The following is a 115,343-nucleotide window of genomic DNA, read 5'->3' on the forward strand; positions in this document are numbered from 1 at the left end:
GTAACGCCCGCATCCTGCTCAAGCGTGAGGACCTCAACCACACCGGCGCCCACAAGATCAACAACGTGCTCGGCCAGGCTCTGCTGACCAGGCGGATGGGCAAGACCCGCGTCATCGCCGAGACGGGGCGGGCCAGCATGGCGTCGCCACCGCCACCGCCGCCGCGCTGCTCGGGCTCGAGTGCCGCGTCTACATGGGTGAGGTCGACACGCGGCGCCAGGCGCTCAACGTCGCCCGCATGCAGCTGCTGGGGGCCGAGGTGTACGCCGTGGCCGCCGGGTCGCGCACCCTCAAGGACGCGATGAACGAGGCGATGCGCGACTGGGTCACCACCGTCGACTCGACGCACTACCTGATCGGCACCGTCGGGGGCCGCACCCCTTCCCCTACCTCGTGCGCGAGCTGCAGCGGATCATCTCCACCGAGGCCAGACAGCAGATGCTGGACGCCTACGGGGCCCTTCCCGACTACGTCGCGGCCTGCGTCGGCGGCGGCTCCAACGCCATCGGCATGTTCGCCGACTTCATCCCCGACGCCGACGTGCGGCTCTACGGCTTCGAGGCGGCGGGTGACGGCGTCGAGACGGGGCGCCACGCGGCCACCATCACCGCAGGCACCCGGGCGTGCTGCACGGCGCCCGCACCTACGTGCTCCAGGACGAGGACGGCCAGACCATCGAGTCGCATTCGATCTCGGCAGGCCTCGACTACCCGGGTGTCGGCCCCGAGCACGCCTGGCTCGCAGACACGGGCCGCGCCGTCTACGAACCGGTCACCGACGCCGAGGCGATGGACGCGTTCAAGGCGCTGACCCGGACCGAGGGCATCATCCCGGCCATCGAGTCGGCCCACGCGGTCGCGGGCGCCCGACGCCTCGGGCTGCGGATCGCCGAGACCGACCCGGACGCGCGTCCCACCATCCTCGTGTGCCTGTCCGGTCGCGGAGACAAGGACGTGGCCACCGCCTTCGAGTACTTCGGGCTCGCGGGCGAACCGGACAAGACAGTCGGAGGACTGGAATGAGCACCTTCACCGATCCGGCCCGGCTCGGCATCTCCGGACGCGTCGTGGCCGACCGCCTCGGCTCGGGCCGACCGGCGCTCGTCGGGTACCTCCCCGTCGGCTACCCGTCGGTAGCGGGGTCGATCGAGGCGGTCCGCGCGATCACCGAGGGCAGCGAGGGCCGGGGCGTCGATCTCGTAGAGATCGGCATCCCGTACTCCGATCCGCTGATGGACGGGCTCGTCATCCAGCACGCCACGACCCGTGCCCGCGAGCGGGGCGTCCGCACCCGCGACGCCTTCACCGCCGTCGAGGCGGTGGCCGCCACGTCGGCCACCCCGATGGTGATGACCTACTGGAACCTCATCGAGGCCTACGGCCCCGACGCGTTCGCCCGCGACCTCGCGGCGGCGGGCGGTGCCGGCGTCATCACACCCGACCTCCCCCGGACGACTGCCCCGAGTGGTTCGCGGCCACCGACGCCCATGGCCTCGACCGCGTCTTCCTGATCGCGCCGTCGTCGACCGATGCCCGCATCGCCATGACCATGGAGTCGTGCCGGGGCTGGGTCTACGCCTCCAGCGTGATGGGCGTGACCGGCACGCGGGCCGCCACCTCCGACGCGGCCCCCGTGATCGTGGACCGCGCCAGGAGCATCGATTCCACCCTGCCGATCGGCATCGGGCTCGGGGTCAGCAACGCCGACCAGGCCGCCGAGATCGGGGCCTTCGCCGACCTTGTCATCGTCGGCTCGGCGCTGCTGAAGTGCCTCGACTCCGACGGGGTGGATCTGCAGGGCGATCTCGCGCGGCTCCGCACCCTCGCCGGCGACCTGGCCGCCGGCGTCGAGCGCTCCCACCGCTAGCCACCCACCCCGGAGTGGGGCGCGCCGGTCACGTCCCACGTGACCGGCGCGTTCTCGTAGTGTGCCGACACGCGGGGCGCGGATGGACGAGTCCCCGCGCCCGCTGGGGCGCCATGTTTCGGCGGCGTAACAATTATGCGAAGAGAAATCGCTGCGCCCTGAACATGGTCGGTCGTACCGATCCGCGGCCTTACTGTTTTCCCGCTGGCGACGCCATGCCCGCCGATCAGAGGAGGTCATTTTCATGACTCACAGCGTCTTTCCGCACCGCGAGAAGGTGGGGTTGTACGACCCCGCATACGAGCACGACGCCTGCGGTGTCGCGTTCGTCGCGCACCTCGACGGCAGGGCCCGCCACGAGATCGTGGCCCGGGCCTCGAGGCGCTGCGCAACCTCGACCACCGCGGCGCCACCGGAGCCGACGAGGCCGCGGGTGACGGGGCGGGCATCCTGATCCAGATCCCCGACGCCTTCCTCCGTGCCGTCGCGGGCGTGCGGCTCCCCGATGCGGGCGAGTACGCCGCCGGCATGGCGTTCCTGCCCACCGACGAGGCGGAGCGGGCGCGCGTCAAGGCACACATCGAGGCGCTCGCAGACGAACTCGAGCTCGACGTGCTCGCCTGGCGCGACGTCCCGGTGGAGACCGCGACGCTCTCACCCATCTCGCTCGGCGCCATGCCGCACTTCGAACACCTGATCGTCGCGGGCCGGGCCGGGCAGCAGGGGATCGAGCTCGACCGTTCCACCTTCGTGCTGCGGCGCCGCGCCCAGCACGAGGTCGGCGTCTACTTCGCGTCGCTCTCGTCGCGCACGATCGTCTACAAGGGCATGCTGACCACCTCCCAGCTCGAGGAGGTCTTCCCCGAGCTGCACGACGAGCGGGTCGCCTCGGCCCTTGCGCTGGTCCACTCGCGCTTCTCCACCAACACGTTCCCGGCCTGGGAGCTCGCCCACCCCTACCGGATGATCGCCCACAACGGCGAGATCAACACGGTGCGCGGCAACCGCAACTGGATGCGGGCGAGGGAGGCGCTGCTCACCTCGGAGAGCTTCCCCGGCTCGCTCGAGCGGCTGTTTCCGATCTGCAGCCCTGACGGCTCCGACTCCGCCTCGTTCGACGAGGTCCTCGAGCTGCTCCACCTCGGCGGCCGCTCGCTCCCGCACGCCGTGCTGATGATGATCCCGGAGGCGTGGGAGGGACACGCCGAGATGGAACCCGAGCGCCGCGCGTTCTACGAGTTCCACTCCATGATCATGGAGCCGTGGGACGGCCCCGCCTGCATGACCTTCACCGACGGATCCATCATCGGTGCCTGCCTCGACCGCAACGGGCTCCGCCCGGCCGCTACTGGGAGACGCGCGACGGCCTCGTCGTGTTCGCCTCCGAGGCGGGGGTGCTGCCGATCCCCACCGCGGACATCGTCTCGAAGGGCAGGCTCCAGCCCGGCCGCATGCTGCTGCTCGACCTCGAGCAGCACCGCATCCTGTCAGACGACGACGTGAAGGGGCGTTGGCCGCCGAGCAGCCGTACGGGAAGTGGGTCGCCGAGCACAAGATCGAGCTGGACGCGCTGCCGGGCCGCGCGCACATCGTCCACTCGCACAGCTCCGTCACCCGCAGGCAGCAGACCTTCGGCTACACGCACGAGGAGCTGCGCCTGATCATCGCCCCGATGGCAAACGACGGCGTCGAGGCGATCGGCTCGATGGGCACCGACACACCGGTTGCGATCCTGTCGGAGCGACCCCGGCTCATCTTCGACTACTTCAAGCAACTCTTCGCCCAGGTGACCAACCCGCCGCTCGACGCCATCCGCGAGCAGCTCGTAACCAGCCTCACCGCCAAGATCGGCCCGGAGCGGAACCTGCTGGCGCCCAGCCCGAGGCCGCCCGCATGATCACCATGTCCGGCCCGATCCTCGACTCCGAGCAGCTGGCCAAGATCGTGCGGTTGAAGGACGGCAACCTGCCCGGCTTCTCCACCCACGTCGTGAAGGGCCTCTACAAGGTCGCCGGGGCGGCCGGGCGCTCGGCTCCAGGATCGCCGAGCTGTGCGAGGAGGTGTCGGCGGCCATCCGTGGCGGCGCCCGCGCCATCGTGCTGTCCGACCGGCACTCGACAGCCGAGCTGGCCCCCATCCCGTCGCTGTTGCTGACCGCGGCCATCCACCACCACCTGGTGCGGGAGAAGACCCGCACGCAGGTCGGTCTGGTGGTCGAGGCCGGAGACGTGCGCGAGGTGCACCACGTCGCGCTGCTGCTCGGTTACGGGGCCGCCGCCGTCAACCCCTACCTGGTGTTCGAGTCGGCCGAGGACCTGGCGCGCCGCGAGATGTACGTCGACGTGGCCCCGGAGAAGGCCATCGCCAACGTCGCGAAGGCCTTCAACAAGGGTGTCCTGAAGGTGATGAGCAAGATGGGTGTCTCCACCGTCGCCTCCTACACCGGTGCCCAGATCTTCGAGTGCATCGGGCTCTGCGCCGATGTCGTCGACACCTACTTCACCGGCACCTCCAGCAGGCTGGGAGGCCTCACCCTCGACCAGTTGGCCGAGGAGATCCGGGCCCGGCATCTGAACGCGTACCCGTCCAACGGCATCCCCCTGGCGCACCGCGACCTTCTGGGAGGCGGCGAGTACCAGTGGCGCCGCGAGGGCGAGCAGCACCTGTTCGACCCCGAGACCGTCTTCCGTCTGCAGCACTCGACCCAGACCGGCGACTACGCCGCGTTCAAGAAGTACAGCGCGCTGGTCAACGACAACTCGCGCCGCATCATGACGCTGCGCTCGCTCATGCGGTTCGCGGGCGACCGGCAGCCGATCGACCTCGACGAGGTCGAGCCGGCCACCGAGATCGTGAAGCGGTTCTCCACCGGGCGATGAGCTACGGCTCGATCTCCATGGAGGCCCACCAGACGCTCGCCGTCGCGATGAACCGGATCGGCGGCAAGTCCAACACCGGCGAGGGGGTGAGGACGCGGAGCGCCTGCACGACCCGGCGCGCCGCTCCGCCATCAAGCAGGTCGCCTCGGGCCGCTTCGGCGTCACCTCGGAGTACCTCACCTACGCCGATGACATCCAGATCAAGATGGCCCAGGGGCCAAGCCGGGTGAGGGCGGCCAACTGCCCGGCCCCAAGGTCTACCCGTGGGTTGCGCGGACCCGCCACTCGACCCCCGGCGTCGGCCTCATCTCACCACCGCCGCACCACGACATCTACTCGATCGAGGACCTCAAGCAGCTGATCCATGACCTGAAGTGTGCCAACCCGTCGGCCAGGGTCCACGTCAAGCTCGTCTCCGAGATCGGCGTCGGCACCGTCGCGGCCGGCGTCAGCAAGGCGAAGGCCGACGTCGTGCTGATCTCCGGCCACGACGGGGCACCGGGGCCGCCCCGCTCACGTCGCTCAAGCACGCCGGGGCCCCGTGGGAGCTCGGCCTCGCCGAGACGCAGCAGACGCTGCTGCTCAACGGGCTGCGCGACCGCATCGTCGTCCAGTGCGACGGCCAGCTCAAGACCGGCCGCGACGTCGTCATCGCGGCGCTGCTCGGCGCGGAGGAGTTCGGCTTCGCCACCGCCCCGCTCGTGGTGTCGGGCTGCATCATGATGCGCGTCTGCCACAAGGACACCTGCCCGGTCGGCGTCGCCACCCAGAACCCGGAGCTGCGCGGGAAGTTCCACGGCGACCCCGACCACGTCGTCAACTTCTTCATGTTCATCGCCGAGGAGGTCCGCGAGCTCCTCGCCGGGCTCGGGTTCCGCACCCTGGAGGAGGCCGTCGGCCACGTCGAGGCGCTCGACGTGAGCGACGCCGTCGGACACTGGAAGACCCAGGGCCTCGACCTCGCCCCGGTCCTCACCCGGATCGACGTGCCCGAGGGCACCCGGCGGCACCGCACCACCACCCAGGACCACGGGCTCGGCGACAAGCTCGACGTCGACCTGATCCGGCTCGCCGAGCCGGCCATCGCCCGCGGCGAGCGGGTGCGCGCGACGGTGGACGTCCGCAACGTCGACCGCACCGTCGGGACCATGCTCGGTCACCAGGTCACCAGGGCGACCGAGGGCCGCGGGCTCGAACCGGGCACCATCGAGTTCACCCTCAACGGCACGGCAGGCCAGAGCTTCGGCGCCTTCCTGCCGAGGGGCATCACACTGAGACTGATCGGCGACTCGAACGACTACACCGGCAAGGGCCTCTCCGGCGGCCGCATCGTCGTGACGCCCCGGCGGAGGCCGGGTTCGATCCCGCCACCCAGATCGTGGCGGGCAACGTCATCGGCTACGGCGCCACCTCCGGGCAGCTCTTCCTCCGCGGCGTCGTCGGCGAACGCTTCTGCGTGCGCAACTCGGGCGCGACGGCGGTCGTGGAGGGCGTGGGCGACCATGGCGCCGAGTACATGACCGGTGGCGAGGTCCTCGTCCTCGGCCCGACCGGGCGCAACTTCGCGGCGGGCATGTCCGGGGGAGTCGCCTGGCTGCTCGATCTGAACCCCCTGCGGCTCAACACCGACCTGGCCGATCCCGTCGCCATGGCGCCGGGGACATCTCCCGTGTCCGGGAATTGCTCACCGAGCACCGCGACGAGACGGGCTCACTGATCGCCGACACCCTCCTGGCGTTCGGCGACGGCGAACTCGCTGAGCGGTTCACGAAGGTGCTGCCCCGCGATTTCGCCCGCGTGATGGCAGTCAAGGAGATGTCCGTCGCCGACGGGCTCGATGACACCGAAACCACCAAGCTGATGATGGAGGCCGCTCATGGCTGATCCGTTGGGATTCATGACCACCCCGCGCGAGGTGGCGGAGCGCCGTCCCATCGAGGAGCGGGTCCGTGACTGGAAGGAGGTGTACCCCGGCACCCCCGGGCGTGCCCTGCTCCCGATCATCTCCAAGCAGGCGGGCCGCTGCATGGACTGCGGCATCCCCTTCTGCAACAACGGCTGCCCGTTGGGCAACCTGATCCCGGAGTGGAACGACCTGGTCTGGCGGGGGAGTGGCAGCCCGCGCTGGAGCGCCTGCACGCCACCAACAACTTCCCGGAGTTCACGGGCCGACTCTGCCCGGCCCCCTGCGAGACGGCCTGTGTGGTCGGCATCAACCGCGACGCCGTCACCATCAAGAACGTCGAGGTCGCCATCATCGACAAGGCCTGGGACGACTCCCGCGTCACCCCGCAGCAGCCCGCCTGGCACACGGCCAAGACCGTCGCGGTCGTCGGATCGGGCCCCGCGGGGCTCGCCGTCGCCCAGCAGCTGACCCGGGCCGGCCACACCGTGGTCGTCTATGAGCGCGCCGACGCCATCGGCGGGCTCCTGCGCTACGGCATCCCCGAGTTCAAGATGGAGAAGTCGGTCGTCAACCGGCGCCTGAAGCAGATGGTGCTCGAGGGCACCCAGTTCAAGACCGGCGTGAACATCGGTGTGGACATCATGGGCACGGATCTGCTGGAGCAGTACGAGGCCGTCGTGCTCGCCATCGGCGCGACGCTGTCGCGCGATCTGCCCGTGCCCGGCCGCGACCTCGGCGGCATCCACCAGGCGATGGAGTTCCTGCCGCAGGCCAACCGGGCCGCCCTCGGACAGCCGGTCGACAACCAGATCACGGCCGAGGGCAGGGACGTGGTCATCATCGGTGGCGGCGACACCGGCGCGGACTGCCTCGGCACGTCGATCCGGCAGGGGCCCGCTCGATCACGCAGCTCGAGATCATGCCGATGCCGCCCGAGGCGCGGCCCGGCAACCAGCCGTGGCCGACGTATCCGATGACCTTCAAGGTCACCTCGGCGCACGAGGAGGGCGGCGACCGCGTCTACGCGGTGTCGACCACCCGGTTCGTGGGCGATGAGGCGGGCGACGTGGCGGGGCTCGACATCGTGGAGGTGCGCTTCGAGGCCGGTCGCTTCGTGGCGGTCGAGGGCACCGAGCGGCATCTTCCCGCCCAGCTCGTGCTGCTGGCGATGGGCTTTTCCGGCCCGCAACAGTCGGGGCTGGTGGAGGAACTCGGCCTGGAGCTCGACCCACGCGGCAACATCGTGCGCGACGACGACTACGCGACCAACGTGCCGGGGTCTTCGCCTGCGGCGACGCGGGACGCGGCCAGTCGCTCATCGTGTGGGCGATCGCGGAGGGTCGCAGCTGCGCCAACGGTGTCGACGCCTTCCTGAGCGGCTCGTCGAAGCTGCCGCGCCCCATCGGTCCCGAGGTGCGCCAGCTCCTCGTGTGACCCCGGACGCGGCGGCATCGCCCGGGGTGATGCCGCCGCGTCCGTCCATCAACTACGCTGGGCACGTCGAAGGAGGACACGTGCGGGTAGTCATCGCGAGCGATCACGCGGCCATCGGGTTCCGGAAGGAGCTGGCCGAGGCGGTCCGCGGCCTCGGCCACGATGTGACCGACCTCGGGACCGACGATCCGGACCGCGCCGACTACCCCTACTGGGGCAGCTGGCCGCGGAGGGGTCGCCGCCGGCGACTACGACCGCGGGATCATCATCTGCGGCTCGGGGATCGGAATCTCGATCGCGGCCAACAAGACCCACGGCATCCGCTGCGTGGTGTGCTCCGAACCGTACTCGGCGGTGCTGTCCCGCAACCACAACGACACCAACATGCTGGCGCTCGGCGCCCGGGTGATCGGCGTCGAGCTCGGCAAGATGATCGCCTCCATGTGGCTCGAGGCCGAGTTCGAGGGCGGCCGTCATCAGCGCCGCGTCAACCAGCTCGGTGCGATCGACGACGGCCTCCGGGTCGAGGATCAGGTCGATCCGGGTCGGTGACCCCTGACGACGGCCAGGTGCCGCCGGTGGAGCCCGCGGACCCGGTCGGTCAGCGCCGGATCGGGGCCCGCCACCTCGGCCGCCGGAACGACCACCCGCACCGGTAGCGTCGCCACGGGGGAGCGGGAACGCCCCAGGCCCGAGCCAGCCCGAGAGCTGCTCCGACGACGCGGCGTAGACGATGCGTCCCAGGCCCACCCAGCCGTGCGCGGCCGCGCACATCGGGCAGTGCTCACCAGAGGTGTAGACCACCGACGCGGCGCGCTGCTGCGGCGTCAGGTGCCCCGCGGCCCAGCGGGCGATCTCGAACTCGGGGTGGCGGGTGTGGTCTCCGCCCTTGACGCGGTTCCGGTCGCGGAACACCACCTCGCCGTCCGCCGACACGAGCACCGACCCGAACGGCTCGTCCCCGTCGTCGAGCGCCTCCTCGGCCAGGTCGACCGCCAACGTCAGGAACCGGTGGTCCACGGATGTGATCTCCATCGCCCCAGGCTAGCCGGGACGCCCGGAAACGGGTTCGGTAACGGTTCGGTAACTTCTGGCGGATCGGGTTGGTCCGAGTAAGTACATATGCTTTACTAACAAACATGAACCCGGTGAACACGACCACGAGGAACGGCCTCCAGGCCGCTCAGCCGGGCGTGCTCGGGCTGGCCAAGGTGCTCCCGAGGACGCCCGCAGGTACAACCGCTCGCTCGTGCTCACCGTGCTCTTCCGGGAGGCTCCCATGAGCCGCGCCGACCTGGCCCGCGCCACCGGGCTGACCCGTGTCACCATCTCGGCGCTGGTGGCCGACCTGCTGGAGGACCGCTACGTGGTGGAGACGGGGCTGAGGGACGATGTGCGCCCCGGCAAGCCCGCCACCCTGATCGACCTCGACTGCGACAGTTGGTGCATCGTCACGATGGACCTGTCCGGCAACGACGTCCTGACGGGGCCCACCTCACCATCCGGGTGACGTGATCCACGCCGAGTCGCGCCCCGCCCCACCGGGGCTCCGAGATCCTGGACGCGGTGCTCGCGATGGTCGACGACCTGGTCCGCACCGCCCCCAGCCCGATCATCGGGATCGGGGTGGGCAGTCCGGGCATCGTCGACGCCGACGGCACCGTGCTGAGCGCCCCGAACTTCGGGTGGGAGCGCGTCGAACTGGCACGGCTGCTCGGCGAACGCGTCGACGTGCCCGTCATCGTCACCAACGACGCCAACGCGGCAGTGCTCGGCGAGTACATCTTCGCGGGCGCGGCGCAGGACGTCCTCCTGATCCGCGTCGGTCGGGGCGTCGGCTCCGGGCTGCTCACCGGCGGGCGCCTGCTGACGGGCGCACACCTGGCCGGAGGTGAGCTCGGCCACGTCACCATCGGCACCGACGGCGGCCCGCGCTGCGCCTGCGGCAAGGTCGGCTGCCTCGAGGCGTGGCTCGCCGCCGGCGCCCTCTCGGCCCGCCTGGCCGCGGGGGACTCCGGGCGCTCCGCGAGGCGGGGGAGCGGCTCGGCATCGCGCTCGCACCCGTCCTCGGTGTCCTCGACATCTCCGAGATCCTCCTCTCCGGCCCCCGGAACTGCTCGACGGCGAGCTCCGTGATGCCACCCTCGAAACCCTGCGCTCCAGGACCCTGACCGACTTCCACGATGCGGTCGAGATCCGGATGGCGGGGCAAGGCGACGACATCGTGCTGCGCGGTGCCGCCGTCCCCGTCCTCACCTCCCAGCTAGGGTCTTCTGACCCACCCCGCCCGCATCCGCGGCACCCAACCAACAGGAAACAAGGACGCGCGAAGCGTCCAGACCGAACGGAGAACGACAATGAAGTTCAAGCTCTCGGCAGTGGCCCTCGTCGGCGCCGCTGCGATGGCGCTGACCGCCTGCGGAGGCACCACGACCCCGAGGCGACAGGCTCACCCGCAGGCAGCCCCGACGCGACGTCCTCGGCCTCCGCCCCGGCGCCCGCGGCCGCTGAGATCCGCGTCTGGCTGGTCGGCACCGACACCCCCGCCCTGCGCGCGAGTACCTGACGAAGACCTTCGCCGAGCAGAACCCGGCAGCAAGATCGTGATCGAGGAGCAGCAGTGGACCGGGCTGGTCGACAAGCTGACCACCTCGCTCTCCTCCAACGACAGCCCCGACATCGTCGAGATGGGTAACACGCAGGCCGCCGCCTTCACGTCGGTCGGTGCCCTCGCCGACCTCACCGGCATCAGGGACGCCATCGGCGGCGACGACCTGCTCCCGGCTTCGTCGAGGCAGGCTCCTACGACGGCAAGCTCTACGCCGCCCCGTACTACTCGGGCGCCCGCCTCGTGTTCTACAACACCTCGCAGTACGAGGCCGCAGGCGTGAGCGTCCCCACCACGCTCGACCAGTACGTGTCCAACTCGGTCACCCTCACCGAGAAGCTCCCCGGAGTCTCCGGCGTCTGGTTCCCGGGCAAGGACTGGTACAACGCCCTCCCGTTCATCTGGGAGAACGGCGGCGAGATCGCCGTCGAGAAGGACGGCAAGTGGGACGCCCAGTTCTCCAGTGCCGAGTCGCAGGCCGGCATCAAGCAGGTCCAGGAGATCATGACCAAGGGCTCCACCGCCCCCAAGGACGGCGACGAGCGTGACGCCTGGGTGCCGCTGCGCACCGAGAAGGCCGCCAGCCTGTCGGCCCCGAGCTGGGCGTACTGGTCGATCATCGCCGACGAGGACCAGAAGGAGACCGCGCTCACGAACACGCTCGGCTACTTCAACCTCCCCGGCAAGGACGGCGGCGTCGCCTCCGTGTTCGCCGGCGGCTCCAACATCGGGATCTCGGCCAAGTCGGCCAACCCCGAGCTCGCCGAGAAGGCGCTCGAGATCATCATGAGCGAGGAGTACCAGACGATCCTGGCCGAGGGTGGCCTCGTCCCGGCCCGCACCTCGCTCAGCGGCAAGGTCGCGGCGGCCACGCCCGAGCTGGCCAAGCTGATCGCCGACGCCGCCGTCAACGCGCGACTCACCCCGCCCAGCGCCAACTGGGCCGAGGTCGAGGCGCAGGGCCTCCTGCAGGACTTCTTCGTCCAGGTCGCCAACGGTGGTGACACCGCGGCGCTGGCCGCTGATCTCGACACCAAGATCGAGGCGATCCTGAACGCCTGATCCGTTCGCAGCCACACCAGGATGGGGTCCGGGGACACAATTCCCGGGCCCGTCCCATCCCGACAAGAAAGCCCGAGAGAAAGGGAGAGACCAATGCTGGCTCCCCGCGGCACCTCCGCACCGAGCCCCGTGGCAGAGCGGGAGCGCAGACGCCCGTTCACACCCCTGGCCCTGCTCACCCCCGCCTTCGTGATGTTGGCCGTCTTCATCGGCTGGCCGGTCGTGCAGATGGTGATCATGAGCTTCCAGGAGTACGGCCGCGCGCAGATATTCGGCAAGCCCGCCGAGTTCATCGGCGCCGCCAACTACGTCTCGGTCCTCACCGACCCCAGCTTCTGGGCGGTGCTCGGGCGCAGCGTCGTGTTCGCGGCGGTGTGCGTGGCCCTCACCATGCTCCTCGGTGTGGTCATCGCCGTGCTGATGACCAGGCTGGGGGCCGTCATGCGCACGGTCGTGTCCGTCGGACTGCTGCTCGCCTGGTCCATGCCCGCCCTGACGGCCACCATCGTGTGGGGCTGGATCTTCGACACGTCCTACGGCCTGGTCAACCACCTGCTCACCCGGCTCACCGGCGACGACTGGATGGGCTACAGCTGGCTCATCAACCCCCTCCAGTTCTTCACCGTGGCGGGCATCATCATCGTCTGGGGCGCGGTGCCGTTCGTCGCGCTCAGCCTCTACGCGGCGCTCACGCAGGTGCCCGGCGAGGTCCTCGAGGCGGCCTCCCTCGACGGCGCGGGCGGGCTGAAGCGTTTCTGGTTCATCACCGTGCCCTACATCCGCTCGATCCTGGTGGTCCTCCTGATCCTGCAGATCATCTGGGACCTGCGCGTCTTCGCGCAGATCTACGCGCTGCAGACCATCGGCGGCGTGCGTGAGACCACCAACACCATCGGCGTCTACATCTACAACGAGTCCATGGCCTCCGGGAAGCTCGGCACGGGCGGCGCCATCTCGGTGATCCTCGTCGCCATCATGCTCGCCATCTCCGCCTACTACATCCGGATCACCCTGAAGCAGGAGGATGACCAGTGAACACCAGGAAGCTCCTTACCCGCGGCGCGCTGAATGTCGCCGCGCTCATCGTCTTCGCCTGCTCGGCGTTCCCCGTCTACTGGATGGTCAACACCTCGCTGCTGCCCGGCTCCGCGATCAAGGGCGACACGGTGCACCTGTGGCCCGACCAGTTCACGCTGCGCAACTACGCGAGCGCCTGGGATGGTGGCTTCCTGCCCGCGCTGAAGGTTTCGCTCTCGGCCACCCTGATCACGCTCGTGGTGGCCCTGCTGTTCGCCTTCATGGCGGCGCTCGCCCTCTCCCGCTTCAAGTTCCGCTCCCGCAAGTCGATCATCGTCCTGGTCCTCGTGATCCAGATGATCCCGGCCGAGGCACTGATCATCTCGACGTTCCGCGTGCTCGACGGTTGGCACGCCCTCAACACGGTCCTCGGCCTCGCGGGCGTCTACATCGCCATGGTGCTGCCGTTCACCATCTGGACGCTGCGCGGCTTCGTCAACGGCGTTCCCGCCGACCTGGAGGAGGCCGCCATGATCGACGGCTGCAGCCGTTCGGGCGCCTTCTGGCGGATCACCTTCCCGCTGCTGGCCCCCGGCCTCGTCGCCACCGGGGTGTTCGCCTTCATCCAGGCATGGAACGAGTTCGTGTTCGCGCTGGTCATCATGACCCGACCCGAGAGCCAGACCCTCCCGATCTGGCTGCGCACCTTCGTGCAGGCCACGAAGGCCACCGACTGGGCGGTCGTGATGGCGGGCTCCACCCTGATGGCGATCCCCGTCGTCATCTTCTTCCTCATCGTCCAGGGCCGCATGACCTCATCCATGGTCTCCGGCGCAGTGAAGGGCTGACCGGCATGTCAGGGCTGCATCTCATCCCCGCTCCCGCCCACCTCGAGCGCACCGCCGGGCCTACCCGTTGGACGGTGCCCGGGTGACCGGGCCGCTCGCGCAGCTGCTCGTCGATGAGCTCGGCGCCGACTGCGGGGTCGCCGTCGGCGCAGCCACGGAGGCAGGCATCCAGCTCGCCATCGACGGTGGGGCGATCCGGAGTCGTACCGGCTCACGGTGACCTCCGCCGCGGTCCGCCTGACGGCCGCCGACCGTGCGGGCCTGCGCTACGGCATCTTCACGATCGGTCAACTGGCAGAGCGCACCGCGGGCGGTACCGTGCTGCCTGCGGTCGTGATCGAGGACCGGCCCCGGTTCAGGTACCGCGGGCTGATGGTCGACACCGTGCGGCACTTCTTCGACGTCGACACCATCAAGGCGGTCATCGACCGCGCTGTGCGGCTCAAGCTCAACGCGCTCCACCTCCACCTGACCGATGACCAGGGCTGGCGCATCGAGACGCCGTCTCGTCCCGAGCTCACCGAGCGCGCGTCCGGGACGGCCGCGTTCGGAGGCGGGGCGGCTTCTACTCCGTGGCCGACTACGCCGGGATCGTCTCCTACGCGGCCGCCAACGACATGGTGGTGGTTCCGGAGATCGACCTGCCCGGGCACACCCACGCCGTCTCCCTGGCCTACCCCGACCTGGTCGAGGCCCCGGTCCTCCTCGACAGCGTCACCGAGACCATCGCGACCTTCGGCGGCGGGTACCCGTCACGGGTGAGCCCTACCAGGGCATCGCCGTAGGCTTCTCATCGGTGCGGATCGACCACGAACCCACCTACGAGTTCCTCGGCGACGTGCTCGGTGACCTCGCCGCCGCCACGCCCGGCCCTGGCTGCACGTCGGGGTGACGAGTGCCTCGGCACCGATCCGGCCGACTTCTCCCGGTTCATGTCGCGCGTCACCGGCATGGTCGCCGCGCTCGGGAAGACCCCGGTCGTGTGGCACGAGGCCGGCGCGGCCGAGGCCCTTGCACCGGGCACCGTCGGCCAGTTCTGGGGCTGCGATCCAACGACGCCGCCGTGGCCGCAAAGGCCCGTGCCTTCCCGGCTGGCGGGGCTCGCTGATCCTCTCACCCGCGGACTGCGTCTACCTCGACATGAAGTACGACCCGGACACCCCCTACGGCCTGGTGTGGGCCGACGGCCCCACGAGCGTCGAACGCTCCTACGACTGGGAGCCCTCGGAACTGATCGACGGGGTCGACGAGGCCGACATCCTCGGGGTCGAGGCGGCCGTCTGGACCGAGACCCTGACCAACCTCGCCGAGCTCGACCACATGTTCTACCCGCGGCTCGCCTCGGCCGCCGAGATCGCCTGGTCACCCGGGCGTGGGACCCGTCCGGAACGCACCTGGGAGTCGTTCGCCTCCCGCGTCGCGGGCCTCGGCCCGCTGTGGGAGAGCCAGGGGATCGCGCTCCGCCGCGATCCGGGGGCCGACCTGGCAGGCGCCTGAGCCGAGGCCATCCGTCCCTGCCCGCCGCCCGGGCAGGGACGCCACGACCAGCCAGTCGATCGGTCCGGTTCCGGCGCGCCGGGTAAGGTGGGACGGCGTCACCGGCTTGGAGGAACAGTTGTCAGCTTCGTTCGTGCACCTGCACACCCACACCGAGTTCTCCATGTTGGACGGGCGGCGCGGATCAAGGACCTGTTCCAGGGCGCCGAGAAGATGGAGATGCCCGCGCTGGCCATCACCGACCACGGCAACCTGTACGGCGCCTACGAGTTCTACAAGGCCAGCAAGAGCTTCAACGTCAAGCCCATCATCGGGCTCGAGGCCTATCTCACCCCCGCACCCACCGGTCCGAGCGCAAGCGCGTGCAGTTCGGCGACGGCACCGGCGACGACGTCGCGTCGAAGGGCGCCTACACGCACATGACGATGTGGGCCGCCAACCCCGAGGGCATGCACAACCTGTTCCGGCTCAGCACCCGCTCCTCGCTGGAGGGCTTCTTCTACAAGCCGCGGGCCGACCGTGAGCTGCTGAACCTGTACGGCAAGGGCCTGATCGCCACCACGGGCTGCCCCTCCGGCGAGGTGCAGACCTTCCTCCGGCTCGGCCAGTACGACAACGCCATCGCCGCGGCCGCCGAATTCCGCGACATCTTCGGCGACGGCAACTTCTACGTCGAACTGATGGACCACGGCCTCGACATCGAGACCCGCATCCGCCAGGATCTCCTCAAGCTGGCCAGGGACCTGAACCTGCCGCTGGTGGCCTCCAACGACCTGCACTACGTCCACGCCGAGGACGCTGACTCCCACGACACGCTGCTCTGCGTCTCCTCCGGGTCGCGCAAGGCGCAGACCGACCGGTTCAAATTCGACGGCAACGGTTACTACCTGAAGTCACCCGAGGAGATGCGCCACCTGTTCCGGGCCCTGCCCGAGGCGTGCGACAACACCCTCGCGATCGCCGAGCGCGTCGAGACCGTCTTCGACGAGGGAACCGGCACCTACATGCCGCGCTTCGACGTGCCGGCCGGGAGACCGAGGACAGCTGGTTCCGCAGGGAGGTCGAGCGCGGCCTCGACTACCGCTACCCCGACGGCTATGGCCAGGACGTGCGCGACCGCGCCGAGTTCGAGATGGGCATCATCGTCCAGATGGGGTTCTCCGGCTACTTCCTCGTCGTCGCGGACTTCATCAACTGGGCCAAGCACAACGGGGTCCGGGTCGGCCCCGGCCGCGGCTCGGGCGCCGGCTCGATGTGCGCCTACGCGATGCGCATCACCGACCTCGACCCCTCGAGCACGGCCTGATCTTCGAGCGCTTCCTCAACCCGGAGCGCGTCTCCATGCCCGACTTCGACATCGACTTCGACGACCGTCGCCGCGGCGAGGTGATCAACTACGTCACCGAGAAGTACGGCTCCGAGTACGTCGCCCAGATCATCACCTACGGCTCCATCAAGGCGAAGGCCGCCGTGAAGGACTCGGCCCGCGTGCTCGACATGCCGTTCGCCATCGGTGAGCAGATCTCCAAGGCGATGCCCGCGGACGTGATGGGCAAGGGCGTCCCCTGAGCGACCTGTTCAACGAGGAGCACAAGCGCTACGCCGAAGGCGCCGAGTTCCGCGAGCTGTACCAGTCGTCACCCGACGTGCGCACCGTGGTCGACACCGCGAAGGGCATCGAGGGCCTGAAGCGGCAGTGGGGCGTGCACGCAGCGGGCGTCATCATGAGCCGGGCGCCGCTGATCGACATCGTGCCACTGATGAAGCGCGAGGCCGACGGCGCCATCATCACCCAGTTCGACTACCCGGGTGCGAGAGCCTCGGGCTCATCAAGATGGACTTCCTGGGCCTCAGGAACCTCACCGTGATCGCCGACGCGCTCGCCAACATCAAGCTGAACCGCGGCGTCGAGGTCGAGCTCGAGACCCTCACCCTCGACGATCCGTTGACCTTCGAACTGCTGCAGCGCGGCGACACCCTCGGCGTCTTCCAGCTCGACGGCGGGCCCATGCGGGCGCTGCTGCGTTCCATGCAGCCCGACTGCTTCGACGACATCTCCGCCGTCGGTGCCCTCTACCGGCCCGGCCCGATGGGCGCCGACTCGCACAACAAATACGCGCGCCGCAAGACGGGCCGCGAGCCCGTCGAGCCGATCCACCCCGACCTGGCGGAGGCCCTCGAACCGATCCTCGGCGAGACCTACGGCCTGATCGTCTACCAGGAGCAGGTGATGGCGATCGCCCAGCAGCTGGCCGGCTACACCCTCGGCGGCGCAGACATGCTCCGCCGCGCAATGGGCAAGAAGAAGAAGTCCGAGCTGGACGCCCAGTACGCCGTCTTCTCCGGAGGCATGCTCGAGCGCGGGTACTCCAAGGCATCCATCCAGACGCTGTGGGACATCCTGCTCCCGTTCTCCGACTACGCCTTCAACAAGGCGCACTCCGCCGCGTACGGCGTCGTGTCCTACTGGACGGCGTGGCTGAAGGCCAACTATCCCGTCGAGTACATGGCGGCCCTCCTGCAGTCGGTGCGGGACGACAAGGACAAGTCGGCCCTCTATCTCGCCGAGTGCAGGCACATGGGCATCGAGGTCCTCCCGCCCGACGTCAACTCCTCCGAGGTGATGTTCACCCCTGTCGGCCAGCACATCCGCTTCGGGATGGGCGCCGTGCGTAACGTCGGAGACAAGGTCGTCACGGCCTGGATAGAGGAGCGCAGCAGGGTCGGGCGCGCCACCGACTTCTACGACTTCCTCGACAAGGCCCCGCTTCTGATGTGCAACAAGCGCGTCATCGAGTCGCTGATCAAGTCGGGTGCCTTCGACGAGCTCGGCCACACCAGGCGGGCCCTGATGGGGATCTTCGAGACGGCCGTCGACTCGATCATCGACCTCAAGCGCAACGCCGAGAACGGCCAGGACGGCTTCGACTTCGGTTTCGAGACGGAGACCGACGCCGACGAGGACGCCTCCCCGCACGCCCAGGTGCCCGACGTCGAGGAGTGGGACCGCCGCACCAAGCTCGCCTTCGAACGCGAGATGCTCGGCCTGTACGTCTCCGACCATCCGCTCAACGGCCTGGAGCACGTGCTGCAGGCGGGCGGCGACCGGTCGATCGCCTCGGCGGTCGCCGAGGACGGCTACCGCGGCCCCGCGAAGCTCTGTGGCCTCATCACCTCCGTCAACCGCCGCGTCAACAAGGCGGGCAACATCTGGGCCCAGGTGGTGCTGGAGGACCTCACCAACTCCATCGAGGTGACGGTGTTCCCGCGCGTCTACGACCAGGTGGCCCAGCACCTCGCGCCCGACACGATCGTCTCGGTCGACGGGATCGTCGAGTCGGGTGAGGACCGCGGCCGCGTGCGCGCGCAGGGCGTGACGGTGCCGCACATGAGCGCCGAGGGCAACACCGGGCCGCTGGCCATCAACCTGCCCGCAGTGCGCTGCACCCCGGGCGTGGTCGGCGAGCTGAAGCGCATCCTCGCGCAGTACCCCGGCTCGGCCGAGGTGCACCTGAACCTCCGCACCGGCGAGCAGGTCAAGACGTTCCGCCTCGGCGACGGGTTCCGCGTCGGGCTGACCTCCGCCCTGTTCGCCGACCTCAAGGCCGTCCTCGGCCCGCGTCCGTCGGCCTCGAGCGGGAGTCGCTGTGAGTGAGCCGGCGCTCGCGCCCGCGCCGTCCGGGCAACTGGCCACGCTGTGGGGAGGACCCCGTGGAAGGTGGTCGTGTTCACCGCGGGCTCGGTGCTGCTCGGCGCCGTCGGCGGCCTCATCTGGGCGTTGACGACCACCCCGCCGTCCTACCTGATCCGCGAGGACCTCTCCGCCACCATGTCGGAGCTCAACCTGGCCGACATCGTGGCCGCCGACGTCAACTTCACCATCATCACCGGCGTGATCGGCCTCCTGATCGGTGTCGCCGGATGGCTCGTCCTGCACCGCGCGGGCTGGGTGGTGACGCTGATTCCCGCGCTGGCGGCCCTGCTCGCATCCCTGATGGCCTGGCGGATGGGCGTCGTGATCGGGTATCCGGGTTCGAGGAGCGGCTCGCCGCCGCCGCGGCGGGAGACCTGGTGCAGGTCGACCTCCAGTTGCGCGCGCTCTCCGCGCTCATCGTCGGCCCCTTCGCCGCTGTCACCCCCATCATGCTGCTGTCGGCCTTCTGGCCGGAGCCACGCAGTGAGCAGGTGGAAGGGGACCCCGTCCCCACCTACTAGAATCGGTTCTCGTGCTCCGAACTCTAGATTTCACGGGCGTCGACGGCTCCTACCGGACGCGGCTGCCCCGCGGCCGGTTCGACGTGGACGCCGCCCTCGACGTCGTCCGCCCCATCGTGGCCGATGTGGCCCATCGCGGCGAGGCCGCCATCCTGGAGTACTCGGAGCGGTTCGACGGGTCGCCCCGGCCTCGATCCGGGTGCCGGCCGAGGAACTGCGCAGGGCCGCGGACGCGCTCGACCCCGAACTTGCGGAGGCCTTCGCCGAGTCGATCCGCAGGCGCCGCGCGGTGGCCTCGGAACTGGAGGTCGACACCGACCCGGCGCCGACCAGGCTCGCGGACGGTGCCCACGTGGCGCTGCGCAACGTGCCCGTCGACCGGGTGGGGCTGTACGTGCCCGGCGGGCTCGCCCCGCTCGCCTCGAGCGTCATCATGAACGTCATCCCGGCGCAGGTGGCCGGCGTCGCCTCGATCGCTGTCGCCTCCCCGCCGCAGCGCGGCTTCGGCGGGCTGCCGCACCCCAACATCCTGGCGCTCTGCCACCTGCTCGGCGTCGACGAGGTCTACGCCGTCGGCGGCGCCCAGGCCATCGCCATGTTCGCCTACGGGGTCGACGGAGGCTGCGAGCCCGTCTCGCTGGTCACCGGCCCGGGCAACATCTATGTGGTCGCGGCCAAGCGGCTCGTGCGCGGCATCGTCGGGATCGACTCGGAGGCCGGGCCCACCGAGATCGCCGTCGTCGCCGACGACTCTGCCGACCCCGCCTTCGTGGCCGCCGACCTGATCTCCCAGGCCGAGCACGACCCGCTGGCCGCCTCCGTCCTGATCACCGACTCGGCCGACCTCGCCGACCGGGTGCGGGCCGAGGTCGAGCGCCAGGTGGCCGAAGCCCCGCACGCCGAGCGGATCCGCACCGCGCTGGGTGGCGACCAGTCCGCGGTCGTCCTCGTGCGAGACATCGACCAGGCGGTCAAGGTGGCCGACGCCTACGCCGCGGAGCACCTCGAGATCCAGACCCGTGACGCGGCCGCCGTCGCGGCCCGGATCCGAAACGCGGGCGCCATCTTCGTCGGCGACTACTCGCCTGTCTCGGTCGGCGACTATTCCGCCGGGTCGACCCACGTGCTGCCGACGGCTGGGGCGGGCAGCCACTCCTCGGGGCTGACCGTGCGCTCCTTCGTGCGCACCGTCCACGTGATCTCCTACGACGAGCAGGGCCTGATGGCCATCGCCGACGGCGTCGAGCGGTTCGCGTTGGCCGAGGACCTGCCTGGGCACGCCGCCGCCGTGACCGTCAGGAGGAGGGCATGATCCGCCTGTCCGATCTGCCGCTGCGCGCCGACCTCGTGGGGGAGGAGCCCTACGGGCGCCGCAACTCGACGTGCCGGTCGTCCTCAACGTCAACGAGAACCCCTATCCCCCTCGCCCGCGATCCGGCACGAGATGGCCGCCGCCATCGTCTCGACGGCGGGCGGCCTCAACCGTTACCCGGACCGCGAGGCACTCGGGCTCCGCGCCGACCTCGCCACCTACCTCGGCCATGGCCTCACAGCCGACAACGTGTGGGCCGCCAACGGCTCCAACGAGGTGATGTCGCACCTGCTGACCGCCTTCGGCGGGCCGGGCCGCACCGTGCTCACGTTCACGCCCACCTACTCCATGTACCCGGAGTACGCGCGCAACACCTGCACGAACTACGTGACGGTTCCGCGCCACGACGACTACACGCTCGACGCTGACCTGATCCTTGCCGCCATCGGACGCCACGACCCGACACTGGTGCTCATCACCACCCCGAACAACCCGACCGGGACCTCCGTCGACCTCGCCACGGTCGAGGCCGTCGCGGCCGGCACCGACGCCCTGATCGTCGTGGACGAGGCCTACCAGGAGTTCTCCAGCCGGCCGAGCGCCCTCGAACTCCTCGACCGGTACCCGCGGCTCATCGTGTCGCGCACCATGTCGAAGGCCTTTGCGCTGGCCGGCGGACGGCTGGGCTACCTGGCCGCCGCGCCCGCGATCGTCGACGCGTGCCGCATCGTCCGCCTGCCCTACCACCTCAGCGCCCAGACCCAGGCGATCGCCCGGGTGGCGCTCGCGCACGCCGACGAACTGTTGGCCCAGGTCCGATCGCTGGCGGCCGAGGCGAGGGGCTTCGAGGCATGGGCCCGCGGCCGCGGCTATGACGTGGTCGACTCCGAGGCCAACTTCTCGCTGATCGGGCGGTTCCCCGACAGGCACCGCGTCTGGCAGGATCTACTGGACCGGGGATCCTGATCCGGGAGACCGGGCCCGCCGGCTACCTGCGGGTCTCGGCGGGAACCCCGGACGAGATGGCACTCCTGCGCGCCGCCCTCGACGAGCTCTCACCCACCCTGGAAGGGAACGCCCCATGAGTCGCACAGCCACCGTCAGCCGCTCCACGAGCGAGTCGACGATCACCGTCACACTCGACCTGGACGGCACCGGCACCTCCGACATCTCCACCGGGGTCGGGTTCTACGATCACATGCTGACGGCGCTGTCGAAGCACTCGCTGATCGACCTGACGGTCAAGGCCGAGGGCGACCTCCACATCGACGGCCATCACACCGTCGAGGACACCATGATCTGCATCGGGCAGGCGCTGAAGCAGGCGCTCGGCGACAAGTCGGGCATCCGCCGCTACGGGCACGCCGTCGTACCGCTCGACGAGGCCGTCGCCGATGTGGTCGTCGACGTCGCAGGTCGCCCCTACGCCACCTGCAAGGGCGAGCCCGAGGGCCAGCCCTACGCGCTGATCGGCGGCAGCGGTGTGCCCTACGCCGGATCCATGACCTACCACCTCTTCGAGGCGCTGGCCCTCAACGCGGGACTGTGCCTGCACCTCACGCTGCTGTCGGGCCGCGACCCGCACCACATCGTCGAGGCAGAGTTCAAGGCGCTGGCCCGCGCGCTGCGCGAGGCCGTCGAGGTCGATCCCCGGCAGCCCGGGATTCCCAGCACCAAGGGCGCGCTCTGAACCGCCGCATCGGCCTCCTCGACTACGGATCGGGCAACCTCCACTCGGCCGCCCGGGCGTTCGCCGACGCCGGCGCGGACGTGGTCGTGACCTCCGACCCGGCCGAACTCCGCAGGCAGGACGGGCTCGTGGTGCCCGGGTCGGCGCCTTCGCGGCATGCATGGCCGGCCTTACCCGGGCCGGGGGAGTCGAGCTGATCCGCGACTGGGCTGCCGCGCAACGTCCCCTCATCGGCATCTGCGTCGGCCACCAGATCCTGTTCGAGACGGGCACCGAGCACGGTGTCGCCACCCGGGCGTGGGCCTCCTCGCCGGCGGGGTGGTCGGACTCGACACCCCCGGCTCCCGCACATGGGCTGGAACACGGTCGAGGCGCCAGCGGGTCGCGGCTGTTCGCAGGCCTCGCGGGGGAGCGCTTCTACTTCGTGCACAGCTACGCCGCCACGGCGGCACCCTCCGGCGCGGCCACGGCCACCGCCGAACATGAGGGCAGGCGCTTCGTCGCCGCGGTGGAGCGGGGCAACCTCGCCTCCACCCAGTTCCACCCGAGAAATCGGGGGCCGCCGGGGCGCGACTCATCGCGAACTGGCTCGAAACCGTTGGATGACCTGTCGGATAGGGTGTGGCGTCGTGGAAACTTTGCAGTTGTTGCCTGCGGTCGATGTGCAGGGCGGACAGGCCGTCCAGCTCGTACAAGGCATCGCCGGGACCCAGAAGGAGTTCGGCGACCCCCTGGAGGCGGCGCTGCGCTGGCAGGAGGGCGGCGCCTCGTGGCTGCACCTCGTCGACCTCGACGCCGCGTTCGGCCGAGGCTCCAACGCCGACCTGCTGCGCGACATCGTGGGCCGGTTGGACATGGACGTGGAACTCTCCGGAGGCATCCGTGGCGAGGAGAGCCTCACCCGCGCCCTCTCGACGGGGCCCGCCGCGTCAACATCGGCACGGCCGCGCTCGAGAACCCGCAGTGGTGCGACGACGTCGTGTCCCGCTACGGCGACCGTGTCGCCATCGGCCTCGACGTGCGGGGCGAGAACCTCGCCGCCCGCGGCTGGACCACTGAGGGCGGCCCTGGGTTGAGACCCTCGACCGGCTGGTCGCGGCCGGCTGCGAGCGTTTCGTCGTCACCGACGTCAACGCCGACGGCATGCTCACCGGCCCCAACGTCGACCTGCTGAGGGCCGTGGCCGAGCGCAGCGGCAGGAAGGTGATCGCCTCCGGCGGCATCGCCACGCTGGACAACCTGCGCGATCTCCGCGCCCTCGTCCCGCACGGCATCGAGGGGCCATCATCGGCACCGCCCTCTATGTCGGCCGGTTCACGATCGAGGAGGCCCTCCTGGTCGCCGAAGGGGAGCGGTGATGGTGCGGCCACCGGCCAGCACGTTCGGCGACCGCGCCGGCCTGACCGTCCATGTGCCCCGCTGCTGGACGGGCGCATCTGCGATCTGCTCGCAGGCAGGAAGATCGTGATGACCGGTGTCACCGGCTTCATCGGCGAGCAGATCCTGTGGAAGGTGCTCACCGAGTGCCCCGACACCACGACCGGGGTGCTGGTCCGCCGCAAGGGCTCCGTCACGGCGGAGCAGCGCGTGGCGAGCCTGCTGAAGAAGAAGATCTTCGCCGACCTCGTGCGTGACGCGGGCGGCGTCGAACAGCTGATGGCTTCGCGGGTCCAGGTCATCGAGGGCGACCTGCCCCAGGTGCCCGACCTTCCCCGCGACCTGGACGTCCTCCTGCACTGCGCGGGCGACGTGTCGTTCGACCCTCCCATCGACCAGGCGTTCCAGACGAACGTGGTCGGTACGAAGGCGCTGCTGACGAAGCTGCGCGAGGCGTGCTCCGACGAGGACGGCAATCTCGTCCGGATTCCGCACTACCTGCACGTCTCGACCGCCTACACGGCGGGTCGGCGCAGGGCGCGATCCCGGAGGCGGCCCACGTCCACGACATCGACTACGAGGCCGAGACCCGCGCCGCGCTCGCCATGAAGGAGCACGTCGAGGCGCGCTCCCGCAGCTCCGAGCAGCTGACCATCCTGCGGCGGGAGGCCGAGGCCCTGCACCGCCAGGCCGGCTACCTCACCACCTCCGAGGACACCGAGCGGCGCCGCCAGGAGTGGGTCAAGCAGGAACTGGTCGCGGCTGGCACCGAGCGGGCCCGTTCGCTCGGCTGGACCGACGTCTACACCTTCGCGAAGGCTCTCGCCGAGCGTGTCGTGGTCGACCTCGGCGGCGACTTCCGCACCTCGATCGTCCGGCCCGCCATCGTCGAGTCGTCCCTGATCCATCCCTACCCCGGGTGGATCGAGGGGTTCAAGATGGCCGACCCCATCATCCTCGCCTACGGCCGCGGGCAGCTGCCCGAGTTCCCGGCCTCACCGGACGCGGTGATCGACATCATCCCGTGCGACTTCGTCGTCAACGCCATCGTCGCAGTCTGCGCAACGGAGCCCGAGGTGGGCAGCACCGAGTACTACCACTGCAGCTCGGGTGCCAGGAACCCGCTGACCTTCCGCGGGGTCTACGAGCACGTCCGTAACTACTTCAGCGACCACCCCTACACCTCAGGGCAGGGCTCGACGCAGCTGGCCACCTGGAACTTCCCGGGTGCGGAGCCGATCGAATGGTTCCTGAAGGTCGCAGACAAGGGTGTCAAGGTCGGAAACGCGGTGCTGAGCTTCGCGCCCCGCGGCAAGAAGACGAGGCAGCTGGCCTCATCCCTGGACAAGACGCGCAAACAGCTCGACTTCCTCGGCAAGTACCTGACCCTCTACGGCGAGTACCTGCAGTCCGAGCTCCACTTCGTCGACGACTGCACGCTCGCCCTCCACAACTCGCTGCACGGGGACGACCGGGAGCGGTTCGGCTTCGACTCGGCCAGCTTCGACTGGACCCACTACATGGAGGAGGTCCACATCCCGGCCATCACCGACCCGGTGCGGCGCCTCGAGGCCGCCCGGAAGCGTCGCCAGGGCCGCTCGACGACGTTCCGCGACCTGAAGCCCGCCGAGCCGGGCACCGTGCTGGCCGCCTTCGACCTCGACGGCACCGTGATGGCAACCAACGTGGTGGAGACCTACCTGTGGGCCCGGCTGCCCGAGCTGTCGCCGTTGCGGCGGGTCGGGGAGGTCGCGAGCCTCGCCCTGCAACTGCCCTGTACCTCGGGCCGAGCGACGTGACCGCGGCGTGTTCCTGCGCTCCATCTACCGCCGCTACGCGGGCGCCGACCTCGCGGCCCTCGAGGAGTATGTCGACGAGAAGCTGTCGCCGCTGATCCTCGACCGGATGTCGCCCGATGCCATCCGCCGCATCCGCCAACACCGCGACGCGGGCCACACGACCATCCTCATGACGGGCGTGATCCGGCCGCTGACCCGGCCCTTCGAGGGCTCTTCGACACCGTCGTCGCCGCGGAACTCGCGACCGACGACAACGGCGTCTGCACCGGGTTCCTGAGCGGCCCGCCCATGGTGGGGGAGTCGCGCTCCGCCTGGCTCCACCACTACGCCAAGCTGCACGGCATCGATCTGGCCAACTCGTTCGGCTACGCCGACAGCCATGTCGACCTTCCCATGCTCAACGCGGTGGGCAACCCGGTCGCGGTCAGCCCCGACATCGGCCTCATGCGGGCCGCCAAGTCGAAGGGCTGGTCGATCGTCGAATGGCCGGAGATGTCCCCGCTACCCCGTCTGAAGATGTCGTGAACGGAAAGGACCACTGATGACTCGTCCCGGGTTCGTGCTGGAGGTCGACGATAGGACCCCGCACCTCATGACGATGTCAGGCGCCGAGCTTCGGCTCGAGCGCTTCGGCATCGGCACCCAGGTGGTCTACACCGCCGACGCCGTCGGGTCGTCCGACCCGGTCGGCCTCATCGACGCCGCGGTCGGCGCCCCGATCGGCTCGGCGCCGTTGGCCGACCTGCTGCGGCCGGACACGAAGCTGACGCTCGTGATCGTCGACGCCGACGCGCCGCTTCCGCGTCCCCACTTCGACCCGCGCCGTACCCTCACCGAGCGCGTGCTCGAGCTCGCCGCCCGTGGCGGGGTCGACGATGTCGAACTCGTGGTCGCCAACGGACTCAAGCAACGCTGGTCGATCCAGCAGGTGACCCGTGTGCTCGGCGACCGGATCGCCACCTCGTTCCTGCCCGACGGGCTCATCACCAGCCACGACGTGACAAGCCCCGACCTCGTCACCATCGGCCAGGTCGACGGCACCCCGTCCGCCTCAACAGGCGGGTCGCCGATTCCGACCTGGTGGTGGTGATCGGGCTCTGCGGAGACGCGTCCCGGCGCGACCCGCTCCTGCTCGGGCTGACCGACCTCGACACCCTGGACCGCGTCGGAGGAGTCGTGCCCGACACGGCCTTCGCCGACGGCGTCGGGGCGCTGATCGCCTCACGGGTGCAGAGCTTCGCGCTCTTCGCCGTCCTCGGTCAGCCGCTGCTCAGCCGCGGGTTGCGCTTCCTCTCGGCCCGAGAGTGGGAATGGAACCTCACCGACCGGCTCGCCTTCGCCGGCTCGCGTCAGATCATCGCGGGCCTCCCACGGCAGGGCGCCCAGTTGGTCAACGGAAACCCACGGGCCGACTACGCCGTGGTCGACGTCGTCGGCGGCGACTACACCTCCGTGCTCGCCGACTCCCGCGGCGTGTGGCAGGCCGCCAACGCCGTCGAGGTGAAGGGCTCGGCCGACGTGCTCGTCACCCCGGTGTGGGGTCCCTCCATCGACCCCGTCGACGCGATCGGCTCGCCGTTGGACGCCGCCCACCACGCGCTCGTCACCCGGGCAGGCAGCCATCTCGAGGCACCCCTCGCCCGCCCCGGCGGCGCGCTGATCGCGTTCCACCCCTGCGCAACCGCTTCTCCAACCGGCGCCAGTCGTCGGCGGCCGACTTCTTCGCGGGTGTGCTTCCCGCCACCACCGACCCGGCCGAGATCGCGCGGGCCCACCAGCCCTCCGCGGTCTCCGACGAGTGGTACCTCGACCTCTACCGCAAGAACTTCGCCGCGCACCCGCTGCGCACGTTCCAGCGCTGGTACGAGACGGCCCGAGCCATGGCCGAGTTCTCCGAGGTGATCTGGGTGGGCGGCGACCGCCGCTCGGCCGCTCTGCTCGGGCACCGGGCCGCCACCACCTACGCCGACGCCCTCGAGATCGCATCCGGGACCGTCGGGGTGCACCCGACGATCACGATGCTCCGCGGGCCCGGCCCGGCACTCGGCGACGTCCGATGAGCAGGGAACTCCCGTCCTGGGCCCAGTCCAGGCGCCGCAGGCGCAGGCCGCGGCTGACCCTGCACACCGACCTCCTCGGGGGCCTGAAGGGTGCGCTCCGGCGCGGCAGGCCCGCGGGCAGCCCGCCGCGGCCGGTGGTCGGGCGCGAGCTGGGCTCCCGCGCCGAACGCCCCGGCAGGCACCTCACCCTGCGGCTGCTCTCCCTGCGCTTCGACATCGAACTGGTCGGTGACGACTCGCTGACCGGCCTGCGGCGGCCGTTCGTGCTCGCTGCCAACGAGCAGGGCGCCATCGACTACCAGCTGCTGCGGATGGCGCTGCCGTCGCGCCTGCGGCCGACCAACATCACGCCGTCGCGGTCGCTGGCCCGCGGCCACAACGTGGTGATCTTCACCGACGAGCCGCTGGCGGGCCGCCAGGTGGGCGAGTTCTCCGACGTCGCAGCCGGCATCGCCGGCCAGCACAACGTGGCGGTGGTCCCGGTCGGGCTCGTCGGCACCTTCAAGCTGAAGGAACTCCTGAAGCTCCCGCTGCGCGCCAGGCCGAAGGTGTCGATCCGGTTCGGCGCACCCCTGTACCCGCGGGGCCGCGGACTCGAGGAGTCGACCGCCGAGCTGCAGCGTCGCGTCGAGCAGTTGGTGCATGAGGGCGACCTCAGCTGGTGGGCCGTGGAACGGCGGCGCGCCGAGGGGCCTGCGGTCCCTGCGACCGACCCCGTCCCGCGCTGGCGACGCCTGTGGGACCAGGCCGCGCCCACCAGGGAAGCCCGCCCGCGGATCTGGCGGTGAGACTAGAGTGTCGGGCATGGAAGCCTATGTGGAGCCACACCTCAGGTGGAGACTCCTGACGGCAGACGACATGCCGGCGATCGAGGCCTTCCGGGCGCAACTCGAGGCGCTGGACAACTCCGTCCTCTCAGGGATGACGGCCACGATCGTCGACCGCGCGCTCGAACCGGCCGAGGGGCTCTCGGTGGGGGCTGGGACGACTACGACTCGCTGTGCGCGCTCGGCACGGCCTTCATCGGCGGGACAGATCCCCTGAGGGTCTACCTGCTCGGCGGCGTGCACCCCGTGCACCGGCACATGCTGGTCGGCACCGCCCTGTTGAAGTGGCAGGTCGCGCACGCGGAGGCATGGCGCGACCGGGAGCACCCGGGCCGGCCGCTCTGGCTCGGCTGCTACGCCGAGGTGGGCAGGCACGGGCTAGCGGGGGTGGCCGCGCGGCAGGGTTTCGAGCCGGAGCGCTACTACTACGACCTGCACCGCGACCTGACGCGCCCCTCAAGGTGCCGGAGGCCGACGGGATCACCATCGAGGCCTTCCGGCCCGACGATGCCGAGGCCGTGCGTGAGCTGCACAACCTGTGCTTCACGCCCTTCGGCGGGGCCGAGGTCAGCGCCGCGGAGTGGCACGCCCACCTCGAGGAGGCATCCTTCCGGCCCGGATGGTCGTTCGTGGCGCGCGACGGGGACCGGATCGTCGGCTACGAGATGAGCGTGCTCGAGGACGGCACAAGCATCGGCTGGACCGAGCGTTTCGGCGTGCACCCGGACCACCGCGGCAGGGGCATCTCGCTCGCGCTGCTCGGCAACTGCCTTGCCGCCATGCGCGACTCGGGTTGCACGGAGGCAGGCATCGGGATCGACACCCCGGACGGGCTCGCCCTCTCCCGCCTGAGTTCGGTGCTCGGCTACCGGCAGCGCGACGCGGTGGCGCTGCTGAGCAGGGTCGTGTGACGACCCGATAAGCTGGCCCGAGAGCAACGATCACATGAGAGATGAAGGTAGGACCGGATGAGCGGCCATTCCAAGTGGGCAACGACGAAGCACAAGAAGGCCGTCATTGACGCAAAGCGCGGCAAGCTCTTCGCCAAGCTGATCAAGAACGTGGAGGTGGCGGCCAGGCTCGGCGGCGGTGACCCCTCCGGAAACCCCACCCTGTACGACGCCATCCAGAAGGCGAAGAAGTCGTCTGTCCCGAACGACAACATCGACCGCGCGGTCAAGCGCGGCTCCGGCGCGGAGTCCGGCGGTGCCGACTACGAGACGATCATGTACGAGGCCTACGGCCCGGCGGGCGTCGCGATCCTCATCGAGTGCCTCACCGACAACCGCAACCGGTCGGCGTCCGACGTGCGCGTGGCGGTCACCCGCAACGGCGGCACCATGGCGGACGTCGGCTCGGTGCAGAGGCTGTTCTCCCGCAAGGGGATCGTCGTGGTGCCGAAGAAGCAGGCAACAGGTGAGCTGTCCGAGGACGCCCTGCTGGAGGCGGCCCTCGAGGCCGGCCTCGACGAGGTCGCCGACAACGGTGACGAGTTCGAGGCATACACCGACCCCAACGACCTCGTCGAGGTCCGCAAGGCCATCGAGGCCGCCGGCCTCGACTACGACTCCTCCGAGGTCGAGTTCGTCGCCTCCTTCGACCAGGCGGTCGACTCGGTCGACGTGGCGCAGAAGATCGCGCGCATCATCGACGCTCTCGAGGACTCCGACGACGTGCAGAACGTCTTCACCAACGCCGATCCGACTCCTGAGGTCACCCAGGCGCTCGAAGAAGAGGACTGACGGTTCCGCGATGCGCGTGATGGGGATCGACCCCGGCCTCACCCGCTGCGGTGTCGGTGTGGTCGACGGGACGGTCGGGAGGCCGCCCACGCTGGTGGCGGTGGGCGTGGTGCGCACCCCCGCCGGCGAGGACCTCGCCAGGCGCCTGCTGCTGCTGGAGGCCGGGCTCGAGGAATGGTTCGAGGAGCACCGGCCCGAGGCGGTCGGCATCGAACGCGTCTTCGCGCAGCACAACCTCAACTCCGTGATGGACACCGCCCAGGCTTCCGGGGTTGCGGCCCTGACCGCGGCCCGCAGGGGCCTTCCCGTCACGTTCCACACGCCGAGCGAGGTGAAGGCTGCCGTCACCGGTTCCGGCACCGCAGACAAGGCGCAGGTGGGGGCCATGATCACCCGGATCCTGCGGCTGACCTCCCCGCCACGGCCGGCCGACGCGGCGGACGCGCTCGCCATCGCCGTCACCCAGGTGTGGCGCGGGCGGGGACGAATCGATACGCCGCAGCGGTTGCGGCAGCCAAGGGGAAGCGATGATCGCACAACTCACCGGCACCGTGCTCAGCGCCGGCGCCACGTCCTGTGTGCTCGACGTCGGCGGCGTCGGGTTCCTGGCCCACGTCACGCCCTCGACGGCGGCGGCCCTGCGGCCGGGGGAGCCGACGACCCTGCACACCTCCATGGTCGTGCGGGAGGACTCCCTGACCCTGTTCGCGTTCTCCGGCGAGGCGGAGCGCGCCGCGTTCGAACTGGCGCAGACCGCCAGCGGCGTCGGGCCCAAGCTCGCGCTCGCGATCGTGTCGGTGCTGACCCCCGGCGAGTTCCGCAGGGCGGTCCAGGCCGAGGACCTCGCCCGGCTGTGCACCGTTCCCGGGATCGGGAACAAGGGCGCCCAGAAGCTCGTCATCGAGCTGAGGGACAAGGTGATCGTGCTGGCCGACGGTGCCGACGAGGCCCCCCGTCGGCCGCGGCGGCCGAGCGTGAGCTGTGGCGCGCGCAGGTGGCCGAGGGCCTGACAGGGCTCGGCTGGTCGGCGCGAGACGCCGACGCCGCAACGGACAACGTCGCGCACCTCGTCGAGGAGAACCCGGCCATCGGCGTCGGGCAGCTGCTCCGCGCCGCCCTCAACTCGCTGGCGAGGAAGTAGTGGAGCACTCCGAGGTCGATCCCAGCGCGCTCGTGGAGGAGCGCGACTACGAGGCCGCGCTGCGTCCGAAGCGGCTCTCCGAGTTCGATGGGCAGCCCCGGGTCCGCGAACAGCTGGGCCTGGTGCTCGACGCCGCGCTGCACCGCGGCACCGCGCCCGATCACGTCCTGCTGTCCGGCCCACCCGGTCTCGGCAAGACCACACTCGCCATGATCATCGCCGCCGAGCTCGGCACCGGACTGCGCATCTCGTCCGGGCCCGCCATCCAGCACGCGGGCGACCTCGCCGCCATCCTCAGCGGGCTCGACGAGGGCGACGTGCTGTTCCTCGACGAGATCCACCGCCTGGCCCGCCCCGCGGAGGAGATGCTCTACCTGGCGATGGAGGACTTCCGCGTCGACGTCATCGTGGGCAAGGGACCGGGTGCGACGGCAATCCCCATCGCGCTGCCCCCTTCACCCTCGTCGGCGCCACGACGCGGGCCGGCATGCTGCCGGGACCGTTGCGCGACCGGTTCGGCTTCACCGGCCAGCTCGACTTCTACGATCCGGGCGACCTCGCGGGCATTGTGAGGGCCTCGGCGGGCAAGCTCGGCATCCGGATCGACGCAGAGGCCGAGGGCGAGATCGCGCGCCGCTCGCGCGGCACCCCCGCATCGCGAACCGGCTGCTGCGCAGGGTGCGCGACTTCGCGCAGGTCAAGGGCACGAGACGGCGCACCGCGACGTCGCCCGCGCGGCCCTGGAGCTGTACGAGGTCGACGAACGGGGCCTCGACCGGCTCGACCGGTCCGTCCTCGACGCCCTCTGCCGCCTCTTCGACGGTGGCCCCGTCGGCCTCTCCACGCTCGCGCTCAGCGTCGGTGAGGAGATCGAGACGGTCTCCGAGGTGGCCGAGCCGTTCCTCATCCGCGAGGGCCTGCTGATCCGCACGCCGCGCGGGAGGGTCGCCACCAGGGCCGCCTACCGGCACCTCGGGCTCCGGCCGCCGGCCACCATGCCCGCGCTGTTCGACGAGGCCGACTGACGGCATTGCTGAACCCTCCAAGGCTCCGCTATTCTGAGCGGTGGCCCAGAACTCAAACCGGGAGTGAACCCCATGGAAATGATCCTGCTACTCGTCGCGATGTTCGCGATCATGTACTTCCTGATGATCCGTCCGCAGCAGAAGAAGATGAAGGAGGACATGCAGATGCGCTCGCAGCTCGCCGAGGGCGACCGCGTGCTCCTGACGTCCGGAATCTTCGGCACCATCGCCCACGTCGGCGAGCGTCAGATGATCATCGAGCTCGCCCCGGGCGTCGAGATCACCGTGCTCAAGGGCAATGTGGCGCGCCAGGTGCTGCCAGCCGATGAGGAGTTCGAGTTCACCGACGAGGTCGGGGCCGATGAGGCCGGTGACGCCGCCGACGCCGTCGATGCCGTGGATGCCGTCGATGCCGGTTCGGACGACCTGACCCGTGAGAACTTCGACAACATGTTCGACCCCGCGGCGACGTCGGGGCCACCGATGTGGTGGCCGACGAGACCTCAGAGCCGACCATCGAGCCGACCGCCGAGGGCACCACCTCCGGTTACCAGCCGTGGGAGCGCACCGAGGACACCCCGCCGACGACGATGAGCCCCGCTCGGGAGACAGCAAGTAACCGTGGCAAACACCGCCAAGCGGCGCCGCCCGGGCGTCGTCCTCACAGTATTTCTCCTGATCATCGCGGGTCTCTACGTGATCATGGCCGCAACCAACACGTGGACCCCGAAGCTGGGGCTCGACCTGCGCGGCGGCCAGACCATCACGTTGACCGCGACCAACAAGCAGGTGCCGGTCGAGTCGCTCGAACTCGCCCGCGACATCATCCAGCAGCGCGTCGACGGACTCGGGGTGGGCGAGGCCAGCGTCGCCACGCAGGGCGACCGCAACATCGTCGTGTCCGCCCCGAACGTGGCCCGCGACGACCTGGCCCAGCTGGTCGGCACCACGGCGCAGCTCGCCTTCCGCCCGTGCTCCAGGTGGCCCAGGGCTCCGGCGTGGAGCCGAGCGCGACGCCGTCACCCGACCCGAGCGCCTCGCCGCTCCCCGGGCTCCCGACGGCCGTGCCGACCCCGCAGCCCACCCCGACCGGGGGAGCTGCCGCTGATGACGACACGCTCCTGCCGATGGACAAGGTGCTCGCCTACGAGCCCACCGAGGCCGATCTCCAGGCGCTGAGCGACTTCACGTGTGGCGATGCCACCTCCAACCCCGCGGGCAGCTCCGTGATTGCGTGCGACGAGGAGGGTGTCTACAAGTACCTCCTCGGCCCCATCGCCATCCGCGGCCAGGACCTCGACACCGCCTCGTGGGGCATCCCGCAGGGCGACCTCGCCTACGCCGTGACGCTGTCGTTCAACTCGGAGGGCGCCTCGAGGCTCTCCGACCTGACCGGTGCGCTGGTCACCCAGACGCAGCCCCGCAACATGTTCGCCATCGTGCTCGACGGCACCGTCGAGTCGGCGGCCACCGCGCAGGACAAGATCGCCAACGGCGAGGCCGTCATCCGCGGCAACTTCAACGCCGAGTCCTCGGCGGCGCTCGCCAACGTGCTGAAGTTCGGCTCGCTGCCGCTCAGCTTCGAGCCGAGCCAGGTCGAGACCGTCTCCCCGACCCTGGGCGGTGAGCAGCTGCGCGTCGGCATCATCGCGGGCCTGATCGGACTCGCCGCCGTGGCCCTCTACTCGTTCCTCTACTACCGGGCCATGGGCGCGGTGGTGGTCGCCTCGCTCATCGTCGCGTTCGCCGCCACCTACGCCATGATGGTGCTGCTCGGATCCGTGTTCGGGTTCGCGCTGAACCTGCCCGGCATCGCCGGTGCGATCGTGGGTATCGCGGTGACGGCCGACTCGTTCATCATTTACTTCGAACGCATCAGGGACGAGATCCGGGAGGGCAAGTCGCTGAAGTCCGCGATCCAGTCCGGCTGGGAGAAGGCCCGCGGCACCATCGTCATCTCGGACGCCGTCTCGCTGCTCTCGGCGGTCGTGCTGTTCATCCTGGCCGTCGGTTCGGTGAAGGGCTTCGCGTTCACGCTCGGCCTCACAACCCTGCTCGACCTCGCCGTCGTGTTCTTCTTCACCAAGCCGCTCGTCGAGCTGCTCGGGCGGACCAAGTTCTTCGGTGAGGGCCACAAGGGATCCGGTCTCGACGCCACCCACATGGGTGTCACGGTGGAGTCCCTGCTCGGACGAAGGACCCGCCGCTCCACCCGTCCGACGATCGATCAGGAGGCCTGATGTCCGAGAAGAAGCTCAGCGTCGCCGAGCGGCTCTACACGGGGCAGCTCTCCTACGACTTCATGAAGAACCGCAAGAAGTGGTTCACCTTCTCCGCGGTGCTCATCGTCGCCACTCTCGCGGTGCTGTTCGGGAAGGGATTGACGCTCGGCATCGAGTTCGAGGGCGGCACCGACTTCCAGGCGCACATGACGATTGGTGCGAGCACCGTCGACGACGTGCGCTCGCACCTCAACGAACTCAGCGTCGACGACCTCGGGGCGCAGGTGTCCTCGCTCGGATCCGAGTCGATCCGCGTCCAGACGCGCTCGCTCACCCTGAAGAGATCACCACCACCCGCGCCGAGATCGCCCAGATCGCGGGCGTCGAGCCCGGGAGGTCACCTACAACTCCATCGGTGCCTCGTGGGGCAAGCAGATCTCGCAGAGCGCGGCCATCGCGCTCGTGGTGTTCATCGGGCTCGTGATGGTGCTGATCGCCGCCTACTTCCGCGACTGGAAGATGTCGGTGGCGGCCATCGTCGCCGTCTTCCACGACCTCATCGTCACGGTGGGCGTCTACGCGGCGGTCGGGTTCACCGTGACCCCTCGACCGTGATCGGCGTGCTGACGATCCTCGGCTACTCCCTCTACGACACCGTCGTGGTGTTCGACAAGATCCGGGAGAATGTCCGGGGTCTCGAGCACACCAACCGCACCTACTCGGAGCAGGCGAACCGCGCGGTCAACCAGGTGCTGGTCCGCTCGCTGAACACCACCGTCATCGGCGTGCTGCCGGTGCTCGCGTTGTTCATTGCGGGCACGGCGCTGCAGAGCGGCCCGCTTGCCGACCTCAGCCTCGCGTTGCTCGTCGGCATGATCGCGGGTGCCTACTCGTCGATCTTCATCGCGGCCCCCTGTTGGCGTGGATGCGTGAGCGGGAGCCGAAGATGGCCGAGCACCGCGAGCAGATCGAGCGCCGCAAGGCCCGTTCCGCGGCGAAGGCGGCACACCGCGAGTCGATCGCGGCCGTGGGGGCGCGGGTGACGTGGCCATCGACGTGGTGGACGCTCCGGCGTCGACCAGGCCGAGGCAGCAGCGCCGCACCAATGAGAGCCGCGCCGACCGGAAGAACAACCGGTGAGCGGGCAGGGAGCGGCCGACCTCATCGGTGGGCTGATCGTCGACGTGCCGGACTTCCCGAAGCCGGGAGTGGTGTTCAAGGACATCACCCCGCTGCTCGCCTCGCACGAGGGATTCCAGGCGACGGTCGATGCGCTCGTGGAGTCGGCCCCGGAGGGGATCGACGTGGTGGTCGGCATGGAGGCGCGCGGATTCATCTTCGCTGCCCCGTCGCGCTCGCGCTGGGGGCGGGCTTCGTCCCGTCAGGAAGCCGGGCAAGCTGCCCGGTGAGACCATCAGCCACTCGTTCGAACTCGAGTACGGCTCGGAGACCCTGACGATGCACCGGGACGCGATCCGTCCCGGGCGCGGGTCCTCGTCGTCGACGACGTCCTCGCCACCGGTGGGACGATCGGGGCCACCGCCGAGCTCCTGAAGAAGCTGGGCGCGGAACTGGTGCACGTCAGCGTCGTGATGGAGCTGAGCTTCCTCGACGGTCGTTCCCGGCTGTCCGAGGCCGGCATCGACAACTGCACGGCCCTGGTGACAGTCTGAGCTGATGGCCAAGCTGCAGTCGGGCGCGTCGAAGGGCGGCATCCTCTCGCTCGTGTCCATGCCGAGGATCGCGACGAGCCCGTTCAAGGAACTGGCCCGCCGCGGGACCCTCGCGCTCGGGCTGCTGTTCGTGACCACCATGCTGGTGTGGCTCGACCGTGGCGCCTACGTGGACAACACGGGTGGCGACGGCGTCTCCTTCGTCGACGCGCTGTACTACGCGACCGTCACGGTCACCACCACGGGCTACGGCGACATCACGCCGTTGGCCCAGCACGCGAGGCTCATCAACGCGCTCATCATCACGCCGCTCAGGATCACCTTCCTGGTCGTGCTGGTCGGCACCACCATCGAGGTGCTGGCCAACCAGGGCAGCCGCGCGCTCAAGGACTCGATCTGGAGGAGAAGGATGCGCAACCATGTGGTCGTCATCGGCTACGGCACCAAGGGCCGCAGCGCCGTCAACACCCTCCGCAGGCAGGGGGAGAAGCCGGACCGGATCGTCGTCATCGACGCAAACACCAGCGCGGTGAACGAGGCGAACTTCGACGGGTATGCCGCCTTCCAGGGCGACGCCACCCGACGCTCGCTGCTGCGGCGGGCCGAGGTGAGCAAGGCGCGGCAGGTGATCATCTCGCTCGACCGTGACGACGCGGCGATCCTGACCACGCTGACCGTCCGCCAGCTCAACCCGACGGCCGGGGTGATCGTGTCGGTGCGCGAGCACGAGAACGTGCCGCTGGTCAGGCAGTCCGGTGCCTCGTCCGTTGTCACCAGTTCGGAGACGGTGGGTCGCCTCCTCGGCCTGTCCGCGATCGGGCCGGAACTCGGCACCATCATGCAGGACATGCTCACCGGCGCCGAGGGGCTCGAGGTGCACCAGCGCCTCGCGACCGCGAACGAGGTCGGGCAACCGCCGTCGGCCGTCCAGGGTGAGCGGGTCATCGGCATCATCCGCAACGGGACGCTGCGGCGCTTCTACGACAAGTCGGCCACACGCATCGAGGTGGGTGACGATCTCATCGTGGTGCGTCGCGCGCAGCCGCCGTCGCCGCGGGACAAGGGACTGCTGCGCCCGCTGGACGACTGACCCGGTCAGGTCCCCACCACCTTGGCCTCTGACACTAGACTCTGCGCATGGCTGATGAGGCGGTGACGGGTGCGTCCCGGTTGGTGACCGGGCCCGAACAACCGCGCCTTCGGATGCGGCACCGTCTGGCCCGCCTGGGGGCGGTGCAGTCGAAGTCCGCGGTGCTGGACCCCTGTTCCGGATCGTCAGGTCAAACCACCCCAAGGCAGATCTCACGCTCATCGAGCGCGCCTACCGGACGGCCGACCACCACCACGAGGGGCAGACCCGCAAGTCGGGGATCCTTACATCACGCACCCGCTCGCGGTCGCGACCATTCTCGCCGAGCTCGGCATGACCGAACCCGTGCTCGTTGCCGCGCTGCTGCACGACACGGTGGAGGACACCGCCTACTCGCTCGAGGCGTTGCGTGCCGACTTCGGTGACGAGGTCGCCCACATGGTCGACGGCGTCACGAAGCTGGACAAGCTGACCTACGGCGAGACCGCGAAGGCCGAGACCATCCGCAAGATGATCATGGCCACCAGCGAGGAGGTCCGCGTCCTCGTCATCAAGCTGGCCGACCGCCTCCACAACATGCGCACCCTCGGCTATCTGAGGCCCGAGAAGCGGATCCGGATCGCCACCGAGACGCTCAACATCTTCGCCCCACTGGCCCACCGCCTGGGCATGAACACCATCAAGTGGGAACTCGAGGACCTGTCGTTCGCGACCATCGAACCCAAGGTGTACGCGGAGATCGTCGACATGGTGGCGCAGTCGGCGCCCGGCCGCGAGCGCTACCTGCGCGAGCTGATCGCCGAGTTCCAGAAGCTGCTCGCCGACGCGAAGATCCGGGCGACCGTCTACGGCAGGCCGAAGCACTACTACTCGATCTACCAGAAGATGATGGTGCGCGGCCGGGACTTCCGCGACATCTACGACCTGATCGGGCTGCGGGTCCTCGTCGACGACGTGCAGGACTGCTATGCGGTGCTCGGCGTCGCACACGCGGGCTGGAAGCCGATCCCGGCCGGTTCAAGGACTACATCGCCGGCCCGAAGTTCAACATGTACCAGTCGCTCCACACCACGGTGCTCGGCGCGAACAACGAGCCCATCGAGTTCCAGATCCGCACCCACGAGATGCACCGCAGGCCGAGTACGGTGTCGCGGCCCACTGGAAGTACAAGGAGGATGTCCGCAGCGGCGTCTCCCCGGAGGACGCGGGCCTGAAGGCCATGCACCAGCTGGGCGTGATGAGCAAGGAGACCGAGGACCCGAGCGAGTTCCTCGACTCTGTGCTCTTCGAGATCAACTCCGACGAGATCTATGTGTTCACCCCAAGGGCGAGGTGATGGCGCTGCCCGTCGGCGCCACCCCGGTCGACTTCGCGTTCGCCGTCCATACCCAGGTCGGCTACCGCACCATCGGGGCAAGGGTCAACGGCAGGCTCGTCTCGCTGTCGACCGCACTGCAGCAGGGCGACAAGGTGGAGATCCTCACGTCGAAGGCCGAGGGCGCCGGCCCCAGCCGCGACTGGCTCTCGTTCGTCGTGTCGTCGCGTGCCCGGCAGAAGATCCGGCAGCACTTCTCGCGGGAGCGCCGCGACGAGGCGATGGAGCAGGGGAAGGACACCCTCGCCCGCGACCTGCGCCGCACCGGCCTTCCCATGCAGCGGCTCCTGACGTTGGAGAACCTGACCGCGGTGGCCAACGAGCTGGGTTACAAGGACGTGCCCAACCTGTACGTCGCCATCGGCGAGGGACAGGCCGGGGCCCAGAGCGCGGTCGAGAAGCTGGTCCAACTGCACGGCGGTGAGGAGGAGACGGTCGACACCGTCACCGAGGACGTCGTGGTGCGTCAGCGCAGGCGCCCTGTCAGCGACGGCGCCCACATCCTTGTCGACGGCGATGACTCGGTGGTCGCCAAGTTCGCCAAGTGCTGCTATCCGCTTCCCGGCGACGAGATCGTCGGTTTCGTCACCCGGGGCGACGGCGTGTCCGTGCACCGCGCCGACTGCACCAACGTGCCGGCGCTGCGCAAGGAACCGGACCGGCTCGTGCCCGTCTCCTGGTCGGGCCAGGAGAAGGGCACCATGTTCGTGGTGACCATCCAGATCGAGGGCCTCGACCGGGCACGGCTTCTCTCCGACGTCTCCTCGGCGCTCTCCGAGCAGCACCTGGACATCCTGAGCGTCAACATCTCCACGAACAAGCACCGCCAGTTCACGGGCAAGTTCACCTTCGAATCGGCCGACCCCACCCACCTGCAGCACGTCATCAACCAGGTCCGCCGCGTGCCCGGTGTCTACGACGTGTTCCGGGTCACCGGCTGACCACACCACAGACGAGAGGGCGCGCATCGCCGAAGCGATGCGGGCCCTCTCGGTTCCTGGAACTACTTGGTGAACTCGCTGAGCGTCTCACGCGCCTGGTCGAGCCAGCTCGTGTACGTCTCGATGGAGCGGGCCGCATCCTTGGCCTTGCGGGCCTCGCCCTTGGCCTCGGCCGCGGTGAGGTCGGCCTGCAGCTTCGCGATCTGCGTCTCGAACATCGCGACCGTGTCCTCGGCACGCCTGCGCGCCTCCGGATCGGTGCGGCGCCACTCGTCGGCCTCGAGCTGGGCGATCTTCTCGCCGATGGTGCGGACCCGGCCGTCCAGGTCGCGCATCGCCGCGCGCGGGACGTGCCCGAGGTCGTTGTACTTCTCCAGGAAGGCGCGGTGGATCTTCTTGGCGGCCTCGATGTCGGTCACGCCCTCGAGGTCGTTGGTGACCTGCTCGACGAGCGACTGCTTCGCCGCCAGGTTCTCGGACTGCTCCCCGTCGACCGCGCTCTGCGCCGTGGTGCGGGCGTCGAAGAACCGGTCCTGGATCGCGCGGAAGCGGGTCCACAGCGCGTCGTCGTCGGAGCGACGGGCGCTGCCGGCGGCCTTCCAGCGGGTCATCAGGTCACGGAACGCCGCGGAGGTCGCCCCCAGTCGGTCGAGTCGGCAAGCGGCTCGGCCTCGGCGATGATGGCCTCCTTGGCCGCCTTCGCCTCGTCGCGGCGGGAGTTCAACTCCGAGAAGTGTGCCTTGCGACGACGCGTGTACTGCGTGCGCGCAGAGGAGAACCGGTGCCACAGTTCGTTGTCTGTGGTGCGGTCCACGCGGGGGAGCGCCTTCCACTCGTCGAGCAGCACCCGGAAGCGGTCGACACCGCCGCGCCAGTCGTTGCCCTGCGACAGCGTCTCGGCCTCGACGACCATGGCCTCCTTTGCGGCGACCGTCAGGGCATTCTGCTCGGCGCGGGCGGCCTTGCGGGCCTCGATCTGCGCCGGGAGCACCTCACCCAGCGCGTCGAGCCGCCTGCCGAGCGACTCGAGATCGCCCACCGCGTTGGCGTCGGTGATGGTGGTGCGTGCCGCGGCGATCGCGTTCTTGGCCTCCTCCGGCGACATCGCCTGGGCCGCGACGCGCGACTCGAGAAGGCTCACCTCCGCCGCGAGGTTCTCGAAGCGGCGGACGTAGAACGCCATGGCCTCTTCAGGGTGGAGTCGGGGATCTGTCCGACACTTCGTTCGATGCCACCCGTGATGACGTAGACCGTGCCGTCGGGATCGACACGTCCGAAATCAGAGGGCGCTTGCGGTTCGCTCATGGCACCAATCTAGCCGGATAGGCTGGCCTTGTGCTCATCCAGCCCATCACTTTGTCCCCTGGCAGTCGAACTGTTATCTTGTGCGCCGCGACGCGGAGGCGGTGGAGGCCCTGATCGTCGATCCGGGCGTCACCGCCGCCGGGGCGCTGAGCGGCCTCCTCGAGGACACGGGGCGCGGCCGGTGGCGCTGCTCGCGACGCACGGACACTTCGACCACATCGGCGACGCCCACCTGCTGGCGGCGCGCCTCGGCATCCCCTGTACCTGGCCGCGGCCGACCAGCACCTCGTCACCCGCCCCGGCGCGGGCCTCGGCCCCACGGAGACGCGATGGTGGAGCGCCTGACCGGTGCAGTCGACGCGCCTGCGGTGGCCGACGTCCGCGACTACACGGCGCCCTTCGAGGCGGCCGGCCTGACCGTCGTACCGTTCGCCGCCCCGGCCACACCGCCGGATCAACCCTGCTCAGCGTCTCCGACGGTGAGGTGGGCGTCGTGTTCACCGGCGACGTGCTCTTCAGCGGGACCATCGGGCGCACCGATCTGCCCGGCGGTAACATGACCGCGATGCGCGAGACACTGACGCGCATCGTGGGGGAGTTCCCCGGCACCGCGACGCTCCTCCCGGGCATGGCGGCCGACCGACCTCGCCACCGAGATCGCCTCCAACCCGTATCTTCAGCCAGAGACCCTGTGAGGACCAGTTATGCCACGCCCCAGGCCGCTCAGCGGCTTTCCCGAGTTCCTGCCCGCCGGTAGGTTCGCCGAACTGGCGGTGCTCGACGTCGTCTCGTCGACGTTCGAGCTGCACGGCTTCGCGCCCATCGAGACCCGCGCCGTCGAGCAGTTGGAGCAGCTCTCCCGCAAGGGCGAGATCGACAAGGAGATCTACGTGGTGCGTCGGCTGCACGCCGACGCCGGCGATGCGGACGAGCTCGGCCTCCACTTCGACCTGACCGTGCCGTTCGCCCGCTACGTGCTGGAGAACTCCGGGCACCTCGCCTTCCCGTTCCGCCGCTACCAGATCCAGAAGGTGTGGCGCGGCGAGCGCCCCAGGAGGGCAGGTACCGCGAGTTCACGCAGGCCGACATCGACATCGTGGGCCAGGGCAGCCTCGCGGCGCACCACGACGTCGAGATCCCGCTCGTGGCCATCGACGTGTTCGAGAAGCTGCACCGCGACCTCGGTCTTCCTCCGGTCACGCTGCACGTCAACAACCGCAAGCTGTCGGAGGGCTTCTACCGGGGCCTCGGCATCGACGACCCCGCCGCCGTCCTCCAGCGGGTCGACAAGTACGACAAGATCGGCCCGGATGCCGTGCGGGAGCTGCTCACCGCCGAAACCGGGCTGAGCCGCTCCCAGGCCGACGCCTGCGTGGCGCTCGCCGGCATCGCCTCGGCCGACGAGTCCTTCGTCGACGCTGTGCGGGCCCTCGGCGTGGAACACGAGCTGCTCGACACCGGCCTCGAGGAGCTCGCAGCGCTGATCCGCGTCGCCGGGCGCTCCGTGCCCGACCGGGTGCTGGTGGACCTCAAGATCGCCCGCGGCTCGACTACTACACCGGCACCGTCTACGAGACGCTGCTGCGGGGCTCCGAGAGGCTCGGTTCCGTCGCCTCCGGAGGCCGCTATGACTCGCTGGCCAGCGACGGGAAGACCACCTTCCCCGGCGTCGGCTACTCGTTCGGCATCACCCGCATCCTCGCCCTCTGATCGGGAAGGGTGCCCTCACCGCATCGCGCAGCGTTCCCAGCGCCGTCCTCGTCGCGGTCGACAGCGAGGAGACCCGCGAGCAGGCCATCGGGTGGCCGGCGCGCTGCGCTCCCGCGGCATCCCCGTCGAGGTGGCCCGAAGGCCGACAAGTTCGGCAAGCAGATCCGCTACGCCGAACGGCGCGGCATCCCGTTCGTCTGGTTCGGCGCCGGCCACGACGACTCGGTCAAGGACATCCGCTCCGGTGAGCAGACCCCGGCCTCGCCCTCAGAGTGGTCCCCGCCTGCCGAGGACCTGTCGGTCACCGTCCACGCATGACCACCCTCGGGATCATCGGGGCGGGCAAGCTGGGCACGGCCATCGGCCGCCTCGCCCTCGAGGCGGGGCACGCGGTGCTGCTCACCGGGTCGACGCGCCAACCGATGCTCGCCCTGATCATCGAGACCGTGCTGCCGGGTGCGCGCCTCGTCTCCGAGGCCGACCTGATCTCCGCGGCGGACATCGTGGTGCTCGCGGTGCCGTTCGGTAAGGCGGGCAGCATCGATTTCCCGGCGCTGACCGGCAAGGTCGTCGTCGACGCCATGAACGCCTGGGACGCGGCGGGCGGGCACCCCGAACCCGGCTGGGACGGCACCACCAGCTCGCTGATCGCCTCCCGCAACCGGTCGATGCGGCTGGTGAAGTCGCTCAACCACATCTCCTACACCGACCTGACGGCCGACGCCCTCCCGGCGGGCACCCGCTGCGGCGGGCCGTCGGCGTCGTCTCCGACGATGCCGCCGCGAGGGCCGAGGTCGCGCGCCTGATCGACAGCCTCGGCTTCGACCCCGTGGAGGCTCCCGCGCGGCGTCGCGCTGCCTCGAACCCGACTCGCCGCTCTTCGGTGCGCCCGTCGACGCCGGGTCGCTCAGGGCGGCATTCGCGGCGGCGCTGTAGAGTGGGCCGCTGCTGAGCTGCACCGTCTATGCAGCCGGAACTGAAAGGAATACCGTGATCCGCACTCACGAAGCCGGAGCGCTGCGCGCCTCCGACGTCGGCCAGGAAGTCACGCTCGCCGGGTGGGTGGCCAAGCGCCGCGACCATGGCGGCGTCGCCTTCATCGACCTGCGCGACGCCTCCGGCATCTGCCAGATCGTCGTCCGCGACGAGTACCTCGCCTCCGCGGGCATCCACGACCTGCGCAACGAGTTCTGCATCAAGGTGACAGGTGTCGTCGATGCCCGCACCGCCGAGAACGTGAACCCCAACATCCCCACCGGCGAGGTCGAGGTCGCGATCCGCGAGCTCGAGGTCCTCAACGCCGCCGCGCCGCTGCCGTTCCAGATCGACGAGCGCACCAACGTGGGGAGGAGGCCCGCCTCAGGTACCGCTACCTCGACCTGCGCCGCCCCGCCAGCACGACGCGCTTGTGCTGCGCTCGAAGGTAACGAAGGTGATCCGTGACGTGCTCGACCGGCACCGCTTCTACGACATCGAGACCCCGACCCTGACCCGCTCGACGCCCGAGGGCGCCCGCGACTTCATCGTCCCGGCCCGCCTCCACCCGGGTAAGTGGTACGCCCTGCCGCAGAGCCCGCAGCTGTTCAAGCAGTTGCTGATGGTCGGCGGCATGGAGCGCTACTACCAGATCGCCCGCTGCTACCGCGACGAGGACTTCCGCGCCGACCGGCAGCCCGAGTTCACCCAGCTCGACATCGAGATGAGCTTCGTCGACCAGGACGACGTCATCGCGCTGGCCGAGGAGGTCATGGCCGAGTGCTGGAAGCTGATCGGCGTCGACATGGTGGCCCGCTGCAGCGCATGACGTGGCACGACGCGATGAACAACTACGGCTCCGACAAGCCCGACCTGCGCTTCGACCTGTTGATCCGTGAGCTGACCGACTACTTCTCCGGGACGCCGTTCCGTGTCTTCCAGTCGGCCTACGTCGGGGCGTGGTCATGCCCGGCGGTGCCTCGCTGCCGCGCCGCCAGTTCGACGCCTGGCAGGAGTGGGCCAAGCAGCGCGGAGCGAAGGGTCTCGCCTACATCACGGTGCAGGACGACGGCACGCTCGGCGGCCCCGTCGCCAAGAACATCAGCGAGGCGGAGCGCGACGGCATCGCCGCGGCCATGGACGCCAAGCCCGGCGACGCGATCTTCTTCGCGGCAGGCGCCCGCGAGGCCTCGCAGGAGCTGCTCGGTGCCGCCCGCCTCGAGATCGCCCGCCGCACCGGCCTGATCGACGAGAACGCATGGAGCTTCCTCTGGATCGTCGACGCCCCGATGTTCAAGTCGACCGCCGACGCGGAGGCCTCCGGTGACGTGGCGCTCGGCCACGGCAACTGGACGGCCGTGCACCATGCGTTCACCTCGCCCAAGCCCGAGTCGATGGACACCTTCGACACCGACCCCGGCTCCGCGCTCAGCTACGGCTACGACTTCGTGTGCAACGGCAACGAGGTGGGCGGCGGCTCGATCCGTATCCACCGCCGCGACGTGCAGGAGCGCGTTTTGAAGGTGATGGGCATCTCCGAGGATGAGGCGCAGGAACAGTTCGGGTTCCTCATCGACGCGTTCCAGTTCGGGGCACCGCCGCACGGCGGCATCGCCTTCGGTCTCGACCGGCTCGTCATGCTGCTCGGCGGATTCGAGACGATCCGCGACGTCATCGCCTTCCCGAAGAGCGGCGGCGGGTTCGACCCGCTGACCGAGGCTCCCGCCCCATCACGGTGCAGCAGCGCCGCGAGGCCGGCGTCGACGCCAAGCCCGAGAAGAAGGAAGAGCCGAAGGCCGAGGCCGGCGCGAAGGCCTGACCGACCGCAAACGCGCTCGGCGGCGGCGGGAGGATCCCCACCGCCGCCGATCGGCGTTTCCGGGCCGCCTCAGCCGAGCGCGACCCGCGGGTCGCGGTGGGGCGCAGCACCAGCCACAGCACCGAGGTCGCGACCAGGGCACAGGCCAGCATCGACGTACCCATCGGCACGGCGCTCGTCATGGGCACCAGACCGATCAGCGGCCCGACCGCCGAGCCCACCACCTGGGTGGTGGCGCCCATCAGGGAGGCAGCGGTGCCGGAACGCTCCCGGTGGTTCTGCAGCACGAGCAGCTGTGTGCAGGGCGCCGAGGAGCCGAACCCGAACGTGAACATGAACAGCGCGGGACCAGTGGCAGATAGCCGACGTCGGCGGCGTTGACGGCGAGCACGGCGAGCGCGGCGGCCACCATCAGCGTCGTCGACGCGATGAGCACACGGGGGCGCCGATGCGCTGCGCAGCCCGGCTGCCGAGCTGCACCCCGATGAACACGCCGCACGAGCAGATCGCGAACACGGCACCGAAGCCGCGCGCGCTCAACCCGTAGACGCTCTGCAGCAGCACCGAGGAGCTCGCCACATAGGAGAACAGGCCGCCGAATGCGAATGCGGCCACCAGGATGCCGCCCAGCGACGTCCGGTCACGGGCGACCAGCCCGAAGCCGTTCAGCAGTTCGCCCAGGCCGCCCGGGTCCGCTGGGCCGGGGCCTGGTTTCCACCGTCATCACGAGCACCAGGGTCACCACGAGGGCGCCGTAGCCAGCCAGCCCCCAGAAGATGCCGCGCCACGGCATGAAGCTCACCATCCACGACCCCACGATGGGCGCGATGATCGGCGCCAGGCCGGAGATGAGCGCGAGCCTGGACAGCATCACCACCAGCGGGCGCCCGCTGAACAGGTCGCGCGCCATCGCCATTGCCACCACCGAACCGCCCGCGGCCCGATGCCCTGCAGCACCCGCATCGCGGTGAGGAACCCGACGCCTGGGCGACCGCGACCAGCACGGACGACACGACGTGCAGCGTGGAGCACACCACCAGCGGCCAGCGGCGGCCGAGCCGGTCGCTGAGCGGCCCGACGATCAGTTGTCCGAGGGCGAACCCGAAGGTGGTGGCCGACAGGGTGATCTGGATCTGCGCGTCGGTCAGCGTCCACTCGTCCTTGATGACGGGGAAGGCGGGCAGGTACAGGTCGATGGTGAAGGGGCCCAGCCCCGTCAGGAGACCCAGAGTGACGATGATGGCGATGCGACGACGGCGCGAGTAGCGCCGTCCGAGGTCAGATTCCATGGTGGTGGCGCCGCCCGGGATAGTTGTGTGATGGGACGAATGGAGATGCTATGCCGGTTTTCAACCATCTCCAAGCTGAGGGCAGCGGGTACAGTGACGGGCGTGTCGACCGACCTCTTCGGAAACCCCGATCCGACCCCGCCCAGCGGGGTGGCTCGCTGAGCGACGCCGCCAACCCTCAGGCGCCGCTCGCGGTGCGGCTCCGACCCCGCACCCTCGACGAGATCGTGGGGCAGCAGCACCTGCTCGCGCCCGGCTCGCCGCTGCGCAGGCTGGCCGACGGCCAACCCATGTCCGTGTTCCTGTGGGGCCGCCGGGCGTGGGCAAGACCACCATCGCCTCGGTCGTCTCGCAGGCGACCCAGCGCCGCTTCGTCGAGCTGTCCGCCGTCACCGCGGGAGTGAAGGAGGTGCGCGCCGAGATCGAGGAGGCCCGCCGCCAACTCGCCCGGGGCGCGCCACGGTCCTCTTCGTCGATGAGGTGCACCGCTTCTCGAAGGCGCAGCAGGACGTGCTGCTCCCTGCCGTGGAGAACCGGCTGGTCACCCTGATCGCCGCGACCACGGAGAACCCTTCGTTCTCCGTGATCTCACCGCTGCTGTCCCGCTCGCTGCTGCTGCGGCTCCAGCCACTGACCACCGACGACCTGATCGACCTGCTCCAACGGGCCCTGACCGACACGCGCGGACTGCGCACCGCGGCAGGGGAGCAGCTCAGCCTCGACGAGGCGGCCCGGGACATGATCATCCGGCTCTCCGGGGAGACGCGCGGCGCGCCCTCACCTACCTTGAGGAGTCCGCCGCGGCCACCGACGCCGTCGGAGGCACCGCGATCGACCAGGCCGCCGTCGAGTCGTCCGCCGACCGGGCGGCCGTGCGCTACGACAGGGACGGTGACCAGCACTACGACGTCATCTCCGCCTTCATCAAGTCGATCCGCGGCTCCGATGTGGATGCCGCCCTGCACTACCTCGCCCGGATGCTCGAGGCGGGGAGGACCCGCGCTTCGTCGCCCGGCGCCTCATGATCTCCGCCTCCGAGGACATCGGCATGGCCTCCAGCGGTGTGCTCCAGACCTGTGTGGCCGCGGCCCAGGCCGTCCAGCTGCTCGGGATGCCCGAGGCCCGCATCACCCTCGCCCACGCCACGGTCGCGGCGGCCACCGCACCCAAGTCGAACGCCGCATACGTCGCCCTCGACAAGGCGATCGCAGACATCCGGAGGGTAAGGGCACAGGCGTTCCCGCTCACCTGCGCGACGCGCACTACTCGGGGCGAAGAAGCTCGGCCACGGCGAGGGATACCGGTACCCGCACGACTTCGAGCACGGTGTCGTCGCCCAGACGTACCTGCCCGAGGACCTCGAGGCCGCCCGGTACTACGAGCCGACGGTCAACGGGCAGGAGGCGGTCATCGCCGAGCGTGTGCGGCTGCTCCGGGGCCTGCTCGGGCGCGACTGAACCGGTGGCGGGACGGGCAGGTACCGCCCGGGCATGCGGGTACACCGCCTGCTCATTCCGCGGCGGGTCGGCTACAGTTGCGCGCATGACCGTTGGTGAAATCGCTGGCCTGATCGCGGCCGTGGCGCTCTGCGTCTTCGTCGCGCTCGCGGCCGTGCCTCTGTTGAAGCTCGGCCGGACCCTCGACGAGGTGCGCCTGGCCGTGCGCGACGTCGGAGCAACTCGGTGCCGATCCTGCAGGAGCTCAAGGGCACCGTGGTGGCGGCCAACGACGAGATCGGCAAGCTCAGCGTGGTCACCGAGGACGCCTCCAAGGTGTCCGGCCACGCCACCGTGGTCAGCGAGAACGCCGCCCAGCTGTCGACGCTTTTCGCCGCGACACTCGGCGGCCCGCTGGTCAAGACCGCGGCCTTCACCTTCGGGTCCGGCAGGCGCTCAGCGGCCGGAAGAAGGCCAGGAAGTGAAGCACCTCTTCTGGATCCTGGTCGGCGCGGGCCTCACCCTCTTCGTGGTGCTGCGCGGGAAGGAACTCCTCCACCGGCTGACGCCCGCCGGCGTCGCCCAGCAGGTCGAGAAGAAGGGCATGAGACCGCCGCCAGCTTCGGTGACTTCATGGCCACGTTCCGCGCCTCGATGGCCCAGCGGGAGGCCGAGCTCCGCCGCGAGCTGAACATCCCCGACAACGACTGATCCTCACAATCTTCCATTCGCAAGGAAACCTCTGATGAAGACCTCCGAGATCCGGAGCAGGTATATCGACTTCTTCGTGCGTAACGGCCACGTGGACGTGCCCAGCGCATCGCTGCTGTACAACGATCCCACTCTGCTGTTCGTCAATGCGGGCATGGTGCCGTTCAAGCCGTACTTCCTGGGTGATGAGCCGGCCCCGTTCGCGCGCGCCGTCTCCGCGCAGAAGTGCGTCCGCACGCTCGATATCGACGAGGTCGGCAAGACCACCCGCCACGGCACGTTCTTCCAGATGCTCGGCAACTTCTCCTTCGGTGACTACTTCAAGGAGGGGGCGATCACCTTCGCGTGGCAGTTCGTCACCTCGAGCGAGGAGGACGGCGGCCTCGGGTTCGACCCCGGGAAGGTGTGGGTCACAGCCCTGCACGGGATCAGGAGACGATCGACCTCTGGTTGAAGGTCGGCATGCCGCGCGAGCGGATCCAGGAACGCGGGCTGAAGGACAACTACTGGCACATGGGCGTTCCCGGCCCCGGGGGACCCTGTTCGGAGATCTACATCGACCGCGGCCCCGAGTTCGGAGCCGACGGCGGCCCAGAGGCCGACGAGGACCGCTTCCTCGAGATCTGGAACCTCGTGTTCCAGCAGGAGGAACTCTCCGCCGTCCGCGCAAAGGACGACTTCGACGTGCTGCGCCCCTACCGTCGAAGAACATCGACACCGGCGCCGGCCTGGAGCGCATCGCGTTCCTGAAGCAGGGCGTGAACAACATGTACGAGATCGATGAGGTCTTCCCCGTCATCCGGAAGGCGGCCGAGCTGTCGGGCCGGCGCTACGGCGACGACCCCACCGACGACGTCCGCTTCCGGGTGGTCGCCGACCATGTGCGCTCCTCCCTGATGCTGATGACCGACGGCGTCACCCCGGAAACGAGGCGCGCGGCTACGTCCTTCGCCGGCTGCTGCGCCGCGTCATCCGCGCCATGCGCCTGCTCGGCGTCACCCAGCCGGTGCTCTCGGAGCTGCTGCCGGTGTCACGCGACCTGATGCGCGTCTCCTACCCGGAGATCGACGCCGCCTGGCCCGGGTCGCGGAGTCGGCCGAGGCGGAGGAGAATGCGTTCCGCCGCACCCTCCAGTCCGGCACCGTGCTGTTCGAGTCCGCCGTCGAGGGGCCCGTGAACAGCACGCCACCGCCCTCCCGGCGACAAGGCCTTCCAGCTGCACGACACGTACGGCTTCCCGATCGATCTCACCATGGAGATGGCGGCCGAGCAGGGGCTCACCGTCGACCGGGCACAGTTCGATGCCCTCATGCGGGAGCAGAAGGATCGCGCCCGCGCCGACGCAAAGGCGAAGAAGGGTGGGGCCGCGAGCCTCGAGGCCTACCGTGAGCTGCGTGAGGCGGGTGAGGTGCCGTTCCTCGGCTACACCGACCTCGACGTGTCCACCGTCGTGCGCGGCATCGTCGCCGACGGCGTGTCCGTCGACCGTGCCACCGATGGGACCACCGTCGACATCGTGCTGCGCGAGACGCCCTTCTATGCGGAGTCGGGCGGCCAGGACTCGGACCGCGGCGTGATCGTCGGCGACGGCTTCAACCTCAACGTCATCGACGTGCAGCGGGTCGTGCCCGGGCTCGTCGTGCACCGCGTCGAGGTGCTCGGAGAGCTCGGCCTCGGCGCCGACGCGCGGGCCACGGTCGACGCCGTCGCCCGGCACGGCTCGCAGCAGGCCCACACCGCAACCCACATCGTGCACGCAGCGCTGCGGGAACTGGTCGGCCCGACCGCGACCCAGGCCGGCTCCTACAACAAGCCCGGCTACATGCGCTTCGACTTCTCCTCGACCCACGGCCTGAGCGACCAGCTCAGGGCCGAGATCGAGGGTCGCGCCAACGAGGCGATCGGCGCCAACTATGCCGTGACGGCCCGGGAGATGCCGCTCGAGGATGCCAAGGCGCTCGGTGCCATGGCCATGTTCGGGGAGAAGTACCCGCCGATCGTGCGGATGGTCGAGCTGGCAGGCCCCTGGTCGCGTGAGCTCTGCGGCGGCACCCACGTCGGCACCACCGCCGAGATCGGCATGCTCAACCTGCTGAGCGAGTCGTCCATCGGATCGGGCGTGCGTCGCGTCGAGGCGCTCGTCGCGGGCGACGCGTTCGCCAGGTTCGCGGCGGAGCGGGCCCTCGTCAACACCCTCACCGACAGCCTGCGGGTCCAGCCCGACCAGCTCGTCGGGCGCGTCGAGCGGCTCATCTCGCAGCTGAAGGACGCCGAGAAGCAGATTGCGAGGCTGAACGCCGAGAAGCTGCTCGCCGGTTCCGCCCAGCTCGTGGAGCAGGCCGTCGACGTCGGCGGCGTGCGCTACCTCGGCGTCGCGACCCCGGGCGTCGGGGCGGCGAGCTTCGCACCCTCGTGCTCGACCTGCGCGAGCGGCTCGGCTCCGGCCCTGCCGTGGTGGCACTCGTCGGCGGGGTCGACAAGCCGACCGCGGTTGTGGCCACCAACGAGGCCGCCCGCGGCCTCGGCCTGCGTGCCGGTCAGCTGATCGGGCTCGCCAGCGCGGCCCTCGGCGGCAAGGGCGGCGGCAAGGACGACCTGGCCCAGGGCGGCGGCACCGACGCCTCGGCAGCCCCGGCCGCGCTCGCGGCCGTCCGCGGAGCCCTGGAGACGCGTGGCTGACGGGGCACGGCTCGGCATCGACTGGGTAAGGCACGGATCGGGTGGCCGCCGCCAACCGCGGCACCACGTTCGCCTACCCGGTCGAGACCGTCCCGGCAGGGTCCGGGAACAGCGGCGCCTCGTGGTGCTGGTGGAGGAGTACGGCGTCGACGTCGTCTACGTCGGACTGCCGCTCACCCTCGCCGGTGAGCGGGGCATCGCAGCGAACTTCGTGGAGGAGAAGGCGGCCGCGCTGGCCGGTGCGATCGCACCGGTGGAGGTGCGTCTCGTCGACGAGCGGATGAGCACAGTCTCGGCGTCGCGTAGCCTTGGTAGCGCCGGGCGTCGCGCGCGTCAGCAGCGCAGCGTCATCGATCAGGCCGCCGCCGTCGAGATCCTGCAGCGGGCGCTCGACGCCGAGCAGCGCGACGGTGGACCTGCAGGCGAGCGTGTCGAGAAGGAGGAACGGTGAGCCCAGCGTTCATTGACAATGACGGGCGGCTGAACTGGCGCAAGATCGCCTACCACGGCCGCAGCGTCTTCGCCGTGCTGCTCGCGGCGGGCATCCTCTTCGGTGGCGGCTGGTTCGTCTACTCCAAGGCCAACGACGCGTATGTCACGTGGCGCACCACGGACGACTACATCGGGAGGGCACCGGCGAGAGCGTCGAGATCCTCATCCCTCGCGGCGCCACCTCGACGCAGATAGGCGACATCCTCACCGAGGCGCAGGTCATCAAGTCCACCCGCACGTTCCGCAAGGAGGTGCAGAGCAGCGGCGCCGCCAACGAACTGCAGTACGGCAGGTACAAGCTCGTCAAGCAGATCCCGCGGAGACCGCGCTCAAGATGCTGCTCGATCCCGCGAACAAGGTCAACCTCTGGGTCCTGTTCCCGAGGGAACCACGCTCGCGGAGCAGCAGCAGATCACCGCGAAGGCCACCAAGCTCCCACTCGACGAGGTCGTGGCCGGCGCGGCAGACACCAGCATCTTCAAGCTGCCTGACTACGCGCTCGGCAAGCTCGAAGGTTCCTGTTCCCGTCCAAGTACGCCGTCTCGGAGCCCCTGTGCCGGCGTGGATCTACGCCACCCAGATCGGCCAGTTCAACCGGATCGCCGAGGAGCTCGGCCTGGAGGCCGGCGCGGAGGCCCTGGGCAGACCCCGCTCGCGGTCGTGACTACCGCTTCCATCATCGCCTCGGAGGTGACCAAGCCCGAGGATCAGCCGATGGTCGCGTCGGTCATCTACAACCGGCTCGCCCAGGGCATGATGCTCGAGATGGACTCGACGGTGCACTACGCCGTCGGCAAGTCCGGCAAGGTCACCACCACCGCCGAGGACCGGGCAGACCCGTCGCCGTACAACACCTACATGCACAAGGGACTCCCGCCGGGTCCGATCAGCAACCCGGGCCGGACGGCGCTCGCGGCGGCGCTCAATCCGGCCGACTCCGACGCCCTGTTCTTCGTGACGGTCAACCCGGAGACCGGCGACACCCGGTTCGCCGCCACCCTCGAGGAGCACAACGCCAACGTCGCCCTGTTCCGGCAGTGGTGCTCCGCGAACCCCGGCAGCTGCTGATGCTCACCGGGTCGTGGGCGATCCCGCGGGCCACTCACTCTCGCCCGCGATCCACCGCGCCGGCTACGCCGCGAACGGGCTCGACTGGAGCTACGACGCGTACACCGTCGCGCCGAACGACCTGGCCGCGTTCGTGCAGGCCAGGATCGACGACCCGGCGTGGGCGGGGCTGAGCGTGACGGCGCCGCACAAGGAGGCCATCCTCGCGTTCGGGGCCGCCGACGAGCCGAGCCGGCTCGTCGGCGGCGGCAACACGCTCGTGTTCGGCGCGGATCCGACGGTCCACAACACGGACGTGCCCGGCTTCGTCCGCGCATGGCGGGCCCATGGGCTCGAGGCGCCGCGCAGCGCTGCGATCCTCGGCAACGGGGCCACCGCCCGCTCCATCGTGCTCGCCCTCGCCGGGCTCGGGACCCGGGAGATCGTGGTCCTTGCCCGCCGGCCCGAGCGTGCGCGGTCGCTCACCGACCTTGCCGGGCTGCTCGGCATGACCGCCGAGGTGCGGCCGCTGGCAGAGCGGCCCGACCACGTCGACCTCCTGGCCAGCACGATCCCCGCCGCCGCGGCCGCCCCGCACGCAGGGCGGCTCGCAGGCTCGGCCGGCGCGGTCTTCGACGTCGTCTACGACCCGTGGCCCACCCCGCTCACCGCCGCCGCGGAGGATCACGGCCTGGTGGTGCTCAACGGGCTCGACCTGCTCGCGGGGCAGGCCGTCGACCAGTTCCATCTCCTGACGGGTCGCCGGGTCACCTTCGAGCAGTGCCGTTCGGCTGCCGGTCGCGAACTGAGCCGACGCTCCGCACTCTGACACAATGTCGGACATGCTTCGATACCTGACCGCCGGGGAGTCCCACGGCCAAGCCCTGATCGCCACGATGGAGGGCATTCCCGCCCACGTGCGCGTCGGGGTCGACGAGATCGCCGAGAACCTGCGCCGCCGCCGGCTCGGGTCGGGCGTGGCGCGCGGATGAAATTCGAGGCCGACGCCGTCACCCTGCTCGCCGGTTTCCGGCACGGTGAGACCCTCGGCTCACCCATCGCCATTCAGGTCGGCAACACCGAATGGCCCAAGTGGCAGCAGGTGATGGCGCCGGGGAGGTGGATGAGGAGACCCTCGCCAGCCTCGCCCGCAACGCCCCGCTGACCCGTCCCGCCCGGGCACGCCGACCTGGCGGGCATGCAGAAGTACGACTTCGACGAGGCCCGTCCCATCCTCGAGAGGGCATCGGCCCGTGAGACCGCGGCCCGCGTCGCGCTCGGCACCGTTGCGCAGGCGTTCCTGCGCCAGGCGCTCGGCATCGAACTGCTCAGCCACGTGGTCGAGCTCGGCCCCGTCCGCGCCACCAGAGAGGATCTTCCGACCAGGTCCGACCTCGCGGCCATCGACGGGGATCCCGTCCGCTGCTTCGACCGGGACGCCTCCGTCGCCATGCAGGCGGAGGTCGACGCATGCCACCGCGACGGCGACACCCTCGGTGGGGTCGTCGAGGTCGTGGTGTGGGGCCTGCCGCCAGGCCTCGGATCCCACTCGCAGGGCGACCGCCGCCTGGACGCGAAGCTCGCCGGGCCCTGATGGGCATCCAGGCCATCAAGGGTGTCGAGGTCGGAGACGGCTTCGAGCTGGCCCGCACCCGCGGGTCGCTCGCCCACGACGAGATCCTGCCCGGGAGTCGGGCATCCGACGCGCCTCGCACCGCTCCGGCGGCACCGAGGGCGGCATGTCGACAGGTGAGGTGCTGCGCGTGCGCGCCGCCATGAAGCCCATCGCCACCGTCCCGAGGGCGCTGCGCACCATCGACACGGCCACCGGGAGGCCGCGGCCGCGCACCACCAGCGCTCGGATGTCTGTGCGGTGCCCGCGGCGGGTGTGGTGGCCGAGGCCATGGTCGCTCTCGTGCTCGCCGAGGTGGCGCTCGAGAAGTTCGGCGGCGACTCCGTCGGGGAGACCCGCCGCAACCGTGACGCCTACCTGGAAGATGTCGCGGCACGGGACTGGAGATCGGCCGATGAGCATCGTCCTGATGGGGCACCCGGGGCAGGCAAGTCCACCGTCGGCAAGCGGCTGGCCAAGCGCCTCGGCCGGACCTTCGTCGATGTGGACAGCCGCATCGAGGAGGTGGTCGGCAAGCCGATCGCCGAGATCTTCGCCGATGAGGGCGAGGCCCACTTCCGTGCCCTCGAGCAGGAGGCCACCATCGAGCTGCTCGGCTCGCACGACGTGGTTGCGCTCGGCGGAGGGCTGTGATGAACGAGGCGATCCGGGACGCGCTCGCCGGTCACGAGGTGATCTGGTTGAAGGTCTCGATCGGTCAGGCCAGCCGCCGCGTCGGGCTCAACACGGTGCGCCCGCTGCTGCTCGGCAACGTCCGCGGGCGCCTCATCGAGCTGCTGCGCGAGCGCACCCCCGTCTACGAGGCGATCGCCACCCAGATCGTCGAGACCGACGGGCGCGGCTCCTCCGAGGTCGCGGACGAGCTGGCGCGTGAGCGCGGGTGGGAGCCCGGGCAGTGACCGCCACCGTCCGCGTCGCCTCCGCGATGGGCCCCTACGATGTCGTCGTCGAATGCGGGCGCTGGGCCGGCTGCCCGGCCTGATCGGTGACGCCACCAGGGTCGCGGTGATCCATCCTGCCCGCTGGGAAGGCTCGCGGGCCGCGTCGCGGAGCTCGCGGGGTGCCCGCCACCCTGATCGCGGTGCCCGACGCCGAGGCCGCCAAGACCCCTCATGTGCTGGCCGACTGCTGGGACGCGCTCGCCGCGGCGGGATTGACCCGCAACGACCTCGTGATCGGGGTCGGGGCGGCACCACCACCGACCTCGCCGGGTTCGTCGCCGCCAGCTGGCTGCGCGGCGTCGCGTACGTCTCGGTGCCGACGTCGGTGCTCGGCATGGTCGACGCGGCCGTCGGTGGCAAGACCGGCATCAACCTCGCGGCCGGCAAGAACCTCGTCGGCGCGTTCTACGAGCCGCGCGCCGTCCTGTGCGACCTGGCGCTGCTCGACTCCCTGCCCACTGCCGAGGTCGCCTCGGGACTCGCCGAGGTCGTCAAGTGCGGCTTCATCGCCGACCCGGCGATCCTCGACCTGGCGACCGCCGACCTGACCGACTGCCTCGACGTCACCGGCGACCGGTTCGCCGAGCTCGTGACGCGGGCCATCCGGGTCAAGGCGACCGTCGTCGCCGCCGACCTGACGGAGCGGACCTCATCTGGCGACCGCGTCGGCCGGGAGGCCCTCAACTACGGCCACACGCTGGGACACGCGATCGAGAAGCACGCCGGGTTCTCCTGGCGGCACGGCCAGGCGATCAGCGTCGGCATGGCGTGGATGGCGCGCGTCTCGCGTGACCTGCTCGGGCTCGACGGCGCCACCGTCGACCTGCACGACCACCTCCTCGGGGCCTCGGCCTGCCGCTCAGCTACCCGGCCCCTACACCGACCTGCGCCCCATCATGAGCCTGGACAAGAAGGCACGGGGATCCTCGCTCCGGCTGGTCGGCCTGCGGGAGGTGGGCCGCGTCACGCTGCTTGCAGCGCCCGACGAGGGAGTGCTCGCCTCGGCCTACGCGTCGCTGTGGTGACCATGGATTTCGACAGCGGTGATGTCATCGCGCGCGAGTCGCGCCGCTTCGCCGACGTGCTCGCCTCGGTCGCCTCGGATGCCCGGTGCCGAGCTGCCCCGGCTGGTCGGCGGCCGACCTGCTCTGGCACCTCACGGAGGTGCAGCTGTTCTGGGCGGCGGTACTCGCCTCCGGTGCCACCACGGACGAGCAGGTCCACGCGATCGAGGAGCGGCAGCCGGTCAGGCCCGCCCGGCGCGCCGAGGCGCTGGCGCGACGCGAGCGGGCGACCGAGGACCTCCTCGCCGCCCTGCGCTCCGGCCCGCTCGACGCCCCGCCTGGAGCTGGTTCGCGCCCGACCAGACGGCCGGCTTCACCGCTAGGATGCAGCCGCACGAGGCCACCATCCACCGGGTCGACGCCGAGCTCACCGCAGGGCTTCCCGTCACCACGATCCCGCCGGCGGTGGCGGCGGCGGGGATCGACCACGTCCTCGACGTGATGTGGAACTGGGTACCCGCGGAGGCGCGGCGCACCGACCTGGGGGTCGTCGAGCTCCGGCCCACCGACTCCACCGCCCGCCTCGCCCGCGTCTACCGGTGGACGGGGAGGCGTGGGCACCGACTTCACCGATCAGATCGGCGGAGGTCGCGCACCCGAGGACGCGCGGCCGACCGCCACCATCGAGGGGCCCGTCCACGAGCTGGACCTGCTGGTGTGGTCCCGACCCGCGGCCGTCACCCGATCGGGCGACCCAGAGCTGTTGGCGGCCTTCGACGAACTGATCGCCTTCGGCATCCAGTAGCAGGGTCGGCCGGACACCGGCCACGCATGCAATAGGGTGTGCCGCATGGAAGAGGTCTTCCGCCTGCTGGGTGGAGCATTGCGCCTCGACCCCGCCATGTTCGCGCGCGTCGACGACCAGCCACTCACCTACATCTGGCCCGCGCTGGGGGTCGCGCTGATGGCGGCCGCCTCGACGATGCTGGGCAGGTGGCCGTGCTGCTGCTCAACCGCATCCGTGGCTGGCGGCTCGCGACGAGTCTGCTGATGGGCGCCGTCCTGATGGCGGCCCTCTACGTGATCCAGATGGTCGTGACGTGGAGCGTCGCCTCGGTCGCCCTCCGTCGTCCCTGCCGCTGCTCCCGCTCGTCGTCGTCGGCCTGCTCGCGCTCGCGCCGCAGGTGTTCAACTTCATCACCGCCTTCCCCACCTCGGCATGCTGTTCGGGCGTGTCCTCGGCGCCTGGTCGTATCTCGTCATGGTGGTCGGCGTCGCCTACGCCTTCAACCTCCGCTTCCTGTGGGCGCTCGGCTTCACCCTCACGGGCTGGTTGCTCGTCCAACTCGCCTCACGGCTGCTGCAACGACCGCTGAACCAGGTCTTCTCCACCTCTGGACGATCGCAACCGGCCGCCCCACCATGCTCACGGCCAGCGACATCCTCGCGGGGTCGCCCGTCGTCCCCGTCACGCTGCGCGACGAGGTGACCCGGTGATCGCGTGGACGCTCGGGATCCTGGCGCTGATCCTGTTCCTGTTCGTGCTGCTCTCACCGCTGGAATCGTTGCGCTGGTGGGCCGACCGCGGTGAGCAGGAGGTGCGCCGGACCTTCGAGTCCCTTTCCGAGGACAGGCGCGCCAAGACGGACTCGCACCGATTCGTCGTGTACCTCTCCGGCGTCGGCGTGCTCGGAGGCGACCAGCTCTCACGCCGCGAGCTCGCCTGGCTCGACAGCCTCGACGACGACCTGACCGACGTGGTCGTGGTCTCCGACGTCTTCCCGTACGCGGTCGACAACCGTGGGCTCCTGCAGAGGGCGACCGTGTGGCTGTGGTCGTTCCTCGACCGGGCCCGACGCGCCTGGAAGGGCAACCCTCTGCAGTTCCTGATCAATCTGCGCAACATCGCGCAGGTGATGGTGTCGTCCGACCCGCGCTACGGGCCCACCATCAACATCGGGCTGGCCCAGGAGATCTGGCACTCTCTGCAGCGGCACGGCTACGTGCCCGGCAGCGGAGACCCCGTCGTGCTGATCGGCTTCTCGGGCGGGGCGCAGATGGCGTTGGGTGCGGGCTGGTACCTGCACGGTATCGGCGTTCCCGTCTCGCTCGTCTCGATCGGGGCATCTTCTCCGACGACCCGGGGCTCGACCGGATGAGCCACGTGTGGCAGCTCAGCGGAGGGCGTGACCGGCTGCAGCACCTCGGGACGGTGGTATTTCCGGGTCGTTGGCCCACCGCACCGCTCTCACCGTGGGGAAGGCCAGGCGCGAGGGCGCGTGAGCGTCATCGACATGGGCCCCATGAAGCACGACGGCGGACAGGCCTATTTCGGTCGGAGCCGGACGCTCGCGGACGGGCGGACCTTCGCCGAGGCCACCAGGCAGGCCGTCCTCGGCATCCTCGGGGAGCAGCCCGGGCGCTTCCCCAGGCGGCCACGCAGCCCCGTGAGTCCGGCCGGGCCGGGATGCGGCAAGCTGGACCCATGCGCGTGTTCCTTGCCGAAGACCAGTTCCTGCTGCGCCAGGGGCTCGAGAACCTGTTGCGCAGCAACGGCGTCGAGATCGTCGGGAGCCGACCCGATGGCGATGGTCTTCCCGATCTTCTCGCCTCCTCCGGGGCGGACCTGGCGCTGCTGGACATCCGGATGCCGCCGACCAACACCGACGAGGGGATCCGCGCCGCGCTCGAACTGAGGCGGCGCCGCCCCGGGTTCCCGGTGGTGCTGCTCAGCCAGTACGTCGAGCACCTGTACCTCGACGAACTGCTCGGCGACGGTGGGGGAGCGGTCGGCTATCTCCTGAAGGACCGCGTCTTCGACGATGTCAGCTTCGTCGCGTCGCTGCGTACGGTCGCGGCCGGAGGCACCGTCGTCGACCCCGAGGTGATCACCTCGCTGATGCAGCGCCAGGTGCTCACGAGCCGGCTCTCGGCGCTGACGGCCAGGGAGACCGAGGTGCTCGCCCGGATGGCCGAGGGTGAGGCGAACGCGTCCATCGCCCTGCGCCTCGTGGTCACCGAGAAGGCCGTCCAGAAGCACATCAACGCCATCTTCACGAAGCTGGACCTCAGCGAGGAGCCCAACTCCGCGCGGCGGGTGCTCGCGGTGCTGGCGTTCCTGCGCGGCCGCTGACAGGAAAGACTCAGCCGACAGGGCGGGGCACCGAGACGGCCACCACCGTCGGACCCCGACCGGGCTCGCCAACTCGAGGGTGGCGTCGAACGGATCAAGCCGGCGCCGCAGCCCTGCCAGGCCGCCGTCCGGCGTCTCAACCGCCCCACCGATGCCGTTGTCGGTCACGACGGCGGTCACCGTATCGGGCGTGCCGCCGAGCTCCACCACGATCTCCGAGGCGGCCGAATATTTGACGGCGTTGGCCAGCAGCTCGGCGACCGCGAAGTACAGAGCGGTCTCGAGCGTCGGCACCAGCCGGTCGCCCAGGGTGCTGACGATGCGGGTGTCGATCGCCGAGCCCGCGGCCAGCGACCGCAGCGCCTCGGCGAGGCCGCGGTCGGCGAGGATCGGCGGCCTGATCCCGCGCACCAGCGAGCGCAGTTCCGACAACGCCGCCGACGAGTCGCTCTTCGCCTCCTGCAGCATGGCGCGGGCGGCCTCAGGGTCGACCTCCAGGAGCCGCGACGCCTGGGTCAGCGTCATGCCCATCGTCACGAGCCGAGCCTGCGCCCCGTCGTGCAGGTCCCGCTCGATGCGGCGGATCTCCGCCTCCTGCAGCTCCAGCGCCGTGCGCCGCGACGCGGACAGCGTCGCCACCCGCTGCTCGAGCGAGGCGCTCACGTCGGTGGCGAGCATGAAGCCGACCCACCGGGCGTGGATGCGTTGCACGATCCGGGCGGCCACGGGGGCGGCGGACAGGAGGGCCAACCCACCCAGTGCCGCCAGGAGGGTGACGGAGGCGTCGTAGTAGTAGAAGTAGTACCCGTCGGCCAAAATGAACAAGGAGTCGAGGAACAGCCAGAGCCCGGTGCCGACCATCACCAGGGGCAGCGCGGCGCCCAGCAGGGTGGCCGCCGGGTTGACGATGTGCCAGTCCAGGTCGCGGGCCCGAGCCCGGTCCTGCAGCTGGGCACCCAGCTGGGTCAGGCCGGGCCCTTCGTGGGACCGACCGCCTCGTAGGTGGTCGTCAGCGCCCGGCCCCGACGCTCCGACGCCCAGCGGCGCTGGCGGTCGGCGCCCCGCTCCAGGGCGGTGAAGCTCCGGGCCACCGATCCGATGCCCAGCAGCGACAGCAGGGTGGCGCAGGTCCACCGCAGCATGGTGAGGACCTCGAGCAGTGCGTAGCCGAGCAGCCTTCCCAACTCGATCATCGTGCTGGTGTCGCGCAGCAGGCGGCGGCTGATGCCACCGGAGGCGGATCGGTGCTGGTTCGGTGTCGGCTCGGGCATGGCACCAGCATGCCCGGCCCCGACGGTGGTGTCCCGGGTGGGGCACGTGTCCCGAGGTGGTGCCTGCACCACCACGAATCCGGGTGGCAGCGCTCCAGACCCGGGAAGACCCGGCCCGTAGCGTGTGGGATCATGCCCTTCACCAGCGCCCAGGCGATCGCCCTCATCCTCTGCGTCGCCCTCACCTGCGCTACCTTCCGGATCTGGCCACGATGTGGTCAGGGGATCCGCGCGTCTTGGGCGATGGGGACCCGTGCGGTAGAGTGCAACGCTGGCCGCTTGAGTGCCGCAGTCCGCGACGAGGAGTTCCAAACATGGCGTCAACCAACGATCTGAAGAACGGCATGGTTCTGGATCTCGATGGTCAGCTCTGGCAGGTTCTGTGGTTCCAGCACCACAAGCCGGGCAAGGGCAACACCGTCGTGCGTTCGAAGCTGAAGCACGTGCTGACCGGCAAGATCATCGACAAGACGTTCAACTCCGACACCAAGGTCGACACCGCAACGGTCGACCGTCGCGAGATGCAGTACCTGTACATGGACGGCGACGACTACGTGTTCATGGACAACACCTCGTTCGAGCAGTTCATGATCTCCGCGGAGACCGTCGGCGACGCCAGGGACTTCATGCTGGAGAACCAGAATGCGATCGTCGCCACCCACGAGGGCAACCCGCTGTTCATCGAGCTCCCGGCCTCGGTCGAGCTCGAGGTGACCTACACCGAGCCCGGCCTGCAGGGCGACCGCTCCACCGGCGGCACCAAGCCCGCCACGCTGGAGACGGGCAAGCAGATCCAGGTCCCGTTGTTCATCACCACCGGTGAGCGCATCAAGGTCGACACCCGTGAGGGCGGCTCCTACCTGGGTCGCGTCTCCAGCTAGATGGCAGAGGTAAGGCCCCACTACAGCTCGCAGACGAAGGCGCGCAAGGCCGCCCTGGACATCTTGTTCATGGCGGAGCAGCGCGGCGACTCCATCAGCGAGACGTTCGCCGAACAGCGCTCCCTCTCCGGTAGTACTGTGCGGGAGCTGACCACCGACATCGTGCTCGGCGTCGCCGCCCACCTGATGGAGATCGACCAGCGCATCGCGGAGTCCACCAGCATGGCGTGGCCCCTCGAGCGCATGCCGTCGGTCGACCGGAACCTGGCGCGGATGGCGATCTTCGAGCTCGACCACACCGACACCCCTCCGCCGGCGGTCATCTCCGAGGCAGTGCGCCTCGCGGGTGACCTCTCGACGGACGAATCCCCGGCATTCCTGAACGGACTGCTGTCAAAGGCCTTGGCGGCCAAGCCGACAACGAACTGAAGCCCTAGAGAGGTACGCATGAGTTCCCTTCCTGCACTGTTGGTTCTGGAGGATGGGCGCGTATTTCGTGGCCGTTCCTACGGCGCCGCGGGTGAGACCTTCGGAGAGCTGGTCTTCTCCACCGGCATGTCCGGCTACCAGGAGACCCTGACCGACCCGAGCTACCGGGGGCAGGTCGTCCTGATGACGGCCCCCACATCGGCAACACCGGGTGGAACGACGAGGACGGCGAGTCCGGCCGCATCTGGGTGCAGGGCTTCATCGTCCGCGACCCCGCGCCGCGACCGTCCAACTGGCGCTCCCGCCGGAAGTTGGACGACGAACTCGCCGATCAGGGCATCGTGGGGATCAGCGACATCGACACCCGTGCCCTCACCCGCCACGTCCGCGACCGCGGCGTGATGCGGGTGGGTATCTCCACCGAGACGCTCAATCCTGAGGAACTCCTCGCGAAGGTCGTGGCGCAGCCCTGATGGCCGGCCGCGACCTCGTGGGCGACGTCACCACCGACACCCACTACGTGGTGCCGGCACAGGGTGAGAAACGCGCCACGGTCGTGGCCGTCGACCTGGGCATCAAGTCCATGACCCCCACCCAGCTCGCGGCCCGCGGCCTCGAGGTGCATGTCGTACCCGCGCACACCACCTTCGAGGCGCTCATGGAGTACGCCCCGACGGCGTCTTCTTCAGCAACGGCCCCGGTGACCCGGCCACCGCGGTCGGCCCCATCGGCGTGCTGCGCCAGGTGCTGGAGGCCGGGGTGCCCTACTTCGGCATCTGCTTCGGTAACCAGCTCTTCGGCCGCGCCCTCGGGCTCGACACCTACAAGCTGAAGTTCGGCCACCGCGGCATCAATCAGCCGGTCGTCGACCGGACCACCGGCAAGGTCGAGATCACCGCGCACAACCACGGCTTCGCCGTCGCCGCCCCCTCGACGCCGCCATCCCCACCGAGTTCGGTGACGTGACGGTCAGCCACGTCTGCCTCAACGACGACGTCGTGGAGGGCCTCGAGCTCCGCCGCGACGGCCGCCTGGTCGCCTTCTCGGTGCAGTACCACCCGAGGCTGCCGCGGGCCCGCACGACGCCAACTACCTGTTCGACCGGTTCGCCGACGTGCTGTCGGCCGGAAAGGAAGCCTGATGCCCCGCCGCACGGACATCTCCTCGATCCTCGTCATCGGCTCCGGCCCCATCGTCATCGGCCAGGCCTGCGAGTTCGACTACTCCGGCACCCAGGCCTGCCGCGTCCTCCGGGAGGAGGGCTACCGCGTCATCCTGGTGAACTCGAACCCGGCCACGATCATGACCGACCCCGACTTCGCCGACGCCACCTACGTCGAGCCCATCACCCCGAGTTCGTCGAGCGCGTCATCGCCAAGGAGCGACCCGATGCGGTGCTCGCCACGCTCGGCGGCCAGACCGCGCTCAACACCGCGGTCAAGCTGCACGAGGGCGGCGTCCTCGAGAAGTACGGGGTCGAACTGATCGGTGCCTCCATCGAGGCGATCCAGCGCGGTGAGGACCGGGAGCAGTTCAAGGACATCGTGCTCGGGTTGACGGACGTCGCGGGCGGTGTCGCAGAGGTGGCCCGCTCAGCCATCTGTCACACCATGGACGAGGTGCTGGCGGCGGCGGACGGCCTCGGCTACCCGGTGGTCGTGCGCCCCAGCTTCACCATGGGGGCGTCGGCTCGGGTTTCGCGCACGACGAGGCGGAGCTCCGCAACATCGCGGGCGCCGGGCTGTCGGCCTCGCCGACCACCGAGGTCCTCATCGAGGAGTCGATCCTCGGCTGGAAGGAGTTCGAGCTGGAGGTGATGCGCGACAAGGCCGACAACGTCGTGATCATCTGCTCCATCGAGAACTTCGACCCCATGGGCGTGCACACCGGCGACTCCATCACCGTCGCCCCGCCATGACGCTCACCGACCGTGAGCTGCAGCGGATGCGCGACGTCGGCATCGGCATCATCCGCGCGGTAGGCGTCGACACCGGCGGCTGCAACATCCAGTTCGCAATCAACCCCGTCGACGGTCGCATGATCGTGATCGAGATGAACCCGCGCGTGTCGCGCTCCTCGGCTCTCGCTTCGAAGGCGACGGGCTTCCCGATCGCCAAGATCGCCGCAAAGGTGGCCGTCGGCTACACGCTCGACGAGATCCCCAACGACATCACGAAGGAGACGCCTGCCAGCTTCGAGCCGACGCTCGACTACGTCATCGTCAAGGTGCCCCGGTTCGCCTTCGAGAAGTTCCCGGCGGCCGACCCGTTCCTGACCACCCACATGAAGTCGGTGGGCGAGGCGATGGGCATCGGCCGCAACTTCACCGAGGCCCTCGGCAAGGCGCTTCGCTCCATGGAGGACCCGAAGGCACCCTTCGAGTTCGGCCAGCCGATCACCGAGTCTCTCCAGGAACTCCTCGAGACGATGAAGCGCCCGTTCGACGGCCGCATCCAGGTGGTCATGAACGCGCTGCGCGCCGGCGCCACCGTCGAGCAGGTCTTCGAGGCCACCGCCATCGACCCCTGGTTCCTCGACCAGCTCGTCCTCATGCTCGAGGCGGCCCGCGAGGTGCGCGACGCCTCCGACCTGACGCCCGAACTGCTGCGCCACGCCAAGCGGCACGGCCTCTCCGACGCCCAGATCGCGAAGCTGCGCAACCTCAGCACCGACGTCGTGCGCGGCGTCCGCTGGGCCCTCGGCATCCGCCCCGTCTACAAGGCGGTCGACACCTGCGCCGCCGAGTTCGCGGCCTCGACGCCGTACCTCTACTCGTCCTACGACGAGGAGAGCGAGGTGCCCAGGCGCACCAAGGAAGCCGTCCTGATCCTCGGCTCCGGCCCCAACCGCATCGGCCAGGGCATCGAGTTCGACTACTCCTGCGTCCACGCCACCATGGCGCTGCGTGAGGCCGGGTACGAGACGGTCATGGTCAACTGCAACCCGGAGACGGTCTCGACCGACTACGACACCTCCGACCGCCTCTACTTCGAGCCGCTGACGGCCGAGGACGTGCTGGAGATCTACCACGCGGAGCTCGCGGCCGGCCCCGTCGCGGGCGTCATCTGCCAGCTCGGGGGCAGACCCCGCTCAAGCTCGCCCAGACCCTGAAGGACGCGGGCGTGCCCATCGTGGGCACCTCGCCCGAGGCCATCAACCTGGCCGAGGAGCGCGGCGCGTTCGGCCGGGTCCTCGCCAACGCAGGACTCGCGGCCCCGAAGCACGGGATGGCGTCCTCGGCCGCGAAGGCCAAGGCCATCGCCAAGGAGATCGGCTACCCGGTGCTGGTGCGCCCGAGCTATGTGCTCGGCGGCCGCGGCATGCAGATCGTCTACAACGACGACTCGCTCGAGACCTACGTCGCGAAGGCCACCGAGGTGAGCCAGGACCAGCCCGTCCTGATCGACCGGTTCCTCGACGACGCCATCGAGATCGACGTCGACGCCCTCTACGACGGCACCGACCTGTACATCGGTGGCGTGATGGAGCACATCGAGGAGGCGGGCATCCACTCCGGCGACTCGGCCTGCTCGCTGCCGCCCATCACGCTCGGCGACGCGGTGATCGAACAGATCCGGCACGACACACTTGCCATCGCCGAGGGCGTGGGCGTGCGCGGCCTGCTCAACATCCAGTTCGCGCTGCACGCCGACACCCTCTACGTGCTCGAGGCCAACCCGCGCGCCTCCCGCACCGTCCCGTTCGTCTCGAAGGCCACCAACACCTCGCTGGCCAAGGCGGCCGCCCTCGTGATGCTCGGCCGCAGCATCGCCGAGCTCCGCGCCGACGGCATGCTGCGCGCCGAGGGCGACGGCTCGACGCCGGTGCCCGGCGCGCCGGTCGCCGTCAAGGAGGCGGTCATGCCGTTCAACCGGTTCCGCACCACGAGTGGGCCTTCGTCGACACGCTGCTCGGCCCCGAGATGCGCTCGACCGGTGAGGTGATGGGCCTCAGCGACCACTTCGGGACCGCGTACGCCAAGTCGCAGGCAGGCAGTGGTGGGCCGCTGCCCACCTCGGGCAACTTCTTCGTGTCGATCGCGGACCGTGACAAGAGGCACGCCATCTGGCCCATCAAGCGGCTCGTCGACCTCGGCTTCCGGGTGCTGGCCACCCGCGGCACGGCCTCCGTGCTGCGGCGCAACGGCATCGAGGCGCAGGAGGTGCTCAAGCTCTCCGAGATGGGTGAGGGTGAGACGAGGCCCAGCATCGTCGAGATGATCCGTTCGGGCGAGATCGACCTGATCTTCAACACGCCCGAGGGCGGCTCGTCATCCGGCGAGAGCACCCGCGAGGACGGCTACCTGATCCGCACCGCTGCCGTGCTGGCCGACATTCCGCTCATCACGACGGTGCCAGGGCTCGGCGCCGCCACCCAGGGCATCGAGTCGCTCCAGAAGGGCGAGATCGAGGTCCGCTCGCTCCAGGACTGGGCCGCCAGGTGAGCGCGCTCGGCACCCGGATCCTGCGTTCCGGTTACCACGTCCTGCGCGCCGGCCTGTTCCGCTACGCGGGTGGGACGCGGAGCGGGTGCACGAGCAGACCATCTCCCTGCTGAGCCGGGTGCCGGGGGCGCCCGGCCCGGGTGGCCGACCCGTCACAGTGGCGGGGTCCGGTTCCCCAACCGGGTCGGCCTCGCCGCCGGACTCGACAAGGACGGCGTCGCGGCCCAGGCGTGGGCGCGGTTCGGGTTCGGCTTCGCCGAACTCGGCACTGTCACCGCCCAGGCCCAGCCCGGGAACCCGAAGCCCCGCATGTTCCGGGCCATCGCGAGCCGCGGCATCATCAACCGGATGGGTTTCAACAACCGGGGCGCCGAGGCGCTCGCGCAGACGCTGCGCGACAAGGGCGTGGAGCGCGGCAACGGGGCCCTCGGGATCCCGCTCGGAATTTCCATCGGCAAGACGAAGGCCACCCCCTCGCCGATGCCACCGCCGACTACCTCACGTCGCTGCGCCTCCTGGCCCGCTGGCCGACTACGTGGCTGTCAACGTGTCGAGCCCCAACACCCCGGGGCTGCGTAGCCTGCAGGCGGCCGGTGAACTGGCCGACCTGGTCGGAGCACTCACCGCCGAGGCGGCCGTTCTCTCGCAGCGGCCGGTGCCGATCTTCGTCAAGCTCGCCCCCGACCTCGAGGGGAGCGACCTGACCGAGACGCTCGCCGTCCTGAACGACTCGGCCGTGAGCGGCCTGATCGCCACCAACACGACGCTGTCGCGGGCGGGCCTCGCCGACGCCGACCGCCGGCTGGCCGACGAGGCGGGCGGCCTGAGCGGCGCCCCGCTGACGGCCAGGGCTCTGGCCTTCGTGGAGCGGCTCGCCGGATCCACCGACCTGCCCGTGATGGGCGTCGGCGGCATCATGAGCCCGGCAGACGGGCGCGCATGCTCGACGCGGGCGCCACCCTGCTGCAGCTCTACACCGGCTTCATCTTCGAGGGCCCCGCCCTCATCTCGGGCATCAACGACGGAAGGACCACCCCGTGACCTACGCGGAACGCCTCACCCGGCTCACGGCTGAGCGTGGCCGCCTCTGCGTCGGGATCGACCCGATGCCCGGCGTGCTCGACGCGTGGGGCCTCACGCGCGACATCCGGGGCCTCGAGCGCTGCGCCCGCGGGATCGTCGAGGCCCTCGGCCCCCGGATCGCCGTGTTCAAGCCGCAGTCCGCGTTCTTCGAGGCCTACGGCTCGCGGGGCGTCGCGGTCCTCGAACGGGTCCTCGCCGACATCAGGGCCACTGGCGCCCTGTCCATCCTCGACGTCAAACGCGGCGACATCGGCTCGTCCATGCAGGGCTACGCCGACGCCTTCCTCGGTGAGGGCGCCCCCTGTGGGCCGACGCCGTCACCGTCAGCCCCTACCTCGGCGTCGGGCCCTCCGGCCCGCCATCGACGCGGCGGTCGCGGGAGGGCAGGGGTCTACGTGCTGGCCCGCACCTCGAACCCGGATGGCGCACCCGTGCAGCTCGCCCGGGCGGGGAGTCCACCGTCGCCCAGCACGTCGTCGACGAGGCGCGGGCCATGAACCCGACCCACGACGGCGCCGTCGGGCTCGTCGTCGGAGCCACGCACAGCGACCCCGGCTGCGACCTGTCCGGCTTCAACGGGTCGATCCTGGTTCCCGGCATCGGTGCGCAGGGCGGCACCGTCGAATCCCTGGGGCGGTGTTCGGTGACGCGTTGTCCCATGTGCTGCCGACCGCCAGCCGCGACGTCATCGGATACGGTGCCGGTGAGCTCGAGGAACGGGCCGCAATATTGTTGAATTCGGTGGGTAAACTCTGAATATTGCCGGATAGCTACTGACTTTCGGCCAGAACCCGGTAGATTCTACTCGGCACCGACGGTGCCACTTCGAATAGTCATGTGTTGAAGGGACATTCAATGACGATTCCTCAATTGAGCAGCGAGCAGCTGGGCGCAGCCCGGGAGGCCGCGACGCAGGCCCGCAGGGCCCGCGCCGAGCTCAAGGACCAGGTCAAGAGCGGAGAGCTGACATTCAGCCAGGCGCTCGAGAAGGCCATGGCCGATGAGACGTTGTCGAGGATCAAGGTGGTCGACCTGCTCCGCTCGATTCCGCGCATCGGCGTGACCCGCGCCACGGAGACGATGGAGAACCTCGAGATCGCGGCCAACCGCCGCATCCGTGGCCTCGGACGTCATCAGGTTGAGCGACTGCACGAGTTGTTCAACTGAGCACCCCTTGACCTAAGCTCGGCCTGGTGACTACATCCCATGTGTGGGTGATCTCCGGGCCGAGCGCGGTCGGAAAGGGAACGGTCTGCGCGCGGCTCAAGGAGCTTCACCCCGAGTTGTTCTACTCGGTTTCGATGACGACGCGCGATGCGCGACCCGGTGAGCTGGAGGGCGATTCCTACCACTTCGTGGGGTCGACGACTTCCAACGGCTCATCGGCCAGGGCGAGTTCCTCGAATGGGCCGTCGTACACGGCACCAACTTCTACGGCACCCCCGCGGCCCGGTCCTGGAGGCCCTCGGGCAGGGACGCCAGGTGGTCCTCGAGATCGATCTCCAGGGCGCCCGCCAGGTCAAGCAGAACCTCCCGAGGCCCGCCTCGTGTTCCTCACCCCGCCCTCCTGGGACGAGCTCGTCCACCGGCTGCAGGGCAGGGGCACCGAGGACGAGTCCACCCAGGCCCGCCGCCTCGCCACCGCAAAGGTCGAGCTCGAGGCGATCGCGGAGGCCGACCACGTCGTCGAGAATCGCGACATAGAAGACACCGTCAAGACTTTGGTAAGCTTGATGGGCTTGTGATCAATCCCCGTTATCGAAGGATCACCTTGAACACTCAGCCTGAAGGCATCACCAATCCGCCGATCGACAACCTGTTGGCCGGCATCGACTCGAAGTACCGTCTGGTCCTGTTCGCCGCCAAGCGCGCGCGCCAGATCAACGCCTACTATTCGCAGCTCGGTGAGGGTCTCCTCGAGAACGTCGGCCCCATGGTGCCCGCCGCCCCGAGGAGAAGCCCTCTCGATCGCGCTCCGCGAGATGAACGAGGGCCTCCTCCAGTTCACGCAGATTGATCCCGAGGCCGAAGAGGCCGCCCGCGTCAGCGAGGCCGCCGATCCCGCGTTCACGTTCGTCGACCCGTTCGCAACGGACGACACCTCCGCGTCCTGACCGACGCACCCGGGGGCGGCTTGTTGCCGCCCACAACACCCATCACCGACGCGGCTTGTCGCCGCACTAAGGAGCTGGCCATGAGCCGCCTGTTCACGTCGGAGTCCGTGACCGAGGGTCACCCCGACAAGATCGCCGATTCCATTTCCGACGCCGTCCTCGACGGCCTCCTCGAGCAGGACCCGCGGGCGAGGGTCGCCGTCGAGACCCTCATCACCACCGGCCTCGTGGTCGTTGCGGGTGAGGTGTCCACCACCGGGTGGGTCGACGTCGCCAACCTCGTCCGCGAGCGGATCCTGTCGATCGGCTACGACTCGTCCCGCAAGGGCTTCGACGGCGCCTCGTGTGGCGTGTCGGTGGCCATCGGCAACCAGTCGCCCGACATCGCCCAGGGCGTCGACGACGCCTATGAGCACCGTGTCGACTCCGATGCGGACGCCGTCAGCCACCAGGGCGCCGGCGATCAGGGTCTGATGTTCGGCTACGCCTGCAACGAGACCGAAGCGCTCATGCCGCTGCCGATCGACGTCGCGCACCGGCTCGCGGAGCGGCTCTCCGAGGTCCGCAAGGACGCGACGCTGTCGTACCTGCGGCCCGACGGCAAGACGCAGGTCACGGTCGCCTACGACGCGGACGGCCGCCCCTCCGGGATCGACACGGTCGTGGTCAGCTCCCAGCACGGCGAGGACGTCAGCCAGGCGCAGATCGCTGCCGACCTCCGGCGCGAGGTGATCGCCCCCGTGCTGGACCGGTACGGTTTCGCCGTGCCCGAGCGGGTGCTGGTCAACCCCACCGGCAAGTTCGTGATCGGCGGCCCCATGGGCGACGCCGGAGTCACGGGCCGCAAGATCATCGTCGACACCTACGGGGCATGGCCCGTCACGGCGGCGGCGCCTTCTCCGGCAAGGACCCGTCGAAGGTCGACCGCTCGGCCGCCTACGCGATGCGTTGGGTGGCCAAGAATGTGGTGGCGGCCGGCCTCGCGGAGCGCTGCGAGGTGCAGGTCGCCTACGCCATCGGCAAGGCGCATCCGGTGGGCTTCTACCTCGACACGTTCGGCACCGCCGTGGTGCCTGAGGACCGGATCCGCGCCGCTGTGCTCGCCACGTTCGACCTGCGGCCGGGCGCCATCATCCGCGACCTCGACCTGCTGCGTCCCATCTACAGCGACGTGACGGTCTACGGCCATTTCGGCCGCGACCTGCCCAACGCGACCTGGGAGCGAACCGACCGCGCAGAGGCGCTGGCGGCCGCCGTCAAGGGATAGCGTGCCCGCCCCACGGGTGGCGCGGGTCGCCGTGGACGTCCCGCTGGCCCATCTGGACCGGCTGTTCGACTACGAGGTTCCAGACGCCCTCGTGGAGGATGCCGTGGTCGGCGCCCGCGTGAAGGTGCCCTTCTCCGGCCAGCTCCGCGACGGGTGGCTCATCGAACTCGTCGACGAGAGCGAAGTGCCGCACCTCGCGCGGCTCCGCAAGGTCGTCTCGCCCGAGCCCATCGCCGTGCCGGCGGTGTACGGGCTGATCCGGGCGGTGGCCGACCATTACGCGGGAACCTGGTGGGACGTCGCGCGGCTGGCCATCCCGCCCGGCACGCGGCCACCGAGAAGGCCCCGCAGCGGGTGTGGCCCGAGCCCGCCGCGCCGCCGGAGGCCTCCGTTCTGCCCGCCTACCCGATGGCGCGTCCCTGCTCGGGGCGCTGGCCGAGGGCCGCTCACCCAAGGTGCTGTGGCAGGCGGCCGCCGTCCACGGCGGCCCGGGTGACCTCCTCGGAGGGTACTCGAGGCGGTCGACGCGACGCTCCGTTCGGGTCGCTCCGCGGTGGTCGTGCTGCCGACGGTCCGGGAGCTGAACGTCGCCCTGCCCCGGCTCCGGGAGGCCTTCGGGCACGGAGCCGTCGGCTCGCTCGCCTCCGAGAACGGCCGGAGCGCCCGCTACCGCGCCTACCTCGCCGCCTCGCGCGGGAGGCCCGCATCATCGCCGGCACCCGTTCGGCGGTGTTCGCGCCGGTGGACAACCTCGGGTTGATCGTGGTGGTCGACGACGGCCACGACGCGCACGAGGAACTGCGGGCGCCGCACCATCACGCCCGATCCGTGGCGATCCTGCGCGCCTCACGCGAGGACGCCGCGCTCCTGATCGCCGGCCACGGCCGCAGCACGGACGCGCAGGCGCTGCTCGAGCGCGGCTGGCTGCGCGATCTCTCCCTACCCCCCGCCGGTGCCCGCCGGGTCTCCGCACCCGTGCGCTCCGTGTCGGAGGCCGACCGGGAGCGGGACCCCACGGCGGCCCGGCTGCGGATCCCGTCCGTGGCGTTCCGGTTCCTGCGCGACCATCTCGTCCGCGGCCCGGTGCTGGTTCAGGTGCCGATGGTCGGTTCTCCGCCTCACTGACCTGCGTGCGGTGCGGAAACCGGGCCCGTTGCCCCAAGTGCGAGGGACCGATGCGGGAGCGGACCCGCGGCGTGCCGGAGTGCGGGCTGTGCGGCTTCCGCCCGACCCGGTGGTCGTGCCCCCACTGCCACACCTCCGCGCTGCGCAACCCGCTGCCCGGTGCCGCCCGCACCGCGGAGGAGCTCGCGCGCGCCTTCCCGGGGTGCTCGCCGTCAACAGTTCGGCCGACCGGATCCGTGACGAGGTGCCCGACGCCCCGGCCATCGTGGTGGCCACGCCCGGTGCCGAACCCGCCGCCGTCGGCGGCTACGCGGGCGTGGTAATCCTCGACGCCGACGTCATGCTGGCGCGCGCCGATCTGCGCGCGGCAGAGGAGGCTGTGCGGCGCTGGTCGGACGCGGCAGCGCTAGCCCGCGGCCCGCTGGAGGGCGGGTCGGTGCTCCTCGTCGGCACCTCGACCCACCCCGCCGTGCAGGCGATGCTCCGCGCCGACCTGGCCGGCTTCATCTCCCGCGAGCTCGCCGACCGTGCCGAGGCGGGCCTGACCCCGCCGTGAAGCTGGCCCGCATCGTCGGCGAGGGTGACGCCGTGCGCGAGTTCCTCGACAACGACGACTGGGACGGCATCGACATCCTCGGCCCACCGAGGTGGGCCCCGACCGGTGGGCCGCGCTGCTGCGCACCCCGGTCGACCGGGCGCGCGACCTGACCCGCAGGGTCAAGAGCGCCTCCGCCATCCGGTCTGCCCGCAAGGAGCGCGGCATGCTGAGCATCACCGTTGACCCCGAGTCCCTGGAGGACAGATGAGACTGGTTTTCGCAGGCACCCCCGAGGTGGCGGTGCCATCGCTGGAGGCCCTGGTCGGCTCCGCACACGAGGTGGTGGCCGTCGTCACCCGCCCCGACGCCCCCGCGGGCGGGGAAGGAAGCTGACGACCTCGCCGGTGGCCGCCCGCGCAGCCGGGCTCGGCCTCGAGGTCCTGAAGCCCGACCACCCCCGCGACCCCGCCTTCCAGGACCGGCTGCGTGCGTTGGCGCCCGACGCGTGCCCCGTCGTCGCATACGGCGCGCTGCTTCCGCAGGCGGCCCTCGACATCCCGCGCCACGGCTGGGTGAACCTGCACTTCTCGCTGCTCCCACGCTGGCGGGCGCCGCGCCCGTCCAGCGGGCCGTGATGGCGGGCGACGCGACCATCGGCACCGCCACGTTCCGGATCGTCCGCGAGCTGGACGCCGGCGACCTCTACCTGGTCGAGGGGGCCCGATGCCCGACGCCACCGCCGGTGAGCTGCTCGGCTCGCTCGCCCGCAGCGGAGCGGCCCAGCTGGTCCGCACGATCGACCTGATCGCCGACGGCGTAGCGCCCACCCCACAGGCCACCGAGGGGTCACCATCGCGCCGAAGATCACCGTGGATGAGGCACGCCTCGACTGGACGCTCGACGCGGAGGCGCTGCGCAACACCATCATGGGCTGCTCGCCGGACCCCGGCGCCTGGTGCGAGCTCGACGGCGCGCGGTTCAAGATCTACCGGGCCCGGCCCGCCGGCGGACCCGACCTCGCTGCAGGTGCGCTCGCAGCCACCAGGCGGCAGGTGTTCGTCGGTACCGGCGACGGCACCCTCGAGCTGCTCGAGGTGCAGGCCCCGGCCGGAAGAGGATGCCCGCCATCGACTGGGCCCGCTCGGGCGTGGAAGGCAGGGTGCTCGCATGAGCGGCGGGCCGCGCCGCGTCGCGTTCGACGTGCTGCGACAGGTGACGGGGGAGGACGCCTACGCCAACCTCGCCCTCGCGAAGCGGCTCGCCACGGCGGGCCTCTCCGCCCGCGACGCTGGGCTCGTCACCGAGCTGGTGGCGGGCACCTGCCGCGCGATGGGCAGCTACGACCGGATCATCGAGGCCGCCTCCGGCCGCACGCTCACCACGCTGCAGCCCGCGGTGGTCGACCTGCTGCGCCTGGGCACCCACCAGGCGCTCGGGATGGGCATGAAGCGCTACGCCGCCGTGGCCACGACCGTCGAACTGGCCCGGGCGACCGTCGGCCAGCGGGTCACCGGCCTCGTCAACGCGGTGATGCGCAAGATCGCGGCGCGAGACCTCGATGCGTGGCTCGACCAGCTGGCGGCGGGTGAGGACGAGTTGGGCGCCATCGCCGTGCGCGGCAGCCACCCGCGGTGGATCGTCGAGGCCTACGACGAACTGCTCCCGCGTGCCGAGCTGCCCGCGGCGCTCGAGGCCAACAACGTCGCCCCCGGCCGACGCTGGTGGTGCGACCCGGCCTTGCCACCGTGGCCGACCTGGTGGGGGCCGAACCCACCCGCTTCTCGCCGTTCGGCGCCACCGCCACCGGTACCCCGTCCGATCAGGCCGCCATCCGCGACGGCCGGGCGGGCGTGCAGGACGAGGGCTCGCAGCTGGTCGCCTGGGCGTTGGCCTCCGCCGACGCGCCCGGGGGCCATGGCTCGACATGTGCGCGGGGCCGGGCGGCAAGGCCGCGCTCCTGGCGGGCCTCGCCCGCGAGGCCGGCACCTGGCTCCTGGCGGGAGAGGCCCAGGAACACCGCGCCAGGCTGGTCGCCGAGGCGCTCGCTGCCTACCCGGACGGCCACCAGGTCATCACCGCCGACGGCACCCGGCCCGCATGGGGCAGATCATTCGCGAGGGTGATGGTCGACGTTCCGTGCTCGGGCCTCGGCGCGCTCCGCCGCCGACCCGACTCACGCTGGCGCCGCGACCCGTCCGCGGTCACGGCGCTCGGCGACCTGCAGCGCGCGTTGCTGCGCACCGCCATCGCCTCGACCGTCCCCGGCGGGGTCGTCGCCTACGTGACGTGTTCGCCCCACAGGGCGGAGACTACCGACATCGTCGACGCCGTCCTCGCCGACACGGCGGGGTGACCCGGCTGCCGGCGGCCGACCTGCTGCCGGACGTGCCCGATGTGGCCCTGGGCCACGACGTGCAGCTGTGGCCGCAACGCCACGGCACCGACGCGATGTACCTCGCGCTGCTGCGCGTCGACGGCTGACCGGCGGATCGCCGGACCCGCCGGACAACCCTCCACCGACGCGCTTGGCCTCATACCCCTAGGGTATAAGGTCGGGTGCGTGGCGATACCCTCATGGGGTATCGGAACGGAAGGTGACTGACGTGACGTGGAAAAGTGGCAGCGTGGGTTCCCTCGCGACACCCCTGAGGCTCGCGCTCTACGCTCTGGTGCTCGTCGCGGTGTTCCTCGGGCCTTCGGCCTCGGCGGATGGCGGCTCCGGGCGGGCAGGGGGATCGCTCGCCGGTCCCCCGGTGGCCACCCACACCGCGGGGGCGCACGAGCCCGGGGAGGCCGACGATGACGAGCACTGAAAACACCCGGCAGGCCCCGCTGAAGGGGTCGAGCTGGAGATCGGCGGCATGACCTGCGCGTCGTGCGCCAACCGGATCGAGAAGAAGCTCAACAGGCTCGACGGCGTCACCGCCACGGTGAACTACGCCACCGAGAAGGCGAAGGTCACCGTCCCTGAGGCCTATGATCCGGCGTTGCTGGTGGCCGAGGTCGAGAAGACCGGCTACACGGCGACGCTGCCTGCTCCGAAGGCTCCGAAGGAGGCCGGGCGCGCCCGGAAGGGGATGAGGATCCGGAGCTCAGGTCGCTCAGGCAGCGGCTGATCGGCGCGGTCGCCCTCAGCGTGCCGGTGATCGCCATGGCTATGGTGCCCGCGCTGCAGTTCACCTACTGGCAGTGGGCCTCGCTGGCGCTGGCCGCCCCCGTCGTCGTGTGGGCCGCGTGGCCGTTCCACCGCGCCGCCTGGGTCAACCTGCGTCACGGCGCGGCCACCATGGACACGCTCATCTCGGTGGGTACCGGCGCTGCGTTCCTCTGGTCGCTCTACGCGCTGTTCCTCGGCACCGCGGGCGAGCCGGGCATGAAGCACCCCTTCGAGCTGACACTGGCCCCCTCGGACGGCGCGGCCAACATCTACCTGGAGGTCGCCGCGGGCGTCACCATGTTCATCCTCGCGGGACGCTACTTCGAGAAGCGCTCCAAGAGGCAGGCAGGGGCCGCGCTGCGCGCCCTGCTCGAACTCGGGCCAAGGACGTCGCCGTCGTGCGCGATGGCGTGGAGGTGCGGATCCCCGCGGATGAGTTGGTCGTCGGCGACGAGTTCATCGTGCGCCCCGGCGAGAAGATCGCCACCGACGCAATCGTGATCGGCGGCACGTCCGCCGTCGACGCCTCCATGCTCACGGGGAGTCGGTCCCGTCGAGGTCGGGGAGGGTGACCCCGTCGCCGGGGCGACCGTCAACGCGGGCGGGCGGCTCGTCGCGCGGGCCACCCGGGTCGGGAGCGACACCCAGCTCGCCCAGATGGCGCGCATGGTCGAGGAGGCCCAGACGGGCAAGGCCGAGGTGCAGCGCCTCGCCGACCGGATCTCCGGCATCTTCGTGCCCATCGTGATCGCTGTCGCGGTCGCGACGCTCGGCGCCTGGCTCGGTGCGGGTCACCCCGCTTCCGCGGCCTTCACCGCGGCGGTGGCGGTCCTCGTCATCGCATGTCCCTGCGCCCTCGGCCTGGCCACCCGACCGCCCTGCTGGTGGGAACCGGTCGCGGCGCCCAGATGGGCATCCTCATCAAGGGGCCCGAGGTGCTCGAGTCGACCCGCCGCGTCGACACCGTCGTGCTCGACAAGACAGGCACCGTCACCACCGGCCGGATGACCCTCGTCGCCGCCGTCACCACCGATGACACCGCCCGTGCCGACCTGCTGCGCCTGGCGGGCGCCACCGAGGATGCCTCCGAGCATCCCATCGCCCAGGCCATCGCCAAGGGCGCCACCCAGGAGGTCGGCGCGCTGTCGACGGCGCTGGGTTTCGCCAACATCGAGGGCCGCGGCGTCACGGCCACCGTCGACGGCGTCGATGTGCTGGTCGGCCGCGAATCGCTGCTCGACGAGCGTGGGGTCGTCGTCCCTGACGCGTTGCGCTCGATCAAGGCGGAGGAGGAGAAGAAGGGACGCACTGTCGTGCTCGCCGCGTGGGAGGGTCGCGCGCGCGGCCTCCTCGTGGTCGCGGACACGGTCAGGCCACCAGCGCGGAGGCGGTGCGGGGGCTGAAGGCGCTGGGCCTCACCCGGTGCTCCTGACCGGCGACAACGAGGCCGTCGCCCGGCAGATCGCGGCCGAGGTCGGGATCGACAGGGTGATCGCCGAGGTGTTCCCGGTGAGAAGGTCGATGTGGTCAAGGGGCTGCAGGCCGAGGGACGCGTCGTCGCGATGATCGGCGACGGCGTCAACGACGCACCCGCCCTCGCGCAGGCCGACCTCGGACTGGCGATGGGAACCGGCACCGACGTGGCAATCGAGGCCTCGGACCTGACGTTGGTGCGCGGCGACCTGCGGGCGCGGTGGACGCGATCCGGCTGTCGCGCAAGACGCTCGGCACGATCAAGACGAACCTGTTCTGGGCGTTCGCCTACAACGTGGCAGCCATCCCCGTCGCGGCCCTCGGCATGCTCAACCCGATGCTCGCCGGGCCGCGATGGCGTTCTCCAGCGTGTTCGTGGTCGGCAACAGCCTGCGGCTGCGCGGGTTCCGCTCGGTCATCGCGAGCTGAGCAACTCCCGGAGGTAGTCAGCCAGCACCGTGGCGTTGTTCAACGGGTCGTGTGCCGAGAAGAGCAGCGTCACGGTGTCCTGGCCGGCGGCCTTCGCGAGCAGCGCCTCCGCCGCGCCCGAGTCGTCGAGTTCGGCCCGGTACCGGCGGACGAACTCGTCGTAGGTGCCGGGGTCGTGGTTCCACCACTCGCGCAGCTCGGTCGATGGGGCGACGTCCCTGTCCCACAGGTCAAGGTCGGCACGGTCCTTGCTCACGCCCTCGGCCACAGCCGGTCCACGAGGACCCGGTAGCCGTCCGCGTCATCCGCGGGGTCGTAGATGCGTCTGGTCACGATGTCCATTGCGCTCACCTCACCCCCGACTCTACGCACCGGACGCTTCGCTAGGGTTGGGCCATGCGAATCACCCCAGCATTCTCAACGCCGATTTCGCCCACCTCGCCGACGAGGTCGCGCGCATCCCCGGCGCCGATGCCGTCCACGTCGATGTGATGGACAACAGCTTCGTGCCCAACCTGTCGATCGGGCTGCCCGTCGTCGAGTCGCTGCGGAAGGCGACCGACCTGATGCTGGACATCCACCTGATGATCGATGAGCCCGACCGTTGGGCGCCTGCCTACGCCGAGGCGGGGCAGAGTCGGTCACCTTCCACGTCGAGGCGGCGAGGGCCCCGATCCGGCTGGCCCGCGAGCTGCGCGCCAAGGGCGCCCGCGCGTCGATGGCGTTGAGGCCGGCAACGCCGATCGAGCCGTACGCCGACATGCTGGACGAGCTCGACATGGTGCTGCTGATGACGGTGGAGCCCGGATTCGGTGGGCAGAAGTTCCTCGACCTGGTGCTGCCGAAGATCCGCCGCACGCGGGAACTGCTGGGCGACAGGCCGATCTGGCTCCAGGTCGATGGCGGTGTCAGCGCCGAGACGATCGGCCGCTGCGCCGAGGCGGGCGCCGACACGTTCGTCGCGGGCTCGGCCGTCTACAGCGCGGACGATCCCGACGCGATGGTCGCCACCCTGCGCGACCTGGCCGTGGCGGCCTGCCGGCACTGACCGACGGCGACGCTCAGCCCTGAGCCTGGCCGTCGTCTCCCTGCCTGCGCAGGAACTTCTCCAGCTCGGCGGCGATCGTGTCGCCGGTGGCGCCCTCAACCTCCTCGGCGTCGCGCGCCTCCTCCAACTGGCCGATGTATTCGGCGATGTCGGGGTCCTGCTGGCTCAGCTTGTCTACGGCGAGGCTCCACTTCTCGGCCTCGTCCGGGATCTCGGCGTGGTCGAGCGTGACGTGCAGGACCGACTCGAGCTCGGTGAGCAGCGCCTCCTGGGCCTTCGGATTGGGGGAGTGGACACATAGTGCGGCACCGACACCCACAGCGACGCGCTCGGGATGCGCTCGTGCAGCAGCAACTGGCTCGCCACGCCGATCATGCCGGTGGGGCCGGTGTAGTCGTTGGGCTCCATCGCGTACCGCTTCCCGACCTCCGGATCGGTGGAGTAGATGCCGACGGGCAGCGGCCGCGAGTGCGGCGTATCGCTCAGCATGGCGCCGAGGAACAAGACGATCTCGGGGTCGATCTGGCGCAGCGCCTTCACGAGCTCCAGCGAGAAGGTGCGCCACAGCAGGTTGGGCTCGGGGCCGAGCACGGTGACCAGGTCGCGCTCGGGTGGTGCACCACCCGCATCCTGAGGGCGGGCCACTCGATCCACGGGCCGTCAGCCTCGCGGTGCAACATGGGGCGCGTCTGCTGGAAGTCCCAGTAGCGTTCGTCGTCGATCACGCCGAGGTCGGTGCCGGGGTACGTTGCCGCCAGATGGCGCAACAGGTCGCTCGCGGCGTTGCCCGCGTCGTTCCAACCGGAAAACGCGATGGCGACGGCCGGGTTGCGGAGGTCATCCATGGGCGCGAACTGCATTGCACAAGCCTACCCGGAACCCACGACCGGACCCGGTCGATGCAACCCTGTGGTGGTCGATCTCCCCTGTCGGGCAGCGACCGGCCCGACGGCACCGCTCACGTACACTTCCCGGTGCCTGAAACCCTGAAGCAGATCCTCAACCGCCGTGTCCTCGTCGCCGATGGTGCGATGGGCACCATGCTGCAGTCCTTCGGTGAGTTGTCGATCGAGGAGGACTTCCAGGGCTCGAAGGGTGCAACGAGATCCTCAACGTGACAAGGCCCGACATCGTCGCGGCCGTGCACCGTGCCTACTACGAGGCGGGCGCCGACGCCGTCGAGACCAACACCTTCGGGACCAACCTCGCGGCACTCGCGGAGTACGACATCGTCGACCGGCTCGAGCAACTGGCCGAGGCCGCGGCCCGCGTCGCGCGGGAGGTCGCCGACGAGTTCGCTACGGACGAACGGCCTCGTTTCGTGCTCGGCTCGATGGGCCCGGCACCAAGCTGCCGACCCTCGGTCACATCGCGTTCGCCGACATCCGCGACGCCTACCAGCGCCAGGTCGAGGCCATGATCCGCGGCGGCATCGACGGCGTGCAGATCGAGACCTGCCAGGACCTGCTCCAGACGAAGGCCGCCGTCATCGGCGCCCGTCGGGCCCGCGAGAAGGCCGGCGTCGAGCTCCCCATCCTCGTCAACGTGACGGTGGAGACCACCGGCACCATGCTGCTCGGCTCCGAGATCGGTGCCGCGCTCACCGCGCTGCAGGCCCTCGGGATCGACTGCATCGGCCTCAACTGCGCCACCGGCCCCGCCGAGATGAGCGAGCACCTCCGCCACCTGGCCCGCCGGGCAGGCATCGCGGTCGGCGCCATGCCCAACGCGGGCCTTCCCGAGCTCACCGCCGACGGCGCCCGCTACCCGCTCAGCCCGAGGCCTCGCCGACGCCCTCGGCCAGTACCTCGACGAGTTCGGCCTGGCCGTCATCGGCGGCTGCTGCGGCACCACGCCCGAACACATCCGGCTGCTCGCCGAGCGCTTCGGCGGCCGCGAGGTCGTCGCCCGCGAGATCGAGGACGAGCGGGCATCGTCGAGCCTCTACATCGAGGTGCCGTTCGCGCAGGACGCCAGCTACCTGAACATCGGTGAGCGCACCAACGCCAACGGCTCCCGGGCCTTCCGTGATGCGATGCTCGCAGGCAACTGGGACGAGTGCGTCGAGATCGCCAAGGCGCAGGCGCGCGACGGCGCCCATGTGCTCGACCTGTGCATCGACTACGTCGGCCGCGACGGCGCCGCCGACATGGCCGAGCTTGCGTTCCGGCTCTCCACCGCCGTCACGCTGCCGATCGTGCTCGACTCGACCGAGCCGCACGTGCTGCTGGCAGGCCTCGAGCGGCTCGCGGGCCGCTGTGTCATCAACTCCGTCAACTACGAGGACGGCGACGGCCCGAATCCAGGTTCGCCAAGGTGATGCCGCTGGTCAGGGAGCACGGCGCCGCAGTGGTGGCGTTGACCATCGACGAGGAGGGGCAGGCCCGCACCGCCGAATGGAAGGTGCGTGTCGCGTCCAGGCTGGTCGACGACCTCGTCGGCACGTGGGGCATGGACGTCGGCGACATCCTCGTCGACTGCCTCACATTCCCGATCGCCACCGGCCAGGAGGAGACCCGCCGCGACGGCCTCGAGACGATCGAGGCGATCCGCGAGCTGAAGCGCCGCTACCCGGGGGTGCGCACCACGCTCGGCGTCAGCAACGTCTCCTTCGGCCTCAACCCGGCCGCCCGCATCGTGCTCAACTCCGTGTTCCTGCACGAGTGCGTCCTGGCCGGCCTCGACTCGGCGATCGTGCACAGCGCCAAGATCCTCCCGATGGACCGGATCCCCGAGGAGCAGCGCACGGTGGCCCTCGATCTCGTCTACGACCGTCGCGACGGCGACTACGACCCGCTCGTGCGTTTCCTGGAGCTGTTCGAGGGCGTCACCGCCGCCTCCGCCAAGGCGACCCGCGCCGCCGAGCTGGCCGCGCTGCCGCTCGGGAGAGGCTGCAGCGTCGCATCATCGACGGCGAGGGCAAGGGCCTGGACGCCGATCTCGACGAGGCGCTCGCGGGCAAGCCCGCCCTCGACATCATCAACGAGGACCTCCTCGCAGGCATGAAGATCGTCGGCGAGCTGTTCGGCTCCGGCAAGATGCAGCTCCCGTTCGTGCTGCAGTCGGCCGAGGTCATGAAGACCGCCGTCGCCTACCTCGAGCCGCACATGGAGAAGTCGGAGTCGGACACCGGAAAGGGCACGCTCGTGCTGGCGACGGTGCGCGGCGACGTGCACGACATCGGCAAGAACCTGGTCGACATCATCGTCAGCAACAACGGCTACACGGTGGTCAACATCGGCATCAAGCAGCCGATCCAGGCCATCGTCGACGCCGCCGAGCAGAGCGGGGCCGACGCGATCGGCATGTCCGGGCTGCTCGTGAAGTCGACGCTCGTGATGAAGGACAACCTCGTCGAGCTCAACCGGCTCGGGCTCGCCGACCGGTATCCCGTGCTGCTCGGCGGCGCCGCGCTGACCCGCACGTTCGTGGAGCACGACCTCAATGACATGTTCGACGGCGAGGTGCGCTACGCGAAGGACGCGTTCGAGGGGCTCGCCCTGATGGATGCCGTGATGGCCGTCAAGAACGGCGTCCCCGGCGCCAGGCTGCCCGAGCCGAGGCAGCGTCGGATCGCGAAGACGGCGCTCATCGAGATCGCGGAACCGGAGCTCGGGGTGCGCTCCGACGTCGCCCGCGACGTCGACGTCCCGACGCCGCCGTTCTGGGGTCGCGCGTCGTCAAGGGCATCTCGCTGGCAGACGTGACCGCCTGGCTCGACCACCGCGCCACGTTCGTGGGCAGTGGGGGCTCAAGTCGCTCAAGGACGGCCCCTCCTACCAGGAGCTCGTCGAGACCGAGGCGATGCCGCGGCTGCGGATGTGGCTCGACCGGATCAAGACGGAGAGCCTCGCCAACTTCGGCGTCGTCTACGGCTACTTCCCGGTGCACTCCGAGAATGAGTCGCTCATCCTCGGTGCCCCCGACGACCCGAGCCGGGAGATCGCCCGTTTCACCTTCCCGCGCCAGCGCCGCGGCCGCGCCCTGTGCCTGGCCGACTTCTTCCGCGACCGTGAGGAGGCGGCCGAGCGCGGGCCCGACGTGCTGGCGATGCAGCTCGTCACCATGGGCTCCGAGGTGGCGCAGGCCACCCAGCGCCTGTTCGAGGCGAACTCCTACCGCGACTACCTCGAGCTCCACGGCCTGTCCGTGCAGCTCACGGAGGCGCTCGCCGAGCTGTGGCACTCCCGGGTGCGCGACGAGCTGGGGCTGGGGGCCGCCGACGGCGCCGTCGAGGCAGCCATCCGCGACCAGGCCTACCGTGGCTCGCGGTACTCCTTCGGCTACCCGGCGTGCCCGAGCTCGAGGACCGGCGTACCCTTGTGGGACTGCTCGATCCGTCGCGGATCGGCGTCGCACTGAGCGAGGAACTGCAGCTGCACCCTGAGCAGTCCACCGATGCGATCATCCTTCACCACCCGGAGGCGAAGTACTTCAATGCTGGCTAAGCCCAAAGCGGTCCTCTGGGACTTCGACGGAACACTGGTCGACACCGAGCCCATCTGGGCTGAGATCGAGGCCGAGATGCTCGCCGAACACGGCGTCATCTGGGACGAGGAGATGATGCGCTCCGTCATCGGACAGAACGCCTTCGTCACCACCCGGCAGATGGCCGAGTCCATCGGCATGCCGGAGCGGCAGGAGGAGATCCACGCCGAACTGCACGAGCGGATCGTCGCGCGCCTGCTCCGCGACGGGCTCCCGTTCCTGCCCGGCACCCGCGAACTGTTGGCGGCGGCGGAGGCTGACGGGGTGCCCGCCGCGGTCGTGACGGCCTCCAACGGCTTCATCATGCAGGCGACACGTCACCTGCTGCCCGACGTGGTGCGGTTCGTCATCTCGGCCGACGATGTGGCGGTCCCGAAGCCCGATCCCGAGGCCTACCTTCTCGCGCTGTCGCGGCTGGGTGTCGACCCGGCCGAGGCGATCATCCTGGAGGACTCCGTCCCTGGCACCCGGTCGGCGCTCGACTCCGGGCCTTCGTCTACGCTGTACCCGCGCTCGCCGAACTCGAGCCGCATCCGCGCATGGTCGTCTCGGACGACGCCCTGCGGAGCACGACCTGGCCCGATCTCGTGCAGATCTGGCGCGAACTTTCCAAGGTGGCCTGTTGATGGACCTCTCCGGAGTCGACACCGGTGCCCTGCGCGCCGGTGACCGCGTGACGCTGACCGACAGCAAGGGCAGGCGCAAGTCCGTCGTCCTCAGGGAGGGTGGAATCTGGCACACCACCAAGGGTGCCGTCGCCCACGACGACCTGATCGGCGGCCCGAGGGGTCACCGTCACGTCGGTCGGAGGCATGACGTACCTCGCCTTCCGGCCACTGCTCAGCGAGTACATGGTCTCGATGCCGCGCGACGCGGCCGTGGTCTACCCGAAGGACGCGGCCCAGATCCTGATGTGGACCGACATCTTCCCCGGGCACGCGTCCTCGAGGCCGGCGTCGGATCGGGCGCGCTCACGCTCGCCCTGCTGCGCGCGATCGGCCCGAAGGCAGCCTCCACTCCTATGAACGGCGCCAGAAGTTCGCCGACGTCGCCCGGGCCAACGTCGCCAACTTCCTCGGCCGCGAGCATCCCGCGTGGACGCTCACCGTCGGCGACCTGCAGGACGCCATCACCGACGAGCCGATCGACCGCGCGGTGCTCGACATGCTCGCGCCGTGGGAGTGCATCGACCAGGTGGGGAGCGGATGGTGCCCGGAGGCGTCATCACCTGCTACGTCGCCACGGCCACCCAGCTCGGGCGGGTCGCGGACACACTGCGCGCCCACGGCGGCTTCACCGAGCCGCACGCCACCGAGACGACGGTGCGCGACTGGCACGCGGAGGGCCTCGCCATCCGCCCCGGCCACGGCACCTCGTCGCACACCGGCTTCCTGATCACCTCGCGCAGGCTCGCGCCCGGTGTGTCGGCCCCGATGCGCAAGCGCCGCCCGGCGCCCGGCGCCTACGGACCCGACTACCAGGGCCCCCGCCCGGCGAACATCCCCGCCGAACTCGGTGGCGCCGTCCCGGCGGCGGACTGACCTCCGGGGTCAGTGCATGACCGGAGCCGCGTGGCGGGCCCGTGAGGCCACCACGCGGCGGGCGATCAGGCGCCAACCGAGCAGGGTGACGCCGGTGAAGATCGTGGCGACGACCATGAACGCGACAGCGGCGGTGTCACCGGCGGCGACCCGCAGCGCCATCCCGCCGATCAGGGTCACGAGCCACACGATCAGCCCGGCCCGCCAGCCGAGGCCGTCGTCGCCGAGGATCAGCAGCACCACCCACGCCACGAGGCACGCCACGACGAACGGCCAGGCCGTCAGGAACGTGCCCGCGACCGACTCCCCGTGTGATGCCCTCCCACCGCGGCGAACACGACGACGGACACGAGATCGATGAGCAGCCAACCAAGTCGAACCATGACCCCAAGTCTAGGCATCCGGCGCGGCATGAGGTCGAGGTCTTTCACCCCTAGGATGGACGGGTGACCCATCAGCCTGACGCCCGTCCCTCCTTCGTGGAGTACCTGCGCAGGGTCGCGCCCGAGGCCCTCCCCAGGATGGGCACCGATGCGCTGCCCGCGGTACACGGCACCACCATCGTGGCGGCCCGGTATCGCGACGGCGTCGTGATGGCGGGCGACCGCCGCGCCACCATGGGCTCGGCCATCGCCATGCGCGACATCGAGAAGGTGTTCTCCGCCGACGGCCAGTCGATCATCGGCGTCGCGGGCACCGCCGGGGTGGCCATCGAACTCGTCCGGCTCTTCCAGGTGGAGCTCGAGCACTTCGAGAAGGTCGAGGGCGTCGGGCTCAGCTTCGACGGCAAGGCGAACCGGCTCGGCGCCCTGATCCGGGGCAACCTGCCGCAGGCCATGCAGGGACTCGTCGTGCTGCCGCTGTTCATCGGCTGGGACGACCGCGCGGCCAAGGGCCGGATGTTCACCTACGACGCGACCGGCGGCCGCTACGAGGAGCAGGAGTTCACCTCCGTCGGCTCGGGTGCCGCGTTCGCGCGGGCGCCCTGAAGAAGCTGCACGACCCCGACGCCGACGAGCACTCCGCCGTCGCCGCCCTGCTGCAGTCGCTCTACGACGCCGCCGACGACGACTCGGCCACGTCCGGGCTCGACCTGACCCGCGGCATCTTCCCGCTCGTGATGCGCGCCTCCGCCGAGGGTGTCGCGCGGTGGTCGGAGGACGGGGTCCGTGAACTGGCCGAGACCATCATCCGGACCCGCACCGGTCGCCCCGACGGACCCAGGGGTACGCGCTGTGAGCATGAACTTCTACGTCAGCCCCGAACAGCAGATGCTCGACCGCGCCGAGTTCGCCCGCAAGGGCATCTCGCGCGGCCGCGCCGTCGCCGTCGTGCGGTACGGGGGCGGGATCGCGATGATCGCCGACAACCACTCCACGACGCTGAACAAGGTCTCCGAGATCTACGACCGGATCGGGTTCGCCGCGGTCGGCCGCTACAACGAGTTCGAGGCGCTGCGCATCGCGGGCATCCGGCACGCCGACCTGCGCGGCTACTCCTACGACCGCCGCGACGTGACGGGCCGCAGCCTCGCCGGCGCCTACTCGCAGCAGCTCGGCGGCGTCTTCGCCTCCTCCGAGAAGCCCTTCGAGGTGGAGCTGATCGTGGCCGAACTGGGCGAGGAACCCTCCGGCGACATTCTCTACCGCATCGGCTACGACGGCGTCATCAGCGATGAGGCCGACCTCGTCGTCATCGGCGGCGACGCCGAACGCATCGCGGCCGAGCTGCGCGACGGCTTCGACCCCGACCGCGACCTCACCGCCGCGATCGCACAGGTGTCCGCGGCCCTGCACTCCACCCAGTTGGAGGTGGCCGTGCTCGAGCGGGGCACCGGCCAACGCCGCACCTTCCGCCGTCTCGACAGGGATGAGATCGAGCGTGGCTGACAGCGTCCTGATCCTCGGGCCGGGCTCGTCGGCTCATCGCTCGGGCTCGCCCTCACCCGGGCCGGCTACGAGGTGCTGCTGTGGGATGTCGCCACCACCCACGCCATCGTCGCCGCGGGGCTCGGCGCCGGTCGGGTGGCCGATGAGCGCACAGACAACCCCGACATCGTCGTGGTGGCCACCCCTCCCGACGTGATCCCCGAGCTGGTCGCCGAGGTGCTGGAGAAGTTCCCCGGCGCCGTCATCACCGACGTCGGGTCGGTCAAGGCACCCATCCTGCGCGCCATCAGCAGGCTCGCCCGGAACACCGCCGCTACGTAGGGTCGCACCCGATGGCCGGCTCCCAGTTCACGGGGCCCTCACGGCCTCGGGCGACCTGTTCCGCGACCGCACCTGGGTCGTCACGCCCGAGCCGGGCAACTCCCGGAGGATGTGGCCGTCATCGAGAGGCTCGCCGGAGACGTCGGAGCCAGGGTCGTGACGATGCCCGCAGCGGAGCACGACGTCGCCGTCGCCCAGGTGAGCCACGTGCCGCACCTGATGAGCATCCTGACCGCCTCCCATCTGCGCCAGGTGCCCAACGGCAACCTGCGGCTCGCGGGCAGGGCATCCGCGACGTGACGCGCATCGCGGGCTCCGATCCGGCGTTGTGGCGTCAGATCCTCACCTCGAACGCGGCCGCGGTGCGCCACGAACTGCTCGAGGTGGCGCAGGATCTGGCGTATCTGATCGACCAGCTCGATCGGCCCGAGGCGCTCGAGAAGTTCCTCGGCACCGGCCAGGCCGGAGCCCTCTCGCTCGTCGGCAAGCACGGCCAGGACCCGATCGACATGCTCGAGGTCACCGTCGAGATCCCGGATGAGCCGCGCGCGCTCGCCCGGCTGTTCACCGACATCGGCGAGGCGGGGTTCAACGTCGAGGACTTCGAACTCACGCACGACCAGATCCGGCAGGTCGGTTACCTGTCGATCGCCGTCGAGCGCGACGACGCAGAAAAGCTCAGAGCACGAATCGTTGAGGGAGGCTGGCACGCGTGGGCCGGGAGCAGGAAATGAGTGGATCGATGCTGTTTGCGATCGACGGGCCGAGCGGATCGGGGAAGTCGACGACGGCGAAGCTGTTGGCGCGACGCCTGGGCCTCGGCTATCTGGACACCGGCGCCCTGTACCGGGCCGCCACCACCGAGTTCCTGCTCAGCAGGCCCGACGGCGCCACCCCGAGGAGGTGGCCACGTTGGTCGACGAGTCGGACATCCTGTGTGAGACCTCGCCGGACGGGCCGCGGTTCCTGATCAACGGCCGCGATGTCACCGAGGAGATCAGGGAGCCTCGCATCTCGGCCGCAGTGTCCCAGGTGGCCACGAACCGCGAGGTGCGTCGCATCCTCACGGCTCGGATGCGTGAGGTGATCTCCGCGCACGACCGCCGCATCGTCGTCGAGGGCCGCGACATCACCACCGTAGTGGCGCCCGACGCCGACGTCCGGGTACTGCTGGTGGCCGACCCGGAGGCACGGGTCGCGCGACGCGCGGCCGAGGTCGCCGGGAAGGCCACCCGCTCCGAGGTGACCGACCAGGTGCTGCGCCGCGACCGTGACGACTCGACGGTGTCGAACTTCACCGACGCGGCCGAGGGCGTCACCGTCATCGACTCGACGTTCCTGACCCCGACGAGGTGGTCGACCGGATCGTCTCACTGTTCGACGCCCGCTGAGGATCAGCCGAACGCCACGATCGCGGTGCTTCCCCGCCCCAGGACGCGATGAGGGCCGGCCCCTGCGGGTCGATCGACGAGGTGACCTCGAGCCGGTGCACGAGCACCAGGTCGGAGGGTCGCACCCGGGTGGTGCGGGCCTGGGTGATGACGACGGGCGGGGTGCGCCTCTCGACGAGGTTGCCCTCCTCGTCGTGGACGAGCAGTTCGGCCTGTGCCTGGGTGCCCGCGAGGGCCCGCAGGAAACAGTCGACCGCGACCGGGTCGTGGGCGGCGTCATAGACGAACCGCTCACCCAGTACCGAGTGGCTCATGGTCGAGATGAGGTGGGCCTCCGCGCCGGGCAACGCGGCGTCGCGGTAGGTGACGGGAATGTGGAACGCGTCGCCGCCGCGGATCGCGATGAGCCCTCGACGCCCACCTCACCGGCGGGATCGTCGAAGCGGTAGCCGCCGACGAGCTCGACTGCCCGGAGCCGAGGCCGAGGGCGTCAAGCCGTGCGGTGACGAGCTCCAGCTTGGTGGGGAGAGGGTTGCCCGGCGCAGGATTGCCATGCCCCGATCCTAGGCGCGTCCGGGCCGGGTGGGCAGGCCATCGCGGTGCCCGGCCAGGCGCCGCCGACGCCCTTTGGTCCGAACCGATAGCATGAGTTGTCCGTCCCAGCCTGAGGAGCAAGCAGTGACCGAGACAGTCAAGCCGATCGTCGCCGTCGTCGGCCGACCGAACGTCGGCAAGTCCACGTTGGTCAACCGCATCCTCGGTCGCCGTGAGGCCGTCGTCCAGGACACCCCGGCGTCACGCGTGACCGCGTCAGCTACGACGCCAACTGGAACGGCCGCGAGTTCGTGCTGGTCGACACCGGCGGCTGGGTCTCCGACGCGAAGGGCATGGCCGCGCAGATCGCTGAGCAGGCCGAGCTTGCCATCGCCACCGCCGACGCCGTCCTCTTCGTGGTCGACGCCACCGTCGGCACCCTCGACGAGGACGAGGCCGTCGTGCGGGTGCTGCGCCGCTCGAAGAAGCCCGTCGTGCTTGCCGCGAACAAGGTCGACGATCAGCGCCACGAGGCGTTGGCCGCCACGATGTGGAACCTCGGGCTCGGGAGCCCTACGCGGTTTCCGCCATGCACGGACGCGGCTCGGGCGACCTTCTGGACGCGCTGCTCGCGGCGCTGCCCGAGGCCCCCGGGAGGCCGAAGACATCGAGGACGGCCCGCTGCGCGTCGCGATCGTCGGCAAGCCGAACGTCGGCAAGTCGTCCCTGCTCAACAAGCTGGCCGACCAGCAGCGCGTCGTCGTCTCCGACATCTCCGGCACCACGGTCGATCCCGTCGACGAGATCGTCGAGGTCGGCGGCCAGGTGTACCGCCTGATCGACACGGCGGGCATCCGCCGTCGCGTGAAGGAGGCCAGCGGCCACGAGTACTACGCGAGCCTGCGCACCCAGGGCGCGATCGAGCGGGCGCAGGTGTGCATCATGGTGATCGACGCCTCCGAGCCGATCACCGATCAGGATCTCCGCATCCTCAACTCCATCGAGGATTCGGGCCGGGCGCTGGTCATCGCGTTCAACAAGTGGGACCTCACCGATGAGGAGCGTCGTCGCTACCTCGAGCGCGAGATCGAGCGCGACCTGATCGCGTGGCGCTGGGCGCCCACCGTCAACATCTCGGCGCTCACGGGCCGCAACGTCGACAAGCTCAGCAAGGCGATCGAGACCGCGCGCGCGGGCTGGGAGACCCGCATCTCCACCGGCAAGCTCAACGCGTTCCTCGGGCGCCTCGCCGCGGCGCACCCGCACCCGGTGCGCGGCGGCAAGCAGCCCCGCGTCCTGTTCGGCACCGAGGCGCACAACTGCCCGCCCACGTTCGTGCTGTTCACCAGCGGCCAGATGGACGACACGTACAAGCGGTTCATCGAGCGCCGTCTGCGTGAGGACTTCGGGTTCGCCGGTTCGCCGGTGCACGTCGAGATCCGGGCCCGCGCCAAGCGCGCCGACCGGACGTAACGGGTGCTGGCCTGGGTGCCGCCGCTGATCCTGCTGGCGGTGTTCGGGATCGGCGTGCGCTTCGAGTCGCGACGCTTCGGGCTCGGGCTGATCCTGACGGCGGCGCTGGGCTGGCTGGCGCTGCTCGGGTTCGCCTGGCTGATCGGGGCCGTGGGCACTCTCGCGGATGAGATGGCGGTGGCCTGGTTCATCCTCGGCGCGCTCGGCCTCATGGTGGCGCTGGTGGCGGTGCTCGGCGTCTTCCTCATCGTCAACGCGATCACGATGCACCGCAGGGAGGGCCTCGGGTCGCGCCGCTGCTGTCGGGAGGTATCGGCATGGCGATCATGGTCTACGTGCTGGCGGCGATCCTGGTGGTGGTGACGAACCGCCCCGATTTCGTGGGCTGGATCCTCTTCATCGGGTTGCCTGCCGGCTACGTGGCGTTCCTCTTCGTCTCGTACCTGCTCTACTCCCAGCTGTACCAGTGGGGTACCCGCACGTTCGGTGGCCCGGTGGAGGCCGTCGTCGTGCTCGGTTCGGGGCTCGGCGGCGGGGAACGCGTCACGCCCCTGCTCGCCGGCCGGCTTGAGCGTGGCCGCGCCGTGTTCGACCGGTCGGTCGCGGCGGGTCGTTCACCGATCCTCGTCGTCTCGGGAGGCAAGGGCTCCGACGAGCGGCTCTCCGAGGCCGAGGCCATGCAGGGCTGGCTGCTCGAGCGCGGCTTTCCGACCGACTCGGTGGTGCGGGAGGACCGCTCGACCGACACCGAGGAGAACCTCGTCTACTCTGCCGAGGTGATGCGGCAGTGGGGCGCCGACGGTGAGGTCGCCGTCGCGACGAGCAACTACCACTCCTTCCGGGCGGCCGTGATCATGCGGAAGGCCGGGATCCCCGGCTACACCGTCGGCTGCAGGACGGCGCGCTACTACTGGCCGAGCGCCACCATCCGGGAGTTCATCGCGATGCTGCTGGAGCACGCGCGACTCAACACCGTGCTGGTCGGCCTGCTGTGCGTGCCGCTGCTGTTCCTCCTCGTGCAGTCCGTGGCGGGCCTGTTCTGAGCCGGGCTCTGCAGGTCCCGCTCAGTGTGACTGGGGCGCCACCAGCACCGTCGGCCGGTAGTCGAGGATCTGGATGCGGCCGTCCAACGTCCTGGCCTCGATAAGTTCGAGGGCCACGTCGGGGAAGCCCTCATAGATTCTCTCCATGCCCGTCGCCCCGGTGATGACGGGGAACACCCCACCCTGAAGCGGTCGACCAGGCCTTCCTGCAGGAGCGAGCGGCACAGGGTGAGGCTGCCGATGGTGCGGAGGCTGACCCGTCCTCGAGCAGATCTCGCACCGCGTTGATCGGCTCCTTGTCGATCAGCACCGTGTTGCTCCAGGGGAAGGGTTCCATGAGGGTCGAGGAGACGACGTACTTGCGGATCCGCCCGAGTTCCTCGGTGCCCGGCTCGCCGGAGGCCGCGAACTCGGCCATCATCTTGTATGTGTTGCCTCCCATGAGGATCGGCCAGGCCGCCTCGGCCTGGGAAGCGAGCCAGGCCAGATACTCGGGCCCTCCAGCCCCCACCAGCCCGGCCAGCCCTCTGCGGCGCCGTAGCCGTCGAGGGAGGTGATGAAATCGACCAAGAGCATCCCGTCCATGTCCCGACGCTACGCCGGGACCCGGCCCGAGTCCAGAGCCGTTCGGTTAGGTTTGTCCAGAGCCCACGGGAAGGGGATCCGGATGTCGCATCATGACCACGCCGACGTCGAGCCCAGGCAGTACTGGGACGAGCGCTACGGCGACACACCGATCTGGTCGGGAAAGGTGAACGCGGTCCTCGGCGAGGTCGCGACCGGCCTGGAGCCGGGACCGCGCTCGATCTGGGCTGCGGCGAGGGAGGTGACGTGATCTGGCTGGCGGAACGCGGGTGGCGCGCCCTCGGCGTCGACATTTCCGACAAGGCGCTGCAGCGCGCCCGTGGGGCGGCCGCGGAGCGGGGCTCTCCGAGGAGCAGGCGGCCTTCGTGAAGAAGGACCTCACCCACCTCCAACTGCCGGAGCGCTTCGACCTGGTGACGGCGAGCTTCCTGCACTCGCCGGTCGCGCTCGATCGGACCGCGATCCTGCGGCGGGCGGCATCGTATGTGCGGGAGGGCGGTCACCTGCTCGTGACGGCGCACGCGGCACCGCCTCCCTGGGCCAACGACGAGCACCGGGCGACGTTCAAGGACGTCAGCCCGGAGCAGGAGATCGCCGACCTTGACCTGGTGCCGGGGAGTGGGAGACCGTCATCGCCGAGGTCCGGAGCCGCGCGGCGGTCGGCCCCGACGGCAACGAGGCGGAGCTGGACGACTCGGTGGTGCTGCTGCGCAGGGGAGCGCCGCGCCGGCCGCGTTAGGTGGTGCGTCGCGACGCCCGTGCCGCGGGATGAGGGACGCGCCGGTTGGACCGCGACGCCCTCCGTCCGCTAGAGTCTCTTCTCGGATCGGAAACGATCCGGGCGGGCTGTAGCGCAGCTTGGTAGCGCACTTGACTGGGGGTCAAGGGGTCGCAGGTTCAAATCCTGTCAGCCCGACCGAGAAGTCCCGGAAACTCTAGGTTTCCGGGACTTTCTGGTTGGTGAGATGTGATCCGGTCATCGAAAACCGTGCCGGTTGCCCCGAATCATGGGTGGCAGTGGGACGCACCAGTTCAGCATGGACACCGAACACAGCCCGGCGGGCAACCCCTGGGCCCGGAGCCGCTGCTAGCCGTCGGCGAGCTCGCCGCCGATCTGGGCGTGGGTCATGCCCGGCGCGGTCGTGTATCAGTGATTCTTCTCAGGCGGTGAGTGCTTCGGTGTTGTCCTGTTGGTCTGTGGTGCCGGGGATGCTGGGAATGCGACCGAACGACATCGACACGGTCGCCCGGTACCTCCAGCGCAGGAAAGAAGGTCGACGCTTCAACATTCAGAGCTCCTACCGGACCTTTCAGTTCAACTGAGCGGTGTTGCCAAGGCGACGCCTCCTGCTGTCCGCTGCTGGAGGCATCGGCCGTCCGCCAGGGCGTTGATTGACCCCGCGCCCGAGCGGCTGGGCCAAAGGAATCCGGCTACCCAGCGATGCGCGCATGCCTTGCCCCGCCCAACCCTCTACAGGTACTCTTGATGTGTTGAGAGTTAGGAGGTCGGGGTGTCGAGACGCGAGCTTGCGCCAGCCTTCACGCTTGAGGACGCCCGTGCGGCGGGCTTCACCAAGGACCAGGTGTACTCCATGCTCGAGCGGGACGAGGTCGAGCGCGTGGGGCGGGGGTCTATGTGCGCCCCGAAGTGCTTCAGCCTGCGTTCACCGCGCTCGCTGCGGCGACCGCGCTCCGCGACGACGCGACGCTATGCCTGACGAGCGCTCTTGTCCACCACGACCTAAGCGACGCGATCCCGTTCGCCTCCGACATCGCGCTGCCGCGCGGGACACACCAGCCCGTCAGCCTCTCGAACGTGAGCTGGCACAGTTTCGACCCGGCCACCTTCCCGATCGGGCGTGAACATGCCGACGCAGGAGGAGGGCCAGAGTCGCGATTTACTCTGCAGAGCGGAGCATTGTCGACGCCTTCCGGCTCATGCACCAAGAAGGCAGCGATGTTGCATATGAGGCGCTTCGACGTTGGCTTCGACGACGAGGGAACACGCCAGCAGGTCTGCTGAAGGTTGCGGGATCGTTCCCGAAAGCGCTCCCTCGGATCCGGCAAGCGTTGGAGGTGCTCCTGTGACTCCGCCGACACCATCCAGAGACACCCCGGCGGGGCGCGCGTACAATGACCTCCGCAACCTCGCCAGGCGACAGAACCGCGACCCTGCGGAGTACATCACTTTGTACGCTCTAGAAGGTTTCCTGGCCCGACTTGCAGCGTCCGAATCTGCTGCAGACTTCGTCCTCAAAGGTGGCGTCCTCATGGCCGCCTTCGCGGACCGGCGACCAACCAGGGACATCGACTTCGCCGCTCGAGGATTCGTCAACGATATCCCGAGGTTGATAGACGCGTCAGAAGCATACTCGCCGTTCCTCGTGATGACGGGCTTGAGTTCGACCTTGACTCCGTCAGCGGAGAGCAGATCCGTGACGAAGCTGACTATAACGGTGTGCGGGTCAAGATGACTGCCCGGTTGGTGACCGCCCAGGTGGCGTTGCACATCGACGTGAACTTCGGCGACCCCATCTGGCCTGCGCCAACAGAGGCTGTCCTACCGCTCTTGTTAGGGGCACACTGCGACTCCTCGGATACCCGGATCACATGGTCCTCGCGGAGAAGATCGTCACCGCGCTGGAACGAGGAGAGCAGAACACCCGCTGGCGAGACTTCACCGACATCGCGGCCATTGCCCGCTCCCGCACCATCGAAGGAACAGACCTTCAGGAAGCGATCGGTGTCGTCGCCCGCTACCGTCATGTTGAGCTGGAACCACTCGGCCCGTTGCTGTCACAGATGGCAGCACTCGCGCAACGCAAGTGGGAAATCTGGCGAAGGAAGCAGAGGCTCGAGCAGTCGACCCCAGCGAGTTTTGCCGATCTGCTCGCAACATGTGTGGTCTTCGTTGAGCCGGTTCTCGAAGGCAGTACGGACCGATTGCAGTGGAACCCTTCTTCCCAAGCCTGGGAGGAGCCGGCCTCAGCAAGTACCGAGCGGGCGCTTGATGGTTCGTCGAGCCTCATCGTAGAGGAGCGCACCAGTGACTGAGCGGGCAAGACTCGGCGAAGAACAGTTACGGATAGCACAGCGCGCAATATCGGAGTAGGGACTGCTGCACGGATAGGTGACAGTTCCTAGTCACGCCGCCAGTGCGGCGGTCGTGTTCATGATGGTCTCGAACTCGATGGGCGTCAAACGGCCCAGGCGTGCCTGACGGCGTCGCCGGTGGTAGGTCCGTTCGATCCAGGTGACGATCGCGATGCGCAACTGCTCGCGGGTGGTCCAGGAGCGGCGGTCGAGGACGTTCTTCTGCAGCAGCGCGAAGAAGCTCTCCATGGCCGCGTTGTCCCCGCTCGACCCGACTCGGCCCATGCTCCCGACCATGCGGTGACGGGCAAGACCGCGCAGGAATTTCCGACTGCGAAATTTGACTGCCCTGTCGCTGTGGACCACGCAGCTGGCGACGTCTCCGCGCATCGCGACAGCGTTCTCGAGCGCCTGAACGGCCAACCGGGACTTCATCCTCGAGTCGATCGAGTACCCACGATCTTGCCGGAGCACGCGTCTTTGATGGCGCAGCAGTAGAGCTTGCCTTCCGCGGTCTTGTGCTCCGTGATGTCGACGAGCCAGAGCTGGTTCGGCGCATCGGCGGCGAAGACGTGCCGGGTCCGGCCGTCCTCGTCGACGACCGCGCAGAGGTCGTCGTGGACCGGCGGGCCCGGCTTCTTGCCGTTGCGGCCCCGCTTCTTCCCGAACGCGGACCACCAGCCGTTGCTCGACGCGATCCGCCACGCGGTCCGGTCCGACATCCCCTTGCCCGCGTCGCGGGCCTTGTCGGCGAGGAGCCGGTGCCCGAACACTGGGGTCGTCACGGTGCGCGTCGAACAGCGCGTTAGCGCGATACGCCTCCACCACCTCGCTCTCGGTGATGGGCCCTGCAGCCACCGGTAGTAGGGCTGGCGGGAGAAGCTTGAGTACCCGACACGTCACCGTCACAGGGATCCCTGCGTCGGCGAGCTCTGTCACGAGCGGGTAGAACCTTTTCCCGGCAGGTTCGCCTGCGACAGATACGCCGCCGCACGACGCAGGACCTCGTTCTCCTGCTCGAGGAGCCGGTTCCGCTTCCGCTGCTCACGGATCTCGGCCGCCTCGGTCCGAGTCTGACCGGGCTTGGCGCCCTCGTCGATGTCGGCGCGATGCATCCACTTCTGCAGCGTCATCGGGTGGACGCCGAAGTCTTTCGCGATCTGCTCGATCGTCACTCCGGGCTCGCGGTTTCTCGCGACGCGCACGACGTCGTCACGGAACTCGGACGGGTAGGGCTTGGGCACAGCAACATCCTTCCAGGCACACCCCACGGGCAAGCCAGATCAGATGTCACCTACTCGTGCAGCAGTCCCGTCGTCCGGGGCTGTTCCGAGGAGACAATATGGGCCAGAAGTGACCCGGAACCGACTGCAGAATGCGTTCGCGCAGGAAGACCGCTTCGTCGCGAGTGAGGTCGAGGCCACCGGTGATCTGATCCGGGAAGCCCTGCGGCACCCTGAGCGCGGGGTGCCAGTCACTCGGTGACCGTGAGGCCAGCACATCGGACTCGGTGTCCCATGGGCGCCTAACGTTCACATGCTCCGGAGTGACATCTCGTTGGAGGATCCGGTACGTGCGCAGGGCGTTCCAGTAGATGGCCGAGGGAAGGGTCTTCACGCCAGCGCCCGCCCGTGCGCCGATGATGCCGGTCTGGGATGACCGTCGCGATCCAACCTCAGGAGGGCCTCAACGGTTTGGCGCTGATTCCTGTCGGCTCTCTGCCGGGTCGTCGTTCCCGCCTGCGCTGCTCCCCAGCCTTGAGGAATGCCCATGGGACGAGTAGGAGATAGCGCGCCCGCGTCTGGGTCACCGAGGTGCCGGGGAAGAGAACATTGCTGAAGACGTCTCGAATCTGTCCGATTCCGAGCTCGTCCAGGGTGTCCTTCTCGGTGTGTCAACGCCGGGCCAAAACTGACCCCCTGTGCTGATTGAAAATTGACCCTCTCGGTGGGTTTCTTGTTGGTTGGTTACTTGGTTTGCTGGTTGATGGTGTCGCGGTGCGCGGGTTCGGTAGGAGTCGCCGTCCAGGCCGATGACGTGGGCGTGGTGGACGAGCCGGTCGATGGTGGCGGCTGCGACGACGTCGTCTCCGAGGGTTTCGCCCCAGCGGCTGAAGGGCAGGTTCGAGGTCACGATGATCGAGCCGGTCTCGTAGCGGGAGGCGACGAGTTGGAAGAACAACGCTGCTGCGGCGGCGTCCAGGGCAGGTATCCGACTTCATCGATGATGAGCAGGCGGTAGCGGTTCAGTCGTCGTAGTTCCCGCTCGAGGCTGCCCTTGGTGTGGGCTTGGGCCAGCCGGTGGATCCAGCCGGTGGCGGAGTCGAACAACACCGGGTAGGACGCTTCGGCGGCCTTGATGCCCAATGCGATCGCGAGGTGGGTCTTGCCGGTGCCGGGTGGTCCCAGCAGGACCACGTTCTCCCGTTTCGCGATGAAGGTGCAGGTTCCCAGATGCGCGACCACGTCCCGGGGGCGGCTGGGATGTGGTCGAAGGTGAAGTCCTGCATGGTCTTGATCTGTGGGAAGTGGGCTGCCGAGATCCTCATCCTGGTGCCGTTGGCGGTGCGGGATGCGACCTGCCTGCCCAGGACCGCGGCGAGGTATTCCTCGTGGGACCAGCCGGCCTGGCGGGCCTGGTCCCCAGAGCGGCGAAGGTCTCGGTGATAACCGGGGTCTTCAACTCCCGAGCCAGGAACGCGATCTCGGCTGCGACGTCCTTGCCGGTGGCCATCACGCCACCTCCTTCACAGACAGCGCGGGGCAGTGTTCAGGTTGAACAACTCGTCGTAGTCACTCAGTGACCGCATCCCCACCTGATGCCCAGGCTCCACCCTCTCGGCCGTCGGGGTGTTGCGGGACTGGAAGGCCGCCCGCAGCTGCTTCGCGGCCGCGACATGAGCTGGATCGGTGATGGTGCGTCGAAGGTCCCAGAAACGCCCGTGCAGGGCCACCATGGCCCCGCGCAGCGGACAGTGACGTGGTCGAGGTCGCAGGTGATGTCGACGAAGCGTCCGATGGCTACGGGGTCGACGGAGTAGTCGTTGCCCATCACCCGCACGTAGTAGTCACGCCCCAACCTGACACGATCGGTGAACCCGACCGCAGGCGGCACCGGCGGCAACGCGCCCATCGCCGCAGCATCCGCAGCGAGCCGGTCTGCGGGTCTAGCGCCGGTGCGGCGCAGGAGCCGCTGGTTCGCCCGCGGCAACCATGCTGCCAATTGGGTGTTGAACTCGGCCGGGGACCCGAACTCGCGGCCCGGCAGGAACGAGGTCTGCAGGAACCCGTTGGCGCGTTCCACCACCCCCTTGGTCTCCGGATCCCTGACAGGGGCCTGGTAGATGCGGGTGCCCAACGTCCCAGCGAACGCCCGCGCCGCCACCGTCAGGCGACGGTGCTGCCCGATACCCGGTTCGTTGTCCCAGACCAGCGTCTTCGGCACCGCCTTGAAGTTGGTCGACAACAGCTGCCACATCCCAGCCAGCAGATCCCCGTGGTCCGGGACGGCAGCAACACCGCAGCGATGAACCCCGACCACGCCGCCACCATGGTCAGCACCGGCGGCGCCACCCAAACATCCGCAGCCACCCGCACGATCTTGGGCGGGAACCACAGATCACACTGCACGATCTCACCAGGCTGGTACTCGGTCCGGTCGGCCGGGTCCGACGGCGCGAACAACGGCCGTAACTCAGCGACCCTCGCCCGCAGCACCGACGCTGATCGAGTCCACCCGATCCGCTCCGCGATCACCGTCGCCGGCATCGTCGGCGTCTTGGACAGCAACGCCCAGATCTGCGGCTCGAACGCATCCACCGCCGACCCCGCAGGAGCACGCTCATACTTCGGCGGCCCATCCGAGGACAACGCCGCCCGCACCGTGTTCCTCGCCACCCCCAACTGACGGGCGATCGCCTTGATCGCCATCTTCTCCGACTTGTGGAGCCGTCTAATCTCGGCCCAATCCTCCACGCTGATCACTCCCTCACTCTGACCGAGGGGGTCAACTTTCGCTCGGCACCTGGGGTCAGTATTCAGGCGGCATCGACACGGTGAAGAGCGCAATGAGTTCGCGCATTCGGCGTTGCTCGTCCGGTGACGAATCCAGCCAGGCAATTGTCGACGTCATCGTCTCTCCTGTGGCTACCGCGTGATCAGGACGCTACCAGAGCCACATTGAGGGGAAGGGATGGCCCCGACTCACCGGGTTACCTCGAATCCCATCCTCTCCAGCGGTTCCGTCGTCTGGTGCCCACCGCTGAAGCTCTTCCAGTGCAGCGGCTCGCCGTGTTGGTAGCCGTGGGCGGCTGGATCTCGACGGCTACGACGTCCAGGGCATTGACCTGGTCCTCCAGACTGCCTCGGACGTTTGTCGTGCCCTGCGTCCGGTCGAGGCGTCGGATATCCTCGTCAGCAAGGTGATGCTGGGAGTGTTCGGCTGCGCGCCGGCGTTCGACACCTACTTCAAGAAGGGCTTCGGCGTCTCCACGCTCGGCCGCGGAACGCTGGAACAGGTCGGCGAGTTCTACAGAGCCAACAGTCACCTGATCGACGATCTGCGGGCACCCACTCTCGATTTCGCCACAGGTAACCCACGACCGTGCTCTACACGCGGGCGAAGATCGTCGACATGGTCTTCTTCATCGAGGGCGGGTATCCGGGGTAGCTGCGACAAGGAGCCCTGGGCCTCGGTCCGGTTGAGCCCTACTCCGCATGCCGTGGTCCAGCGTGGCGCGTGGGGCGCTAGGCTCCTTGCCACGATGAGTAGTACGAACACCTTCGCGCCCGGCAACGTCGTCGTGGTGCGGGACGAGGAATGGCTGGTCACCTCGATCGACGAGTCGGCCGACGGGCCGGTCCTGAACGCCCAGGGGCTGTCGGACCTGGTGCGCGGCCAGGACGCCGTCTTCTACCCTCGCTGGACCGGATCAAGCTCAACGACCCCCGCGACACTCAAGTCCGCGCCGACGACTCACCCAAGTACCGCCGCTCCCGCCTCTGGGTGGAGTCCACGCTCCGCAAGACCGCCGTCCCCTCAGCGACGACTCGCTCACCGTCTCGCCCCGCATGCTCGCCCGCCAGCTCGGCTACCAGCACAAGGCCGTGGCCAAGGCCCTCGACCCCGCGACGCTGCGGCCCCGCATCCTGCTCGCCGACGCCGTCGGCCTCGGCAAGACCCTCGAGATCGGCATGATCCTCTCCGAGCTCATCCGCCGTGGCCGCGGCGAGCGGATCCTCGTCGTCACCCCGCGACACGTGCTGGAGCAGATGCAGCACGAGATGTGGAGCCGCTTCGCCATCCCGTTCGTCCGCCTCGACTCCCAGGGCGTGGCCCGCGTCAAGCAGAAGCTGCCCGCCAACCGCAACCCGTTCTCCTACTTCCGCCGCGTCATCATCTCCATCGACACGCTGAAGCAGGAGCGCTTCGTCCACGACCTCCGCCGCCACCACTGGGACGCCGTCGTCATCGACGAGTCGCACAACGTCACCAACACTGCCACCCTCAACAACCGGCTGGCCAGCATCCTCGCGCCGCAGGCCGACGCCCTCATCCTCGCCTCCGCGACCCCGCACAACGGCTCGCGCGAGTCGTTCGCGGAGCTGGTGCGCCTCCTCGACCCCACCGCGGTCAAGGCCGACGGCGACCTCGACGCCAAGCGCGTCGAGCAGCTCACCATCCGACGACACCGTCACAGCGCCGAGGTGGCCGAGGAGGTGGGCGCCGACTGGGCCGAGCGCCTGGAACCCGACAACCGCCTCATCGACGCCTCCCGCAGGAGGACGCCGTCGTCGACGAACTGGTGGACACCTGGCTCCGCCCGACGACCACCTCGCCCTACTCCGGCGCCAACGGCTCGCTGTTCCCGTGGACGCTGGCGAAGGCCTTCCTCTCCTCGCCCGCCGCCCTCCGCGACACCCTGCACAACCGCATCGAGCGCCTCGACCACACGCCCGCCGCCCACCGCGAGGCAGTGGCCCTGCGCCGCCTGGCCGTCCTCAACGACGCCACCATGGCCGCCTCCTCGAAGTACCAGGCCCTCGTCGCCTACCTGCGCGACGAAGTCCGCGTGGGCAAGACCTCACCCATGCGCGCCGTCGTCTTCTCCGAGCGCGTCGCCACCCTGCACTGGCTCCAAACCAACCTCCAGAAGGACCTCGGGCTCGAAGAAGACCAGATCGACGTCCTCCACGGCGGCCTGGCCGACGACCAGCAGCAGGCCATCGTCGAGAGCTTCAAGCAGACCAGCTCGCCCATCCGCGTGCTCGTCACCGGCGACGTGGCCTCCGAGGGCGTCAACCTCCACAAGCAGTGCCACCACCTCATCCACTACGACATCCCGTGGAGCCTCATCCGCATCGAGCAGCGCAACGGCCGCATCGACCGCTACGGCCAGAAGCAGCCCCCGCAGATCACCACCCTCCTGCTCAGCACCGCCAACGAGCGCTTTTCCGGCGACATCCGCGTGCTCACCGCCCTCGTCGCCCGCGAGCACGAGGCCCACCGCGCCCTGGGCGACGCCGCCAGCCTCATGGGCCGCTACAGCGTCACCGCCGAGGAGGAGGCCATCCGCCAGGTGCTCGCCGGCTCCAAGAGCTTCGACGACGTCGTGGCCAGCCCCGAGGACATCGCCACCAGCGTCGACGACTGGCTGGCCCAGTACCTCGACGACGACGCCGACGATCTGCCCGAGCCCGCCGTCGTCGGCGACCACCTCCTCTACGCCAAGCCGGTGGACTTCCTCCGCGACGCCCTCCACGAGTACTACCCCTCACCCGAGGACAGGCCGCTCCCGCGGGACCTCGGCGGCGTCGCGTGGCGCGAACACCACGCCGAGCACATCGTCGAGTTCGTCCCGCCCGCCGACCTCCGGCAGCGCTTCGAGGTGCTCCCGCAGAGCTACCTCGCCGACCGCAACGTCCTCGAGCGCCTCCAGCTCGTCACCGAGCCCAACGCCGCGAGCACCATCCTCGACGCGGCCCTCACCGACACCAGCGCCTCCTCCTGGCCGGAGGCCCACTACCTCGGCCCCCTCCACCCGGTGCTCGACTGGGCCGCCGACCGCGCCCTGTCCCGGCTGGCCCGCGGCGAGATCTTCGCCGTCCGCGGCGACGTCGACGTGCCCACCGTCCTGCTCAACGGCACCCTCATCAACCGCCGCGGCCAGGTGGTGGCCTCCTCGTGGCTGTCCGCCCAGTTCCACGGCACCACGCCCTTCGTTGAGGTCCACGCGACGGCGGGGGAGATGCTCGCCGACGCCGGCGTCATCGGCGAGCGCAGCAATCCCGGCCCCGTCCAGCTCCCGGACATGGACCTCGTCCGGCCCGCCGTCGAGCGCGCCGAGGACACCCTGCGCTTCCAGTTCCAGGCCGCCGCGGACGCCGCGAAGGCACGGGTCGACGAGTGGGTGGCCCGCGCGGAGGAGTGGCAGTCCGAGGCCGAGGCGCTCATCCAGCGCGACCAGGTGCGCCGCCGCCGCGCGCTCGTCGACGCGCAGGAGCGGCTGAGCCGCGACATGACCCCCGACCGCCAGCTGGTGCGCCCCTGCTGGTGGTCCTCCCCGCCGACACCCCGGAGGAACCTAAACCCTGCGTGTCTACCAATCCCACCAGTTCGGTCGCCGACACATCGGAGGTCACGCATGGCTGACAGCGACGCCCTTCTCGTCGTCGAGGACTGGATCAGCGAGCACTTCTTCACCACCGACGCCCGCAAGGAGTCGTACCTGGCCCGCGCGCTGGACCGGGTCAAGCAGTGGCGCGACGCCGAGCACCCCACCACCAAGTCGCGGTTCACCGCCGAGCGCTCGAAGCTGGCCACCGCGATGGCCGCCCTCTACGCCGACGACGACCCGGACCCAGACGCCGCCGCGGCCCTCCACTCCGACCTCCGACGCATCCTCGGCTACGAGCCCGGCCCCTACGAGACCACCGTCAACGGCCCCGTCCGGCTGCTCCGCTCACCCGGCCTCGAACCCACCCTCGCCATCGTGGAGGCCAAGCCAGCCGCCACGCTCGACGAGCTGTTCGCCCGCCACGCCGACACCCTCGCCGAGCCGTACGTCCTCGACGACGAGGACCCGATCACCTCGGCCACCAAGCTCGTCTCCACCCTGTTCCTCGACCACGAGGAGACGAAGTTCGCGCTCATCATGGCCGGCCGCTGGCTGGTGGTGGCCGAGGCCTCCCGCTGGCCCGAGGGCCGCTACCTGGCCGTCGACCTCCACACCGTCGCCGAGCGCGGCGACACCAAGCAGGGCGGCGAGATCGACCGGGCGCTGGTGGCGCTCGACGCCGAGTCGCTGGCACCCGACGCCGACGGCAACATCTGGTGGGACGCGACGCTGGAGGCGTCCGTCGCCCACACCGTCGGCGTCTCCGCGGACCTGCGCGAGGGCGTGCGGGAGTCCATCGAGCTCATCGCCAACGAGGTGGTGGACCGACGGCGCGCCCAGGGCCTCGACCCGCTGCCGCAGAGCCAGGCGCAGCCGCTGGCGCTGCAGTCGCTGCGGTTCCTTTACCGGGTCCTGTTCCTCCTCTACGCCGAGGCGTCGCCGGAGCTGAAGATTCTCCCGTCGGGGACCCGGACTACGCCCGCGGTTACTCGCTGGACCGGCTCCGGGAGCTGGTGCAGGTGGAGCTCGCCTCCCCGCGCGCCCGCTCCGGCACGCACCTGTACGAGTCGCTGGCACTGCTCTTCCGCCTCGTCGACCGCGGCCACACCGTCGACGTCGAGGCCGACCGCCTTGTCGAACGAGGTCTCGAGTTCCAACCCCTCCGCGCAGACCTCTTCTCTTCCCAGGCCACAGCACTCATCGACGAAGTCGGCCTCGGCAACCACGCCCTGCAGGAGGTCCTTCGCCGACTGCTGCTGAGCAAGGAGCGCTCTGGCAAGGAGCGCGGTTTCATCAGCTACGTCGAACTCGGCATCAACCAACTGGGCGCCGTCTACGAGGGCCTCATGAGCTACACCGGCTCCTTCGCCGACGTCGACCTCTACGAGGTGGCCCGCGACGGCAACCCGGAGAAGGGATCCTGGGTGGTCCCAGTTGACCGCGCCGACCACTTGGCCGACAAGGACTTCGTCCTCGACACCGACCCCGTCACCGGCCAGAAGAGTCGCCGCCGCTACACCCGCGGCCAGTTCGTCTTCCGGCTCTCCGGCCGCCAGCGGCAGCGCTCCGCCTCCTACTACACCCCGAGGTGCTGACGAAGTTCACCGTCTCCGAGGCGCTCGCTGAGCTGCTGGACCAGGACGGCCACACCACCACCGCCGAGGAGATCCTGGGCCTCAGCGTGTGCGAGCCCGCGCTTGGCTCGGGAGCGTTCGCCATCGAGGCCGTCCGACAGTTGGCCGAGCAGTACCTCAAGCGTCGGCAGGAGGAGCTGGGGGAGCGGATCGACCCCGACATCTACCCGGCCGAGCTGCAGAAGGTGAAGGCCTACCTGGCCCTGCACAACGTCTACGGCGTGGACCTCAACGCCACCGCCGTGGAGTTCGCCGAGATCACGCTGTGGCTGGACACCATGGCCGAGGGGCTGCAGGCCCGTGGTTCGGGCTGCGGCTGCGACGCGGCAATTCGCTCGTGGGGCCTCGCGCTCCTTCTACACGCGCGATCAGGTCAACGACAAGCGTTGGCTCACCACCCCGCCTACTGCGGAGCCGCTCACCGACATCGCCGCCCGCATCGAGCAGGACCGCCCCGAGCTCAGCGGCTCCGGCGGCCGCATCCACCACTGGCTGCTGCCTGCCGCAGGCTGGGGAGCGACGTCCGAATCCAAGGAAGCCAAGGAGCTCGTCCCCGACCGCGTGGCCAAGGTCAAGGCCTGGCGGAAGGCGATCAAGGGCAAGCCGACGAAGAAGCAACTCGACCAGCTGGTGGCGATCTCCCACCAGGCCGAGGAGTTGTGGGCGATGGCCTACCGCCGCCTCAAGGTCGCCGAGGAGCAGTCAGCCCGCAGGATTCCGTTGTGGGGATGCCCGCTGATCTGGCGGACGGACAGACCCCATCCTCCGTCACTCGTGAACAGATCGAAGAATCCCTCGCTGACGACGATGGCGCCTACCGCCGACTCCGCCGCATGATGGACGCCTGGACCGCGCTCTGGTTCTGGCCGCTGACCGGCGACGAGGTGGCCCCACCTACGCTCGACCAATGGATCGACGCCGCCCAGGGCATCCTCGGCACCCAGAAACTGTCCTCCCGCGGAGCTAAGCAGGGGATGGGCACGCTGTCCCCAGCCGACCAGTGGGAAGCGATGGCTGACCAAGAGAACTTCGAGCTGGCCGGTGCCGGAGCCAGACGAGTCAAGGACGTGCTAGTCGAGCACCCATGGCTCCGTGTATGCGAGGAAGTGGCACGTGAACAGGGCTTCTTCCACTGGCACCTAGACTTCGCTCCAGTCTTCGGCCGGGGTGGTTTCGCGCTTCAGCTTGGGAACCCACCATGGGTTCGACCGCGTACCGATACCGAAGCCCTGCTGGCGGAGACTGATCCGTGGTGGCAGTTGGCGAATAAGCCCTCCGAGGTCCTCAAGAACTCTCGACGCCCGATGACACTTCTCTTGCCTGGGCCATGCGAGGCGTCATCGAAGGCGACGGGGAGGTCGTCGCGCTGGCCGAGTTCCTTTCGGCTGCGGAGAACTTTCCCGTCCTTGGTGGGCAGCCGGACCTATACCGCTGCTTCCTGAGCCGAACGTGGGACCACGCAGATCCTCGAGGGATTGTCGGGATGGTGCATTGGGACACCCACTTCTCTGATGACCGAGCGAGAATGCTTCGCTCTGAGTGCTATCGGAGAATGAGACGGCACTGGGAATTTGTCAATGAAAGGGCGATTTTTCCCGAGATTCAGAATCAAAAGCACTTCAGCGTTGCGATCTACGCCCGAAAGGGAGAAGTCGATTTCATTCATGCTTCGGGGCTATATCGACCGCAGACCGCCAGTGCGAGCCTGCGACATGATGGCAACGGAGAGCAACCTGGTATCAAACACCAAGGTGTATGGGACGAGAGGCCACATGCCTCACGTATCCAGAGGGTGTCTACCCGTACGCTCCAAGAGTGGCAAGGAATTTTGGGCGATACGAGCTCTGATCCCTCCACGGTCTTCATGGTGCACGAAATCAACGCGTCGACACGTGGTGTACTCCGGACGCTGTCAACTGCCCCACGGCTGGCCCAGTTTGACTTGGATTGGTCCCGGGGATGGGACCAATCGATCGATCGAAAACGCGGGCGGTTCATCCAGCGGTGGGGTGGAGCAGGAACCTGGGATGAGGTCATCCTCCAAGGTGGACACCTACATGTTGGAAACCCCTTTGCCGGACAGCCCAACGAGACCCTCCGCAACCAGCGCGACTGGTCCCAGGTGGATTTGGAGGTTCTCGATCCTTCTTCGGTTCCTGTAACTGAATTCAAGCCCGCCGGCGACCCGACAGAATATGCGGCTAGGTACGGGAAGTGGAATCGAGGTGCCGTGCGCGATAGCTACCGGGTCGCGTGGCGGGCGATGGCAGACGGCTCTGGGGTTCGAACTCTCTTCCCTGCCATCATCCCGCCAGGTGCGACGCATGTTCATGGGGTCAACTCCGCCAGTCCTGCCGTGGAGCGGTTTCTGCCGATCGTTGCAGGTGCCATGTCATCGATCCTCAACGATCTTGCTATCCGCATTTCTCAGAAGAGTGCCCTGACGATCGACAGCGTCAGACGACTTTACGCGCCGGACCCTTATCACCCGCTCGTCCCAAGATTGATCTTGCGCGTACTTCGACTCACTTGCCTGACAGATGCATACGCGGCGCTCTGGGAGGATGCGTGGGATGAGGGGTTCATCAACGACGAGTGGTTGTTGGGCAAGACTCATCCTGGCGCGCCAGTTCTCGGCGATGTAGGGCCGCACTGGACAGCATCCACTCCACTGCGCCGAGACCTCGACCGCCGCAACGCCTTGGTTGAGATCGACGCCCTCATGGCCACGATGCTAGGCGTCACGGCCGACGAGCTCAGCACGATCTACCGTACTCAGTTTCCGGTTCTGTACGGCTACGACCAGAACGACTACATCTACGACGCCAACGGCCGCCTCGTCCCGACCCAGGTCCGCCAGCTGTGGCGCAAGAAGGGCGACAAGCTCACTGTGCAGGAGCGCACCGCCACCCACCCTGCCGGGACGATCTACGCCTACGAGCTCCCGTTCGCCCCCGAGACCGCGAGGCCGACTTCCGCCTTGCGATGTCGCGGCTCACCGGCAAGGCTGATTGACGGATGACCAAGTGGCACTGCCCGTTCTGTGGTGGTTTCGGGAAGCCGACGGACGAGCATGTATGGGCGAAATGGCTGCGCAAAACGCAAGGGGCCAAGAAGCTACTTCGGGATCATAACGGTCAACGGATGCCCTTGGAATGGTCCTCTATGCAAATCAACGAGGAGGGACGCTACCAGTCATCCTCTGAGCGCCAACGTGACTGGGCCACCCTCTTACCCCACGTCACTGTCAAAGTGTGCAAGGACTGCAACAACGGCTGGATGAGCGAACTAGAGCGAAGGGCCCAGAGCATCATTGGCCCCTGGTGCTGGAGGGGCGAGGAATCTGGCTCGGTGCTGAGGAGCAGATGGCGCTAGCCCAGTGGGCAATCAAGGTGTTCATGGCCTACGCATTGACTCTCGGTCCCCTGGACAATCCATTCCCCGAGTCGGCCTACGGGACCTCATCGAAGGTCGGCTGCCGCCGGGCTGCCGGATCTGGCTTGCGCACTTCGACTCGCGGTTTGCTCACGTTGGTCTGGTGATCAAGGCCACCGCACTGCTCAACAGCTTCGACCCAATCCGTGACCAGAACAACGCGGCACTCGGGTACTTGGCGGCGGGAGGTCTCGTGTTCCTGCTTGTGTTGGTACCTGAAGCCCTCGAAGAGTTGGGCGCGGCGCTGTCGCCGCCCATGGCAGCGGAAAATGGGACCGCCTTCCCCATCTCTCAGCCGACTGGTCTGATCGCACTGACCGACCCAGCCTTGGACGAGGACGATATGGCGCTGGTCATGTCGTGGCTTGAGTCCATGCGCTTGGTGAGGATGCCGGCCGCCGAAGGGTTGACCCCTGCTGATCTCGAGCTATTCCAAGGGCTATTTGAGGGAGGGGCTGATCCCGCGGCGATCCGAACGCTCGTGCCAGAGGGGCCGAACCCAGCTTTTCTCGAGCAAGCGGCGAATCACGAGCAGGACGCGATGGCTGAGGCCGGCCGTTACCGAGAGGCGGGAGACCTGATAGGAGCTGGTCTGATGCTGACTCATCAAGGAAGACAGCACTTTCAGAATGGTGACTTCGAGGGGCGAGCCGACTGCTCATTGCCGCCATCGAGTCGCCTGGCTCCGGCCTCGATCGCGACGCGGAGGCCGCCTATCGAGTTGGCCAGTGCTTCTGGAGCCTGCACGATGCACGTGCAGAGAGTTGGTACCAACGGGCAATTGAACTTGGACTCGATCTTCCGGGGCCACGGTTCGGAATCGTTGATACGCGGGCGAGAAACGGCGACTACGTCGGTGCTCTCGAGATGCTCTGGTCCATCGAACCTGACGATCTTGAACAGCAAGCAGTCCTGTGCCTGGCTATCCCCGCGTTCGATTTCCTAGTTCATGAGCTGGGTGTTGGACGTCAGCGTACCGCTGTCATCGAGCACCTCATCTCCGATAAAACGCTCGCCGACGAAGAGCTGGTCGACCTGGTTCAAAGGTTCGGCGCCCGCAACAGGGAGATGTGGCGTCGCCTCATAGGTAACGATGAACGAGTCAGCTTCCACTTCGCTCGAGCTTGGTTCGGTGACCATCCGGTCTCCTGGGTGGCATCAGTCATAGTGCTCGCTGACGCGGAGCCGGAAGCAGTCGTTGCAGCCGCGCTCAGGCTGGGTCTCCAGCGCATAGTGGAACTCCCGTCGCTATTGCCCTCGATGCTGGACGCTTTCCACGCCACAGGGATGGGCGCCCACCCCGGTGTCCGGATCGTCGAGCGAGTTGCTCGTACGCACTCCATAGCGCCCTCGGAGTGAGGACGGTCCTCGGCCCGGCGGCCGAAGTACGAACGAGCGCCGGACCGACCGTGCTCACGCCTTGCGAGGCGCAGGTCGGGGCGGAGTGGTGGAGGATCCGGAGATGCCGTTGTGTTCTGACTCCCTGGCTGCCCTACGGCCATTGTCGTCGCGCATCTGGGCTTGTCCAGTGAGCGTTGCGGCCAGTCCCAAGCTCCGGGACACTCAGATTGATTTGGCGTGACGGGAGAGCGCGCCCACGCGGCAGAATCGGACGTTTGCCGTCGGCCACCAGCTGTTCACCGGGCGCGGGCCTGCCAACCTCGGACACCTGGTGCTCCGGTTCGCAACGCCATGCCCGAGTCCGTGATCGGGCTCTACAAGACCGATTACGTCCGCCCGACGGGCCGTTCCGCCCCGTCGACCACCTCCAGATGGCGACGCTGTCCTGGGTGCACTGGGTCAACGAGCACCGCCTGCACTCGGCACTGAACTACCGAACCCCATCGACTACGAAACCGAGTACTACGATCGGCTCAACACCTCCCCACGGCACCCGCTGTCGGGAGAACTCGCCCTCCACTGAAGCCGGGGCGGTCCAGAGGGCGAGTTGGCGCGCATGCATGAATCCGGACGCGCTCGGACCAAGCACACAACGGCGCACTCGACCGTGCTGAAGGAGACCGACACGGGCTCCTCGGCCTGTATGGCATCGACTCCACAGCCTCTCTGGAGCTGGTGGAGTCGCCCGTTCTCCGCCTTGATGGGAATCGTCTCCCAACGGCTGACGAACGTTGCTCTGACTTGAGTTATGGACCCCGTGGCAGAAGTGGTCTCGAACAATCGGCTCAGAGTGATCGCCCTCGGCGCGGCGGATCCGGATGTCCGGCGGCACGACCGCTATCCCTGAGGTGCGAAGCGGCGGCCTCAGCCCATCGCACCCGACGCCGCTGTCCGGTCGCTTCCGAAACACCAAAGCTTCATCTTCCAGCGAGTGTCGGCGGATCGAGGCTCAGCCGTGGCCAACTGGCTGCCCCGAGTCACGCCTCCCGAGACACGGAGAGGCCGAGATCGCGCGCGGTTCTCTCGTAGACGAACTGGCCTAGGTCGTCGCGCCACCTGTTCGGGTCGCGCTGCACCAACGCACGGGCGACATCGCGTTCCGCCAGCAGGCCGTTGCGTGGATCCACCATGGCAGGATCATCGCCAAGGAGGTTCGCAGCCCTACGGTGCCTCAGCCCGCCGACCATGAGGTTACGAGCCGATAGGGTGTGGACCCCATAGCGGATGAAGTCGGGCAACATCGTAACCGCCGGGGCCAGGCCCGGATCTGAATCGGCCAGCAGCTTGCCCAGAACAACGACCGCTTGCTCGACGAGGGTGCTGAACGCGTAAGAAACGGCGCCAGTGTGGATACGCAGCAGACGGTCGACGTCGCTCTTCATCTCCACGGACATCTGGGCGAACGTCTGTCCAGCCAGCCACCGTCGCAACTGTTCGAGAAGGTCTCCGGGTCGGGTAGCTGAGTGGTTGGGATGAGTTCCTTATCTGGGTAGGCGTCACGGAGCGCATTGCCGAAGTCGGGCTGACGCCACGCCCAAGCAAGCAACACCGAGAGAAGCTCGACGTCGTCGGGGTCCTCCACGGTTCCCCAACGGTCGAAAGCTGGCGCAAGTGAATCCGCGATGGAGTCAATTACGCGCGCCTTGACCCCAGTGCCCGACGCCCAGCTCGCTCGGCCGCTGGTCCGCAGCCCGCTGAGCCGTTCGGCGCGCAACGTGAACACGGTCTCCAATGCGGAGCGCTCGTCTTCATCTGACCGCTGCCATCCGTAGGTGCTCGAGGCCAGCGATGCTGCGACGCTACGGAACTCCTCATCGCCCATGTCCTCGCGTAGCAATTCGATGAGGGTGGCATCGATACCGTCGACCAACGGGTAGAGCCAGGAGGTTGCCTCCAGAGCAACGTTGTCTAGGTTGCGATTGTTCAAGGCGAGCACTTGGACCAGGTGCTCGATGTTCTTCAGAAGCGCGCCCTCGACAGGCTCGCCAATTGCACCTTCGGCAACGTGGTCGATGATGTCCCACTGGTTGTCGTTCACGCAGATGACGAGGCCTTAGTAGCGCTGCCGGGGCGTCCTGCTCGGCCCACGAGGTTGCGGATCTCGCGAGCCAGCATCGGCACGATGGTCCCTCGGCAGTCGAGATCTGAGTCGTGTAGACGACCAGCGTCCGGATCGGCAGGTTCACCCCTTCGGCAAGCGTGCTCGTGCACAGCACCATCCGGACATTACCCGCAGCCAAGATTTCCTCGAAGACATCGCGCGTCTCCTGAGGAATATCTCCGTGGTGAACCACAGCGCCCGCAGCTAGAGCAGTCGTTCCTACCCATGAGTTGCCATACTCGACCGCCAGGTACGCGCCAATATCGGCGAGCAGGTCCTCGCCGGTGACGAACTCAGCGGGCTTCGGCAGTGATAGCGAAACCGCGAGTTGGTCGGCGAGTTCCTCAGCGAGTGAGATGACGCCTTGGGTTCCCCGCTTGGTCCGGGTGAACACCGCAACAGTGCCCAAGGGCAACGCCTTCCGGGCCGCCGCGATGGCGTGCGTCTTGTAGGAGTCAAAGTGGCTCATCACAGATGAGGGTGTAGGGGGCTGTTCGGCGCGTCGGGCCGGGTAGGGGTCGAGGTCTCCCGATGATGGAAGTTCTCACACTGCCCATCTGGAAGACCTCGACGTGTCTGATGCTACCCCTGTGGCGGGGTTCGCCTGCCCTGACCTGACCTCGTTCTGTCGGCTCGACGAGCTCGGCTTGGAGGTCACCGGCCAACTGCTGGAGCCTGGCCGCGCGGTCCTCGCCTGCCGGGTGGTGGAGCCGGATCAGTGGTGCCGACGTTGCGGCTGCGAGGGCCTCGCGCGTGACACCGTGACGCGGCCGTTGGCCCACGAGCCGTTCGGCTGGCGGCCGACGACGTTGCTGGTCACGATCCGCCGCTACCGCTGCACCGGCTGCGGGCATGTGTGGCGACAAGACACCAGCCTCGCCGCGGAGCCGCGGGCGAAGCTGTCACGCCGCGGGCTGCGGTGGGCGTTGGAGGGCCTGGTAGTTCAGCACCTCACCGTCGCCCGCGTCGCCGAGGGGCTGGGGGTGTCGTGGAACACCGCCAACACGGCGGTCCTGGCTGAAGGCAAGCGGGTCCTGATCGATGACCCGACCAGGTTCGACGGCGTGAAGGCCATCGGCGTGGATGAGCATGTGTGGCGCCACACCCGCCGCGGTAACAAGTACGTCACCGTGATCATCGACCTGACCGGCATCCGCGACCGGACAGGGCCTGCCAGGCTGCTCGACATGGTCGAAGGGCGCTCCAAGCAGGCGTTCAAGCAGTGGCTGTCCGAACGCGACCAGGCATGGCGCGACAGAGTTGAGGTCGTCGCGATGGACGGGTTCACCGGGTTCAAGACCGCCACCACCGAAGAGTTGCCCGACGCGACCGCCGTCATGGATCCCTTCCACGTCGTCCGCCTCGCCGGCGACGCCCTCGACCGATGCCGGAGACGCGTCCAACAGGCCATCCACGGACATCGAGGACGCACCAGTGACCCGCTCTACTCGGCGCGCCGCACCCTGCACACCGGCGCCGACCTCCTCACCGACCGGCAGAAGGACCGGCTCACTGCCCTGTTCGCGGGCGATGATCATGTCGAGGTCGAAGCCACCTGGGGTATCTACCAACGGATGATCGCCGCCTACCGTGAACCCGACCGGACCAGAGGCCGGGCCCTGATGACCAGCCTGATCGCCTCGGTCAGCCACGGCGTCCCCGCCGCGTTGAGCGAGGTGATCACACTCGGCCGAACACTGAAGAAGCGAGCAGACGATGTGCTGGCCTACTTCGACCGGCCCGGCACCTCGAACGGTCCGACCGAGGCCCTCAACGGCCGCCTCGAACACCTCCGCGGATCGGCACTCGGCTTCCGGAACCTCACCAACTACATCGCCAGATCACTGCTCGAGACCGGCGGATTCAGACCCCGACTACACCCTGGATTGTGATGAGCCGTCAAAGTTATAGGTGCGGTGTCGCTTCGTTGTCTCGTTGAAGTATTCGAAGTCGCTGACGGAGATGAAGTCGGGGATGCTGCGGGTCGGTAAGTTCGTCCCTGACGGTGCGCGTATTTCGAGAGCCATACGCATGTTGCGACCAGTGCCTTTGTTGCGACGCAGCACCGAGTACTCGGCTCCGGCCGGACGGAACTCCGATCGCACCACTGTCTCCTCAGAACCGCCCAGCCAGGCGTTTATCTCCTCAATATTGGGGACGACAGCAGAAACGAACACCGTCCGAGGCGCGCTTGGTGTTCGTGCACGGAACCTTGCCAGAAGAAGCTCCAGCCCAACACCTCGTCCCTCCGCGTCGAGCAAGTGTCCCTCGTCGCACACCAAGAGCGAGATGCGTTCAGCGAACCCCGGCGCACTGCCGAGCAGACCCGCCATCGCCTCCGGCGTCGCGATTACGGCGCGAATGGTGTCAAGGTCTTGCGTCTCTTCAGGGGTAGGGACCGTGCCGCCGTACACAGTCCTGGTCCCAAGCCCCATCTGTGTCAGCCGCCTACCCATGGTCGTACGCAGTTCGCGGGCCAGCGAGCGGTAGGGAACGAGAAGTGCCGCGACATCATCCGGCCGGCCGACCAGATGGTCGTAGATGAGGGTCTCGGTGAGCGCCGTCTTTCCAGCCCCCGTCGGCATCTGCATCGAGTACGTGCGATCCGTACCCAGCAAGCCCGCTTCGATGGCTTCGATCTGAGAGGGGAAGAAGTCCCACACTGGAGGCCGGCGCTCCAGCAACGACTTCACCAAGGGTGTCCACCTCTCCGAGTCGCCGTCGGGCAAGACAGCTCGGATGTTGCTGTCATGGAACCGGTCGAGGAGAGCAGCCAGCAGGCGCGCTGAGACCCACTCGTCAGGTCCCAACTGCAGGGCAAGCGCAGCGGTGCGTTTGGCGGTGGCCAGCACGGCGCTGATCTCGTCGGAGTTGCCGTCTGCCAGCGCATCCAGCAATGCGGCGACTTGAGGAGACTGAATCGGCTGGCGGCGAGCAAGCAGGTCGTAGCACGCACGAAATGCGTCGAAATCCCAGAGTCCCGGCTGCGCACGATTCATCGTCAGGTAGGCGGAAGCGGACATCCCGCCCAAGTAGTAGGCAGACGCAGAGTAGAAGAACGCGTCTGCCTGAGTCCGCCCCCTCCACTGCGACGCGACCAGGGCGAGCCCGTTCCCGACGGAAGCCCAGTCGCGTTGGTCGGAGACCTCGGACGTCCGTAACAGATCGAACAACTCGCTCACCAGTGATGCGTACAGATCCAAGAGACGCCCCTCCTGGTACTGCAAGTCTGGCAAGGGGGTAAGCGCAAACGCAGCGACGCTCTGTCGTGTGTCAGCGTCAGCGATCCAGCGGCTCAACCGCGCCCTCAAGGCGACACCCGGGAGCCGGCGTGGCGGTTGTCACTGATTGTCCGGGTACAGAGTCGGGCGTCCCGCCGGGTTGGTCGGCGCAGGCCACAATCGCATCAAACAGTTCGGTGTAGCGCTTCTTGAGTTCAGGGACCGAGATCACGATGAGAGCGCACTCTCCGTGCGTGGGCGCAGTGCCCTTGGCAATCTCGTCACGAACGAAATCGGAGTCGATTACCGCGACCGCGCAGAACTCCCAGGACGCTTGAGGATGATCAATCGCCTGGAGGAAACGGTCAAGTTGAGCAATCTCGACAAGATCGGAGCCATCCGTGAGCGCCTTATCCTTGAGCCATTCCAAAGTATTCACAAGTCGCCCGCCGCGATCCGTAGCCGACCCAGCGCCCGCCGCCTCGATCGGATCAAAGGACCCTTTTGTTGCCTTAGTCTTGACCTCGGCGCAGAGGATA

General features: G+C 69.2%; 90 protein-coding genes, 1 tRNA gene and 54 pseudogenes (2 of these 145 cut by a window edge). 120 read left to right on the plus strand and 25 right to left on the minus strand.

What is annotated here, in order from left to right:
- The 5 genes and pseudogenes from trpB to G7085_RS31460 all read left to right on the plus strand — a co-directional run.
- Positions 1-1,022 (plus strand): annotated as a pseudogene (gene trpB / locus G7085_RS21345) (tryptophan synthase subunit beta) (it extends 211 nt beyond the left edge of the window).
- A pseudogene (gene trpA / locus G7085_RS28440) lies at positions 1,019-1,866 on the plus strand (tryptophan synthase subunit alpha). The pseudogenes trpB and trpA overlap by 4 nt, the downstream one beginning before the upstream one ends.
- A gap of 244 nt (positions 1,867-2,110) precedes the next feature.
- Positions 2,111-6,629: pseudogene (gene gltB / locus G7085_RS21360) on the plus strand (glutamate synthase large subunit).
- Positions 6,622-8,085 (plus strand): annotated as a pseudogene (locus G7085_RS21365) (glutamate synthase subunit beta). Before gltB ends, G7085_RS21365 begins: the two co-directional pseudogenes overlap by 8 nt.
- Before the next feature lie 294 nt (positions 8,086-8,379).
- The gene (locus tag G7085_RS31460) at positions 8,380-8,637 is read left to right on the plus strand and encodes an RpiB/LacA/LacB family sugar-phosphate isomerase (protein WP_331716043.1); all 258 of its coding nucleotides are present in this window, start codon (positions 8,380-8,382) and stop codon (positions 8,635-8,637) included.
- Positions 8,638-8,868: 231 nt separating this feature from the next.
- Here the strand turns inward: G7085_RS31460 and G7085_RS35910 are convergent.
- Positions 8,869-9,120 (minus strand): annotated as a pseudogene (locus tag G7085_RS35910) (nucleoside deaminase); the annotation flags it as partial.
- Positions 9,121-9,233: 113 nt separating this feature from the next.
- Between G7085_RS35910 and G7085_RS31465 the strand changes: the two are divergent.
- From G7085_RS31465 to G7085_RS21415, 9 genes and pseudogenes are all read left to right on the plus strand, one after another.
- A complete protein-coding gene (locus G7085_RS31465; RefSeq protein WP_269451943.1) occupies positions 9,234-9,368 on the plus strand; it encodes a hypothetical protein in 135 nt (44 codons plus the stop codon).
- The gene (locus G7085_RS21380; RefSeq protein ID WP_197512454.1) at positions 9,365-9,595 is read left to right on the plus strand and encodes a helix-turn-helix domain-containing protein; all 231 of its coding nucleotides are present in this window, start codon (positions 9,365-9,367) and stop codon (positions 9,593-9,595) included. The genes G7085_RS31465 and G7085_RS21380 overlap by 4 nt, the downstream gene beginning before the upstream one ends.
- A gap of 38 nt (positions 9,596-9,633) precedes the next feature.
- Positions 9,634-10,221, plus strand: a pseudogene (locus G7085_RS21385) (ROK family protein); the annotation flags it as partial.
- A gap of 266 nt (positions 10,222-10,487) precedes the next feature.
- Positions 10,488-10,976: an extracellular solute-binding protein gene (locus G7085_RS31470; protein WP_269452251.1), complete on the plus strand. Its 489-nt coding sequence runs from the start codon at positions 10,488-10,490 to the stop codon at positions 10,974-10,976.
- Positions 10,925-11,755 (plus strand): annotated as a pseudogene (locus G7085_RS21395) (extracellular solute-binding protein); the annotation flags it as partial. The gene G7085_RS31470 and the pseudogene G7085_RS21395, both read left to right, overlap by 52 nt.
- Positions 11,756-11,848: 93 nt before the next feature.
- Positions 11,849-12,790, plus strand: a complete 942-nt coding sequence (locus tag G7085_RS21400; protein ID WP_197512460.1) for a carbohydrate ABC transporter permease — start codon at positions 11,849-11,851, stop codon at positions 12,788-12,790.
- On the plus strand, positions 12,787-13,620 hold the full coding sequence (locus G7085_RS21405; protein WP_331715867.1) for a carbohydrate ABC transporter permease: 834 nt from the start codon (positions 12,787-12,789) through the stop codon (positions 13,618-13,620). Before G7085_RS21400 ends, G7085_RS21405 begins: the two co-directional genes overlap by 4 nt.
- Before the next feature lie 82 nt (positions 13,621-13,702).
- A complete protein-coding gene (locus G7085_RS21410) occupies positions 13,703-13,840 on the plus strand; it encodes a hypothetical protein (protein WP_197512462.1) in 138 nt (45 codons plus the stop codon).
- Positions 13,837-14,405: pseudogene (locus G7085_RS21415) on the plus strand (family 20 glycosylhydrolase). Before G7085_RS21410 ends, G7085_RS21415 begins: the two are co-directional and overlap by 4 nt.
- A 5-nt stretch (positions 14,406-14,410) precedes the next feature.
- Here the strand turns inward: G7085_RS21415 and G7085_RS21420 are convergent.
- Positions 14,411-14,644: a hypothetical protein gene (locus G7085_RS21420; RefSeq protein ID WP_231979782.1), complete on the minus strand. Its 234-nt coding sequence runs from the start codon at positions 14,642-14,644 to the stop codon at positions 14,411-14,413.
- Here G7085_RS21420 and G7085_RS21425 point away from each other — a divergent pair.
- The 32 genes and pseudogenes from G7085_RS21425 (at position 14,632) to G7085_RS21540 (ending at position 39,606) form a co-directional block, all read left to right on the plus strand.
- Positions 14,632-15,117 carry a family 20 glycosylhydrolase gene (locus tag G7085_RS21425; RefSeq protein ID WP_269451944.1) on the plus strand — a complete coding sequence of 162 codons (486 nt, stop codon included), beginning with the start codon at positions 14,632-14,634 and terminating at the stop codon, positions 15,115-15,117. The genes G7085_RS21420 and G7085_RS21425 overlap by 13 nt on opposite strands.
- Positions 15,118-15,336: 219 nt before the next feature.
- Positions 15,337-15,540: a PHP domain-containing protein gene (locus G7085_RS35915; protein ID WP_408647151.1), complete on the plus strand. Its 204-nt coding sequence runs from the start codon at positions 15,337-15,339 to the stop codon at positions 15,538-15,540.
- Positions 15,541-15,566: 26 nt separating this feature from the next.
- A pseudogene (locus tag G7085_RS35920) lies at positions 15,567-15,746 on the plus strand (PHP domain-containing protein); the annotation flags it as partial.
- Between the two features lie 308 nt (positions 15,747-16,054).
- Positions 16,055-16,686 (plus strand): annotated as a pseudogene (locus G7085_RS35925) (hypothetical protein).
- 77 nt (positions 16,687-16,763) lie between these two features.
- Positions 16,764-16,985, plus strand: a complete 222-nt coding sequence (locus tag G7085_RS35930) for a hypothetical protein (RefSeq protein ID WP_408647152.1) — start codon at positions 16,764-16,766, stop codon at positions 16,983-16,985.
- Positions 16,952-18,772, plus strand: coding sequence for a DNA polymerase III subunit alpha (gene dnaE, locus G7085_RS35935; RefSeq protein WP_408647153.1), 1,821 nt, complete (start codon positions 16,952-16,954; stop codon positions 18,770-18,772). Before G7085_RS35930 ends, dnaE begins: the two co-directional genes overlap by 34 nt.
- Positions 18,773-19,038: 266 nt before the next feature.
- Entirely contained in the window at positions 19,039-19,332 is a 294-nt protein-coding gene (locus tag G7085_RS21435; RefSeq protein ID WP_197512470.1) for a hypothetical protein, read from the plus strand.
- An 11-nt stretch (positions 19,333-19,343) separates the two neighbouring features.
- Positions 19,344-20,644: pseudogene (gene hisD, locus G7085_RS21440) on the plus strand (histidinol dehydrogenase).
- A pseudogene (locus G7085_RS21445) lies at positions 20,641-21,729 on the plus strand (histidinol-phosphate transaminase). The pseudogenes hisD and G7085_RS21445 overlap by 4 nt, the downstream one beginning before the upstream one ends.
- Positions 21,726-22,334: an imidazoleglycerol-phosphate dehydratase HisB gene (hisB, locus tag G7085_RS21450; RefSeq protein ID WP_197512472.1), complete on the plus strand. Its 609-nt coding sequence runs from the start codon at positions 21,726-21,728 to the stop codon at positions 22,332-22,334. The pseudogene G7085_RS21445 and the gene hisB overlap by 4 nt, the downstream one beginning before the upstream one ends.
- 160 nt (positions 22,335-22,494) lie before the next feature.
- Positions 22,495-22,821: pseudogene (locus tag G7085_RS35940) on the plus strand (glutamine amidotransferase-related protein); the annotation flags it as partial.
- A 115-nt stretch (positions 22,822-22,936) separates the two neighbouring features.
- A pseudogene (gene priA, locus G7085_RS21460) lies at positions 22,937-23,692 on the plus strand (bifunctional 1-(5-phosphoribosyl)-5-((5-phosphoribosylamino)methylideneamino)imidazole-4-carboxamide isomerase/phosphoribosylanthranilate isomerase PriA).
- Positions 23,637-24,320: an SDR family oxidoreductase gene (locus G7085_RS28450; protein ID WP_408647154.1), complete on the plus strand. Its 684-nt coding sequence runs from the start codon at positions 23,637-23,639 to the stop codon at positions 24,318-24,320. Before priA ends, G7085_RS28450 begins: the two are co-directional and overlap by 56 nt.
- Positions 24,317-25,510: an SDR family oxidoreductase gene (locus G7085_RS28455; RefSeq protein ID WP_231979784.1), complete on the plus strand. Its 1,194-nt coding sequence runs from the start codon at positions 24,317-24,319 to the stop codon at positions 25,508-25,510. The genes G7085_RS28450 and G7085_RS28455 overlap by 4 nt, the downstream gene beginning before the upstream one ends.
- A 7-nt stretch (positions 25,511-25,517) precedes the next feature.
- Positions 25,518-26,035 (plus strand): annotated as a pseudogene (locus tag G7085_RS28460) (HAD family hydrolase).
- Between the two features lie 16 nt (positions 26,036-26,051).
- Positions 26,052-26,600 (plus strand): lactate racemase domain-containing protein, encoded by a 549-nt coding sequence (locus G7085_RS21470; RefSeq protein ID WP_197512474.1) that lies wholly within the window; start codon positions 26,052-26,054, stop codon positions 26,598-26,600.
- Positions 26,597-27,412 (plus strand): hypothetical protein, encoded by an 816-nt coding sequence (locus G7085_RS21475; RefSeq protein WP_197512476.1) that lies wholly within the window; start codon positions 26,597-26,599, stop codon positions 27,410-27,412. The genes G7085_RS21470 and G7085_RS21475 overlap by 4 nt, the downstream gene beginning before the upstream one ends.
- Positions 27,391-27,570 (plus strand): hypothetical protein, encoded by a 180-nt coding sequence (locus G7085_RS21480; protein WP_197512478.1) that lies wholly within the window; start codon positions 27,391-27,393, stop codon positions 27,568-27,570. The genes G7085_RS21475 and G7085_RS21480 overlap by 22 nt, the downstream gene beginning before the upstream one ends.
- The gene (locus tag G7085_RS21485) at positions 27,567-28,358 is read left to right on the plus strand and encodes a lysophospholipid acyltransferase family protein (RefSeq protein WP_197512480.1); all 792 of its coding nucleotides are present in this window, start codon (positions 27,567-27,569) and stop codon (positions 28,356-28,358) included. Before G7085_RS21480 ends, G7085_RS21485 begins: the two co-directional genes overlap by 4 nt.
- A gap of 70 nt (positions 28,359-28,428) precedes the next feature.
- Complete coding sequence (locus G7085_RS21490) at positions 28,429-28,614, plus strand: hypothetical protein (RefSeq protein ID WP_197512482.1); 186 nt, start codon at positions 28,429-28,431, stop codon at positions 28,612-28,614.
- Positions 28,615-28,858: 244 nt separating this feature from the next.
- On the plus strand, positions 28,859-29,308 hold the full coding sequence (locus G7085_RS21495; protein ID WP_197512484.1) for a GNAT family N-acetyltransferase: 450 nt from the start codon (positions 28,859-28,861) through the stop codon (positions 29,306-29,308).
- A 57-nt stretch (positions 29,309-29,365) separates the two neighbouring features.
- Positions 29,366-30,139 (plus strand): YebC/PmpR family DNA-binding transcriptional regulator, encoded by a 774-nt coding sequence (locus G7085_RS21500; protein WP_197512486.1) that lies wholly within the window; start codon positions 29,366-29,368, stop codon positions 30,137-30,139.
- A 19-nt stretch (positions 30,140-30,158) separates the two neighbouring features.
- Positions 30,159-30,551, plus strand: a pseudogene (locus tag G7085_RS28465) (crossover junction endodeoxyribonuclease RuvC); the annotation flags it as partial.
- Between the two features lie 115 nt (positions 30,552-30,666).
- A pseudogene (gene ruvA, locus G7085_RS28470) lies at positions 30,667-31,280 on the plus strand (Holliday junction branch migration protein RuvA).
- A gap of 95 nt (positions 31,281-31,375) precedes the next feature.
- Positions 31,376-31,934: pseudogene (locus tag G7085_RS35945) on the plus strand (hypothetical protein); the annotation flags it as partial.
- A 92-nt stretch (positions 31,935-32,026) separates the two neighbouring features.
- The gene (locus G7085_RS35950; protein ID WP_408647237.1) at positions 32,027-32,305 is read left to right on the plus strand and encodes a Holliday junction DNA helicase RuvB C-terminal domain-containing protein; all 279 of its coding nucleotides are present in this window, start codon (positions 32,027-32,029) and stop codon (positions 32,303-32,305) included.
- A gap of 78 nt (positions 32,306-32,383) precedes the next feature.
- Positions 32,384-32,899 (plus strand): preprotein translocase subunit YajC, encoded by a 516-nt coding sequence (gene yajC / locus G7085_RS21515; RefSeq protein ID WP_197512489.1) that lies wholly within the window; start codon positions 32,384-32,386, stop codon positions 32,897-32,899.
- A 108-nt stretch (positions 32,900-33,007) separates the two neighbouring features.
- A pseudogene (gene secD, locus G7085_RS21520) lies at positions 33,008-34,545 on the plus strand (protein translocase subunit SecD).
- Positions 34,545-35,570, plus strand: a complete 1,026-nt coding sequence (locus tag G7085_RS36530; RefSeq protein WP_197512491.1) for a protein translocase subunit SecF — start codon at positions 34,545-34,547, stop codon at positions 35,568-35,570. The pseudogene secD and the gene G7085_RS36530 overlap by 1 nt, the downstream one beginning before the upstream one ends.
- A 93-nt stretch (positions 35,571-35,663) precedes the next feature.
- Positions 35,664-36,200, plus strand: a pseudogene (locus tag G7085_RS21530) (adenine phosphoribosyltransferase).
- A 4-nt stretch (positions 36,201-36,204) separates the two neighbouring features.
- Positions 36,205-37,290: a potassium channel family protein gene (locus G7085_RS21535; RefSeq protein ID WP_197512493.1), complete on the plus strand. Its 1,086-nt coding sequence runs from the start codon at positions 36,205-36,207 to the stop codon at positions 37,288-37,290.
- 47 nt (positions 37,291-37,337) lie between these two features.
- A pseudogene (locus G7085_RS21540) lies at positions 37,338-39,606 on the plus strand (RelA/SpoT family protein).
- A 62-nt stretch (positions 39,607-39,668) separates the two neighbouring features.
- Here the strand turns inward: G7085_RS21540 and G7085_RS21545 are convergent.
- Positions 39,669-40,911: pseudogene (locus tag G7085_RS21545) on the minus strand (DUF349 domain-containing protein).
- Positions 40,912-40,939: 28 nt separating this feature from the next.
- Between G7085_RS21545 and G7085_RS21550 the strand changes: the two are divergent.
- The 4 genes and pseudogenes from G7085_RS21550 (at position 40,940) to aspS (ending at position 45,415) form a co-directional block, all read left to right on the plus strand.
- Entirely contained in the window at positions 40,940-41,668 is a 729-nt protein-coding gene (locus tag G7085_RS21550; protein WP_269451945.1) for an MBL fold metallo-hydrolase, read from the plus strand.
- Positions 41,616-42,939, plus strand: a pseudogene (gene hisS / locus G7085_RS21555) (histidine--tRNA ligase). Before G7085_RS21550 ends, hisS begins: the two are co-directional and overlap by 53 nt.
- Positions 42,936-43,427, plus strand: a complete 492-nt coding sequence (locus tag G7085_RS21560; RefSeq protein ID WP_197512497.1) for an NADPH-dependent F420 reductase — start codon at positions 42,936-42,938, stop codon at positions 43,425-43,427. The pseudogene hisS and the gene G7085_RS21560 overlap by 4 nt, the downstream one beginning before the upstream one ends.
- A 184-nt stretch (positions 43,428-43,611) precedes the next feature.
- Positions 43,612-45,415, plus strand: a pseudogene (aspS, locus tag G7085_RS21565) (aspartate--tRNA ligase).
- A 241-nt stretch (positions 45,416-45,656) separates the two neighbouring features.
- Here aspS and G7085_RS21570 read toward each other — a convergent pair.
- The 4 genes and pseudogenes from G7085_RS21570 to G7085_RS35970 form a co-directional block, all read right to left on the minus strand.
- Positions 45,657-45,827, minus strand: a complete 171-nt coding sequence (locus G7085_RS21570) for a hypothetical protein (protein WP_197512500.1) — start codon at positions 45,825-45,827, stop codon at positions 45,657-45,659.
- Positions 45,827-46,030, minus strand: coding sequence for a hypothetical protein (locus G7085_RS21575; protein WP_197512502.1), 204 nt, complete (start codon positions 46,028-46,030; stop codon positions 45,827-45,829). The genes G7085_RS21570 and G7085_RS21575 overlap by 1 nt, the downstream gene beginning before the upstream one ends.
- Before the next feature lie 25 nt (positions 46,031-46,055).
- Positions 46,056-46,331 carry an MFS transporter gene (locus G7085_RS35965; RefSeq protein WP_408647238.1) on the minus strand — a complete coding sequence of 92 codons (276 nt, stop codon included), beginning with the start codon at positions 46,329-46,331 and terminating at the stop codon, positions 46,056-46,058.
- 76 nt (positions 46,332-46,407) lie between these two features.
- Positions 46,408-46,704: pseudogene (locus tag G7085_RS35970) on the minus strand (MFS transporter); the annotation flags it as partial.
- A gap of 319 nt (positions 46,705-47,023) precedes the next feature.
- Between G7085_RS35970 and G7085_RS28485 the strand changes: the two are divergent.
- From G7085_RS28485 to G7085_RS21665, 23 genes and pseudogenes are all read left to right on the plus strand, one after another.
- Positions 47,024-47,254 carry a hypothetical protein gene (locus G7085_RS28485; protein ID WP_331715868.1) on the plus strand — a complete coding sequence of 77 codons (231 nt, stop codon included), beginning with the start codon at positions 47,024-47,026 and terminating at the stop codon, positions 47,252-47,254.
- Positions 47,255-47,519: 265 nt separating this feature from the next.
- Positions 47,520-47,729: pseudogene (locus tag G7085_RS28490) on the plus strand (hypothetical protein); the annotation flags it as partial.
- Positions 47,726-48,161: pseudogene (locus G7085_RS28495) on the plus strand (AAA family ATPase). The pseudogenes G7085_RS28490 and G7085_RS28495, both read left to right, overlap by 4 nt.
- 225 nt (positions 48,162-48,386) lie before the next feature.
- Entirely contained in the window at positions 48,387-48,851 is a 465-nt protein-coding gene (locus G7085_RS21590) for a hypothetical protein (protein ID WP_197512505.1), read from the plus strand.
- 34 nt (positions 48,852-48,885) lie between these two features.
- A complete protein-coding gene (locus G7085_RS31475) occupies positions 48,886-49,305 on the plus strand; it encodes an alanine--tRNA ligase-related protein (RefSeq protein ID WP_269451946.1) in 420 nt (139 codons plus the stop codon).
- On the plus strand, positions 49,302-49,601 hold the full coding sequence (locus G7085_RS31480) for an alanine--tRNA ligase-related protein (RefSeq protein ID WP_269452252.1): 300 nt from the start codon (positions 49,302-49,304) through the stop codon (positions 49,599-49,601). Before G7085_RS31475 ends, G7085_RS31480 begins: the two co-directional genes overlap by 4 nt.
- Positions 49,598-50,925, plus strand: a pseudogene (locus G7085_RS21595) (alanine--tRNA ligase-related protein); the annotation flags it as partial. The gene G7085_RS31480 and the pseudogene G7085_RS21595, both read left to right, overlap by 4 nt.
- A gap of 338 nt (positions 50,926-51,263) precedes the next feature.
- Entirely contained in the window at positions 51,264-51,530 is a 267-nt protein-coding gene (locus G7085_RS28500; protein ID WP_331715869.1) for a DHHA1 domain-containing protein, read from the plus strand.
- Positions 51,523-51,981 (plus strand): Holliday junction resolvase RuvX, encoded by a 459-nt coding sequence (gene ruvX, locus G7085_RS28505; RefSeq protein WP_331715870.1) that lies wholly within the window; start codon positions 51,523-51,525, stop codon positions 51,979-51,981. Before G7085_RS28500 ends, ruvX begins: the two co-directional genes overlap by 8 nt.
- Entirely contained in the window at positions 51,978-52,217 is a 240-nt protein-coding gene (locus G7085_RS21605) for a hypothetical protein (RefSeq protein ID WP_197512507.1), read from the plus strand. Before ruvX ends, G7085_RS21605 begins: the two co-directional genes overlap by 4 nt.
- Positions 52,218-52,356: 139 nt before the next feature.
- On the plus strand, positions 52,357-52,686 hold the full coding sequence (locus G7085_RS21610; RefSeq protein ID WP_197512509.1) for a hypothetical protein: 330 nt from the start codon (positions 52,357-52,359) through the stop codon (positions 52,684-52,686).
- Positions 52,683-53,090: an endolytic transglycosylase MltG gene (mltG, locus tag G7085_RS21615; RefSeq protein WP_197512511.1), complete on the plus strand. Its 408-nt coding sequence runs from the start codon at positions 52,683-52,685 to the stop codon at positions 53,088-53,090. Before G7085_RS21610 ends, mltG begins: the two co-directional genes overlap by 4 nt.
- Before the next feature lie 13 nt (positions 53,091-53,103).
- Positions 53,104-53,898 carry a shikimate dehydrogenase family protein gene (locus G7085_RS21620; protein ID WP_197512513.1) on the plus strand — a complete coding sequence of 265 codons (795 nt, stop codon included), beginning with the start codon at positions 53,104-53,106 and terminating at the stop codon, positions 53,896-53,898.
- A gap of 13 nt (positions 53,899-53,911) precedes the next feature.
- Complete coding sequence (locus G7085_RS33505; protein ID WP_331715871.1) at positions 53,912-54,061, plus strand: chorismate synthase; 150 nt, start codon at positions 53,912-53,914, stop codon at positions 54,059-54,061.
- Positions 54,058-54,848: pseudogene (gene aroC / locus G7085_RS31485) on the plus strand (chorismate synthase). Before G7085_RS33505 ends, aroC begins: the two are co-directional and overlap by 4 nt.
- Positions 54,809-55,601 (plus strand): annotated as a pseudogene (locus tag G7085_RS31490) (chorismate synthase). The pseudogenes aroC and G7085_RS31490 overlap by 40 nt, the downstream one beginning before the upstream one ends.
- 52 nt (positions 55,602-55,653) lie before the next feature.
- A pseudogene (locus G7085_RS35975) lies at positions 55,654-56,421 on the plus strand (3-dehydroquinate synthase family protein); the annotation flags it as partial.
- 332 nt (positions 56,422-56,753) lie between these two features.
- Positions 56,754-57,149 carry a maleylpyruvate isomerase N-terminal domain-containing protein gene (locus tag G7085_RS35980; protein ID WP_408647157.1) on the plus strand — a complete coding sequence of 132 codons (396 nt, stop codon included), beginning with the start codon at positions 56,754-56,756 and terminating at the stop codon, positions 57,147-57,149.
- 111 nt (positions 57,150-57,260) lie between these two features.
- Positions 57,261-57,452, plus strand: coding sequence for a hypothetical protein (locus tag G7085_RS21645; RefSeq protein ID WP_197512515.1), 192 nt, complete (start codon positions 57,261-57,263; stop codon positions 57,450-57,452).
- Between the two features lie 45 nt (positions 57,453-57,497).
- Positions 57,498-57,698 (plus strand): hypothetical protein, encoded by a 201-nt coding sequence (locus G7085_RS21650; protein ID WP_197512517.1) that lies wholly within the window; start codon positions 57,498-57,500, stop codon positions 57,696-57,698.
- A 49-nt stretch (positions 57,699-57,747) separates the two neighbouring features.
- On the plus strand, positions 57,748-58,023 hold the full coding sequence (locus tag G7085_RS28510; protein WP_231979790.1) for a hypothetical protein: 276 nt from the start codon (positions 57,748-57,750) through the stop codon (positions 58,021-58,023).
- A gap of 117 nt (positions 58,024-58,140) precedes the next feature.
- Entirely contained in the window at positions 58,141-58,806 is a 666-nt protein-coding gene (locus G7085_RS21660) for a hypothetical protein (protein ID WP_197512520.1), read from the plus strand.
- 326 nt (positions 58,807-59,132) lie between these two features.
- Positions 59,133-59,780: a response regulator transcription factor gene (locus G7085_RS21665; protein ID WP_197513007.1), complete on the plus strand. Its 648-nt coding sequence runs from the start codon at positions 59,133-59,135 to the stop codon at positions 59,778-59,780.
- A gap of 399 nt (positions 59,781-60,179) precedes the next feature.
- Here the strand turns inward: G7085_RS21665 and G7085_RS33510 are convergent.
- Together G7085_RS33510 and G7085_RS21670 are read right to left on the minus strand one after the other, a co-directional pair.
- A pseudogene (locus G7085_RS33510) lies at positions 60,180-60,641 on the minus strand (histidine kinase); the annotation flags it as partial.
- A 104-nt stretch (positions 60,642-60,745) separates the two neighbouring features.
- Positions 60,746-61,120 (minus strand): hypothetical protein, encoded by a 375-nt coding sequence (locus G7085_RS21670; RefSeq protein ID WP_197512522.1) that lies wholly within the window; start codon positions 61,118-61,120, stop codon positions 60,746-60,748.
- 245 nt (positions 61,121-61,365) lie between these two features.
- On the opposite strand from G7085_RS21670, the gene efp reads away from it, so the two are divergent.
- The 22 genes and pseudogenes from efp to G7085_RS35995 all read left to right on the plus strand — a co-directional run bounded on the left by efp (position 61,366) and on the right by G7085_RS35995 (position 77,991).
- Positions 61,366-61,932, plus strand: a complete 567-nt coding sequence (gene efp, locus G7085_RS21675) for an elongation factor P (protein ID WP_197512524.1) — start codon at positions 61,366-61,368, stop codon at positions 61,930-61,932.
- Positions 61,933-62,361 (plus strand): transcription antitermination factor NusB, encoded by a 429-nt coding sequence (gene nusB, locus G7085_RS21680; RefSeq protein WP_269451947.1) that lies wholly within the window; start codon positions 61,933-61,935, stop codon positions 62,359-62,361.
- Positions 62,362-62,379: 18 nt separating this feature from the next.
- A pseudogene (carA, locus tag G7085_RS21685) lies at positions 62,380-63,502 on the plus strand (glutamine-hydrolyzing carbamoyl-phosphate synthase small subunit).
- A pseudogene (carB, locus tag G7085_RS21690) lies at positions 63,502-66,805 on the plus strand (carbamoyl-phosphate synthase large subunit). The pseudogenes carA and carB overlap by 1 nt, the downstream one beginning before the upstream one ends.
- A gap of 69 nt (positions 66,806-66,874) precedes the next feature.
- Positions 66,875-67,384 carry a dihydroorotate dehydrogenase gene (locus G7085_RS31500; RefSeq protein WP_331715872.1) on the plus strand — a complete coding sequence of 170 codons (510 nt, stop codon included), beginning with the start codon at positions 66,875-66,877 and terminating at the stop codon, positions 67,382-67,384.
- Positions 67,341-67,880 (plus strand): dihydroorotate dehydrogenase, encoded by a 540-nt coding sequence (locus G7085_RS31505; protein WP_331715873.1) that lies wholly within the window; start codon positions 67,341-67,343, stop codon positions 67,878-67,880. Before G7085_RS31500 ends, G7085_RS31505 begins: the two co-directional genes overlap by 44 nt.
- The gene (gene pyrF / locus G7085_RS21700; RefSeq protein WP_197512528.1) at positions 67,843-68,385 is read left to right on the plus strand and encodes an orotidine-5'-phosphate decarboxylase; all 543 of its coding nucleotides are present in this window, start codon (positions 67,843-67,845) and stop codon (positions 68,383-68,385) included. The genes G7085_RS31505 and pyrF overlap by 38 nt, the downstream gene beginning before the upstream one ends.
- The gene (locus tag G7085_RS21705; protein WP_197512530.1) at positions 68,382-68,624 is read left to right on the plus strand and encodes a hypothetical protein; all 243 of its coding nucleotides are present in this window, start codon (positions 68,382-68,384) and stop codon (positions 68,622-68,624) included. Before pyrF ends, G7085_RS21705 begins: the two co-directional genes overlap by 4 nt.
- A 119-nt stretch (positions 68,625-68,743) precedes the next feature.
- Positions 68,744-69,055, plus strand: a complete 312-nt coding sequence (gene mihF / locus G7085_RS21710; protein ID WP_197513008.1) for an integration host factor, actinobacterial type — start codon at positions 68,744-68,746, stop codon at positions 69,053-69,055.
- Between the two features lie 23 nt (positions 69,056-69,078).
- Positions 69,079-69,633 (plus strand): annotated as a pseudogene (gmk, locus tag G7085_RS31510) (guanylate kinase).
- A 20-nt stretch (positions 69,634-69,653) separates the two neighbouring features.
- A pseudogene (rpoZ, locus tag G7085_RS21720) lies at positions 69,654-70,002 on the plus strand (DNA-directed RNA polymerase subunit omega).
- 80 nt (positions 70,003-70,082) lie between these two features.
- Positions 70,083-71,167 (plus strand): annotated as a pseudogene (gene metK, locus G7085_RS21725) (methionine adenosyltransferase); the annotation flags it as partial.
- Positions 71,168-71,270: 103 nt separating this feature from the next.
- Positions 71,271-71,765 carry a primosomal protein N' family DNA-binding protein gene (locus tag G7085_RS21730; RefSeq protein WP_197512532.1) on the plus strand — a complete coding sequence of 165 codons (495 nt, stop codon included), beginning with the start codon at positions 71,271-71,273 and terminating at the stop codon, positions 71,763-71,765.
- 63 nt (positions 71,766-71,828) lie between these two features.
- Positions 71,829-72,029 (plus strand): hypothetical protein, encoded by a 201-nt coding sequence (locus G7085_RS21735; protein ID WP_197512534.1) that lies wholly within the window; start codon positions 71,829-71,831, stop codon positions 72,027-72,029.
- Positions 72,011-72,394: a hypothetical protein gene (locus G7085_RS21740; protein ID WP_197512536.1), complete on the plus strand. Its 384-nt coding sequence runs from the start codon at positions 72,011-72,013 to the stop codon at positions 72,392-72,394. The genes G7085_RS21735 and G7085_RS21740 overlap by 19 nt, the downstream gene beginning before the upstream one ends.
- Positions 72,395-72,596: 202 nt before the next feature.
- Positions 72,597-72,950 carry a hypothetical protein gene (locus tag G7085_RS21745; RefSeq protein WP_197512538.1) on the plus strand — a complete coding sequence of 118 codons (354 nt, stop codon included), beginning with the start codon at positions 72,597-72,599 and terminating at the stop codon, positions 72,948-72,950.
- A complete protein-coding gene (locus tag G7085_RS21750) occupies positions 72,947-73,102 on the plus strand; it encodes a hypothetical protein (RefSeq protein WP_197512539.1) in 156 nt (51 codons plus the stop codon). The genes G7085_RS21745 and G7085_RS21750 overlap by 4 nt, the downstream gene beginning before the upstream one ends.
- A complete protein-coding gene (locus G7085_RS21755; RefSeq protein ID WP_197512542.1) occupies positions 73,042-73,200 on the plus strand; it encodes a hypothetical protein in 159 nt (52 codons plus the stop codon). Before G7085_RS21750 ends, G7085_RS21755 begins: the two co-directional genes overlap by 61 nt.
- Positions 73,197-74,103 (plus strand): annotated as a pseudogene (locus G7085_RS35985) (methionyl-tRNA formyltransferase). Before G7085_RS21755 ends, G7085_RS35985 begins: the two are co-directional and overlap by 4 nt.
- Positions 74,100-75,413: pseudogene (locus G7085_RS35990) on the plus strand (RsmB/NOP family class I SAM-dependent RNA methyltransferase). The pseudogenes G7085_RS35985 and G7085_RS35990 overlap by 4 nt, the downstream one beginning before the upstream one ends.
- A gap of 143 nt (positions 75,414-75,556) precedes the next feature.
- Positions 75,557-75,745: a hypothetical protein gene (locus tag G7085_RS21775; RefSeq protein WP_197512546.1), complete on the plus strand. Its 189-nt coding sequence runs from the start codon at positions 75,557-75,559 to the stop codon at positions 75,743-75,745.
- Between the two features lie 48 nt (positions 75,746-75,793).
- Positions 75,794-77,991 (plus strand): annotated as a pseudogene (locus G7085_RS35995) (heavy metal translocating P-type ATPase).
- Here the strand turns inward: G7085_RS35995 and G7085_RS21785 are convergent.
- Positions 77,978-78,333, minus strand: a pseudogene (locus tag G7085_RS21785) (DUF488 domain-containing protein). The pseudogenes G7085_RS35995 and G7085_RS21785 overlap by 14 nt on opposite strands.
- 47 nt (positions 78,334-78,380) lie before the next feature.
- Between G7085_RS21785 and rpe the strand changes: the two are divergent.
- Positions 78,381-79,039, plus strand: a pseudogene (rpe, locus tag G7085_RS21790) (ribulose-phosphate 3-epimerase).
- Between the two features lie 174 nt (positions 79,040-79,213).
- Here rpe and G7085_RS28540 read toward each other — a convergent pair.
- Positions 79,214-79,899, minus strand: a pseudogene (locus tag G7085_RS28540) (PAC2 family protein).
- Positions 79,900-80,070: 171 nt separating this feature from the next.
- On the opposite strand from G7085_RS28540, the pseudogene metH reads away from it, so the two are divergent.
- Both metH and G7085_RS36005 read left to right on the plus strand, forming a co-directional pair.
- Positions 80,071-83,487 (plus strand): annotated as a pseudogene (metH, locus tag G7085_RS36000) (methionine synthase).
- Positions 83,477-85,068: pseudogene (locus G7085_RS36005) on the plus strand (HAD-IA family hydrolase). Before metH ends, G7085_RS36005 begins: the two co-directional pseudogenes overlap by 11 nt.
- Positions 85,069-85,077: 9 nt before the next feature.
- Here G7085_RS36005 and G7085_RS21820 read toward each other — a convergent pair.
- The gene (locus G7085_RS21820; RefSeq protein ID WP_197512552.1) at positions 85,078-85,437 is read right to left on the minus strand and encodes a DUF3054 domain-containing protein; all 360 of its coding nucleotides are present in this window, start codon (positions 85,435-85,437) and stop codon (positions 85,078-85,080) included.
- A 77-nt stretch (positions 85,438-85,514) separates the two neighbouring features.
- Between G7085_RS21820 and prcB the strand changes: the two genes are divergently transcribed.
- The 7 genes and pseudogenes from prcB to G7085_RS21865 all read left to right on the plus strand — a co-directional run bounded on the left by prcB (position 85,515) and on the right by G7085_RS21865 (position 91,719).
- Positions 85,515-86,057 (plus strand): proteasome subunit beta, encoded by a 543-nt coding sequence (prcB, locus tag G7085_RS21825; protein WP_331715878.1) that lies wholly within the window; start codon positions 85,515-85,517, stop codon positions 86,055-86,057.
- Between the two features lie 252 nt (positions 86,058-86,309).
- Positions 86,310-86,957: a proteasome subunit alpha gene (gene prcA, locus G7085_RS21830; protein WP_231979795.1), complete on the plus strand. Its 648-nt coding sequence runs from the start codon at positions 86,310-86,312 to the stop codon at positions 86,955-86,957.
- Positions 86,958-86,978: 21 nt separating this feature from the next.
- Positions 86,979-88,012: pseudogene (locus tag G7085_RS33530) on the plus strand (prephenate dehydrogenase); the annotation flags it as partial.
- A gap of 8 nt (positions 88,013-88,020) precedes the next feature.
- Positions 88,021-88,669, plus strand: a pseudogene (gene cmk / locus G7085_RS21845) ((d)CMP kinase).
- Positions 88,670-89,314: 645 nt separating this feature from the next.
- Positions 89,315-90,676 (plus strand): annotated as a pseudogene (der, locus tag G7085_RS21855) (ribosome biogenesis GTPase Der).
- A gap of 3 nt (positions 90,677-90,679) precedes the next feature.
- Complete coding sequence (locus tag G7085_RS21860; protein ID WP_197512555.1) at positions 90,680-91,039, plus strand: hypothetical protein; 360 nt, start codon at positions 90,680-90,682, stop codon at positions 91,037-91,039.
- Positions 91,012-91,719, plus strand: coding sequence for a YdcF family protein (locus tag G7085_RS21865; protein WP_331715879.1), 708 nt, complete (start codon positions 91,012-91,014; stop codon positions 91,717-91,719). The genes G7085_RS21860 and G7085_RS21865 overlap by 28 nt, the downstream gene beginning before the upstream one ends.
- Before the next feature lie 21 nt (positions 91,720-91,740).
- Here G7085_RS21865 and G7085_RS31595 read toward each other — a convergent pair whose 3' ends face one another.
- Complete coding sequence (locus G7085_RS31595) at positions 91,741-91,866, minus strand: hypothetical protein (RefSeq protein WP_269451953.1); 126 nt, start codon at positions 91,864-91,866, stop codon at positions 91,741-91,743.
- The gene (locus G7085_RS21870; protein ID WP_197512558.1) at positions 91,850-92,161 is read right to left on the minus strand and encodes a hypothetical protein; all 312 of its coding nucleotides are present in this window, start codon (positions 92,159-92,161) and stop codon (positions 91,850-91,852) included. The genes G7085_RS31595 and G7085_RS21870 overlap by 17 nt, the downstream gene beginning before the upstream one ends.
- Positions 92,162-92,386: 225 nt before the next feature.
- On the opposite strand from G7085_RS21870, the gene G7085_RS21875 reads away from it, so the two are divergent.
- The 7 genes and pseudogenes from G7085_RS21875 (at position 92,387) to G7085_RS31600 (ending at position 95,358) form a co-directional block, all read left to right on the plus strand.
- The gene (locus tag G7085_RS21875; protein WP_197512560.1) at positions 92,387-92,554 is read left to right on the plus strand and encodes a hypothetical protein; all 168 of its coding nucleotides are present in this window, start codon (positions 92,387-92,389) and stop codon (positions 92,552-92,554) included.
- Positions 92,551-92,673 carry a methyltransferase domain-containing protein gene (locus G7085_RS21880; protein ID WP_197512562.1) on the plus strand — a complete coding sequence of 41 codons (123 nt, stop codon included), beginning with the start codon at positions 92,551-92,553 and terminating at the stop codon, positions 92,671-92,673. Before G7085_RS21875 ends, G7085_RS21880 begins: the two co-directional genes overlap by 4 nt.
- Entirely contained in the window at positions 92,670-93,116 is a 447-nt protein-coding gene (locus G7085_RS21885; RefSeq protein ID WP_197512564.1) for a methyltransferase domain-containing protein, read from the plus strand. Before G7085_RS21880 ends, G7085_RS21885 begins: the two co-directional genes overlap by 4 nt.
- Before the next feature lie 30 nt (positions 93,117-93,146).
- Positions 93,147-93,220: transfer RNA gene (locus G7085_RS21890), tRNA-Pro, on the plus strand.
- Between the two features lie 720 nt (positions 93,221-93,940).
- Positions 93,941-94,327: a hypothetical protein gene (locus G7085_RS21895; protein ID WP_197512566.1), complete on the plus strand. Its 387-nt coding sequence runs from the start codon at positions 93,941-93,943 to the stop codon at positions 94,325-94,327.
- Positions 94,328-94,388: 61 nt separating this feature from the next.
- Positions 94,389-94,864, plus strand: a pseudogene (locus tag G7085_RS36010) (nucleotidyl transferase AbiEii/AbiGii toxin family protein); the annotation flags it as partial.
- A gap of 50 nt (positions 94,865-94,914) precedes the next feature.
- On the plus strand, positions 94,915-95,358 hold the full coding sequence (locus G7085_RS31600) for a nucleotidyl transferase AbiEii/AbiGii toxin family protein (RefSeq protein WP_197512569.1): 444 nt from the start codon (positions 94,915-94,917) through the stop codon (positions 95,356-95,358).
- A 90-nt stretch (positions 95,359-95,448) separates the two neighbouring features.
- Here the strand turns inward: G7085_RS31600 and G7085_RS21910 are convergent.
- The 4 genes and pseudogenes from G7085_RS21910 to istA all read right to left on the minus strand — a co-directional run bounded on the left by G7085_RS21910 (position 95,449) and on the right by istA (position 99,380).
- Positions 95,449-96,641 (minus strand): annotated as a pseudogene (locus G7085_RS21910) (IS3 family transposase).
- A 431-nt stretch (positions 96,642-97,072) separates the two neighbouring features.
- A complete protein-coding gene (locus G7085_RS36015; RefSeq protein WP_408647239.1) occupies positions 97,073-97,273 on the minus strand; it encodes a DUF6361 family protein in 201 nt (66 codons plus the stop codon).
- A pseudogene (istB, locus tag G7085_RS36020) lies at positions 97,204-98,018 on the minus strand (IS21-like element helper ATPase IstB). The gene G7085_RS36015 and the pseudogene istB overlap by 70 nt, the downstream one beginning before the upstream one ends.
- A gap of 125 nt (positions 98,019-98,143) precedes the next feature.
- Positions 98,144-99,380: pseudogene (istA, locus tag G7085_RS21920) on the minus strand (IS21 family transposase).
- Between the two features lie 779 nt (positions 99,381-100,159).
- Here istA and G7085_RS28585 point away from each other — a divergent pair.
- The 3 genes and pseudogenes from G7085_RS28585 to G7085_RS28595 all read left to right on the plus strand — a co-directional run.
- A pseudogene (locus G7085_RS28585) lies at positions 100,160-101,051 on the plus strand (DEAD/DEAH box helicase); the annotation flags it as partial.
- Between the two features lie 149 nt (positions 101,052-101,200).
- Positions 101,201-104,272 (plus strand): helicase-related protein, encoded by a 3,072-nt coding sequence (locus tag G7085_RS28590; protein ID WP_331715880.1) that lies wholly within the window; start codon positions 101,201-101,203, stop codon positions 104,270-104,272.
- Between the two features lie 86 nt (positions 104,273-104,358).
- Positions 104,359-104,607, plus strand: a complete 249-nt coding sequence (locus G7085_RS28595; protein ID WP_231979797.1) for a hypothetical protein — start codon at positions 104,359-104,361, stop codon at positions 104,605-104,607.
- Here G7085_RS28595 and G7085_RS28600 read toward each other — a convergent pair.
- Positions 104,589-104,855 (minus strand): hypothetical protein, encoded by a 267-nt coding sequence (locus tag G7085_RS28600; RefSeq protein ID WP_231979798.1) that lies wholly within the window; start codon positions 104,853-104,855, stop codon positions 104,589-104,591. The two genes, G7085_RS28595 and G7085_RS28600, sit on opposite strands and share 19 nt — an antisense overlap.
- A gap of 33 nt (positions 104,856-104,888) precedes the next feature.
- Here G7085_RS28600 and G7085_RS36025 point away from each other — a divergent pair, with 33 nt between their 5' ends.
- The 3 genes from G7085_RS36025 (at position 104,889) to G7085_RS21940 (ending at position 109,027) form a co-directional block, all read left to right on the plus strand.
- Positions 104,889-106,088, plus strand: coding sequence for a hypothetical protein (locus G7085_RS36025; RefSeq protein ID WP_408647240.1), 1,200 nt, complete (start codon positions 104,889-104,891; stop codon positions 106,086-106,088).
- Between the two features lie 788 nt (positions 106,089-106,876).
- Complete coding sequence (locus G7085_RS28610; RefSeq protein WP_231979800.1) at positions 106,877-107,668, plus strand: hypothetical protein; 792 nt, start codon at positions 106,877-106,879, stop codon at positions 107,666-107,668.
- A gap of 516 nt (positions 107,669-108,184) precedes the next feature.
- The gene (locus G7085_RS21940) at positions 108,185-109,027 is read left to right on the plus strand and encodes a hypothetical protein (RefSeq protein WP_197512570.1); all 843 of its coding nucleotides are present in this window, start codon (positions 108,185-108,187) and stop codon (positions 109,025-109,027) included.
- On the opposite strand, the gene G7085_RS21945 is transcribed toward G7085_RS21940, so the two are convergent.
- Entirely contained in the window at positions 109,024-109,221 is a 198-nt protein-coding gene (locus tag G7085_RS21945) for a hypothetical protein (RefSeq protein WP_197512571.1), read from the minus strand. The genes G7085_RS21940 and G7085_RS21945 overlap by 4 nt on opposite strands.
- 476 nt (positions 109,222-109,697) lie before the next feature.
- On the opposite strand from G7085_RS21945, the gene G7085_RS36030 reads away from it, so the two are divergent.
- Positions 109,698-110,096, plus strand: a complete 399-nt coding sequence (locus G7085_RS36030; RefSeq protein ID WP_197512572.1) for an integrase core domain-containing protein — start codon at positions 109,698-109,700, stop codon at positions 110,094-110,096.
- 363 nt (positions 110,097-110,459) lie between these two features.
- Here the strand turns inward: G7085_RS36030 and G7085_RS21955 are convergent, their stop codons facing one another.
- From G7085_RS21955 to G7085_RS36035, 3 genes and pseudogenes are all read right to left on the minus strand, one after another.
- On the minus strand, positions 110,460-110,864 hold the full coding sequence (locus G7085_RS21955; protein ID WP_197512574.1) for a hypothetical protein: 405 nt from the start codon (positions 110,862-110,864) through the stop codon (positions 110,460-110,462).
- Positions 110,861-111,520: a hypothetical protein gene (locus G7085_RS21960; protein WP_197512576.1), complete on the minus strand. Its 660-nt coding sequence runs from the start codon at positions 111,518-111,520 to the stop codon at positions 110,861-110,863. The genes G7085_RS21955 and G7085_RS21960 overlap by 4 nt, the downstream gene beginning before the upstream one ends.
- 127 nt (positions 111,521-111,647) lie before the next feature.
- A pseudogene (locus G7085_RS36035) lies at positions 111,648-112,052 on the minus strand (hypothetical protein); the annotation flags it as partial.
- Positions 112,053-112,155: 103 nt separating this feature from the next.
- Here G7085_RS36035 and G7085_RS21965 point away from each other — a divergent pair.
- Complete coding sequence (locus G7085_RS21965; RefSeq protein ID WP_197512578.1) at positions 112,156-113,475, plus strand: ISL3 family transposase; 1,320 nt, start codon at positions 112,156-112,158, stop codon at positions 113,473-113,475.
- Here the strand turns inward: G7085_RS21965 and G7085_RS21970 are convergent.
- The gene (locus tag G7085_RS21970) at positions 113,458-114,786 is read right to left on the minus strand and encodes a DEAD/DEAH box helicase (protein WP_197512579.1); all 1,329 of its coding nucleotides are present in this window, start codon (positions 114,784-114,786) and stop codon (positions 113,458-113,460) included. The genes G7085_RS21965 and G7085_RS21970 overlap by 18 nt on opposite strands.
- 76 nt (positions 114,787-114,862) lie before the next feature.
- Positions 114,863-115,343: the 3' portion of a hypothetical protein gene (locus tag G7085_RS21975; RefSeq protein WP_197512580.1), read on the minus strand. 458 nt of this gene lie beyond the right edge of the window; only the last 481 of its 939 coding nucleotides appear in the window; its start codon lies beyond the right edge, outside the window — the gene reads right to left on this strand; it ends in the stop codon at positions 114,863-114,865.

It is taken from the genome of Tessaracoccus coleopterorum, assembly GCF_011174705.1.
In the GTDB taxonomy this organism is placed as follows: domain Bacteria; phylum Actinomycetota; class Actinomycetes; order Propionibacteriales; family Propionibacteriaceae; genus Arachnia; species Arachnia coleopterorum.

What these genes read in the sequence shown, in the direction of transcription:
- G7085_RS21380 (WP_197512454.1), top strand. Translation starts at nt 9,365, where the DNA reads ATGAGCCGCGCCGACCTGGCCCGCGCCACCGGGCTGACCCGTGTCACC.
- G7085_RS31470 (WP_269452251.1), top strand. Translation starts at nt 10,488, where the DNA reads ATGGCGCTGACCGCCTGCGGAGGCACCACGACCCCGAGGCGACAGGCT.
- G7085_RS21400 (WP_197512460.1), top strand. Translation starts at nt 11,849, where the DNA reads ATGCTGGCTCCCCGCGGCACCTCCGCACCGAGCCCCGTGGCAGAGCGG.
- G7085_RS35915 (WP_408647151.1), top strand. Translation starts at nt 15,337, where the DNA reads ATGCCCGCGCTGGCCATCACCGACCACGGCAACCTGTACGGCGCCTAC.
- dnaE (WP_408647153.1), top strand. Translation starts at nt 16,952, where the DNA reads ATGGACTTCCTGGGCCTCAGGAACCTCACCGTGATCGCCGACGCGCTC.
- G7085_RS21435 (WP_197512470.1), top strand. Translation starts at nt 19,039, where the DNA reads ATGGCTCGTCCTGCACCGCGCGGGCTGGGTGGTGACGCTGATTCCCGC.
- hisB (WP_197512472.1), top strand. Translation starts at nt 21,726, where the DNA reads ATGAGTCGCACAGCCACCGTCAGCCGCTCCACGAGCGAGTCGACGATC.
- G7085_RS28450 (WP_408647154.1), top strand. Translation starts at nt 23,637, where the DNA reads ATGTCGGCCGGTTCACGATCGAGGAGGCCCTCCTGGTCGCCGAAGGGG.
- G7085_RS28455 (WP_231979784.1), top strand. Translation starts at nt 24,317, where the DNA reads ATGAAGGAGCACGTCGAGGCGCGCTCCCGCAGCTCCGAGCAGCTGACC.
- G7085_RS21470 (WP_197512474.1), top strand. Translation starts at nt 26,052, where the DNA reads ATGACTCGTCCCGGGTTCGTGCTGGAGGTCGACGATAGGACCCCGCAC.
- G7085_RS21480 (WP_197512478.1), top strand. Translation starts at nt 27,391, where the DNA reads ATGGCCGAGTTCTCCGAGGTGATCTGGGTGGGCGGCGACCGCCGCTCG.
- G7085_RS21485 (WP_197512480.1), top strand. Translation starts at nt 27,567, where the DNA reads ATGAGCAGGGAACTCCCGTCCTGGGCCCAGTCCAGGCGCCGCAGGCGC.
- G7085_RS21490 (WP_197512482.1), top strand. Translation starts at nt 28,429, where the DNA reads ATGCCGGCGATCGAGGCCTTCCGGGCGCAACTCGAGGCGCTGGACAAC.
- G7085_RS21500 (WP_197512486.1), top strand. Translation starts at nt 29,366, where the DNA reads ATGAGCGGCCATTCCAAGTGGGCAACGACGAAGCACAAGAAGGCCGTC.
- yajC (WP_197512489.1), top strand. Translation starts at nt 32,384, where the DNA reads ATGATCCTGCTACTCGTCGCGATGTTCGCGATCATGTACTTCCTGATG.
- G7085_RS36530 (WP_197512491.1), top strand. Translation starts at nt 34,545, where the DNA reads ATGTCCGAGAAGAAGCTCAGCGTCGCCGAGCGGCTCTACACGGGGCAG.
- G7085_RS21535 (WP_197512493.1), top strand. Translation starts at nt 36,205, where the DNA reads ATGGCCAAGCTGCAGTCGGGCGCGTCGAAGGGCGGCATCCTCTCGCTC.
- G7085_RS21560 (WP_197512497.1), top strand. Translation starts at nt 42,936, where the DNA reads ATGACCACCCTCGGGATCATCGGGGCGGGCAAGCTGGGCACGGCCATC.
- G7085_RS21570 (WP_197512500.1), bottom strand. Translation starts at nt 45,827, where the DNA reads ATGGTGGCCGCCGCGCTCGCCGTGCTCGCCGTCAACGCCGCCGACGTC.
- G7085_RS35965 (WP_408647238.1), bottom strand. Translation starts at nt 46,331, where the DNA reads ATGGCGATGGCGCGCGACCTGTTCAGCGGGCGCCCGCTGGTGGTGATG.
- G7085_RS31475 (WP_269451946.1), top strand. Translation starts at nt 48,886, where the DNA reads ATGAAGACCTCCGAGATCCGGAGCAGGTATATCGACTTCTTCGTGCGT.
- G7085_RS21610 (WP_197512509.1), top strand. Translation starts at nt 52,357, where the DNA reads ATGCTGCTCGATCCCGCGAACAAGGTCAACCTCTGGGTCCTGTTCCCG.
- G7085_RS33505 (WP_331715871.1), top strand. Translation starts at nt 53,912, where the DNA reads ATGCTTCGATACCTGACCGCCGGGGAGTCCCACGGCCAAGCCCTGATC.
- G7085_RS21650 (WP_197512517.1), top strand. Translation starts at nt 57,498, where the DNA reads ATGGAAGAGGTCTTCCGCCTGCTGGGTGGAGCATTGCGCCTCGACCCC.
- G7085_RS21665 (WP_197513007.1), top strand. Translation starts at nt 59,133, where the DNA reads ATGCGCGTGTTCCTTGCCGAAGACCAGTTCCTGCTGCGCCAGGGGCTC.
- efp (WP_197512524.1), top strand. Translation starts at nt 61,366, where the DNA reads ATGGCGTCAACCAACGATCTGAAGAACGGCATGGTTCTGGATCTCGAT.
- nusB (WP_269451947.1), top strand. Translation starts at nt 61,933, where the DNA reads ATGGCAGAGGTAAGGCCCCACTACAGCTCGCAGACGAAGGCGCGCAAG.
- G7085_RS21705 (WP_197512530.1), top strand. Translation starts at nt 68,382, where the DNA reads ATGAACCCGACCCACGACGGCGCCGTCGGGCTCGTCGTCGGAGCCACG.
- mihF (WP_197513008.1), top strand. Translation starts at nt 68,744, where the DNA reads ATGACGATTCCTCAATTGAGCAGCGAGCAGCTGGGCGCAGCCCGGGAG.
- prcA (WP_231979795.1), top strand. Translation starts at nt 86,310, where the DNA reads ATGAACTTCTACGTCAGCCCCGAACAGCAGATGCTCGACCGCGCCGAG.
- G7085_RS31595 (WP_269451953.1), bottom strand. Translation starts at nt 91,866, where the DNA reads ATGGAGAGAATCTATGAGGGCTTCCCCGACGTGGCCCTCGAACTTATC.
- G7085_RS21870 (WP_197512558.1), bottom strand. Translation starts at nt 92,161, where the DNA reads ATGGGAGGCAACACATACAAGATGATGGCCGAGTTCGCGGCCTCCGGC.
- G7085_RS21875 (WP_197512560.1), top strand. Translation starts at nt 92,387, where the DNA reads ATGTCGCATCATGACCACGCCGACGTCGAGCCCAGGCAGTACTGGGAC.
- G7085_RS31600 (WP_197512569.1), top strand. Translation starts at nt 94,915, where the DNA reads ATGGTCCTCGCGGAGAAGATCGTCACCGCGCTGGAACGAGGAGAGCAG.
- G7085_RS28595 (WP_231979797.1), top strand. Translation starts at nt 104,359, where the DNA reads ATGAGCTACACCGGCTCCTTCGCCGACGTCGACCTCTACGAGGTGGCC.
- G7085_RS21945 (WP_197512571.1), bottom strand. Translation starts at nt 109,221, where the DNA reads ATGGTCACCGAACCAAGCTCGAGCGAAGTGGAAGCTGACTCGTTCATC.
- G7085_RS21955 (WP_197512574.1), bottom strand. Translation starts at nt 110,864, where the DNA reads ATGAAGAGCGACGTCGACCGTCTGCTGCGTATCCACACTGGCGCCGTT.